Raw genomic sequence first — 114941 nt, forward strand, 5'->3', positions numbered from 1 at the left:
CACCGTCGGCGCCGGCATCGTCGCCTCGATCATCAAGTAAGACTTGATCGAACGAAATTGAGAAGCCCCGCCGGAGCGATCCGGCGGGGCTTTTTTATTGGTGCGATTGAAATCCATGGAAAGCGAGCTTGACATCGGGAATGCTCAGCTTCAATGTAAAGTAAGCTTTACAGGGGGTGCGCTATGAAAAAATACCTGGGTCTGATGTTTGCAGGTCTCGCCGCATACATGCTGACGCTCTTCCTCGCCCAACGGCTTCTGGCCGGCGGTGTTGAGCCGGACTGGTTGCGCATCTCTCTCTCGATCGCGCCCATGCTGCCTGCGGCGGCGATATGCTGGATCGTGTTTCGTTCGATCGCCAGGCTCGATGAAATGCAGCGCAAATTGCAGCTGGAAGCACTGTCGCTCGCATTTGCCGGCACGGCGCTGATCACCTTCGGCTACGGGTTTCTGGAAGGCATTGGCATGCCGCGGCTTTCCATGTTCGTCGTCTGGCCGCTAATGGCGGTTTTGTGGGTGGCCGGTTTGGTGATCGGGCGGATTCGCTATCGATGAACAACCGTATCCAGGAGTTGCGGCGTGCCCGCGGCTGGTCGCAGGCGGATCTGGCCACGCGGCTTGAAGTCTCCCGTCAGACCGTCAACGCGCTTGAGCGCGGACGTTACGATCCGAGCCTGCCGCTCGCCTTCGCGATTGCGCGCCTGTTCGAACGCGCAATCGAGGACATATTCCTGCCGTAGGAATTCCCGGCCTCGGGGAAGCCAGAGCGTTACATCGGCTCCCCGACCTCGACAATGTGTCCGTCCGGATCATAGCAGCGAAACACCTTCTGGCCCCAGGCTTGGGTTTCGATGGGGTGGATTAGTTCCGTCTCTTGAGGCATCCGCGCAAACATCGCCTCAAGGTCGTCGGTTTCGAAATAGAGCACCAGATTGCCGCGACCGTACCGGCTTCGCGCGCCGGTGGGCGCGCCGAACATGGTGGTCTCCAGCGCGGGGCCGTTATGGAGCGCGAGGCCGTTTTCCAGTTGGACGAAATCGCCGTGGTCCTGCGCGATCGTCTGGCCGAGCAGGTCGCAATAAAAGGCGAGCGACCGTTTCATGTCGGAAACGAAGACGAGCGTATTGATGAAGACCGGTTTTGCCATGGCCTCAGCCGCCGCCCACGAGCAGCAGGGCGATCGGCAGCGTTATGATCGAGGCCACCGTCTGCACGGTGACGACGGCGGAATAGAGCCGGGCGTCGCCGCCGAGCTGGCGGGCGAGCACATAGCCGTTCATGGCGGTCGGAACGCTGGCGCCGAGCACCATGACGGTGAGCGTCATGCCGGTGATGCCGAAGGCCGTGGCAAGCGCGTAGGTGACCAGCGGAAACAGGATCAGCTTCAGCGCCGTCGGCAGCAGCACCATCGGCTTAGGCTTCAGCGCGTCGGCAATCACCAGCCCCGCGCCGACCAGAAGCAGGCCCATGCCGAGCGCCGCGCGGGCGAGCAGATCGAGGGCGGCATAGAGCGGGTCATAGATCGGTATGCCCAAGACATTGATGACGATCGAGACAAGTGCTGCGATAATCATCGGGTTGGTGACGACATTGCGCACCATCACCCTGATGTCGGTTTTTTCCTCCGAAAACGAGACCAGCACGAGAACGTTGATGATGTTGAGCGGCACGATCGTCGCCGTCATCATCAACGAGATCACCGCCATGCCCTCAAGACCCGCGAATTTGTCGGCGATCGCGAGCGCCACAAAGGCGTTCCAGCGCGTTGTCGTCTGGAATACCGAGGTGAAGGCCGGGCGGCCGAGGCCGGTGCGCCTCAGGATGGGCCAGAGCGCGATTGAAAGCGCGGTTATCGCGGCAACGGCCAGGAGCGCGACCCAGCCGATCCGGCCGGCTTCAAGCGAGGAGAAATCCGCGCGCGCCAGCGTGGTGACCAGAAGCGCGGGAAACAGCACATAATAGCCGAGCTGGTTGAGGCCGGACCAGAACGCCTCGCTGAACAGCGGAACGCGCTTCAACACCGCCCCGAAGGCGATGACGAGGAAGATCGGCAGGACGCTTTCGAAGATGATGAGCATGCGGATTCCCGGTTATCAATTGTGCCGCGGTTAACTTTGCCGCCGATCACTGCTTGCCAGATGGTTGCGGTTTCTGCCAGAGATAAGCGCGGAAGGGTAAAACAAATGCAGGAAGTCCGCGTGCGGCGTTATCAGGTGGCGATACTGGGCGTGTGTCTCGCATGCCTGCCGGTGGAACTCGCCGTCAGCGGCGCGATCCTGCTGGCGATCGCTTTCGTGGATTACATGTTCGACCCCAACCGCATGATGCGCGGCGATCTGGAGCCGATGCAGGAATAACCCGTCATTGCTGTCGGGCGATGGTCGCCATGCGGTCGAGCGCGCCCTGAAGAATGAACGAGGCGGCCGCCGAATCGATTCGTCCGGCGCGTTTCTGGCGCGAGACATCCATCTCCAGCAGCGCGCGTTCTGCGGCAACCGTCGACAGTCTCTCATCCCAGAAGCAGAACGGCAGAGCGGTCTTTTCTTCCATGCTGCGCACGAAGGCCCGGGTCGCCTGCACGCGCGGCCCGGCGCTGCCATCCATGTTCATCGGCAGGCCGATGACGAAACCGGCGATGCGCTCCTTCTCGGCAAAGGCTAGAAGCGTTTCGGCATCCCGGGTGAACTTGGTCCGCTTCAGCACCGGCCGCGGCGTGGCAAATCGGCGAGAGAGGTCGGAAACGGCAAGGCCGATGGTCTTGGTGCCGAGATCGAGCCCGGCAATGGCTGTGGCGGGACCAAGCGCTGCGGCCAGTTCTTCGATTGTATGGACTGTCATTATTTTCCTGGCGCCTTTTGCCGCGCTGTGATGGAAAATGGCGCGCGATCGCATTAGGTGTTGGAGGAACACTTAACGCCAGCAAGGAGGAAAAGCAAAATGAAGCTTACCTGGCTCGGGCATTCCGCGTTTCGTCTGGAAACCGCGAAGGCAACCATTCTCATCGACCCGTTCCTGACCGGCAACCCGTCGTTCAAGGGGCTCGATCGCGATGCCGCGGTCAAGGGCGTCACCCATATCCTGCTCACCCACGGCCATGGCGACCACCTCGGCGATACCGTTCCGATCGCCAAGGAGACCGGCGCCACCGTGCTCGCCAATGCCGACCTTGCCGCCTGGCTCGGCAAAAAGGGCGTTGAAAAGCTGGAGGCCGGCAATACCGGCGGCACGATCGATTTCGGAAACTTCACCGTCACCTTCACCAATGCCCTGCATTCCTCCGCCTTCATCACCGAGGATGGCGTTTCTCATGCGCTCGGCAATCCGAACGGGCTGATGCTGCATATCGATGACGAACCGACGACCTATCACATGGGCGATACCGACATCTTTGCCGACATGGCGCTGATCAACGAGTTGCACGCCCCGCAGGTGGGTCTGGTGCCGGTCGGCGACCGTTTCACCATGGGCGGCGCGGTGGCGGCGCTTGCCTGCCAGCGCTATTTCAATTTCGAGACGGTGCTGCCGATCCACTACGGCACATTCCCGATCATCGACCAGACGCCGGAGTCCTTCGTGACCGGCATGGCCTCGGGGCCGACGGAAGTGCTGACGCCGAAACCGGGCGAAACGGTCGAACTCTGATCAATTGCCCCGTTGCGAAGGGCGGTCCCGCCCTTTATAGCGTCAGGGACAGATTAGAACCGGAGAGCTTTCATGTCCGTAGACACCGCGACCGTAAAACGTGTTGCCAAGCTGGCCCGCATCGCCGTCGATGACGAAGCGGCCGAGCGCATGACCGGCGAGCTGAATGCGATTCTCGGTTTCGTCGAACAGCTTGGCGAGGTGAATGTCGAGGGCGTCGAGCCGATGACCTCGGTCATGCCGATGGCGATGAAGAAGCGCGAGGACGTCGTCACCGATGGCGACAAGGCCGATGATATCGTCGCCAACGCGCCCGAGACGGAACGCAATTTCTTCCTGGTGCCGAAGGTCGTCGAATAGACCCCACCACCTTCCCCAGCGACCCGCAACAAAGTGACGCATATGACCGAACTGACCAGCCTGACCATCGCCGAGGCCCGCGACAAGCTCAAGGGCAAGGAAATCACCGCGACCGAGCTGACGGCCGCCTATCTGAAGGCGATCGACACGCACAATGCCGCGTTCAACGCCTATGTCGCGGTTACCCACGACAAGGCGACGGCGATGGCCAAGGCCTCCGACCTGAAGCTGTCGCAGGGCACCGCCGGCGCGCTGGAGGGCATTCCGCTCGGCGTCAAGGACCTGTTCGGCACCCGTGACGTGCACACCCAGGCGGCATCCCACATTCTCGACGGGTTCAAGCCGAAATATGAATCGACCGTGACCCAGAACCTCTGGGATGATGGCGCGGTGATGCTCGGCAAGCTCAACATGGACGAGTTCGCCATGGGCTCCTCCAACGAGACCTCCCATTACGGGCCGGTGATCAACCCGTGGAAGGCCAAGGGTTCGAACATGGATTTGGTGCCGGGCGGCTCGTCGGGCGGGTCGGCGGCGGCCGTCGCGGCACATCTGTGCGCAGGCGCGACCGCGACCGATACCGGCGGCTCGATCCGCCAGCCGGCGGCGTTTACCGGCACGGTCGGCATCAAGCCCACCTATGGCCGCTGCTCGCGTTGGGGCGTGGTGGCATTCGCCTCCTCGCTTGATCAGGCCGGCCCGATCGCCCGTGATGTGCGCGACGCGGCGATCCTGCTGAAATCCATGGCGAGCGTCGATGACAAGGACACGACCTCGGTCGATCTGCCCGTGCCGGATTACGAAGCCGCCATCGGCCAGTCGGTCAAGGGCATGAAGATCGGCATTCCGAGGGAATACCGCGTCGACGGCATGCCGGAGGAAATCGAAAAGCTGTGGCAGCAGGGCATCGCCATCCTGAAGGATGCCGGCGCCGAGATCGTCGATATCTCGCTGCCGCACACCAAATACGCGCTGCCGGCCTATTACATCGTCGCGCCCGCCGAGGCCTCCTCCAACCTTGCCCGCTATGACGGCGTCAGATACGGGTTGCGCGTGGACGGCAAGGATATTGCCGACATGTATGAAAAGACGCGCGCCGCAGGTTTCGGCAAGGAAGTGCAGCGCCGCATCATGATCGGCACCTATGTGCTTTCCGCCGGCTATTACGATGCCTATTACCTGAAGGCCCAGAAGGTGCGCACGCTGATCAAGCGCGACTTCGAAAACGTGTTCGCCGAAGGCGTCGACACCATTCTGACGCCGGCCACCCCGTCGGCCGCCTTCGGCATCGCCGATCAGGACATGGCGAATGATCCGGTCAAGATGTATCTGAACGACATCTTCACGGTGACGGTCAACATGGCCGGCCTTCCCGGCATCTCCGTGCCCGCCGGCCTCAACCCCAAGGGCCTCCCCCTCGGCCTCCAGCTCATCGGCAAGCCGTTCGAGGAAGAAACCCTGTTCCGCACCGCCGCCGTGATGGAACAGGCAGCGGGCAGGTTCACGCCGGAGAAATGGTGGTAGTTTTCCGCCGGTTCGCCAAACCCGGCGGCGCGCGCTGCCGGGCTTCGGTTTTCTCACCGATCTGACGTTACCCTCGCCCTGAATCTGGGTCATTCTGCGGCATTCTCAAGACCTCTTTTTCCTGCCGCCTCCGGGTGTCATTTCCGCCATATTCAAAGGGCTCTTGCCGGCCAAAACTGATTTGGAAGGCAAGGTTTGAAAACGTTTTCTCTGGTGATGCTGGCAGGCCTCGTTGCGCTGTCGGCCTGTACGCCCGCGCTCTCGCCGCAGAACGAGACAGCCGCGATCGATCATTTCGTAAGCCCGCTGGAAGGCAAGTCGGAGGCCGACGGGGCTGCCGGCCCCGATGACCGGCTGCGTCTGTCCTATGCCGCGGACAAGCCCGCCCAGACATTGACGGCGGCCTCGAAGGCGCTGGACATGGTGCTGCAACTCGGCAGCAACAAGATCAGCGTCTATCGCTACCGTGACCCGGAAAGCGGGAAGGCCGGCTATTTCGATGGCGACGGCAACAGGCTGGGCCAATATCTGTTGCGCAATCCGGTGCCCGATGGCCGGGCGACATCCGGCTTCGGCCCGCGGCATCATCCGGTGCTCGGCTATTCGCGCATGCATTCGGGCGCGGACTGGGCGGCCCCCGTCGGCACGCCGATCTACGCCGCCGCCGACGGGACGGTGACCTTTGCCGGCTCCCATGGCGGCGACGGCAAGAGGATCGAGATTGATCACGGGCACGGCTACGAGACCAGCTACAGCCACCAGAGCAAGTTCGCCGCGGGCGTGGCGACGGGCAGCCATGTGGAGCAGGGTCAGCTGATCGGCTATGTCGGCAAGACCGGCCTCGTCACCGGCGCGCATCTGCACTACGAAGTCTCGATCAATGGCCGCAAGGTTGACCCGCGAAAGGTACACTTCATCCGCGAAGGCAGGCTTGAGGGTACGGCACTGGCCAAATTCAGGGACTATGTGGACGGGGACGACGACGCCTGACGATTGTTCCGGGCGTCGGCGGGGGGGGGCTGCAAGCATGAGCGACCTGCCTCGGCCTCACTCCGCCGGGCTGGTGATCAGCGCCGAGAGCTTTGCCGAGGCCTCGTTCAGCAGGCCGACATGACCGATCGCCTCTTCCAGCGACAGGCGCTGCAAGGGAGCGTGGAAGGAGAGCGAGGAGACCAAGCGGCCGAAGGCGTCGCGGATCGGCACGGCGACGGCGATCATGCCGTCCATGAACTCCTCGTTGTCGGTGGAATAGCCGTTCTTGCGGATGCGCTGGATTTCGGCCATGACCGCTTCGGGCGTGGTCATGGTGTTGGCGGCGCGCGGGGTCAGTTCGGCCGCGTTCAGATAGCCCTTCAGATGTTTGTCATCGAGCGAACTCAGATAGATCTTGCCGGCGGAGGTGCAGTAGAACGGCACCCGCGAACCCACGGGAAGCTGGATCCTCAGCGGCCATTTGGTCTCCACGCGCTCCAGATAGATCATCGCGTCGCGGTCCGGCAGCGAGATGTTGCAGGTCTCGTTGATCTGTTCGGCCAGCGCCGTGAGGATCGCCTGGCGGGCGGTGCGGATCCTGAGCGACGACATGATCCCCGCCGACATGATCCGAAGCCGGCTTCCGGGCGAATAGCCGCGACCGTCGATCTCGCGCTGGATGAAGCCCTCGGCCTCGAGCGTCGAAAACAGCCGGTGGATGGTCGGCTTCGGCAGGCCCAGCGCCTGGTTGACTTCCGTCGGCGTGACCGGCGCGCCCGCTTCGGCGAGCGCCTCCAGCACCATCAGCAGGCGAAGGTTGGTCGGTATCTGGCCGGTCTGATCATCCACTGGATTGCCACCATTTTTCATTATGAACTGATCGGGGCGGCGGATGCTCCGCCGTCCCGGGGGCTTACCTGTTCGGCAGTAGCATTGTGGAAAGCGAAGGCACAAGGGCCACCAGTATCCACACCGCGACAAGCGCCAGGATATAGGGGTAGATATAGCGCAGTATCCTGAAGTAGCTCACGCCGGTCACGCCCGCGGCAACGTAAAGGTTCAGCCCGTAGGGCGGGGTGATGAAGCCGATCGAGGCGCCGACCAGGAAGATCACCGCAAACTGGATCGGATCGACGCCGATCGAGGCTGCGATCGGCGCGAGGATCGGCGCCATGATGATCGTGGTCGGCAGGCTTTCAAGGACCATCCCGGTGACGAAGACGATCGCCATCGCGGTGAACAGCACCGGATAATACCCGCCCATGGAGCGCACGAAGCCGCCGATCGCGTCTTCCGCGCCCATGACCGACAGGATCTGCTGCATGACGACCGAGATCGCGATCAGCGGGGCCAGAATGCCGGTGATCTGGGCCGAGCGCAGCGTGATCTTCGGAATATCGATCGGGCTGAAGCCGCGCACCACCAGCATTTCGCCATAGCTGCGTTCGCTCGGCGGGCGATCTTCGCTCGGCGAACCCATCATCTTGTGCAGCGGCAGGCTGACGAAGCCGACGACGACGCAGAACGCGACCGTGACGGCGGCGGCCTCCGTCGGCGAGAATTTGCCGGTATAGATGCCCCACAGCACGATGCCGATGGCGAAGAAGCCCAGCCATGAGCCGAGGCCGGTCTTGAAGACCCGGGACGGCTGCAGCCGGATCAGATGGCCCCAGCCATTGATCGTGCAGATGACCCAGCAAAACGCCATCATCGCAAGGCCCATCAATATGCCGGGAATGATGCCGGCGACGAACAGTTCGGAGATCGGCAGGTTCATCAGGAAGCCGTAGACGATGAAGATGATCGACGGCGGAATGATGATGCCGAGCGTGCCGCCGGCCGCGGCCGTCGCCGCGGAGAAGCGCTCGTCATAGCCGCCCTTCTTCATTTCCGGATGTAGCATCGAGCCGATCGTGGCGGTGGTCGCCGAGTTGGAGCCGGAGATCGCCGCAAACAGCCCGCAGGCGCCGATTGCCGCCATGGCGAGCCCGCCGCGCAGCCAGCCAAGGCATGAATAGGCGAAATCCGACATGCGCCGCGCGATGCCCGACTGGTTGATCAGGTCGCCGGTGAGGATGAACAGCGGCATGGCAAGCAGCGCGAAGCCATCGGTGAAGACATCGGAAAGCGCGGAGCCGAGATTGTCGAGCGGCAGGCCGAGCAGCAGGCTCATGCCGATGACCCAGATGCCGATGACCAGCAGCACCGGAACGCCGAGCAGGAAGACGCCGGTTGCGCCGAGCGAGATAAGGGTGATCCAGAGAGAATCAGACATCAAAGGCTCCTCAGTCGCCGAATTGGGTCGTGGCGGAAATCAGCGGCGCGCCGTCCCGGTAGTTCTGGTAGTCGATCGCGAGATTCTCGAAGGCGCGTCCGGCCATCAGCAGGAAGCTGACCGGAACGGAGGTGAGAAGCCACCATTGCAGCACATTGTCGGTGCCGAGCAGGATCTGGAAATTGGCGGCGGAATTGAACACCACCCGCGTCGAGGTGACGATGACCACCCAGGAAAACAACAGCCAGAGCGCGGCGTCCAGCACGAGGCAGGCGAACTGCCCGGCGCGCGGCATCATGGCCCGGAACTCGGCGAAACTCAGATGGTTGCGGAACTTCATGTTATAGGCGCAGCCCGCCCAGGTCATGAACAGGAACAGGAACGGGGGCAGGGTGGTCGACCACGGTTCCTGAACGGAAAACACGAAGCGGCGGAAGACTTCCACCGAGAGAATTGTGGCGATCAGGAGGTAGGACCAGATCATCACCGTCTTTTCGAGATGCCGTTCGAGGAAGGGCAGGCGGGCGTAGATGAACGCCACCAGCAGGCCGCCCACAATCGTCACGACCAGACCGACGAGCCATGCGCCATCGGAACGCATCGCCTCGCTGATCGTCCATGAATCCCAGCTTCCGATCGCCGCAACGATCGACCAGGCGCCGCCAAACAACGAATCCATCGTCATTCTCCTCCCAAAATGCGGGCATGATTACCTACAGCCGGCATTTCTCCTCGAAATGCCGGCCGCAATCTTGTTTCAGCGGGTCAGATCAGCTCTTCCACCAGCGGCGCGGCTCGACGTTTTCCGGCTTCATGTCGGCGGGCACCTGCCGTGCGATGGCGCTGATCTCGGTGTAGGTGTCGATGCCGCCGGCCCAGTTGTTGAGGCGCTCGCGCCACTGTTCCCACGGTTCCGGATTGTATTCCGGCGAGCACATTTCCTCGGCCATCTTGATCTGGTCGTCGGCGAGAAAGGCCGGGCGGACATTGTTGTCGGCGAACACCGTATTGGGAAGCTGCGGATCGGAGAAGCCGACCGTCTTCACGAGTGCGGCCTCGTTCGCGCCCTGGATCACGGCCTGGGTGAAGTAAGAGGATTCCATCACCGCATCCTGAACTTCGGGCTCGAAACTGTCGAACACCTTGGCATTCATCGAGGTATGCTCGGTGCCGCAGAAGAATTTGAGATCCACCGATTGCGAGACCACCGGCGCCATGTTGGCGTAGGCCACCGCAGATGCCCAGGTTTCCGCGCCATCGATCAGGCCCTGCTTCAGCCCGTCCAGCGTTTCCTCCCAGGCGATCGGAACCGGGTTGAGGTTCAGGAGCTGCATGGCGATGCGGCCGAGCTGGGTGCCGGTCACCCGGTTCTTGGTGCCGAACAGTTCCTCGAGCTTTGTGATGGTCGGCTTGTCGGAATATTTCAGCCCGAGCTGGATGCCGCGCAGTTCGCAATGGGTGAACAGGAACTTCAGCCCGTGCCGCTTTTCCAGCGGGTCGCGCAGGATGCGCTGCGATTCGGGGCTGTAGAAGAAATGATACTGCGAGGCGCGGCCCGGGAACATATAGGCGTAATCGAGCACGTTCAGATAAGGCGCGCCGCCGGCCGAATTCTGGGTCGAGGCGGTGTAGATATCGACAATGCCGAGCTGGGTCTTTTCGACGCAGTTGAGCTGGCCGCAGATCTGGTTGTCGCCGATGAACTCGACGCGGACCAGCCCGTTGGTGCGCTCTTCCAGGTCGCGGGCGAATTCCAGGCAGCCGACGCGTTCGATCAGCGTGTTCTGGGCATTAAAGCCGGCCGCGCCGTATTTCAGCGTGTATTTCGGTTCGTTGCCGAAGCGTTTTTCGTATGTGGATTCAACGGCCTTTGCCAGACTCGGTAGTGTGACGACCCCCGCCATCGAGCTTGCCGCCAGCAGCGTCGAGCTCAATCCGAAACGTCCCGATAATTTGAAAAGATCGCGGCGCGATATGTTGCGCAGCTTTTCGTCCAGTCCTGTCATTTTCTTCCCTCCCTGTCGAAAAATGAGACTTGCGGTATCGAAATCAATCATATATCGAATGCCCTTGCAAGATACTTTCGTCGCTTCGGCGGCAAATTCAGGGCTTGAGGGGGGCTCATGGAGCGGCTGGAAGCAGACTATGTGATCGTCGGCGCGGGCTCCGCCGGCTGCGTCATCGCCAACCGGCTGAGCGCCGATCCGAATGTCAGCGTCGTGCTGCTGGAGGCGGGCCCGGCGGATCGCAATCCGTGGATTCACATTCCGGTCGGCTATTTCAAGACGATGCACAATCCGACGGTGGACTGGTGCTACAAGACCGAACCGGACCCCGGCCTCAACGGCCGTTCGCTCGACTGGCCGCGCGGCAAGGTGCTCGGCGGCTCCTCCTCCCTCAACGGGCTGCTTTACGTGCGCGGTCAGTCGAGCGACTACGACCGCTGGGCGCAGATGGGCAATCGCGGCTGGAGCTGGGAGGACGTGCTGCCGCTGTTCAAGCGCTCGGAAAACCAGGAGCGCGGGGCCGACCAATTTCACGGCGCAGAAGGCGAGCTGTCGGTCTCCAACATGCGGCTGCAGCGCCCGATCTGCGATGCCTGGGTGGCGGCCGCCACCGCGGCGGGCTACCCGTTCAATCCGGACTATAACGGCGAGACCCAGGAGGGCGTCGGCTATTTCCAGCTCACCGCCCGCAAGGGCCGGCGCTGCAGCGCCGCCGTCGCCTTCCTCAATCCGGTCAAGAACCGGCCCAACCTGAAGATCGTCACCGGCGCGCTGGTGAAGAAGGTCGAGATCGAGAACGGCCGCGCCACCGGCGTCAGCTATCTGGCGCATGGCAGAAGCGAGGCACTGGTGACCTGCCGGCGTGAGGTGATCCTGTCGTCGGGCACGATCAACTCGCCGCAACTGCTGATGCTGTCGGGTATCGGCGACGGTGCGCAACTGAAGGACAACGGCATCGAGGTCGTCCATCACGCGCCGGATGTCGGGCGCAACCTTCAGGATCATCTTCAGGCCCGTCTGGTGTTCAAGTGCAACGAGCCGACGTTGAACGACGAGGTCCGCTCGCTGTTCAACCAGGCCCGGATCGCGCTGAAATACGCGATGTTCCGCGCCGGGCCGATGGCGATGGCGGCAAGCCTTGCCACCGGCTTCATGCGCACCGGCGACCATGTGGCAACGCCGGATATCCAGTTCCACGTCCAGCCATGGTCGGCCGATAATCCCGGCGAGGGCGTCCATCCGTTTTCCGCCTTCACCATGTCGGTCTGCCAACTCAGGCCCGAAAGCCGGGGCGAGATCGTGCTCAACGGTCCGGATCCGCGCAGCTATCCGAAGATTTTTCCGCATTACCTGTCGACCGAGACCGATCGGCGCACCATTGTCGAGGGCGTGAAGATCGCCCGGAAAATTGCGCGCCATGCGCCGCTCAAGTCCAAGATCGCCGAGGAGTTCAGGCCCACGGCCGATCTTGCCATGGATGATTACGAGGGCACGCTCGACTGGGCGCGCAATTACACCGCCTCGATCTATCACCCGACCGGCACGTGCCGCATGGGCCAGGATGAGCGCGCGGTCGTGGACGAGCGTCTCAGGGTGCGCGGCATTGCCGGCCTTCGCGTCGCCGATTGTTCGATTATGCCGGAGATCGTTTCCGGCAACACCAATGCGCCGGCGATCATGATCGGCGAGAAATGCAGCGATCTCGTGCGCGAGGACAACCGGCAGATCGCCTGACACCGAACACCAAATTTCTAGAGGAGACTACCCATGAAAATGACCACCGAAGAGGCTTTCGTCAAAGTTCTTCAGATGCATGGCATCGAACACGCCTTCGGGATTATCGGCTCGGCCATGATGCCGATTTCAGACCTGTTTCCGCAGGCCGGAATCGAGTTCTGGGACTGTGCCCATGAATGCAATGCCGGGATGATGGCCGATGGCTACAGCCGAGCCACCGGCAAGATGTCGATGGTCGTTGCCCAGAACGGCCCAGGCATCACCTCGCTGGTCACGCCCGTCAAGACCGCTTACTGGAACCATACCCCGCTTCTGGTTGTCACCCCGCAGGCCGCCAACAAGACCATCGGGCAGGGCGGCTTCCAGGAAGTCGAGCAGATGGCGTTGTTCAAGGACATGGTTGCCTATCAGGAAGAAGTGCGCGACGCCTCGCGCATCGCCGAAGTGCTGAACCGCGTGATCCTGAAGGCCAAGCGCGCCTGCGGTCCGGCCCAGATCAACATTCCGCGCGATTTCTGGACCCAGGTCATCGATATCGAACTGCCGGCCATCGTCGAATTCGAACGACCGGCCGGCGGGGAGCAGGCGATTGACCGCGCCGCCAAGCTTCTCAGCGAAGCGAAATTCCCGGTGATCCTCAACGGCGCGGGCGTCGTTCTGGGCGGCGCGATCGAGGCGTCCAGGGCGCTTGCCGAACGGCTGGATGCGCCGGTTTGCGTCGGCTATCAGCACAATGACGCCTTTCCCGGCAACCATCCGCTGTTTGCCGGTCCGCTCGGCTATAACGGTTCGAAGGCGGCGATGGAGCTGATTGCCAAGGCCGATGTCGTGCTGGCGCTCGGCACCCGTCTCAACCCGTTCTCGACGCTGCCGGGCTACGGCATCGACTACTGGCCGAAGGACGCGGCGATCATTCAGGTCGACATCAATCCGGACCGCATCGGCCTCACCAAGCCGGTCACCGTCGGCATTGTCGGCGATTCGCAGAAGGTCGCGACCGGCATTCTCGACCGGCTTGCCGGAAACGCGGGCGATATCGATCGCGACGACCGCAAGGCGCTGATCGCGAAGACCAAATCGGCCTGGGCGCAGGAACTGACCTCGCTTGACCACGAGGAAGACGATGAGGGCACGACGTGGAACGAACGCGCCCGTGATCGGGAACCGGATCGGATGAGCCCGCGCATGGCGTGGCGCGCGATCCAGAAGACGCTGCCGAAGGATGCGATCATCACGTCGGATATCGGCAATAACTGCGCGATCGGCAATGCCTATCCGACCTTCGAGGAGGGCCGCAAATATCTGGCGCCCGGCCTGTTCGGCCCCTGCGGCTACGGCTTCCCGGCGATCGTCGGTGCCAAGATCGGTCAGCCGGATACCCCGGTTGTCGGCTTTGCCGGCGACGGCGCCTTCGGCATTTCCATGAACGAGATGGTGTCGCTGAAGCGCGACAACTGGCCGGCGATCACCATGGTGATTTTCCGCAACTACCAGTGGGGCGCGGAAAAGCGCAACACCACGCTGTGGTTCGACGATAATTTCGTGGGCACCGAACTCTCGCTCGATGTCCGCTATGCCGATATCGCCAAGGCCTGCGGCGTCGAGGGCGTTCAGGTGACCTCGATGGAACAGCTTTCCACGGAGCTCGACAAGGCCGTCGAGCGCCAGATGAAGGAAAGGAAGACGACCTTCATCGAGGTGGTGCTGAACCAGGAACTGGGCGAGCCCTTCCGCCGCGACGCGATGAAGAAGCCGGTCTCGGTCGCCGGCATCAACCGGGCGGACATGCGCAAACAGGCGGTTTGATCCAACAAGAGAGGCAATGGCGGGGGCAAGCCTTCCCGCCATTGCCTATTGAAAATCAGGCGGCGGGCGACCTTGCCAATCGTCGTCGAAACGCTTTTTATGGACCCGTCGTCCCGATCAGCGCAATCAGACCCGCAGGGTGAGAACATGAACCAGCTAGAGAAAATTTTCGCCAACGCAAAGCGCCTGAACAAGATGATCATTCTGCCCGAATCGAATGACCGGCGCGTGCTGGAGGCGGCCTGCAAGGCAGCCGAGATGGGCGTGGCCCGCATCATTCTGGTTGGCGAAAAAAGCGATATCGACAAGCTCTGCGCCGAGATCGGTATAACCTGCCCTGAAGCCATAGAGGTGGTCGCTCCGGAGAGCTCAGACCTCCTGCCCGAACTCTCGAAGCTCTATTTCACGCTGCGCAAGCACAAGGGTGTTACCGAGGAGGATGCCGACAAGGCCGCGCGCAATCCTTATGTTTTCGCGGCCCTGATGGTGAAGGCCGGGCATGCGGACGGCACGGTCTCTGGCGCGGCATGTTCGACCGCCGATGTGGTTCGCACCGCGATCCAGGTGATCGGGGCTGCTCCCGGCACCCGCCTCGTTTCCAGCTTCTTCCTGATGATGCTGGAGGCCGACCACCACGCCAAGAAGGGCGCCTTTCTGTTTTCCGATTGCGGGCTGGTGATCGATCCGGACGCGGCGGAACTCAGCAAGATCGCAATCGCCGCCGCCGGTTCCTATTCCATGCTCACCGGCGACACGCCGCGCGTGGCTATGCTGTCCTTCGCCACCCGCGGCAGCGCCTCCCATCCCATGGTCGACAAGGTTGAACAGGCCGTGAAGCTGGTGCGGCTCAACCGTCCGGATCTCGCGGTCGATGGCGCGCTGCAGTTCGATGCCGCCTTCGTTCCCGAAATCGCCAAATCCAAGGGGGCTGCCGAGCCGCTCGGCGGGGAAGCCAATATCTTCATCTTTCCCGATCTGCAGGCCGGCAATATCGGCTACAAGATTGCCCAGCGCATCGGCGGCGCCTCGGCCATCGGCCCGGTGCTGCAGGGGCTCGACAAGCCGGCCAATGATCTCTCGCGCGGCTGCTCGGCTGAGGACGTGCTGGACATGATCGCGGTGACCGCCTGCCAGGCGGGTGCGCAGCAATGAGACGATCACGAGGGCAAGCTGTCGCCCCTCATCCCGGCATGAGGTGAGGGCGCATGCCCGACCTTGCCATATCCTTTCCGGTTTTCGCCGGCTTTGCCGCTTGTCTGGCGATGGGCGCTTTCCTGCGCGGTCTGGCCGGTTTCGGCATGGCGCTGGTCGCGATGCCGTTTCTGGTGCTGCTGGTGCCGCCGGCCGATGCCGTGCTCGCCGTGCTGGTGGTGCAGATCACGCTGACCCTGATCGACCTGCCGGAATGCATCGGCCATGCCGATCGCCGCGCCGTCGGCCTGCTCACGCTCGCGGCCTTTTTTGGAACGCCGGTGGGGCTGCTGTTCATTTCCATCGTGCCGCTCTGGCTGGCGCAGATCGTGATCGGCACGATCACCGCCGGGGCTGCGGCTGCGCTGTTCTTCAGGTTTTCCCTCGGGCCTCGGCCGGGCGCGGTCTCCACCACGGCGGTCGGGTTTTTCGCCGGCCTGTTCAGCGGTCTTGCCGCGGCGCCCGGTCCGCCGGTCGTGGCCTATTTTCTGGCGCGCGAGGTGCCGGCGCGCACCAAGCGCGCCTCGATGATCATCCTGTTCGCGATCCTTGCCGTGTTCGCTCTGGCGACGGCGGCCTTCAAAGGCGCGCTTCACCTCCACGTCGTCCTGCTCGGGCTCTTTTCCGCGCCGCTATGCGCCGGCGGCTCCGCGCTCGGCGCTTATTTCTTCCGGCGCGGGTCCGAGACCAGCTATCGCAACGTGGCGCTTCTGGCGATGGTATGCTCGGCGCTGTTTGCAATCGTTCTTGGATTGGACGGGATTTTACGCGGATAGGCGATATCTGTCGGTCAGACAGCCATCAGAGGGCTTTTTTCTCGTCGCTAGCAGGCCGTTCAAGCCTGTCATGTTCGAACAGTCCCGGATACGCCACGCCAACTTTCGCCTGGAGGCCGCACCACCAGTGTCGGTTGGCTGGGCAGTTGATCGGATGCTCCAGATCAGGCATGCCATTTACCCGCTTCTTGCCCGGGTTCTGACGCGCGAATGTTATAAGCGGTCCGAGAAAGAAGGAGCGCGTTGTCAGGAATGGGCGGTTGGACCAGCTGACGCAGTCGGAATGCGTGAGGTAAAATTCGTCTTCCAGCTTTTGAATGAAGCGGTTGCCCTTCGCAATTGTGCCGGGCATGGCGAGGGATTCATGGACGCGCAGTCGCGCCGCCTGCGGACGCAGATAAGCGCGGAGCTTCTTCCGCAGCGGCTCCTCGCTTTTCCAATAGCGCAGAAAGCGTTTCGACACTCTGTTGGGGCGGCCGGAAACTTGAAAGACATCCATCTCGTGCTGGTCGAACAGGATGATCGCGCGTCTCAGGAGGGCCGGAGCCTTCTCCTTGTCGACGAAGACATTGTCGCTCTCCACGATCAGGATACGTTCGGTTTCAAGGCTTTCCGCGCAGCGGGCCAGCCCTTCCTGAATGCCGAGATTGCTTTCGGTCGCGACCGGAACGAACCCGAACTTACGGGCGATATCCATTTCCTCCGGACTGCCTTCCTGGCAGATCACCTTGCGCTCTGAAAACAGGTCGCTGACAGGCGCCAGGGAATGCAGGGTTCGTTCCAGCGTTCTCGGAGACTTCCACGTCAGAACGGAAAGCCCGACTTTCGGGAAATCGCTTCTGGATGTGTCCGAATGAGACGACATTGATATAGCTCTCGGTGAGGAGCGTGTGAACCGGGGCGGGGCGACCAACAATCAGGACATTGCACGCAGACGGTCTGCGTACAATGCCTTTCTGCTAATAGCCCAAGGGGCTCACCGCCACAGAACTTCCAGAATCTCGTAGGCGCGGGCTCCGCCCGGCGCGTTCACCTCAATCGAATCGCCGACTTCCTTGCCGATCAGGGCGCGCGAGATCGGAGACGAAATCGAGATACGGCCTTCCTTCACATCGGCTTCGAGATCGCCGACGATCTGGTAAATCTTCTCTTCCTCGGTGTCCTCGTCCACGAGCTTGACCGTCGCGCCGAAACGGACCTTGTCGCCCGACATCTTGGCGGGATCGAAGATCTCCGCGCGGGTGGTTACGTCCTCAAGCTCGCCGATGCGGCCCTCATTGTAGCTCTGGGCTTCCTTGGCGGCGTGGTATTCGGCGTTTTCGGAAAGGTCGCCATGGGCGCGCGCTTCCGCGATTGCCTGGATGATCCGGGGACGTTCCTCCTGCTGGCGCCAGCGCAGCTCCTCGCTGAGCTTGGCAGCCCCGATCTTGGTCATCGGTACTTTTTCGACCATATTACTGTCCTTTGGTCTGTCGTTCGACGCGGCGGAAACGGGCTCCGTCGCGTCCGTGCATGTTCTTCGTTTTCGTGGGGCGAACAGCCGTTCACTTGGGAAGTTCCCGGCCGATTTGCAACACAAAAAGAAACAGGTTCCGAAGCGTGACCCCGGAACCAGTTTCATAGCTAACGGGCCTTATAACAGATGCGGCGGCGCGAATTCCAGACAAATCGTCTCACCCCTCCAGCCACGGCGATCGGGAGCGGCGCGGCCGGGGCTGTGGAAGAGGCGGTTCAGTGTCCTTCCACGGGGCGCGGCGGCTCTTTGCGATAGACCCAGTTTGCGGAAAATGACAGGGCGAGCAGGGCGAACACGGCAACAAGCGCGCAGGCAGCGAAGCTTGCGCAATAGGCGTCGCGCGCAGCAATGAGCCAGGGGGCGTTGCTGATGCCAAGCTCACGGGCGGCATCCACAGCGCCGGCGAGCGTCTGGCCGGTGTCGAAGGCGGCGGATGGCGGCAGGGCGGAAAGATCGACCGGCTGCATGGCGAAGCGGTATATTACGGTCGCGAGGCTTCCCAAGAGACCGACGCCGAGCGCACCGCCGAACTCGGCGCAGGTCTCCGACATCGCCGAGGCGACCCCGCCGCGTTCCGGCGGCGCCGAGCCGATGATCAGCCCGGTCGTTGTCAGGATCGCGGGAATGAAGCCGAGGCCGAGAACGACATTGGCGATCAGCATGCCGGCAAGGCTCTGGTAATAGGCGGCAATACCGATGGCCGCGGCGCCGACCGCGTTGATCACCAGACCTGTGATGACCGTCGGGATCGGGCCGAGGCGGTTGGTTACCCGCCACGCCTGCAGCGACATGACGGTGAAGAACACACCGGGCAGGGCGCTCCACAGCGCTGCCTCCAGCGGGCTCATGCCCAGCACGAGCTGGAAAAACTGGGCCTGCAGCAGGAAGATCGAGAACATGAAGAACACGACCGCCATATTGACCAGCATAGAGACCGTAAAGGCCGGCCGGCGGAACAGTCTGAGGTCGATCAGCGGCTCGGGAATACGGTTCTGCCTGCGGACAAACAGGATGCCGAAGGCAATGCCGGCCGCAACCGGCAGCAGGTCGGTTGCGTGAAAGCCATGGGCGGCGATCTGCTTGAAGCCGTAAATCACCGGCAGCACGGTTGCCAGTGACAGGAAAACGCTTGTCAGATCGAGCCGCGGGCTCTCCCCTGAACGGTATTCCGGCAGCAGAAAGGGACCGCTTGCCAGAAGGGCCAGCATGATCGGTACGTTGACCAGAAAAACCGAGCCCCAGTGAAAGAAATGAAGCAGCACCCCGCCGATCAGCGGCCCGACGAGGCCGCCGAGCGCAAAGGCCGTGCCCCAGACGCCGATCGCGCGGTTGCGTTCGCTCTCGTCGCGAAACATGTTCATGATCAAGGACAGTGTCGAGGGCGCGACCGTGGCGCCGGCAATGCCCAGCAGCGCGCGGGCGAAGATCAGCATGTCCGCCGTCTGGGCCATGGCGGCGAAGATCGAGGTCAGGGCGAAAGCCGCCGCGCCGATCAGGAGCAGCTTGCGCCGGCCGATGCGGTCGCCAAGCGCGCCCATCGTCACCAGGAAGCCCGCGACCATGAAGCCGTAGATATCGTTCATCCACAGAAGCTGCGGCGCGGACGGCTCCAGTTCGCGCACGATCGAGGGGATGGCGAGGAACAGCACCGAAAGGTCCATCGAATAGACCAGACAGGCGACAGAAAGGACCACGAGGCCCACCCATTCGCGGCGGGTCGCCTTGACGGTTTCGGTCATGGGGTATGCTCCGGATTCGGCACAAGTTTGCGAAGTGCTGCACGCGTTACCCCAAAACGCGGACGCATCCCAGCATTTTGCGATTCGCGCACCCAATTAGGAGCCGATTCCACGAGATCGGCTGCAATGAAAAATGCGCCGGTCGTCCGGCGCATTTGAGGTCGGAATGGCGTTGATCCTCAGCGTTTCATGGAGACGAGGCAGAAGAATGCGCCCTGCGGATCCAGAAACTGGGCGACGACCGCGCCGTCCGGAACGTCCATCGGACCGTTGAGCAACTGCCCGCCGCCGGCCTTCACCCGCTCGATCGCGGCATTGAGGCCATCGACCTGGAAATAGTAGCTCCAGGCCGGCGTGGGCATGCCGTCGGGCATCCGCATCATGCCGCCGAGATCGTCGTTATCGCCGGCGAAGAGGTGATATTTGCCCATCGGGCCCATATCGACCTCTTGCGTCGGCTTCCAGCCGAACATCTTGCCGTAGAAGGTGACGGCGGCCTGGGGATCGCTTGTGTAGAGTTCGCTCCACGCCACGGTTCCGGTCGTGCCTTTCGGCGGAAACTCCGGCATGCCGTTTTCAGGTGCGATCGGCGTGAAGACGCTGATTGCCGCGCCCTGCGGATCGCTCACCACCGCAAACCGGCCGACCCCCTGAATGTCGTGCGGCGCCATCAGCACATCGCCGCCCGCTGCCTTGAATTCGGCGGCCTTGGCGTCAACATCCTCGACATGGACATAGCCCATCCAGTGCGGCGGAATGTCCTGCGCGCACATGTCCTCGGTCAGTTCCATCAGACCGCAGACATGGCTCTCATAGCCTTCGATGCCGAGCAGCGTGTAGGCCACATCGGGATGGCCGGCATCCTGAGCCTTCCAGCCGACGACATCCTGATAGAAGGCCTTCGCGGCCTCGGCATCCGTCGTCATCAGATCGTACCAGATAAATTCGCTCGCCATGTGTTTTCTCCCTGTCGCCGGAAACCGGTGCTGTGTGGTCTGTTGTTTAAGTTGATATCAACCTATAATATCCTGGTCAAGCCTATAGTGGCATCCGGATCGTAGCGGCTGATCATGACAAGAGCAGGACTTTAAGCGAACGGCCTCAACCGGCATTGCCAAGTTTCGAGGCCCGCGCTAGATTTTCTTATAGTGGACCTTCGCGCCGATGGCGTCGTGCGCAGGGGAAGGCCGCGATCACCATGATAATGGTCCTGCACGCCCGGACGTTTGAGCGCTTGTAAAGAGGCGCTTCGAACCGGGCAGGGGAGCAATCCGTCCGGTTCAGCGGATGAGGATTGACCCATGAACGAACTGGCCACGCGCCCTGAGAATTTCGTTTGCGAGAATGGCGACAAGGCGCCGCTGCCCTTCAGCCAGGCGGAATATGACCGCCGTCTTGCGCTTCTGCGCGCGACGATGGAGGCACGCGGCATTACCGCCGTGCTGTTCACCTCCATGCACAACATTGCCTATTATTCCGGCTTTCTCTACTGCGCCTTCGGCCGGCCCTTCGGCTGCGTGGTGACCGCTGAGCGCTGCACCACGATCTCCGCCAATATCGATGCCGGCCAGCCCTGGCGGCGCAGCCATGGCGACAACATCATCTATACCGACTGGAAGCGTGACAATTTCTGGCGCACGGCGGCCGGTGCTCTCAAGGGGCATGCCCGGATCGGCATCGAGGGCGACCACATGACCCTCGCCGCCCGCTCCGCGCTTGAAACCGCGATCGGCGCTGCGGAAATCGTCGATATCGCGGCCGATGTCATGGCGCTGCGCATGATCAAGTCCGCCGAGGAGATCGCGTTGATCCGCGAAGGGGCCCGCATCGCCGATATCGGCGGCGCGGCGATCCGGAATGCGATCTGTGAGGGCGCGCGCGAGGTCGATATCGCCATGGCCGGGCGTGATGCGATGGAGCTTGCCATCGCCGAAGCCTTTCCGGATGCGGAATATCGCGACACCTGGGTCTGGTTCCAGTCGGGGCTGAACACCGACGGCGCGCATAATCCGTTGACCGCGCGGCGTCTTCGGCAGGGCGATATCCTCAGCCTCAACGCCTTCCCGATGATCTCCGGTTACTACACCGCGCTGGAACGCACGTTGTTTCTCGGTGCGCCGGATGCAGCGTCGCTGAAGCTATGGGAGACGAACGTCGCCGCCCATGAACTCGGTATGTCGCTCATCCGTCCGGGCATCTCGTGCGCCGCGATCTGCGCCGAGGTCAACCGGTTCTTCGCCGAGGCCGGCGTGCTGCAATACCGCTCCTTCGGCTACGGCCATTCCTTCGGCCTGCTCAGCCATTATTATGGCCGCGAGGCAGGGCTCGAACTGCGCGAGGATATCGAGACCGTGCTTGCGCCCGGCATGGTGATTTCGATGGAGCCGATGCTGTTCGTGCCGGAGGGCACGCCGGGCGCCGGCGGCTACCGCGAGCACGACATTCTGGTCGTGGGCGAGGACGGCGCCGAGAACATCACCGGTTTTCCCTATGGCCCGGCGCACAACATCGTCGGCGCCTGATCAGGCGTTGTTCTGAAGCCGCTGAAGGTAGGCGTCGAACTTTGCAAGCGTCTGCTTTCCGCCATCAACGGCGCCGAAATCTATGGTCGCGTCGCGAGCCTCGACCGTTTCGAAGATCAGGATCAACGAAACGCGGGTTTTTCCGCCTTCGTCCTCGAGCAGGATCAGGCCCCGGAAATGGGCGGGCTCGCCGAGTTCGCCGCCATGGTCGTAGGCAATGCGGGCCGGAGGGGTGATCTCCGTGTAGCGGATCCAGTTGGGCCAGTCCTTGCCGTCGGGACCGTGCATCGTGTAGTGCCACAACCCGCCGACGGAAAAGTCCATGGCGTGGGTCTCGTTGACGAACCCTTCCGGCCCCCACCACTGGTCGAGGTGCTTTTCATCGGAAAGCGCCTTGAACACCAGTTCGCGCGGGGCGTCCATTATGCGCTCCAGACGGATGATTTTTGCGGGATCAAGTTCAGCGGTCATCGTTTTCTCCCTTTAGAAACTGTGCAAGGCGGTCGAGATTCTGGTCGTTGGCGGCCTTGAGGAAGTGGGCCATGGCCTGGTTTTCCTCGGTCGGCTCGAATTCCATTACCCAGACAAGGCGGCTTCCGCCGGCGTGATCCTCGAACCGCATTTCCAGCACGAAATCATGCACCGGCAGATGATGGCGGGCGCGGACCATGCGCCCGTCCTCGATCGCCAGAAAACTCCAGTGGTTGTCGAATTCATCGCCGTTCGAGGCGGTCATGACGATCCGCCAGCGGCCGCCGGGGCGAAAATCGAACGCCGTGATGCGGTTTTCGAACCCGTGCGGCCCCCACCAGCGTGCGAGCTTTGCCGGATCGGCCACCGCGGAAAACAGCGTATCGCGGTCCTGCGGAAAGTGTCTTTCGTTGTGGATTTCGAGGCTTGCGCTGGGCTTTTCCTCGCTCATTGCGTTTCCTCCTTCTGGATTTTCGCGAGATGGGCTTCCAGCCGGTCGAGCCGCTGTTCCCACAGCGCCCGGTAGTCCGAAAGCCAGCCATCGACCGCCTTCAGCGTCTCCGGCTCTATCCGGCAGGGCCGGGTCTGCGCCTCCCGGCCGCGGGAGATCAGCCCGGCGCGCTCCAGCACCTTCAGATGCTTGGAGACCGCCGGCAGCGACATGGCGAACGGTTCAGCCAGTTCATTCACCGTCGCTTCGCCCTTGGACAACCGGGCAAGGATCGCGCGGCGGGTCGGATCGGCGAGGGCGGAGAGCGTCTGGGTCAGCGGATCGGACATCTTTTGTTTATCCCATCGGTTAATTAACCTATTGGATAAATAAAGGAGGCAAATCTCTGCGTCAACCCCAAAGAAAAGGGCAGGCGCTGGGCCTGCCCTTCATAAGGTGTCTCAGTCCGATACGGTTCAGGCGTAGCTCTGCAGCGGCCGCACCTCGAGTTGCCCCTGTTTCAGCGCCTTGATCGCCTGGGCGGCGGCCATGGCGCCGGCCATGGTGGTGTAGTAGGGCACCTTCTGGGTGAGTGCTGCACGGCGGAGCGACTTCGAATCCGAGATCGTCTTGTCGTTGCTTGTGGTGTTGAACACCAGCTGGACCTGACGATTGCGGATCGCGTCCTCGATATGCGGACGCCCCTCGCGCACCTTGTTGATCTTGGTCGCCGAAATGCCGTTTTCTTCAAGGAAATCGCGGGTGCCGCCGGTCGCCATCACGGAAAAGCCCTGTTCCACCAGAAGCCTGACGGCAGGCAGCACGCGCTCCTTGTCTTCCGACTTGACCGAGACGAAGACGCAGCCATCGCGCGGCAGGTCGACGCTGGCACCGAGCTGCGACTTGGCGAAGGCAATCGCGAAATCCTTGTCGAGGCCGATGACCTCGCCGGTCGAGCGCATTTCCGGGCCGAGCAGCGTATCGACGCCGGGGAACTTGGCAAAGGGGAAGACCGCTTCCTTGACCGCGATGTGGTTCAGCTTGCGCGGGTTGGGGCGCTCGCCATAGGACGCGATCACATCGTTCAGCTTCTCGCCGGCCATCACCCGGGCGGCGATCTTGGCGATCGGTGAGCCGATGGTCTTGGCCACGAACGGCACGGTGCGCGAGGCGCGCGGGTTCACTTCGAGGATATAGACCGTGCCGTCCTTGATGGCGAACTGCACGTTCATCAGGCCCTTGACGTTGAGCGCGAGCGCAAGGGCGCGGGACTGTACCTCAAGCTCATCGAGGATTTCGTCCGACAGCGAATGCGGCGGCAGCGAGCAGGCACTGTCGCCCGAATGGATGCCGGCTTCCTCGATATGTTCCATGATGCCGGCGATGAACACGTCTTCGCCATCGCACAGGCAGTCGACATCGACCTCGGTGGCATTCGTCAGGTAGCTGTCGAACAGAAGCGGGTTCTTGCCGAGCATGGTGTTGATCTGCCCGGTCTTGTCGTTCGGGTAGCGCTGCTTGATGTCCTCGGTGACGAGTTCCGGCACCACTTCCAAGAGGTAATGCGAAAGGCCGGCTTCATTGTGGACGATCTCCATGGCGCGGCCGCCGAGAACATAGGACGGGCGGACCACCAGCGGATAGCCGATTTCGGCCGCCACCAGACGGGCCTGTTCGACCGAATAGGCGATGCCGTTGTTCGGCTGATTGAGATCGAGCTTGATCAGCAGTTTCTGGAACCGGTCGCGATCCTCGGCAAGGTCGATCATGTCCGGCGCGGTGCCGAGGATCGGGATGCCGTTCTTTTCGAGTGCCTCCGCCAGCTTCAGCGGCGTCTGGCCGCCGAACTGGACGATGACGCCGACGAGCGTGCCCTTTTCCTGCTCGGCGCGCATGATCTCGATCACGTCTTCCGTCGTCAGCGGCTCGAAATAGAGCCGGTCGGAGGTGTCGTAGTCGGTCGAGACTGTTTCCGGATTGCAGTTGACCATGATCGATTCATAGCCGGCATCCTTCAGCGCGAAGGCGGCATGGCAGCAGCAATAATCGAATTCGATGCCCTGGCCGATCCGGTTCGGACCGCCGCCGAGAATGACGACCTTCTTCGCATCCGAAATGCCGGCCTCGGAGCGCGTGGCGCCGTCGAAGGGCGTTTCATAGGTCGAATACATGTAGGCCGTCGGCGAGGCGAATTCCGCCGCGCAGGTGTCGATGCGCTTGTAGACCGGGCGAACGCCGAGCTTGTTGCGAAGCTGGGCGACTTCCTTCGGCCGGCCGTGGGTGAGGCTTGCCAGCCGCTGGTCGGAAAAGCCCATGGCCTTCAGCATCCGCAGGTTCTCGGCATCTTCCGGAAGGCCGTGCTCGCGCACACGCTCTTCCATGTCGACGATTGCGCGCAACTGATCCAGGAACCACGGGTCGATCTTCGAATGTTCGTGGATCTCGCTCTGGCTGACGCCAAGGCGCATCGCCTGGGCGACCATGCGCAGCCGGTCCGGCGTGCCGGTGCCGATCGCGGCGCGGATGGCGTTGCTCGGCTCGCCGTTCTCGATGCCGGGAATTTCGATCTCGTCGAGACCGGTCAGACCGCGCTCCAGACCGCGCAGCGCCTTTTGCAGCGATTCCGGGAAGGTGCGGCCGATGGCCATCACTTCGCCGACGGATTTCATCGCCGTCGTCAGCGTGTTTTCCGCGCCGGGGAATTTTTCAAAGGCGAAGCGCGGGATCTTGGTAACGACATAGTCGATCGATGGTTCGAACGAGGCCGGCGTCGCGCCGCCGGTGATGTCGTTTTCAAGTTCGTCCAGCGTATAGCCGATGGCGAGCTTGGCGGCGACCTTGGCAATCGGGAAGCCAGTGGCCTTCGAGGCCAGCGCCGAGGAGCGCGAGACGCGCGGGTTCATCTCGATCACGACGAGGCGGCCATCGGCGGGATTGACGGCGAACTGCACGTTCGATCCGCCGGTCTCCACCCCGATCTCGCGCAGCACGGCCAGCGAGGCGTTGCGCATGATCTGGTATTCCTTGTCGGTCAGGGTGAGGGCAGGGGCGACGGTGATCGAATCGCCGGTATGCACGCCCATCGGGTCGACGTTTTCGATCGAGCAGATGATGATGCAATTGTCCGCCTTGTCGCGGACCACTTCCATCTCGTATTCCTTCCAGCCGAGCACGGATTCCTCGATCAGCACTTCGGTGGTCGGCGAGGCATCGAGGCCGCGTTCCACGATCTCGAAGAATTCGGAGCGGTTATAGGCAATGCCGCCGCCGGTGCCGCCAAGCGTGAAGGACGGGCGGATGATCGCCGGCAGGCCGATCGTGTCGAGCGCCTGGGCGGCGATCGCCATGGCGTGCGACATGTAACGCTGCTTGCGGTCGGTATTGCCGAGGTTCCACTGATTTTCGAGCTCGTCGAGCGCGGCATCCAGCGCGTCGCCCGAATGCGTCTTCTTCAGTTCGGCGCGCTTGGCCTCGTGCTCCTGGCGATGCTGATCCTTGATCTCGGTGGCGTTGGCCAGCATCGATTTCGGCGTTTCGAGCCCGATCTTGGCCATTGCCTCGCGAAACAGCGCGCGGTCTTCGGCCTTGTCGATGGCGTCCGGCTTGGCGCCGATCATCTCGACATTGTAGCGCTCCAGCACGCCCATGCGGCGCAGCGACAATGCGGTGTTGAGCGCGGTCTGGCCGCCCATGGTCGGCAGCAGCGCGTCCGGGCGTTCCTTGGCGATGATCTTGGCGACGACTTCCGGGGTGATCGGCTCGACATAGGTGGCGTCGGCAAGCTCCGGGTCGGTCATGATCGTGGCCGGGTTGGAGTTGACCAGAATGACCCGGTACCCTTCCTCCTTCAACGCCTTGCAGGCCTGCGCGCCGGAATAGTCGAACTCGCAGGCCTGGCCGATGACGATCGGCCCCGCGCCGATGATGAGGATGGATTTGAGGTCTTGGCGCTTGGGCATGGGCGGTATCCGTCGTTTCTTTTTATCATCCCTGCATCAAAAACCGGCGCGGTTGACCGGGCCGGGTAAGGGACGTGAAATCATGTAGGCTAGGTGGGCCTTATAGGGAAATTGCCATGGCAACGGAACCCCGAAAATGCACCGCGTGAACCGCAATCAACCAAGTTTTTCGCGCTTCGATGCACTTAAGTGTGAACTTTTCGTTTACATGCTGCGTTATTACTCCAAACCGGAGACAAAACCATGTTTGAATATCTGCCTCTTATCGCATTCCAGATCGTGTTCGCGGCTGCAGGACTTGCTATTCTTTACAGGATCGTCGGCGGCAGGATTTTCGGCGCGGACGACGCCCAGCGCAAAACCAGCCATGGCGAAATCTTTCGCAAGGCCTCCAAGACCTCGCATGCCTGAGCGCGCGCACGTCACCCGGTGACGCCCGCCGGCGTCACCTCCTCGGCGGCGTGGTCAAACTTTCCGCCTCGCTGCCTTCTATCCTTTCGTAATTGAACGTTCCCTCCGTCAGCACTTCTTCCGCCGCCCGTTTCAGGCCGGCAAGCGCCGCTCGGGCAAACGAGCCGCCGACGCTGATGCGCCTAACGCCGACGCGTTCCAGCGCGGTGACGGAATAGTTCTTGCCCTGAAGCCCCATCACCACGTTGACCGGCTTGTCGACGGCCCGGCAGACCGTCGCGATCGCCTCGATATCCGGCAATCCGGGTGCGTAGAGCACATCCGCGCCGGCTTCGGAAAAGGCCTGGAGACGCCGGATCGTGTCGGCGAGATCGGGGCGCCCCCACAGAAAATTTTCCGAGCGCGCGGTGAGAATGAACGGCTTTCCGGCCCGAGCTCCCGCCGCCGCGCGCACGCGCTCGACGGCGGCGTCGAAATCATACATCGGATCGTCGGGTCGTCCCGTCGCGTCCTCGATCGAGCCGCCGACGAGACCCGCCTCGATGGCGAGCCGGATCGTCAGCGCGCAGTCCTCGGGCAAATCCCCGAAGCCGTTTTCAAGGTCGGCGGAAACCGGCAGGTCGGTGGCCTCCACGATGGCCTTGGCGTTGGCAAGAATGTCGTCGCGCGACAGGTCCGCAGCCGAATCGCGGCGGCCGAGCGAAAAGGCAAGCCCCGCGCTGGTGGTCGCTAGCGCCTCGAAGCCGAGATGGGCCAGCAGGCGCGCCGATCCGGCATCCCATGGATTGGGCATGACGAAAGCACGTTTTCGTTCATGCAGCGTCATGAACCGGTGATATTTTTCTTCCTGCGTCGCCATAAGCCGCCCCTCCAGTCGTGCTCGTTGGGAACGTATAGGGAACATTCTCAACTGTAAAGAGATCAGGCCGGGTTTGCGCGCCGCCAACACGGGTTGAACAAAGGGGAGAGTGGCGCGTTAGCTTTTCAAACCGGAGACATTTATGAATTTTGAAAATCTGACTTTGATCTGGCTGATGGTTCTCTTTCTGCTGGCCGGTGTGGTTATTCTCGGTTGCGGCGTCAGGATCACCGACGTGGCCGACAGGATTGCCGACCGCACGGGGCTCGGCGAGGCGCTGATCGGCGGGCTGCTTCTTGGCGCGGCGACCTCGCTGTCAGGCACGGTTGTATCGGTAACTTCGGCGCTCGAGGGGCGCGCGTCGCTCAGCTTCTCCAATGCCGTGGGCGGCATCGCCGCGCAGACGGCGTTTCTGGCGCTTGCCGACATGATATACAGGCGTGTGAACCTCGAGCATGCTGCGGCCGATCTTTCCAACCTGTTTCAGGGCGCGCTGCTGGTTCTGCTGCTCAGCATGCCGCTTCTGGCCTATACCTCGCCGGAAATAACGCTGTTTGCCGTCAGCCCGATGTCGTTCGCCATTTTCGGCGTCTACATCGCGGGCGTGGTCGCTTCCAAAAGGGTGCGCGACGATCCGATGTGGAGGCCTGTGGGCACGCATGAGACGCGCACGGACCAGCCCGAGGAAGAGCAAAGCGATGCCCGCGGCAATGTCAGCATCTTCGCGGTGTTCATCGGATTGATGCTGCTGATGGGCATTGCCGGCTACGTGATCTCCCAGATCGCGGCCGTGATTACCGACCGGTACGGCCTTTCCGCCTCGCTCGTCGGCGCGCTGATGACGGCGGTGGTGACCTCGCTGCCGGAACTGGTGACGACGCTTGCAGCTGTCAGGCGCGGCGCGCTCCAGCTTGCCGTGGGCGGCATTATCGGCGGAAATACCTTCGATACCCTGTTCCTCACGCTCTCCGACCTCGCCTATCGGGACGGTTCGCTGTATCACGCAATCGGCAAGGACGATCTGATCTGGCTTGCGGTCGGCCTGTCAGCAACGGCGATCCTGCTGCTTGGTCTGATCGTGCGCCAGAAGGCGGGACCGGGGCGCATCGGATTCGAAAGCGTGGGCATCCTCGTCCTCTATTTCGGCGCAATCGCGATCACGGCGTTCTGACGAGACTTGTCAACGGCCTGCAGGCAGGTCATATCTATGTCGAACCGTTCGGTTCGATTTAAGTTCACGAAGGTGGTTTCATGCTCGTTCACTATCTGGAAGACTCCCGTGCTCATCGCATCCTCTGGCTTCTCGAGGAACTCGGGGTCGACTATGAAATCAAGCGCTACAAGCGCGGCGAGAATATGAGCGCACCGCGTGAGCTGAAGCAGATCCACCCGCTCGGCAAGTCGCCCATTATAGAAGACGACGGCCGGGTCATCGCCGAAAGCGGCGCGATCGTCGAATATCTGATCGACCGCTACGGCGACGGCAAGGGCCTCAGGCCGGAGCCGGGCACGGATGAGGCGCTGCGCTATCGCTACTGGCTGCATTATTCGGAAGGCTCGGCCATGCCGCTTCTGGTGATGAAACTGGTATTCCAGAAAATCCCGGAGCAGGGGCCGCGCCTGATGAAGCCGCTGATGAACAGGATTTCCAAGGCGGTGACAACGAAGCTCACCGACCCGCAACTGAAGACCCACGGGGCCTTCTGGGACGAGGAGCTGCAGCGCGACGGCTGGTTTGCCGGCGCAAATTTCACTGCCGCCGATATCATGATGAGCTTCCCGGTCGAAGTCGGCATGGACCGGATCCCGTTCGGCGAACGCCCGCAGGCCGTGCTGGACTATCTGGTGAAGATCCACGCCCGCCCGGCCTATCGCCATGCGCTGCAACGCGGCGGCGCCTATCGCTATGGCGGCAATCCGATCTCGTAATCGGTTACGTCCATTCCGGCCTGCCCATAAGGGTGGCAATTGCCGAAAAAAGAAGCTAAGGAATTTGCGCCGCCGCGGCCCCGATATTGCATGGCCCCGGCGTGTCAGCTTCTGGTGAATTTCATGTCTGTCACAATGCCTACTGCGCAAGCAGCCGGCCATTCGTGGTTCTCCCACCTCAAGGAAACCCTTACCCTCGGCATCCCCCTCATCGGCGCGCAACTGGCGCAGCAGGGAATCAATGCCACCGATATCTTCATTCTCGGGCAATTGAGCGCGCTGGATCTGGCGGCCGCGGTCCTTGCCACGCAGTATTATTTCACGATCTTCATCTTCGGCATGGGGCTTGCCATTGCGGTGATGCCCATGGTCGCGCAGGCCTATGGCCGCGGCGACGAGGTTGCCGTGCGCCGATCCATGCGCATGGGCATGTGGGCCTCGATCATCTACGGGGCGCTGGCTCTGCCCTTGTTTTTCTGGTCCGAGCCGATCCTTCTGGCGCTTGGCCAGGAGCCGGATGTCGCGGCCAAGGCGGCGCAGTATCTCCATATTGTCGGCTTCGCGCTGTTCCCGGCGCTCCTATTCCAGGTCCTGCGCTCGCTGGTCAGCGCGACGGGCCACGCGCGGGTGGTTCTTTGGGTTGCGGTGCTGACGCTGGTTGTCAACGCCGTGGTCGCCTACGGACTGGTGCTCGGACGGTTGGGGATGCCGCAAATCGGCATTCGCGGCGCGGCGATCGCCACCTTTGTCGGTCAGGCCTTCGGCTTCCTGTATCTGGTCGCCTATATCGGCCGTGACGCGATGCTGGCGCGCTACGAGCTTTTCGTCCGTTTCTGGAAGCCGGACTGGCAGGCTCTCCGAGAGGTGGTCATGCTCGGCCTGCCGATCGGGATTTCCGTTCTGGCGGAGGTTTCGATGTTCACCGTGTCGTCGGTTTTGATGGGGCAGATCGGGGCAATCCCGCTTGCCGCCCATGGCATCGTGCTTCAACTGGCCTCGATCGCCTTCATGGTCCCGCTCGGCCTGTCCCAGGCGGGGACGGTCCGCGTCGGCATGTTCCACGGCGCCGGAGACAAGGCCAATGTCATCCGGGCATCGGTCACGGTTATGGCAATCGCGATCTGCTTTGCCATCGTCAGTGGCCTGACCTTCGCGCTGGCACCCGTGCCGCTCGTATCGCTGTTCATGGATACCAGCCTGCCGAATGCGCCGGAGGTGCTTGCCTATGCCGTGCCGCTGGTGTTTGTCGCGGCGCTGTTTCAGCTGCTTGATGGCGGGCAGGTGACGATGAATGGCCTGCTGCGCGGCCTCAAGGATACGCGGGTGCCGATGTTTCTGGTGCTGATCGCCTACTGGGTCGTTGGCCTGCCGCTCGCCTGGCTGCTGGCGTTTCCCTTCGGTCTCGAAGGCGTCGGCATCTGGGTCGGCTTCATGCTGGGGCTGGGGGCTGCGGCGGTGATGCTGACGCTGCGTTTTCGCCACCTGTTGCGCGCCGAAGCGGCGTCCACCTAAAGGAAAGCGGCCGAGCCCGGATGGGTCGGCCGCTCCCCAAATCAGAAGAGTATTGCTGTTACTTCGGCGAGATCATCAGTTCGGGGCGGACGATCTCGTCATATTCCTCGCCGGTCACAAGCCCGGTCGCCAGCGCTTCCTCGCGCAGCGTGGTGTTGTTCTTGTGGGCGGTCTTGGCGATCTTGGCGGCGTTGTCGTAGCCGATCTTCGGGGCCAGCGCCGTCACCAGCATCAGCGAGCGCTCGACGCCGGCCTTGATGTTTTCCTCGCGCGCCTGGATGCCGACCACGCAATGATCGGTGAAGGAGCGGGCGGCATCGCCCAGAAGCTGGACCGACTGCAGGAAATTGTAGGCCATCATCGGATTGTAGACGTTGAGCTCGAACTGGCCCTGGCTGCCGGCAAAGCCGATCGCGGCCTGGTTGCCGGCGATATGGGCGCAGACCTGGGTCATCGCCTCGTTCTGCGTCGGGTTGACCTTGCCGGGCATGATCGAGGAGCCGGGCTCGTTTTCCGGCAGCGACAATTCGCCGAGACCCGAACGCGGGCCGGAGGCGAGGTAGCGGATATCATTGGCGATCTTGAAGCAGGCCATGGCGGCCGCATTGATGGCGCCGTGTGAGAACACCATGGCGTCATGGGCGGCGAGCACCTCGAACTTGTTCGGCGCGGTGACGAAGGGCAGGCCAGTGATCCCGGCGACTTCCTCGGCGACCTTCTCGGCGAAGCCGACCGGCGCGTTGAGGCCGGTGCCGACGGCGGTGCCGCCCTGGGCAAGCTGGTAGAGGCCCGGCAGCGTCAGTTCGATACGCTCGATGGCGGAGGCGATCTGCGCGGTGTAGCCGGAGAACTCCTGACCAAGCGTCAGCGGCGTCGCATCCTGGGTATGGGTGCGGCCGATCTTGATGATGTCGGCGAATTCCTTTTCCTTGGCGGCCAGCGCATCGTGGAGATGCTTCAGGTTCGGCAGCAGGTGATGAACGATCTGCTCTGCGCAGGCAATGTGCATCGCCGTCGGATAGGTGTCGTTCGACGACTGGCTCATATTGCAATGGTCATTGGGGTGGACCGGCTTCTTGGAGCCCATCTCGCCGCCGAGGAGCTCGATCGCGCGGTTCGAGATCACCTCATTGGCATTCATGTTCGACTGCGTGCCGGAACCCGTCTGCCAGACCACCAGCGGGAAGTGATCGTCCAGCTTGCCGTCGATGACTTCCTGGGCGGCCTCGACGATGGCGTTGCCGATTTCGGCGGGCAGCCGGTCGAGCGCCATATTGGCCCTGGCGGCCGCCTGCTTGACGATGCCGAGCGCGCGGACCACCGAAAGCGGCTGCTTTTCCCAGCCGATCTTGAAATTGCCGAGCGAACGCTGGGCCTGCGCGCCCCAGTAGCGGTCGGCGGCGACTTCGATCGGGCCGAATGTGTCGGTTTCTGTACGGGTTGCGGTCATGGTGTTTCTACTCCTGCCATTGCCCCGGTGGGCGATCGTCCTTGCGAAAATCGGGATATGCAATCGCGCGCGCCGAGCAGTTCTGTCAATAATCGGCGAAAACTTATTCGATTAGTATCGCCGATTGCCAACCGAAACTGAACAAAATGCAGGGTTGGAGCCGCGAACCCGGCCTTGCGGGCGGACCAATGACGACGCCATGCTCTCCGTCACGGAACCGGGGCGATATCTCTGCGTTGGAGTCTGTGAATTTATGGCTGGCGCGCATGCTGCGACGCACACAGAAATCGCTCGCGTTTAAGCCCCTGTTAACAGGCGCTTGATAGGCTGATCCGGAACGGCAATCGATCGGCAAGCGGGCAAAAGTGTTGTTTTTTCATGACACAACCAGAAGGTTTGCGCGCAGATAGCGCAAATGTTATTGGCTCGCTAAAGCGCTTGCGGATAGAATGTCAATGAAATCGTTGACTTGCAAAACGGGGTAGAACATTGCGCAACAAACTCTCAGTTCGCGTTTCATCTGTGGCTCTGGCCGTGGCGGTTTCTGCCGCCTTCGTGCCGAGTGCGGCCAACGCCCTGACGCTGATGGACATCCTGCGCGGCCGCCAGAAGGAATCGCAGCGCGCGCCTGTCGTCGAGCAGCAGCCCCAGGTGCAGCAGAAAAAGCAGGTTCAGCGCACCTATTCCGCCCCCAAGGTTGCCCCGCCGAAATATTACGCCTATCGCGCCGATCCCGTGCGCATGATCGATATCGGCGAAATTCGCGATCCGGTTGTCACCGGCTCGATCACCCCCGATGATGCCGATATGGAAGAGACGACGACGGAAGTCGCAGCGCTCGATCAGGGCTCGATGACCGACGCCGTCGAAACGGAGACCACGGTCGCCATCGCTGAAGATGACCCGCGTCAGTATCTCGCCGATGCCAAGGTAAAGGCCATTGATGATGTCGCCGCGGCGATCGAGGACTATTATTCCAATGGCGGCGAACTGATCTGGGTGCAGGACGGCAAGGTTTCGCAGAAGGCCCGCGCCGCCATGAGGACGCTCGGCAATGCCGACGTCTTCGGCCTGGAGCCTGACAATTACCGGGTCCAACTGCCGGATCTGCTCGCGGCCGATAACGAGGATGAGGAAAAGGCTGCCCTGATGCAGTTCGAACTCGCCCTTTCCGCCAAGGTGCTTGCCTACATGCAGGACGCCAAGCGCGGCCGCGTCGATCCGAACCGGATTTCCGAGTTCCACGACCTGAAGCGCACCCCGGTCGATCTCGGCGAAGCGATCGACAGCCTCCCCGGAACGGTTGATGTCGCCGAATTCATCGAAAGCTACAATCCGCAGAACCAGTTTTTCCAGGACCTGAAGGCGGAGCTCGCCGAACTGCGCAACACCGAAAACGTGGTCGAGCCGATCGTTTTCACCGGCAGCGTGTTCATCCGTCCGGGTCAGACCAACCAGAATGTCCCGAGCGTGGTCAAGGCGATCGAACGCAAGGCTTCGCCCGAATTCAAGGTGGACCATGCGGAAATCTTCGCTGCCTATGACGGCGTCAGCGAGGAATACACGCCCGAGCTGGTGACCCTGGTGAAGGACTTCCAGAAATCGGCGGGCCTCTATGTCGACGGCGTTGTCGGCCCCAACACCGTGAAGGCCTTCGACGTCGAAACCAATGACGATCGCACCCAGAAGGTGCTCGATGCCATGGAGCGTCTGCGCTGGCTGCCAGATGATTTCGGTCCGCGCTATGTCTTCATCAATCAGCCGGCCTTCCGCGTCTATTATCATGATGATAACGGCGAAAGCTTCGACATGGGCGTCGTGGTGGGCAACACCACCAACCAGACCTATTTCTTCAAGGACGAGATCGAAACCGTCGAGTTCAATCCCTATTGGGGCCTTCCGCGCTCGATCGTCGTCAACGAGTATCTGCCCAAGCTGCGCGCCAATCCGAGCTATTTCGACCAGATCGGTTACGAGGTCAGCTATAACGGCCGCAGGGTCTCGTCGTCCTCCGTCAACTGGGCTGCCGCGCCGATGGTCGATGTGCGTCAGCCGCCGGGCGAGCGCAATGCGCTTGGCCAGCTCAAGATCCTGTTCCCGAACGATCATGCGATCTACATGCATGATACGCCGCAGAAGAGCTATTTCGAGCGCGACATGCGGGCGTTGAGCCATGGCTGCGTGCGTCTTTCCGACCCCAACAAGATGGCCGCCGCCGTTCTCGGCGTGCCGGAGTCGGATATCGACGACTATATCGCGACCGGCAAGAACACCCCGGTCGACGTTCCGGAGAAATTCCCGGTCTATGTCGCCTATTTCACCGCATGGCCGGATGATACCGGCAAGGTCCAGTATTATGACGATGTCTATGACCGCGACATGTATCTGAAGCGGGCCATGGAAGCCGAAAGCAAGGCCCGCCTCGGTAGCTGACCGCTGCATAATTCCTCAAACAACAAAGGCGCGTCCGCTCTGCGGGCGCGCCTTCAGTTTGCTGACAAAGCCCGCCTCACGCTCCTTCGTCACCCTCGGGCTTGTCCCGAGGGTCTAAGCACGTATCAATGCGACAAGCGTCTCGGACCAAAAAACTATTTAAATACAATCCTCTCAGAGACGCCAACTCCGCTCGCGTGGAGCGGTGATTAGATCCTCGGCACAAGGCCGAGGATGACGTCCGTAAAAAGGACAGGTTTGTCAGCAGCCTGAAGGCGCGTCCGCGCTGCGGGCGCACCTTTTGCGTTTTTACGGGTTATTGCCGCCGTTGTTGCCGCGCAATCACCGCGAGCGCCAGTTCCGACGTCAGCGCCGCATAGTCGCTTATCATCCGGTCGGCCGCCATGTCGGCGACCGGGCGGTCGGCATAGCCGAAGGTGACGGCGATGGTTGCGACGCCGGCGCCCTTCGCCGAATCGATATCATTGGAACTGTCGCCGACCATGACCGCGTTGGCGACGTCGCCCCCGGCGCGCGCGATGGTCTCCGTGATGTGGCGGGGGTCGGGCTTGCGGAAGGCGAAGGTGTCGCCGCCGGTGATCGCGGTGAAATAGCCGGTGAGACCGAGTGCTTCGAGCAGCGGCATGGTGAACGATTCGCGCTTGTTGGTGCACACCGCGAGATCGAAGCCCGCGGATTTCAGCCGGTCGAGCGCCGCGACGATGCCGGGGTAGGGGCGGCTTTCGCCCGGGATGCCGGCGCGATAGTGTTTGCTGAAGCGTTCGAAGCAGGCATCGAACGTATCTTCGTCGAGCGATCGGTCGCGATGTTCGAAGGCCCTTTCGATCATCACCCTTACGCCGCGGCCGACCAGTATCTTCGTGTCCTCGATGCCGTAGGGGGCAAGCCCCGCAGGCGCGATGGCGTGGTTCAGGCTTGCGATCAGATCGGGCGCGGTATCGATCAGCGTGCCGTCGAGGTCGAATATGGCGAGCGGTGCGGGCATTGGGGGCGATCCTTCATTTTCCGGCAGACGACGCTCGCCGTCCGCTTCCCGGCCCGGTTCATAACCGCCAGCCGCGGGCATGCCAAGCATTTGGCGCGGCCTCGGCGCAAAAGGTCTTTTGTTTGACGCGCGTGGCGTGTAAACACCTTACCGTTAGCCAAAAGGAGCATGTGACGCATGGATGCGCGTCAATTGAAGATAAAGGCTGCGGAAACCGCGCTTGAATATGTCGAAGACGGAATGCGGCTCGGCATCGGAACCGGCAGCACGGCGCGGGAATTCATCGCGCTCCTCGGCGAAAAGGTTGCCAATGGGTTTAACGTCATCGGGGTTCCGACCTCCGAGGCGACGGCGCGGCAGTGCCTGGAACTGGGCATCACGCTGAATTCGCTCGACGAAACGCCAGAGCTCGATCTCACGATCGACGGCGCCGACGAGATCGATCCGGCGCTCAATCTCATCAAGGGCGGCGGCGGTGCGCTGCTGCGCGAAAAGATCGTGGCCTCGTCCTCGAAAGCGATGATCGTGATCGCCGACGAGACCAAGGTCGTGGATTGCCTCGGCGCCTTTCCGCTGCCAATCGAGGTCATGCCGTTCGGGCTCGGCGCCACCCGGCTTGCCATCGAACGCACTGCGTCACGGCTCAATCTTTCGGGGTCGCTCGACCTTCGCCAATCGGGCGACGGGCCCTATATGACCGATGGCGGACACTATATTATCGATGCATCATTTGGCCGCATTCACGATGCACAGGCATTGTCAGACGCGCTCAACGCTATTGCCGGCGTTGTGGAGCACGGGCTGTTCATTGACATCGCGACACTCGCCATCGTTGCATCCGACGGCGGTGTACGTACACTCAAAGCAACTGAGTAGACAGGAGTCCTTTATGAAAATGAAATCCAGGTTCGGCCTTTCCGTGGCCATCGCCGCGACGATTATGGGACTTGGCGCCTTTTCGGTTGCTTCTGCGCAGGATATTTCGCCTGAGCATGAGGCCGCCGCCAAAGCCGCGCTCCAGGCGCTGGGGATCAACAACCAGTTCGACGAAATCCTGCCGAATCAGGCGGATCTCGTTCAGTCGCAGTTGACGCAGGTCTATCCGAACTACCATACGGTGATCGACGAGGTCGTCACCGATACGGCGATCGCGCTGGCGCCGCGCCGCGCCGATCTCGAGAAGGAAGGCGCGCAGATCTACGCCAACATCTTCACTGCGGAAGAACTGAACCAGCTTGCCGAGTTCTATAGCTCCGATGTCGGCAAGAAGTTCATCCAGTATGGCCCGATCGCCGCGCGCGAGCTCGGCCAGGCCGGCGATATCTGGGCCCGCGGTATTGCCCGCGACCTCTCCCAGCAGGCCCAGGCAGAGCTGAACCGGCGCATCGAAGCCGATGGCGGCACGCCCGTCGAGGCGACCGAGATCCCGGCAGTGCCCGCGCAGTAAAAGCGCCATTCGCCCGTTGCATAACAGCCCGCCGACCCCGGCGGGCTTTATTTTTGGCGGAAAGTCGCCATATTCAGCCAAAATCGATTGTCCTCGAATACCCCCACCGCAAGGAGCCCTCCCATGACGCGCTATGACTTCGACCTGTTTGTGATCGGCGGCGGTTCCGGCGGTGTGCGCGCCGCCCGCCTTGCAGCCGCGATGGGCAAGAGGGTGGCGATTGCCGAGGAGTACCGGTTCGGCGGCACCTGCGTCATTCGCGGCTGCGTGCCCAAAAAGCTGTTCGTTTACGCCTCTCAATTTCCCGAACATTTCGAGGACGCGGCCGGCTATGGCTGGACCGTCGGCGAGACCAGCTTCTCGTGGCCGGCGCTGATTGCCGCCAAGGACCGGGAAATCGACCGTCTGGAGGGGCTCTACCGCAAGGGCCTGGAAACCAATGGCGCCGAAATTCTCGAGACCCGGGCGGAGATTGCCGGCGATCATCGCATCCGGCTCTTGTCATCCGGCCAGGAGGTGACGGCGGAAAAGATCCTGGTCGCGGTCGGCGGTCATCCCAACCCGCACCCGGAAATGCCGGGCTCCGAGCTTTGCATCTCCTCCAATGAGGCCTTTCATCTGGAGGAACTGCCGAAGTCGATCGCGATCACCGGCGGCGGCTACATCGCCGTTGAATTCGCCAATATCTTCGCCGGCCTCGGCGTCGAGACCACGCTGATTTATCGCGGCCCGGAAATCCTGCGCGGCTTCGATATGGACATGCGCGTCAATCTGCGCGAGGCGATGGAGAAGAAGGGCATCCAGGTCATTTGCCGCGACACGATTGTCGAGGTCGCACAGGCGGCCGATGGCAGGCTCAAGGCCCAGACCCATAACGGCCATGTGTTCAACGTCGACAAGGTGATGATGGCGCTTGGCCGGCAGCCGAACACCAATGGCCTCGGCCTCGAATCCGTGGGCGTCGAACTGGATGCCAAGGGCGCGATCATGGTCGATGATTATTCGCGCACCAATGTCGACTATATCTGGGCACTGGGCGATGTCACCGATCGCGTCCAGCTCACGCCGGTCGCGATCCACGAGGCAATGTGCTTCATCGAGACGGAATACAAGGACAACCCGACCAAGCCGGACCACGACCTGATCGCGACGGCGGTGTTCTCGCAGCCCGAAATCGGCACGGTCGGTCTTCCGGAACATGTCGCGGCCGAACGCTACGAGGAACTCGAGGTCTATCTCGCCAAGTTCCGCCCGATGAAGGCGACGCTGTCGGGCCGCGACGAGCGCACCGTAATGAAGCTGATCGTCAATGCCGCCGACCGCAAGGTGGTCGGCGCCCATATTCTCGGCCATGAGGCCGGCGAGATGGCGCAACTGATCGGCATTGCGCTGAAGGGCGGCTGCACCAAGGCCGATTTCGACCGCACCATGGCCGTTCACCCCACGGCATCGGAGGAACTGGTGACGATGTACCAGCCGAGCTACCGCGTGAAGAATGGCGAGCGGGTCTAGACCCGCTCTCTGAGAAGACGGCTGATCAGATGAGCCACCCATTGGTGCCCTCGCCACTCATCGTCCTCCAGCGGGTCGGCGAGCGGGTGGCGGGGCTTCTTTCTGCGGTGTCTGACGACGGCGAACCAGTCGAGCATGGCTTTCTCCATTTCTGCTTGACCGGAAGCTAGAGACGGCGGGACTGTGGCTGTAGAGCTGCGGATGAAAGGCTCGTTTCATCCGTGAACGGTTCGCGCTTGCGGGGCGGGACGGTATAAGATGGCCGTTTGACAACGGAGACAGCCGATGGCCGAGGCGAGCTGGGACGATCTGCAGCTTTTCCATGTGGTGGCGGAGGCCGGCGGGCTGAGCGGCGCTGCCGCGCGCACCGGCATTTCCGCGCCCACGATCGGCCGGCGCATGCTGGCGCTGGAACGCACGCTCGGTCGCTCGCTGTTCCTGCGCTCGCATCGTGGGTATGAGCTTGCCCATGATGGCCGGGAACTGCTGAAGCAGGTGCAGAGGATGCGCGAGGTCGCGAGCGATATTGCCGACTGGCATGCAGAGGCTTTTGCCCTGCCTTTCGTCACCATCGCGACCGATTGCTGGCTCTCCCCGCTTATCGCCGACAAACTTGGCGAGGTGCGTCAAAAGGGCGATCGTTTCCGCATCTGTTGCAGTTCGGAAGGCGCCTCCGCCGACCTCACATTCCGGGCGGCCGATGTCGTCGTTCTGGCGAAGCGGCCGGAAAGCGGCAATATTGCGGTTCTGCCTTCGGTGGCAATGGCCTACGCGGTCTATCGGCCAAAGGCTGCGGGATCGGAAGACCTTCCATGGATTTCGTTGGGAACAGCAGCGGCAAGCGAACCGCGCGACCGCTATGTGTTCGAGAATTTCGAAGGCGCGATCATGACCTGGACCGAGGACCGCCACCTGTTGCCGCGTCTCGTAATCTCGGGGGCCGGCAAGGCGGTGCTGCCGGTCTGGGTCGGTGATGGCCTTTCAGAGCTGGAGAGGGAAGGGGAGGTGATCGAGGCGTTGACGCACCCGCTCTTCATCGTCGCCCATGACGATGACCGGCATCGCCGCGAGGTGCGTCTGGTCATAGAACGGCTGGCCGCCCTTCTGAAAAACAACGCTGCCCGGTTAGCGGGCAGGAGCGGCGATGATCGCGCGGGTATACAATAGAGCCGGAAGCGGCTATAAGCGCGCCAAAAATCGGGAGAGAGCATGTCCGGCGAGAGGCCGGACGGGCAAGGACAGGTGATTGAAATGAGCAGCGCGAAGAACTGGACCCCCGGAAGTTGGCGTCACAAGCCGATCCTTCAGGTGCCGGAATATCCGGACGAGGCAAAACTGGCCGAGGCCGAGGCCGCGCTTGCGACCTATCCGCCGCTGGTCTTCGCCGGCGAGGCGCGCCGTCTGAAGAAGGCGCTGGGCGAGGTGGCCGAGGGCCGCGGTTTCCTGCTCCAGGGTGGCGATTGTGCCGAAAGCTTCGCCGAACACGGCGCCGACACGATCCGTGACTTCTTCCGCGCCTTCCTGCAGATGGCCGTGGTGCTGACCTTCGGCGCGCAGCAGCCAGTGGTCAAGGTCGGCCGCATTGCCGGCCAGTTCGCCAAGCCGCGCTCCAGCCCGAACGAGACGATCAACGGGGTGACGCTGCCGAGCTATCGCGGCGACATCATCAACGGCATCGATTTCACCGAGGAAGCCCGCATTCCCGACCCGCAGCGCCAGCTGATGGCCTACCGCCAGTCGGCCGCGACGCTGAACCTGCTGCGCGCCTTTTCGATGGGCGGCTATGCCAATCTGGAAAATGTCCACCAGTGGATGCTGGGCTTCGTGAAGGATTCGCCGCAGGGCGAACGCTATCAGAAGCTCGCCGACCGGCTGTCGGAGACGATGTCGTTCATGCGCGCGATCGGCATCCGCGCGGAAAACAACCACGCGCTGTCGGAGACCGATTTCTTCACCAGCCACGAGGCGCTGCTGCTCGGCTATGAAGAGGCGCTGACCCGCGTCGATTCGACCTCGGGCGACTGGTACGCGACCTCGGGTCACATGATCTGGATCGGCGACCGCACCCGCCAGGCCGACCACGCCCATATCGAATACGCCCGCGGCATCAAGAACCCGCTCGGCCTCAAATGCGGCCCCTCGCTCGCCGAGGACGACCTCTTGCGCCTGATCGATACGGTGAACCCTGAAAACGAGGCCGGCCGGCTGACGCTGATCTGCCGCTTCGGTCACGACAAGGTCGCCGATCATCTGCCGCGCCTGATCCGCGCGGTCGAGCGCGAGGGCCGGAAGGTGGTCTGGTCCTGCGACCCGATGCACGGCAACACGATCACGCTCAATTCCTACAAGACCCGGCCGTTCGAGCGGATTCTCTCGGAGGTCGAGAGCTTCTTCCAGATCCACCGCGCCGAGGGCAGCTATCCGGGCGGCATCCATATCGAGATGACCGGCAAGGACGTGACCGAGTGCACCGGCGGCGCCTGGGCGCTGACCGGCGATGACCTGCACGACCGCTACCACACCCATTGCGACCCGCGCCTCAACGCCGACCAGGCGCTGGAACTCGCCTTCCTGCTCGCCGAGCGGATGAAAACGGCGTATGAGGAAAAGAAGCTCGCGATCAACGAGTGAGGGCTACCAGCTCTTAGGACGCCTCGCCGCATAGCCCCCAATCGATCTCCCCCCTTGAGGGGGAGATGTCGCGAAAGCGACAGAGAGGGGTAAAGGGCGCAAGCCCTAAAAGCCGCAAACACTGTGCTCTCGGAGAGGTTTCACCCCTCTCTGCCCCTGTCGGGGCATCTCCCCCTCAAGGGGGAGATTGGTGGTGCGCGACGTGGTTTTGTGCTTTCCGCCCTTTTCCGGTTTGATTTTTCCCTGAAAACATGGTGTCCATCCCTCGTCGGACCTGAAAGGTGGATTTGCCATGGACAGCATCACAATCGCACTCGCCCAGCTCAACCCGACGGTCGGCGATATCGCCGGCAATCTGGAGAAGTTGAGGGCGGCGCGGCGGACGGCGGCCGACACGGGCGCGGACCTCATCATGTCGACCGAGCTGTTCATCTCCGGCTATCAGCCCGAAGACCTCGTGATGAAGCCGGCCTTCCTCGCCGCCTGTGAGAAGGCGGTGGAGGCGCTTGCGAAGGACACCGCCGATGGCGGTCCCGGTGTGATTGTCGGCTTTCCGCGCCAGGGCGAGGCCGGGCGGCATAATTCGGTCGCGGTGCTCGACGCTGGCGAGATCATCGCGATCCGCGACAAGGTCGACCTGCCGAATTACGGCGAATTCGACGAGAAGCGCGTGTTCGTGCCGGGCGAAATGCCCGGGCCGGTGAACTTTCGCGGCGTCCGCATCGGCATTCCGATCTGCGAGGATATCTGGGGCGAACTCGGCGTCTGCGAGACGCTCGCCGAATCGGGGGCGGAGCTGCTGCTGTCGCCGAACGGCTCGCCCTACTATCGCGGCAAGGTCGATGTCCGCCATCAGGTGGCGCTGCGCCAGGTGATCGAGACCGGCCTGCCGCTGGTCTATCTCAACACGCTCGGCGGTCAGGATGAGCTGGTCTATGACGGCGGCAGTTTCGGCTTCAACGCCGACCGCTCGCTCGCATTCCAGATGCCGCAATTTGCCGAAGAGATCGCGTTCTCCAAGTGGCGACGCGACGCGGATGGCTGGGTCATCGAAACCGGCGAGATGGCGGCATTGCCCGTCGGCGAGGCATCGGATTATCACGCCTGCGTGCTGGGCTTTGCCGATTATGTCAACAAGAACGGCTTCAAGAGCGTGGTGCTCGGCCTTTCCGGCGGCATCGATTCGGCGTTGTGCGCGGCGATCGCCGTCGATGCGCTGGGCGCGGAGCGGGTGCATTGCGTGATGCTGCCCTATCGCTACACCTCTGACGAGTCGCTCAAGGACGCCGCCGATTGCGCCAAGGCGCTCGGCTGCCGCTACGACATCGTCCCGATCGAGGAGCCCGTCACCGGCTTCATGTCCGCGCTTGCCGATATGTTCGAGGGTACGGAAGAAGGGATCACCGAGGAGAACCTGCAAAGCCGCACCCGCGGCACGATCCTGATGGCGATCTCCAACAAGTTCGGCGCGATGGTGGTGACCACCGGCAACAAGTCGGAAATGTCGGTGGGCTACGCGACGCTTTACGGCGACATGAATGGCGGCTTCAACCCGATCAAGGATCTCTACAAGATGCAGGTCTATGGCGTCTCTGCCTGGCGCAACGGTGCGCGGCCGGACGGCATGCTGGGGCCGGAGCGCGATGTGATCCCGCAGAACATCATCGACAAGAAGCCGTCCGCAGAGCTGCGTCCCAACCAGACCGACCAGGATTCGCTGCCGCCCTATCCGGCGCTGGACGATATTCTGGAATGCCTGGTGGAGAAGGAAATGTCGGTCGAGGCGATTGTCGCGCGCGGGCATGATGTTGAAACCGTACACCGCATCGAGCACCTGCTCTATATCGCGGAATACAAGCGTCGCCAGTCCGCGCCGGGCGTGAAGATCACCAAGAAGAATTTCGGCCGCGACCGCCGCTACCCGATCACCAATCGCTTCCGTGACAGGTAAGGCGTGCCATGCGCAGTTCGGTTGAAATCTATGATATCGCAAGCGGGCAGGCGCGCGTCGTGTTCCAGTCCGACGCACTGATCGAGGCGCCGAACTGGTCGCCGGATGGTGGCCATCTGATGGTCAACAGCGATGGCATCATGTATCGGCTGCCGCTTGTCGAGGCGCCGGCGCTGGAGCGCGTCGACACCGGTTTTGCCGTCCAGTGCAACAATGATCACGGAATCTCGCCCGACGGCGCGACCATTGCGATCTCCGACAAATGCGAATTCGGCAAATCGGCGATCTATACCGTTTCGGCCGCCGGCGGCGCGCCGAAACTGGTGACCCAAAACCTGCCCTCCTACTGGCATGGCTGGTCGCCGGATGGCGCGCGCTTTGCCTATTGCGGCATCCGCGACGATGTCTTCGATATCTACACGATCGCTGCTGAAGGCGGCGATGAGCTTCGGCTGACCCATGGTGAGGGCCGCAATGACGGGCCGGACTATTCCTTCGATGGCGAATGGATCTATTTCAATTCCTCGCGCACCGGGCTGATGCAGATCTGGCGCATTCATCCGGACGGCACGGGCCTCGCGCAGATCACGGGCGACGACTACGGAAACTGGTTCCCCCATCCATGCCCGACCAATGACCGCGTCATCCTGATCTCCTACGATCCGGACGTCTTCGATCACCCGCGCGACTGCCAGGTGCGGGTGCGGATGATGGACATGGATGGCGGCAATCTGGAAACCCTGTTCGAGCTTTTCGGCGGGCAAGGCACGATGAATTCGCCGAACTGGTCGCCAAAGGGCGATGCCTTCGCCTTCGTGCGCTATCAGCCTGTCTGAAGTCCTCTCAACCCCCGCCCAAAAACCGCATGTCATCAAGTTGAAATACGACTCTGCTTTTAACTCCTGTGACGGAAACACACGCAGGGCGGGTCGAAGGCATGGAACCCAGGCAATTCAGAACACTGTTCATTTCTGATGTTCATCTCGGCTCCAAGGCCGCGAAGGCGGATTTCCTGCTTGATTTCATGCGTCATCACGAAGCCGACACCATCGTGCTCGTCGGCGATATCATCGATGGCTGGCGGCTGAAGCGGAACTGGTACTGGCCGCAGGTTTTCAACGATGTCGTCCAGAAAATGCTGCGCAAGGCCCGAAAGGGCACGCGCATCATCTATATTCCCGGCAATCACGACGAGTTTCTGCGCAACTTCCCCGGCACTCATTTCGGCGGTGTGGAGGTGGCGGAGCGGATGATCTTCGAGGCCGGAGACGGCAAGAAGTATCTCGTCATCCACGGCGATGAATTCGATGTCGTCGTGCGTCACGCCCGCGTCGTCGCCTATCTCGGCGACTGGGCCTATGATGCCGCAATCGCCATCAACCAGGTTCTCGCCTTCTTCCGCCGCAAGCTGGGGTTGCCCTACTGGTCGTTTTCCGCCTGGGCCAAGCTGCAGGTCAAGCATGCAGTGAACTTCATCGGCGAGTTCCAGCGCGTGGTCGTTGAGGAGGCCCGTCGCAACGAGGTCGATGGCGTCATCTGCGGCCATATCCATCATGCCGTGATCGAGGATATGGACGGGCTGCGCTACATCAATACCGGCGACTGGGTGGAAAGCTGCACGGCCGTGGCCGAGCATTTCGACGGCACATTCGAACTGATTTCCTGGCAGAAAATCGAAACGGTCGGTGAACCTGTCCCGGCTGAACCGGTCGAGGCCGATCTCTCGCCCTTGCTTCTGGCCGCCCGTGACGGGAATCGTGCCGCGTAAGCTTCGTCGAACGCTGCTCCTCACCATTGAAAAGACTTGCAATCTCCGACAGGCCGTGAAAAGCCTAGCAAATGTTATTTGCAGGGTTGCGCCATGGCCCGCGCGCCGGCTTCGAAGGCCGCGTGGCGCGCTGTCCGGTTGGCCGGATCGTGGCGTCCACCCGTTCCAAGAGCGCACGAAACTGGATAATGGCTTTTGCAGAAAGCGGATAATTCCACAGCCTCTCTCACCTTCAAGTCCGGCGAACAGCCGGCGACGCTGTCATTTGAAGGCGACTGGACCGTTCACAACGCCGCAGCGCTCTACGGCGAACTCGACGGCCTTGGCGGCAAGCTGAAAGGCGCCGGCGGCGGCTCCGTGACATTCGATCTCTCCGGCGTCGGTGTTATCGACACGGCGGGCGCCTGGCTGATTCGCGAGGCCGAGGCCAAATGCGGCGATGCCGGTCTTAAAGTCGAAATGCACGGCATGACGGATCGTCTCGGCGAACTGCTCGAGGCTATTCCCGAGGAACTGCCGGAGCCGGAAAAAGCGCCGGCCAGACAGCGGTCGATCGTCCAGCATGTGCTGGAGCCGGTCGGCATTTCCGCGGTGGCAGCCGGACGCGATATCTATACCGGCGTCGGTTTCTTCGGCGCGCTTTTCGTCGGGCTCGGCGAACTGTTTTCGAAACGCGGCGGCGTCAACATGGCCGCGATCACGGCCCAGATCGACAATATGGGCGTGCGCGCCGTGCCGATCATCGCGCTGATGTCGTTCCTGGTCGGCGCGATTATCGCCCAGCAGGGCGCGTTCCAGCTCAGCTATTTCGGCGCCGAGCTGTTCGTGGTCGATCTGGTCGGGATCCTGCAGCTGCGCGAGATCGGCGTGCTGTTGACCGCCATCATGATCGCCGGCCGCTCGGGCAGCGCGATCACCGCCGAAATCGGCGCCATGCGCATGCGCGAGGAAATCGATGCGCTGCGGGTCATGGGGTTCGATCCGATCGCGGTGCTTGTTTTTCCGCGCATGCTGGCGTTGCTCATTGCCTTGCCGCTGCTGACGATCCTGGCCAATTTTGCAGCACTCCTGGGCGCTGCGGTCGTGGTCGATCTCTATGCCGGCATCACCTATGAGACCTTCTTGCAGCGGCTGCAGGAGGCGATCGACCTGCCCGACCTGATTTCCGGTCTTGCCAAGGCCCCGGTGATGGCCGTGATCATTTCGATCGTTGCCGCGCTGGAAGGCATGAAGGTCGGCGGAAGTGCGGAATCGCTCGGTCAGAAGGTCACGGCCTCGGTGGTGAAGTCGATCTTCGTCGTCATTCTCGCCGACGGCATCTTCGCGATCTTCTACGCCGCGATCGATTACTGAGGAGCCGAGGTGGATATCGAACAGCAACCGCAAGACGACGGGGACAAGGTGCTCAGTGTGCGCGACCTCACTGTTGGGTTCGGCGGGCCGACGGTTCTCGAAAACCTCGACCTCGACGTTTATCGCGGTGAAATCCTCGGTTTCGTCGGCGGATCGGGCACCGGCAAATCCGTGCTGATGCGCACCGTCTTGCGGCTGAACCAGCGGCAGGCGGGAACGATCAATATTTTCGGCAAGGATTTCGACCATCTGAGCTACGAGGAGCGGCTGGCGATCGACATGCGTATCGGCGTGCTGTTCCAGCATGGCGCGCTGTTTTCGGGCCTGACCGTGCTTGAGAATGTGCAGGTGCCGATGCGCGAATATCTCGACCTGCCGAAAAAGCTGATGGACGACCTGGCACGGCTGAAGATCGAGATGGTCGGCCTGCGGCCTGAGGCGGCAGACCGCTTCCCGTCGGAACTGTCGGGCGGGATGATCAAGCGTGCCGCCCTTGCCCGCGCGCTGGCGCTCGACCCGGATCTCGTCTTTCTGGACGAGCCAACATCGGGCCTCGACCCGATCGGCGCGGCGGAGTTCGACGAGCTGATCGCCCGGTTGCGTGACACTTTGGGCCTGACGGTCTATATGGTGACCCACGACCTCGACAGCCTGCACGCCGTTTGCGACAGGATCGCGGTGCTGGGCAAGAAGAGAGTTCTTGTCGAGGGAACGCTGGACAAGCTCCTCGCCTTTGACGACCCCTGGGTTCAGAGTTATTTCAGGGGCAAACGATCCCGCGCCATTTTCGGCGCCGGCCAGAATAGCCAATAGCGCGGACGGGCAGTTATGGAAACCAAAGCAAATTATACCGTTGTCGGCTTCTTCGTCCTGCTGGTGCTGGCCGCCGGGGCCGGGTTCATTTTCTGGATGCAGGAATATGGCCGCCAGGGCCCGGTCGCCGAGCTTATCGTGCGCATTCCCGGCTCCGCAAACGGCCTCAGCGTCGGTTCCGCGGTGCGTTTCAACGGCATCCAGGTGGGCTCGATCAAGTCTCTGGAGATCGATCCCGCCGACTCTCGCTATACCATGGCGCGCACCCAGGTGAAGGCGACCACGCCGGTCTACAAGAGCACCAATGCGAAACTGGAGCTCCAGGGCCTGACCGGCACCGGCTATATCGAACTCTCGGCCAATGGCGAGCAGGGCGACAATATTCTGCAGGAATCGCTGCGCACGGACGAGCCGGCGGAGCTGACGGCGGACAAATCGGGCCTCTCCAACCTGCTGACCACCGCCGACCGGATCATGAAGCGTCTCGATGACACCGTCGGCCAGGTGCAGACACTGGTCGATGATGTCAGCACGCCGCTGACCCAGACGGTCAAGAACGTCGACACCTTTACCGGCGCGCTGGCCGACAATTCCGACCAGATCGGGGAGTTCCTCGAATCCATCGGCAGGATGTCCGATACCGTCGACGGGCTCGCCGGACGCCTCGACAAGACGGTGGCCTCGCTTGACGTGCTGATCAAGGCGGTCAATCCGGAGGAAGTGGGCAAAATCGTCAACAATGCTGAGACGATCACGTCCAACGTCGCCGTCGCCTCGAAGAATTTGGATGAGGTCATTACGCAGTTCGGCGATGCAATCGAAAGCTACGCTACGTTCGGAAAAACGGCGCAGGATGTGTTCAAGCAGGTCGATGCGATCGTCACAACGATAGATCCTGAAAAGGTCGGCAGCTCGATCGATGATTTCTCGGTTGTCATGGCGGATGCAAAGTCCGCCGTGGCGTCCGTCAAGGATGTCGCCGATTCGATCAATGCCAAGACCCAGAGCATCGACACCGCGATCGAGAACGTCTCCAACATGTCGGTCAAACTCAACCAGGCCTCGACGCGGGTGAACGAAATCCTGGTGAAGGTCGACGACCTGCTCGGCTCGGACAATGTCGAGTCGTTGTCCGATCAGGCGCGCGATACGCTTGTCGCGGTGAAGCAGGCGGCCGAGACGCTGAATGCCCGGATCGGGCCGATCGCTGCGAATATCGAAAGCTTCTCGGGATCCGGCCTCAGGGATGTGCGCGGTCTCGTCAGCGATACCCGCCGCACGGTGGAAAGTCTCAATCGCACCATCGAATCGATCAGCAATGATCCGCAGCAATTCATATTCGGGTCCGACAGCATGAAGACCTATGACGGACGCAAGCGTTACTGAGCCGCCGGCGAGCAGCGCGGGCGGATGCGGGCTATGGTTGCAATGCGGCAAGCCACTGAAAAAACAAACATGTCAGGTCTTTGCAATCGCCGGCGTATGCCTTAATTCTGACAGATACCAATTCGGCGAGCCCGGGGAAGTTTGGATAAATGCTTTTTGCCGCGATCGATAAAACCGGAGTGAGGCCGCTTCTCGCGCTCGGTCTGCTGGCGGCAGGGCTGAGTGGCTGCGCGTTGCGCCCGGCGCCCGACACCTTCGATCTGTCCGCACAGCCGGTTGTGACCTTCGATAGCCAGAAGGCGCTGCGCTCCCAGCTTCTGGTGCCGACGCCGTCGGCGATCCAGGTGCTCAACAATCGCGGCATCGTCGTGCGTCTCGGCGGCGCGGAACTGCGTTATCTTGCCGGGGCCCAGTGGAGCGACCAGCTTCCCGTTGTGATCCAGGCGCAGCTTGTGGCGGGCCTTGAGAACACCGGCCTGTTTTCCGGCGTCGGCATGCCGGGGCAGGGGCTTGCGATCGACTATCAGGTCGTGGTCGAGGTGCGCGAATTCGCGATCAACGCCGCGGGACCGGGCTCCGCCAATGTCGAGCTCTCGGTCAAGCTGCTGGATGACAGGACCGGCGTGGTGCGGGCGCAGAAGCTGTTTACGGCAAGCGTCCCCGTCAGCGCCGCCGCCTCCAGCAACGTCCTCGTCGCCGCCCTCGACGACGCCTTCTCCAAGGTGCAATCCGAAATCGTAAGCTGGATTGCCGCCACGCTTTAGGCTGGCAATAAGCCGATCTTGGCAGAATGCACTTTCGCGTTTTTTTTGCGAGAGTTCGGCAGCCATCAATCTCTCCCCTTGAGGGAGAGATGCCCCGACAGGGGCAGAGAGGGGTGAACCCTCTCGATAGGTTCGGAGCCTGCGGTTTTTAGGGCTTGCGCCCTTTACCCCTCTCTGTCGCTTTCGCGACATCTCCCCCTCAAGGGGGGAGATTGTGGCTGAGAGATATGGCGGATTGCCGACAGACTGGGGGCGGCTGAACTTCTTCAAAAATGCACTGCGCGTTCGCCCAGAGCGCTTTCAGATCGCGTCGGTCCATTCCAGCAGCGCGGTGGCGACGGCGGGGAGGTCTTCCATGCGGTGGATCACCGTTTCGGCGCCGGCTTCCGTCAGCTTGTCGGCGTGGGTCGGCGTGGTATGCGAGGCGCCGGTGAAGCCGACGACGCGCATGCCGGCGGCCTTGGCGGCGGTGACGCCGTGCACCGAATCCTCGATCACCAGCGTGTTGCGCGGGTTCGCGCCCATTGTCTCCGCGCCATGGAGGTAGATGTCCGGCTTCGGCTTGACCCGGTCGGGGCCGAGGGTTTCGGCGGAAAAGATATTGGGCTCGAAAATATCGAGCTGTCCGGTCTTCTTCAGCATCATGCGGACGCGTTCCGGCGTCGAGTTGGAGCAGATGCAGCGCGGCTCGGAAAGCTGGGCGACGGCCTCGCGCACGCCGGGGATTGGCTGCAGCTCCCGCTTGATCCGCTCATCGAGCTTGACGATTGCAAGGTCGAGAAGGGCGGCGGACAGCGGAATATTGGCTTCGCTTTCGACCGCCAGCAGAATGTTGCGCCAGGTCATGCCGGAAAAGCGTTCGCCGATCTCACCGGCGGTGATCGGATAACCGGCATCGCTCAGAAGCCGCGCTTCGACTTCGGCGGCAAGAATTTCGGAATCGACCAGAACGCCGTCGCAGTCGAAGATGATGAGGTCGTAACGGGCCATTTCGTAGTCCTTAAAAAGAGCGGGCGCGGTGGACATAAACCTGTTCGCGCGCGAGATCAAATCACCGTTCCGTCGCGCGTGTCGATAAAACGCTCCACAAGTGTCTGAAGCGTGGCGGAGAAGAGCGGCATGCCGCCGCTGCGCCAGCCGAGTGCGTTGAGCCGCGTCGTGGTCATGGCGCTGACCGCGCTCTGGTCGGCGTGCGGCGGAAGAGGGCGAGGGGATTGCAGCGCCGCTTTCAGCGGCGCGAGGATGGTGTGGGTGTCGGTGACGATGTCGGAAACATGAAACGCCTTGCCGGAAATTTTCGGGATCGGCGCGTCGAGCAGCGTCAGGATCGCGCCGGCGAGATCGCGACCATGGACCTCGCTGCCAGCCCGGGCGGCGATTTCTTCTCCGGCGGTATAGCGCTCAAACAGATCTTCCCATTTGTTGGGCACAAGGTCGCCGTAAACGCCGGTCGCGCGCAGGTTCACCGGGATGAAGCCGGGGCGGGCGAGGGCGGAAAGCGCCTGCTCGACCTCCCATTTTGCCTTGCCGTAAAGGCTCTGCGGTTGGGGCGGGGTGGTTTCCGGCAGCGGCATGCCGGCCGGATAGCCGTCAAAGACCGCGCGGCTCGACAGGAAGAAGGCATGCTTGACGCCGGCGCGGCATGCTGCCTTGAAAAGCGCGATGCTACCGTCGACATTGGTTCTGAGGAACCCTGCGGGATCGTCGCCTTCGCCGCCGCGATAGCGCCCGGGCGCGTGGGAGAAGGCGGCGTGGATGAAGACGTCGATGCCTTTGAAAAGGTTCTCAGAGGCCGCTCCGCCGAGTTCCAGCGGCGTGAACTTGACCGGCGCGGCGAACAGGCTCGGCGCCGGCGCGGTTCTGCCGGCCACGGTTACATCATGACCGGCCGCAAAGCATTCCTCGACGATGTAGCGCCCGACCAGCCCCGTCCCGCCGCTGACGAGAATGCGTTTCATTTGGGCTTCGTCGGATTTTTGAGCGTGGCGATATCGGGGATGCCGTCGCCGTCGAAATAAGCCCACCAGAGGTCGATCAGCGGCTTCAACTCACCGGCGCGCGGATGGTCATCTTCCCACGGCTTCTCATACTGGTAGTGCAGCACGCCGATATCCGACCAGTTCCACAATTCCGGCATGTTGAACCAGACATATTGCAGCATGTTCATGAACACCGGCAGGCCGTGCCAGTCCGGGAAGAATGCCTGCAGGAAGGTCTGGTCGGTGCGCTTCCAGAAGGCGTCCGGCTGGTCCAGCGCGGTCAGTATGGCGGCAAAGGTCTCGACATCCGGCCGCGCCACGAACACGCCGGAATTCATCCGGTGAAAATCGGCGAGACTTTCATAGACATTGGGGGCCGCGGAAAATTCCGGATAGAAGAACAGCTTGTCTATGTTCTTCAGCACCAGAGCATCGGCATCGATGAACACGGCTGCGTGATATTCGACCAGTTGCCACAGGCGAAGCTTGCAGAAATTGTCGAGCGGGGTGTGGAAGCCGGGCTTGCGTCCCTTGGTGAAGGGCGCCTCGCCATGGATGTTCTTGCGCGCATGGCGCTCGTTGAACGCATCCGACAGCGGCAGGTGATCGACGCCGACCAGCCGGCAGCCGAGATCGGCGAGATGCTTCAATCCTTCCTCGGGCGCGCCGCCGGTATGCAGCACCACGACATCGGCCGGGGTTCCGGTCAAAAAGATCGACCGCGCCAGCGCCAGCGCGCCCATTGCGTAGTCGTTGTTGGTGACCAGCGTGACGAAGGCGAACGGATATTTGGCGTCCACGCTGCGGTGGACGCCTTCATTTGCGGGATCGCTCATGGCCTTACGAGACCGACTTCAGCGACTTGCCTTCCGGATCGCGGTTGATCTTGGTCGCGATATCCTTGGTCCAGGCGGAAACGGCCGGAACGCGTTTGCGATCAACGCGGTAGGCGTATTTCTTCGCAATGTCGACGATCTCGCCGAGCAGGCCTTCCTTGAGCGTGGTCGGGTTGAGGCCGAGCGCCAGGAACTTGTCGTTCTTCACGATCAGGTCGTTTTCCGGCGCTTCCTTGCGCGGGTTCGGCAGCCAGGCGATCTCGACGCCGGACATGTCGGAGATCATCTTCGCCAGATCGCGCACCCGGTGGGTCTCGGTCATCTGGTTGAAGATCTCGACGCGGGCATTCTTCTCCGGCGGATTGTTAAGCGCCAGTTCGATGCAACGCACCGAATCCTGGATGTGGATGAAGGCGCGGGTCTGGCCGCCGACGCCGTGGACGGTCAGTGGATAGCCGATAGCCGCCTGGATCAGGAAGCGGTTCAACACCGTGCCGTAGTCGCCGTCATAGTCGAAGCGGTTGATCAACTGTGTGTGGCGTTTGGTCTGCTCGGTGTGCGTGCCCCAGACGATGCCTTGGTGCAGGTCGGTGATCCTGAGGCCGTCATTCTTGGCGTAGAAGGCGAACAGAAGCTGATCCAGGCACTTGGTCATGTGGTAGATCGAGCCGGGATTCGACGGATACAGGATTTCCTGGGAAACCTTGTCGCCGGAATTGGTGGTGATATCGACCGGCAGATAGCCTTCCGGGATCGCAGCACCCACCGTCGAATAGCCGTAGACGCCCATCGTGCCGAGATGGACGACATGGGCGTCGAGATCGATTTCGACCAGCGCGTTCAGGAGGTTGTGGGTGGCGTTGACGTTGTTGTCGACCGTGTAGTTCTTGTGGCGGTCGGTCTTCATCGAATAGGGCGCGGCGCGCTGCTCGGCGAAATGAATAATCGCGTCCGGGCGCTCCTCGGCGAGCCACTGCTTCAGGATTTCATAATCCTTGGCGAGGTCGATGAGATGGAAATGGATGCGGCGGCCGGTCTCGGCATGCCAGATGCGGGTGCGTTCCTGGATCGAGTCCATCGGCGTCAGCGACTGGACGCCAAGTTCGGTGTCGATCCAGCGGCGCGACAGGTTGTCAACGATGTGAACTTCGTGTCCGGCATCCGACAAATGCAGCGACGTCGGCCAGCCGACAAACCCGTCTCCGCCCATAACTGCGATCTTCATTGAGCCTCTCCGATCCATTTAAGCGATTCATCTCGTGCGTTAAACGCAATCAATATGACATAAATGCAATGGTTTTTTTACGCAATCTGCCGCGAGAAGTGAAACAATCCGCCTCCGCCCCGTGTTGCGACGCGCTATGTTTAAGCCTAGTTATGGCCAAAAATTGATGGATGAGGCGGACATGACCGAAACCGAGAAGCACGGTCTCAGTGGCTGGATGGAAGGCGGGACGCATCACCTGCGCCAGCGGGTCTATTACGAGGACACGGATTTTTCCGGCGTCGTCTATCACGCGCGCTACCTGCATTTCCTCGAACGCGGGCGCACCGATCTGCTGCGCTGCCTTGGCGTGGAGCAGCGGGCGCTGCACACGATCGACGAGGAAGGCCTGGCCTTCGCGGTGCATCACATGGACCTGAAATTCGTGCGTCCGGCGCGGATGGATGATATCCTCGACATCACGACGAAAACCGTGAAGGCGACGGGCGCGCGCATGGTGCTGGAACAGGCGATCCACGCCAATGGGCAGTTGCTGACAACGGCGACGGTGACGGTGGTGGTTATCAACAGGGCCGGGCGCGCGCGCCGCATGCCCGATGATCTGGCCGCCACGCTGCTTGAAGGTCAGTCGAAGTAAACGGGCGCAATAAGCCAAAAGCCCTTGGAATCCGGGCTTGCTAAAACATGAGTATTATGTGAAGGAATTCGCGCCGCCGCGGGAGACGTCTGGTGCGGTCAAAGCCTTGCCTTCAGGGGCTGGCGATAAAATCGTAACCGGACGTTAACCATGTTCGGGTATTCTGCGAAAAGCGGAGTTTTAGGCCGGTTTGCCTAGCTTTCACCATGATTTTCAAGGACAGGAAGCAAAGATGCGAATCCACTTAAATTCCGAGTTGAACACACCAGCGTCTCGCAGGCGGCTCTAACCATATCGCCCGGCTTGCCGGGCCAATCTATTCAGGGACTTCGTCATATGGAACAGCTTGGGTTGGAAGCTACGCACGCCGATGTCGGCCTTCTGGCGCTCTTCTGGCAGGCGGGATTCGTCGTCAAGATCGTGATGCTGGGGCTGATCGCCGCGTCGGTCTGGACCTGGGCGATCGTGATCGAGAAGATCATCGCCTACAACAAGGAACGCCGCGCCTATAATCAGTTCGAGGATGCGTTCTGGTCGGGCACCTCGCTCGAAAAACTCTACAGCAACCTCTCGGACCGCAAGACCAGCGGCATGGCCGCCGTGTTCGTCTCGGCCATGCGCGAGTGGAAAAAATCCTTCGAGCGCGGCGCGCGGGCGCCGATGGGCTTGCAGATGCGCGTCGAAAAGGCGATGGATGTCGCCATCCAGCGCGAATCCGAAAAGCTCGAGGCCCGTCTCGGCTTTCTGGCAAGCGTCGGTTCCGCGGCGCCGTTCATCGGTCTGTTCGGCACGGTCGTCGGCATCATGACCTCGTTCCAGGCGATCGCCGGATCGAAATCGACCAATCTCGCCGTGGTTGCCCCCGGCATTGCCGAGGCGCTGCTTGCAACGGCCATCGGCCTTGTCGCGGCCATTCCCGCCGTTGTTGCCTACAACAAGTTCTCCGCCGATTCCGGCAAGCTTGAGGGCCGCATGGAGGGCTTTGCCGACGAGTTCTCATCCATCCTGTCGCGTCAGATCGACGAAAAGCTGCAGTCGCGTCCGGCTGCCGAATAGCGAGGGGAGAACCAACCAATGGCAATGTCCATGGGAACAGGCGGCAAGACCGGCGGCCGAGGCCGCAGGCGCGCAAGACGCGCCCCCGTCAGCGAAATCAACGTCACGCCTCTGGTCGACGTCATGCTGGTGCTGTTGATCATCTTCATGGTCGCAGCTCCGATGATGACGGTCGGCGTGCCGATCGACCTGCCGGAAACCCAGGCCCAGGCGATGAATTCGGATACCCAGCCGATCACCATCTCGGTCAATCCGGAAGGGCAGATTTTCCTGCAGGAAACCGAGATACCGATCGACGAGGTCGTGCCCAAGCTCGAGGCGATCGCCACCACCGGCTACAATGAGCGCATCTATGTGCGTGGCGACGCCAATGCCGATTACGGCACGGTGATGAAGGTGATGGCCCGCATTTCGGCCGCCGGCTTCAAGAATATCGGTCTCGTCACGCTGCAGGAACAGGATAGCTGATCTTAGCCCATGAAGCGCAGCCTTGCCATTTCATTCCTGTTGCACTGTCTGGTCCTCGGCTGGGCAGTGTTTGTGCTTGGCGCGCCTTCATCGCTTGAAGTGGCCGATGTCGAAGCGCTGCCGGTGACGCTTATACCGGTGGAAGACATTACCCAGGTGCAGCAGGGCGACGAGACGGCGGAGCTTGCCGATATCGCAGCCCCCGTGCCGACCCGGCGGCCGCAGGAGGTCGCCGAGGCGCAGAATGTCGGCGACAACGATGTCGACCTCGAAACCGACACCAACGCGACGCCGGACGATATCGCGCAGGAACAGGCAGCCCTGCCGACGCCTGCCGCCGAGCCGACGCCGGAACCCGCGCCGGTGGAAGAGCCCGCTTCCGAGCCGCCGCCCACGCCGCAACCGGCCGAACGGCCCGAACCCACGCCGGAGCCCGCTCCTGCGCCGGAACCTACCCCCGAGCCTGAGCCCGCGCCGGCCCCGGAGCCGACGCCAGCGCCGGAACCCGCGCCAGCCCCCGAGCCGACGCCTGAGCCGGAGGCAAGCCAGCCGGCTGCGGAGACGCCGCCGGAACCGGAACTGGCCTTCCCCGAGCAGGCGCCGCTTCCCACCCGGCGTCCGCCGGAGCCGGTGTTGCGCGAGACCCGCACCGCCGAGGCGCCGCGGACCGACAGCCAGACGACGGCGTCGACCACGGCCGAGGAAGACGATTTCGACGTGGACCAGATCGCAGCGCTTCTGAACCGCACCGAGGCCACCGGCGGCGGTGCGCAGCGTTCCGAAGCGCCGGCCGCGGCGGGCGCGACCCGCACAACCGGGGGCTCCACGCTCAGCCAGAGCGAGCTTGATGCGCTGCGCGGGCAGATCCAGCGCAACTGGTCCATCCTCGCGGGCCTTGACGGCGCGGACGATGTGCGCATACGCATCCAGATGAAACTCGATCCCTCCGGCGCGATCGTGGGCGCGCCCGAGGTGACTGCCACCGGTGGCAGCGAGAGCGCGCGGCGAATTCTCGCCGGCGGCGCGCGGCGCGCGGTGCTGAAGGCCTCGCCCTTCAGCGGGTTGCCGCGGGAAAAATATGACGCCTGGAGCGAGGTCATCGTGAACTTCGACCCGAGCCAGATGCTTTAACTCTTCATTCGGTGCCGCCTGAGGGCGATCCCCGGCGAACCGGAGCAATCAACGCTGAAAGGCCAGTCCTGTCATGCTTAAAAATTGTCTCGTCTTCCTTTCCGTCGCGTGGGCCGGCATCGCCGTGCTGTTCGTGACGCCCGCCAACGCGCTGGTGGAAATCGATATCTCCAGCGGCAACGTCCAGCCGCTGCCGATCGCGATCACCAATTTCATGTCGGACGATGGTCTCGGCGCGGACATTTCCGGCGTCATCGCCGCCGATCTGAAGCGCTCGGGCCTGTTCAAGCCGGTCGACAGCTCCGCCTTCATCGAGCAGATCAGCAATCCCGACCAGACGCCGCGTTTCGAGGACTGGCAGGTCATCAACGCCGAGGCGCTGGTGGTCGGCCGCGTCACCCGCGAGCCCGATGGCAGGCTTCGCTCCGAATTCCGGCTGTGGGATACCTATGCCGGCCAGCAGATCATCGGCCAGCAGTTCTTCACCCAGCCCGACAATTGGCGGCGCGTCGCCCATATCATCGCCGATTCGATCTATCAGGCGCTGACCGGCGAGCAGGGCTATTTCGATAGCCGCATCGTGTTCGTTTCCGAAAGCGGGCCGAAGACCGACCGCAAGCGTCGCCTCGCGATCATGGATCAGGACGGCTTCAACGTGCGCATGCTCACGGACGGGCAGTACATGGTTCTCACCCCCCGGTTCTCGCCGAACCGGCAGGAGGTCACCTACATGTCCTACGAGAACGACCAGCCGCGCGTCTATCTGCTCCAGCTTGAGACCGGACAGCGCGAGGTCGTCGGCAACTTCCCGGGCATGACCTTCGCGCCGCGGTTCTCTCCGGATGGCCAGCGCATCATCATGAGCCTGCAGCAGGATGGCAACGCCAACATTTACACAATGGACCTGCGCACCCGCTCGACCACGCGGCTGACGAATACCGGCGCCATCGACACCTCACCATCCTATTCGCCCGACGGTAACCGGATCGTGTTTGAAAGCGACCGCGGCGGGCGTCAGCAGCTCTATGTGATGAATGCCGACGGCTCCAACCAGCAGCGGATTTCCTTCGGCGACGGCAGCTATTCGACGCCCGTCTGGTCGCCGCGCGGCGATCTGATCGCGTTTACCAAACAGTCCGGCGGCAAGTTCTCGATCGGGGTGATGAAGCCCGACGGCAGCGGCGAGCGCATTCTGACCACCGGTTTCCACAATGAAGGGCCGACATGGTCGCCGAACGGAAGGGTGCTGATGTTCTTCCGCCAGAATGCCGGCGAGGGCGGTCCACACCTTTATTCGATCGACCTGACGGGTTACAATGAACAGCGCATCCAGACGCCGGATTTCGCATCCGACCCGGCATGGTCGCCGCTGCTGGAGTAGAGCGCAAGGGACAGAATTCGTCCGCGCCGCGATGCGGGCTTGCCTTTAACGTTTCCTTAGCCATTTCCGTTGAGGGGACGTTAACAGTGATTTGCTAGCACTTTGCGGCAAGGTCGGCGGTCTGCGTACCGTCCATAGAGTTGAGTTGTATTTCCGCGTTATCGACCGGGCATCCGGTCCATGTTTTGAACGCTTCTTAAGGAGAGCGGTAATGAGCCGAGCCACGTTTGGGGTTGAAGGCAATGCGAACAAATTCAGGGTGAAGCCCGCAATGGTCGCGCTTTGCGCGGTGCTTGCGCTGGCCGGCTGCGCCAAGGACAACAAGAACAACCTGCCGGGCAGCGGCATGGCGGGCGGCGCCGGCGCATCCTCGGGCATCGCTTCCCCGGGCAGCGTCCAGGACTTCGATCTGAATGTCGGCGACACGGTCTATTTCGAAACCGATTCGGCATCGATCACGCCGATCGCCGCCCAGACGCTCGACAAGCAGGCCCAGTGGCTGCAGCGTTACCAGAACTACGCGATCCGCATCGAAGGCCATGCCGACGAGCGCGGCACCCGCGAATACAACCTCGCGCTCGGCGCCCGCCGCGCCACGGCCACCAAGAACTACCTGGTGTCGCGCGGCATCCCGGCCAATCGCCTGTCGACGATCTCCTACGGCAAGGAACGTCCGGTCGCCGTCTGCGACAACATTTCCTGCTGGTCGCAGAACCGCCGCACCGTCACCGTGCTGACGGGCGCTGGCAGCTGATCGGTCCGAAAGCAGACTTGAAAAACCGGCCTCGCGCCGGTTTTTTTATGTCCGCCGTGCAACAATTCGCGTTTTGATCTAAATATGGCCAGAAACACAGTGTGCGAAGGTTCGAGGCAAAAGGTTTGGGACATGCGATGATGAAAAAAGCGATGATTTGTCTTCTGGCCGGTTCGGCGATGCTGGGAGGAAGCGCCAATGCGGCGGTCTTTCCCGCATTCGGCAAGGCGGCCGGACAGAACACGCAGGTGGTTCAGGTCCAGGCTATGGATCCGTCCCTCAGGATTCAGCAGCTTGAGGAGCAGGTGCGCAACCTGACGGGCCAGGTCGAGGATCTCGGCTTCCAGATGCTGCAGATGGAAGAGAAGATCCGCAAGATGCAGGAGGACATGGAGTTCCGCCTGCAGGATCTTGAAAGCGGCATGGCGACGCCGCCCTCCAACGGTGCTGGCAATGCCGCCAGCGCCGACAGTGATGCGACGGCCACGATGGATGCGCCGCCGCCGAACCCGGAACCCTCGGCGACCGCCGATGTGCCGGCCGATCTGCCCGAGGCGGCCGAAGGCGGAGGGTCCGATGCCGATTTCTACAAGCTCGCCTATGATCTCATTCTCTCCGGCGATTACCAGCAGGCCGAAGAGGCTTTCGGCGAGTTCGTGCTGAGCTATCCCGACAGCCCGCTCATTCCCGATGCCAGCTTCTGGCTCGGGGAATCGATGCTGGCGCAGCAGAAATACAATGAAGCTGCCAAGACATTCCTGAATGCCTACAAGGCCTATGGCGATTCCGCCAAGGCGCCGGAAATGCTGCTGAAACTCGGCCAGTCGCTTGCCGGAATGGACAACAAGGACGCCGCCTGCGCCACCTTTGCCGAAGTGCCGACGCGTTACCCGAACGCCGCCCAGGCCGTGCTGACCAAGGCCCAGGCCGAGATCAGGGCCAATGGATGCTGACCGCGGTGTCAGCCGGATCACAGACATTTTCTGAAGCGGAAACCGCCCTCGATGCCGCCCACAGCTTTGTAAGTCGTCTCAAGCCGGGCTGTCATGTTCTGGTCGCGGTGTCCGGCGGCAGCGATTCGCTCGGGCTGCTGGCGGCACTTTGCGAAGCCGCGGACGAATTTTCCCGCCGCGATATCCGCATTTCCGCTGCGACGGTCGACCACGGCCTGCGTGCGCAATCCGCCGATGAAGCGGCATCGGTCGCGCGCTTCTGCGCCATCCGCGCGATTGGACACGAAACGCTTCCCTGGCGCGGCGAAAAGCCGGCGACGGGGCTTTTGGCCGCCGCCCGCGACGCCCGCTATCGTCTGCTGGCAGACCATGCCGCTCGGATCGGCGCGGATGTGATCGCCGTGGCCCACACGCTTGATGACCAGGCCGAGACGCTGGAGATGCGCAAGGCCCGCAACCCCGACCCGCCGGTTTCCGGCATGGCGGCGGAAACGCTTCTGATGGGGCGCGCCTGGGTGGTGCGGCCATTTCTATCTGTTTCTCGCCAGTCGATCCGCGACCTGCTGGTCACGCGCGAAATTGCCTGGATCGACGATCCCTCCAATGACAACGCCCGCTTTGAACGCGTTCGGGTGCGGCAATCCCTGGAAGGCGCGATCGCGGCGCCGGGCGCCGAGGCCACTATGGCCGGGCATATGCGCGCCCGCCTTTCAGAAGCCGCCGCTGGGCTTTTCGATGCCTCCGTGCGCATTCATGGCGCGGCCGTGGCCGAAATCGATCTAGAAGCGATTGCGGCCAATTCGGATGCGGCGCGCTATCTGCTGAAGACGTTGACGGCGATCATCGGCGGCGAGACCCACGGTCCCGGAAAAGCGGCGCTTGCCGATATTCTGGCGATGGCCGAAGCGCCGCATGGCGCGCGCATGACGGCCGGGCGCTGCCTGTTCGAGCGCAACCGGACGCGGCTGTTCATGCTGCGCGAACGGCGCGGCCTTGAGCGCATCGAGGTTCTACCGTGGACGACGCGCATTTGGGATGGCCGGTGGCGGATCGACAACCGCACCGACGCAATGGTCGAGATCCGCCCCGCCAGCCTGGACGGCGAACCTGTCGAAGCCTTCGCCGCGCTTCCGCCCCGCCTGTCGAAGCTGGCGCATTCGACCATGCCGTCCGCAGGGCAGGGCGCATTGCCGCAAGGGGTCGCAGTGAGCCGCATCCTGTCGCCCCACCGGTGCTATCTGCCCGGTTTCGATCTGGCGCTGGCCAACCGGATGGCGGAAGCTTTCGGGGTTTCGCCTTTCCCCGCGCCGGGCTATTTCGTCGCGGAAGATTAAACTTGGGATGCGCTTGTCTTGGCAAGACATGGCGTCGACCCTATGTTAGGCGTAACTCAGCGGCACCAATGTGCCGATCATATGATTTCGGGGATTTTGATGAACCCAAACTTACGCAATATTGCGCTGTGGGCCATAATCGCGTTGCTGCTGGTCGCGCTTTTCAGCATGTTCCAGTCAACGCCGTCGCATAACGGCGCGACGCAGGTGGCTTATTCGCAGTTCGTCAGCGATGTCGATTCCGGCAAGGTCAAGGATGTGACCATTACCGGCAACACCATCACCGGCACTTATTCCGGCGGCGGCGGCAAGACATTCCACACCTATGCCCCGGTTATCGACGATTCCCTGCTCACCAAGCTGGAAAACGCCAATGTGAATGTGGATGCCAAGCCGGTGAATGACGGCTCCGGCGGTATCCTGAGCTATGTCGGCACGCTTCTGCCGATGCTCCTGATCCTCGGCGTCTGGCTGTTCTTCATGCGCCAGATGCAGGGCGGCTCGCGCGGTGCGATGGGCTTCGGCAAGTCCAAGGCCAAGCTTCTGACCGAGGCCAATGGCCGCGTCACCTTTGACGATGTCGCCGGCGTGGACGAAGCCAAGCAGGACCTTGAGGAAATCGTCGAATTCCTGCGCGATCCGCAGAAGTTCCAGCGCCTCGGCGGCCGCATTCCGCGCGGCGTGCTGCTGGTCGGCCCGCCCGGTACCGGTAAGACGCTGCTGGCCCGCTCGGTCGCGGGCGAGGCCAATGTGCCGTTCTTCACCATCTCCGGCTCGGACTTCGTTGAAATGTTCGTCGGCGTTGGCGCATCGCGTGTGCGCGATATGTTCGAGCAGGCCAAGAAGAACGCGCCCTGCATCATCTTCATCGACGAAATCGATGCGGTCGGCCGTCATCGCGGCGCCGGTCTCGGCGGCGGCAATGACGAGCGTGAGCAGACGCTGAACCAGCTTCTGGTCGAGATGGACGGCTTCGAGGCCAATGAGGGCGTGATCCTGATTGCCGCTACCAACCGCCCCGACGTTCTGGACCCCGCGCTTCTGCGTCCCGGCCGTTTCGACCGTCAGGTCGTGGTGCCGAACCCGGATATCGTCGGCCGCGAACGCATCCTGAAGGTACACGCCCGCAATACGCCGCTTGCCCCGAATGTCGACCTCAAGGTCGTTGCCCGCGGCACGCCCGGCTTTTCGGGCGCCGATTTGATGAACCTCGTCAACGAGGCCGCGCTGATGGCCGCAAGGCGCAACAAGCGCCTGGTTACCATGGCGGAATTCGAGGATGCCAAGGACAAGATCATGATGGGCGCCGAGCGGCGTTCCACCGCGATGACCGAGGCGGAAAAGAAGCTGACGGCCTATCACGAGGCGGGACATGCGATGGTGGCGCTCAAGGTGCCGGTGGCCGATCCCGTCCATAAGGCGACGATCATTCCGCGTGGCCGCGCGCTTGGCATGGTGATGCAGTTGCCCGAGGGCGACCGCTATTCGATGAGCTACAAGTGGATGATCTCGCGCCTCGCCATCATGATGGGCGGACGCGTTGCCGAGGAAATCACCTTCGGCAAGGAGAACATCACCTCTGGCGCCTCCTCCGATATCGAGCAGGCCACCAAGCTTGCCCGGGCGATGGTGACGCAGTGGGGCTTCTCCGATGAACTTGGCCATGTCTCCTATGGCGAGAACCAGCAGGAGGTCTTCCTCGGCCATTCGGTTTCGCAGAGCAAGAACGTTTCTGAGTCGACCGCCCAGAAGATCGACAGCGAAGTCCGCCGCCTGATCGACGAGGCTTATGCCGAGGCGACCCGGATACTGACCGAGAACCGCGAAGGCTTCGTGCAGCTCGCCGAGGGTCTGCTCGAATACGAGACGCTGTCCGGCGACGAGATCAAGGCGATCCTGAAGGGCGAGAAGCCCGCCCGCGATCTCGGCGACGATACCCCGCCCTCGCGCGGTTCGGCGGTTCCCTCCATGGGGCCGAAGAAGGACGCGCCCGCGCCGGCAGACGGCAAGGGCGACGGGTTCGAACCGCAGACCAATTGACCATTCAACCGCCGGCCCCAAAGCCGGCGGTTTTTTGTTGGCGTCTGGAGTTGCGTCCCGGAGGGCGTTTGTGGGCTACTGGTCAATCGCGCCACGGTAACGCCATGTTAGCGGTGTTGACGTTATTTTACGTGCCCTGAGGGCGATAATCTGCGAAGACACTCTCGTTTGTATTTTAGCTTTGGAGCGACGCGACGCGCGCGGCGCTGAAGAGGATTGCCATGACACGTAAATATTTCGGTACCGACGGTATTCGCGGTCAGTCCAATGTTTTTCCTATGACGCCGGATCTGGCGATGCGCGTGGGCATCGCTGTCGGCACGATCTTCCGGCGCGGCGATCACACCCACCGCGTGGTGATCGGCAAGGATACCCGGCTTTCCGGCTACATGCTGGAGAATGCGCTGGTGGCGGGCTTCACCGCGGCCGGCCTCGATGTCTATCTGCTCGGCCCGATCCCGACGCCCGCCGTCGCTATGCTGACGCGCTCGCTGCGCGCCGATGTCGGCGTGATGATCTCGGCGTCGCACAACCCCTTTGCCGATAACGGCATCAAGCTGTTCGGACCCGACGGCTACAAGATGTCCGACGAGATCGAGGCGCGGATCGAAGCGCTGATTGACCGCGACAACTTCCATGCCCAGCTTGCCCGCTCGCACGAGATCGGCCGCGCAAGCCGCGTTGACGGCGACATCTATCGCTATATCGAGTTCGTCAAGCGCACCCTGCCGCGCGATGTCACGCTGCATGGCCTCAGGGTCGTGGTCGATTGCGCCAATGGCGCGGCCTACAAGGCAGCCCCGACGGCGCTCTGGGAACTCGGCGCCGATGTGGTCGAGATCGGCACGGAGCCGGACGGCCTCAACATCAACAAGGAATGCGGCTCGACCTATCCCAAGACACTGCAGGAAAAGGTGCATGAGGTGCGCGCCGATATCGGAATCGCGCTCGACGGCGATGCCGACCGCGTCATCATCGTCGACGAGCAGGGCAGCATCATCGATGGTGATCAGGTGATGGCGGTGATCGCCGGCAATCTGGTTGAGGACAAGGAATTGAAGGGCGGCGGCGTTGTCGCCACCGTCATGTCCAATCTCGGCCTCGAGCGCCACCTGAACGGCATGAATCTGGATCTGGTGCGCACCAAGGTCGGCGATCGCTACGTCGTCGAGCATATGCGCAAGAACGGCTACAATGTCGGCGGCGAGCAGTCCGGCCATATCGTGCTGTCCGATTTCGGCACCACCGGCGACGGGCTGGTGGCGGCGCTGCAGGTGCTGGCCGCCGTCAAGCGCGCGGGCAAGCCGGTCAGCGAGGTCTGCCGCAAATTCGATCCCGTGCCGCAGCTTCTGCGCAATGTCCGCATCACCGCCGGCGCGGCGCCGCTGGAAGACGGCAATGTCAAGAAGGCGATCGCCGATGCCGAGGCCGAACTGAAAGGCCGCGGCCGCCTGGTAATCCGCCCCTCGGGCACCGAGCCGCTGATTCGCGTCATGGCCGAGGGCGACGATCCGGCACAGGTCGAAAGCGTCGTCTCGGGCCTGATCGACGTGATTGCGAGCGTGCGCACGGCTGCGTGATTTCGTCACACTACATCGCCGCCCATAATCTCTCCCCTTGAGGGAGAGATGCCCCGACAGGGGCAGAGAGGGGTGAACCCTCTCAACGGGTCCGGAGCTTGCGGTTTATGCCCTATACCCCTCTCTGTCGCTTTCGCGACATCTCCCCCTCAAGGGGGGAGATTGATGGCTGAGATATCGTGAGCGCCACCGCGGTATTCGGTCGTCTGGCAGTCGGCAAAATACCACGCGCGGCTGATTTTGCCCTTTTAAGCCGTCACAATTATTTCGCTTGCCAAGACCCCAAAGCTTCCATATATCCGACGGCGGGACACCTCTCCCCAACGAGAGGCCACTATCTGAAAGGGTAGACTATGACTGATATGACCAAGCCGGACGTGCGTCCGGCCAATCCCCGCTTTTCTTCTGGCCCCTGTGCGAAGCGTCCCGGTTGGACGCCCGAAGCGCTCAACGATGCGCCACTTGGCCGTTCCCATCGTGCGAAAATCGGCAAGGCGAAGCTCAAGGAAGCGATCGACCTTACCCGCGAAATCCTCGGCGTTCCCGGCGATTACCGCATCGGCATCGTGCCGGCGTCGGATACCGGCGCGGTCGAGATGGCCCTGTGGTCGCTGCTCGGCGAACGCGGCGTGGACATGCTTGCCTGGGAATCGTTCGGTTCGGGCTGGGTGACCGATGTCATCAAGCAGCTCAAGCTCAAGGACGCGCGCAAGATCGAAGCGCCCTATGGCCAGCTCCCCGACCTTTCCACTGTCAATTTCGACAATGACGTGGTCTTCACCTGGAACGGCACCACCTCGGGCGTTCGCGTTCCCAATGCCGATTTCATTCCCTTCGACCGCAAGGGGCTGACGATCTGCGACGCGACGTCCGCCGTGTTCGCGCAGGCTCTCGATTTCAACAAGCTCGATGTCGTCACCTTCTCCTGGCAGAAGGTGCTGGGCGGCGAGGGCGGCCATGGTATCCTGATCCTCTCGCCGCGCGCTGTCGAGCGGCTGGAGAACTACACCCCGGAATGGCCGCTGCCGAAGATCTTCCGCATGACCAAGGGCGGCAAGCTGATCGAGGGCATCTTCGTCGGCGAAACCATCAACACCCCCTCCATGCTCTGCGTCGAAGACTATCTCGATGCGCTGAAATGGGCGAAACAGGTCGGTGGCCTTGAAGGTCTGATGGCCCGCGCTGACGCCAACGCCAAGGTGATCTTCGATTTCGTCGAGAACAACGACTGGATCGAAAACTTGGCGGAAGCGCCGGAAACGCGCTCCAACACCTCCGTCTGCCTCAAGATCGTCGATCCGGCCGTTCTGGCGCTTGACGATGCCGGACAGGCCGCCTTTGCCAAGGCGATCGTGTCCGCGCTCGACAAGGAAGATGTCGCCTACGACATCGGCGCCTATCGCGATGCGCCGTCCGGCCTTCGCATCTGGGCTGGCTCCACGGTGGAAACCGCCGATATGGAAGCGCTGATGGGCTGGCTCGATTGGGCCTTCCGGGCTGAAAAGGCCAAGCTTTCCGACAAGGCGGCCTGAGGCCTGCTGCACTGATGGCTTGCGCCGGCTGGCGCGAGCCCCTTTCCCGGTGAAAATTCTCTTTGAAGGAGGCCATCATGGCACCTCGCGTACTCGTATCCGACGCGCTGTCGGAAGCTGCCGTCCAGATATTCAAGGATCGCGGCATCGATGTCGATTTCCAGCCGAAGCTCGGCAAGGACAAGGAAAAGCTGCTCGAAGTCATCGGCCAGTATGACGGCCTGGCGATCCGCTCGGCCACCAAGGCGACCGAGAAGCTGATCGAGGCGGCGACCAATCTCAAGGTCATCGGCCGCGCCGGCATCGGCGTCGACAATGTCGACATCCCGGCCGCATCGCGCCGCGGCATCATCGTCATGAACACGCCGTTCGGCAACTCGATCACCACGGCCGAACATGCGATCTCGCTGATGCTGGCCGTTGCCCGCCAGATCCCCGCCGCCGACGCCTCGACCCAGGCCGGCAAGTGGGAGAAGTCGAAATTCATGGGCGTTGAGATCACCGGCAAGACGCTCGGCGTCATCGGCGCCGGCAATATCGGCTCGATCGTCTGCAACCGCGCGCTCGGCCTGAAGATGAACGTCATCGCCTTCGACCCCTTCCTGTCGCAGGACAAGGCCGAGAAGATGGGCGTCACCAAGGTCGAACTCGACGAGCTTCTGGCCAAGGCCGACTTCATCACGCTCCACGTTCCGATGACCGACAAGACCCGCGGCATCCTGAATGCCGAGGCGCTGGCCAAGACCAAGAAGGGCGTGCGCATCATCAACTGCGCCCGTGGCGGCCTTGTGGACGAGGCGGCGCTCGCCGAAGCCATCAAATCCGGCCATGTCGCCGGCGCCGGCTTCGACGTATTCGAAACCGAGCCCGCCACCGAGAGCCCGCTTTTCGGCCTCGAAAACGTGGTTTGCACACCGCATCTCGGCGCTTCGACCACGGAAGCGCAGGAAAACGTGGCGCTTCAGGTTGCCGACCAGATGTCGGATTACCTGCTGAAGGGCGCTGTTTCCAACGCGATCAACATGCCCTCGATCTCTGCCGATGAGGCCCCGCGCCTGAAGCCGGTGATCAAGCTGGCGGAAGTGCTCGGCGGTTTTGCCGGCCAGGTGACCGAAAACCCGATCAAGCAGGTCGAGGTGCTCTATGACGGCATCTTCGCCGACATGAACACCACGGCGCTGACCAGCGCGATGCTCGCCGGCCTGCTGCGCCCGGTCGTGGCCGACGTCAACATGGTGTCGGCGCCGATCATGGTGAAGGACAAGGGCATCATCCTGCAGGAAGCAAAGCGTGATAAATCAGGCGTTTACGATGGTTATATCAAGCTGACGATCACCACCGAGAAGCAGACCCGCTCGGTCGCCGGCACGGTGTTTTCCGATGGCAAGCCGCGCTTCATCCAGATCAAGGGCATTAACATGGATGCCGATGTCGGTCGCCACATGATCTACATCGCCAACACAGACGTGCCCGGCATGATCGGCTTCATGGGCTCCACGCTCGGCGATGCCGGCGTCAACATCGCCAACTTCCAGCTCGGCCGCGACAACCAGGGCGGCGATGCGATCGCGCTGCTCTACGTTGACGAGGAGCCGAAGCAGGAGGTTCTCGACAAGCTGCTCGCCCATCCGGCGATCAAGCAGGCGAAGCCGCTGGAATTCGCGGTCGAATAAAGGCAGTTTCTGAAAATATCGGCCCGGCTTCCTTTTGGGAGCCGGGCTTTTTTTGTGTCGAAAGTGCTCTACATTGACGAAGATGTATCCGCGAACACGTCAATTGAAGAGAGTATGAATGCCTGAAACATGTATCGGCTGCCGCGATGGCGAGGCCCTGGCATTTGATTTCTCCATGGCATTTCAGCCGATCATCGATCTCCGCGACGGCTCGATTTTTGCCTATGAGGCGCTGGTGCGCGGCACTGCCGGCGAGGGGGCTGCCTCCGTCTTGAGCAAGGTGACGCAGGACAACCTCTATGCGTTCGACCAGCGCTGCCGCGTCAAGGCGATCGAGCTTGCCGGCGGGCTCGGACTTGTGGAGACAGGGGCGCGGCTCTCGATCAACTTCATGCCGCGCGCGATCTATGAGCCGCGGGCCTGCATCCGGCTGACCCTGTCCGCCAGCCGTCGCTGCGGCGTGCCCGCCGAGCGGCTGATTTTCGAGTTTACCGAAGGCGAGCAAATCGATGCCGATCGGTTCAATGCGATCCTCACGGTCTATGAGGAGCTCGGTTTTGGCACCGCGATCGATGATTTCGGCGCCGGCCATTCCGGACTGTCGCTCCTGGCCGACGTCACGCCGTCGATCCTCAAGCTGGATATGGCGCTGGTGCGCGGCATCGACAGTAGCCGCTCGCGCCAGAGGATTGTTCGTCACATGCTGGCCCTGGCCGGCGAGATGTCGGTCGAGGTGATCTGCGAGGGGGTTGAGACCGCGGCGGAACTGGATACCCTTGCGGGTCTCGGGGCCGGACTGGTGCAGGGCTATCATCTCTGCCGGCCGCTGTTCGAACGGCTCGCGACGCCGGAGGAAATAAACGGGCGCGGCTGAACCGCGCCTCTACATGACAAGGAGAGGATCATGCAGACATCCGCGCTGAACGCGCTCGATCGGGCGTTGGAGCAGCTTTCGGCTGCCGGCTTCACGATGGGCCCGGCATGGGAGGAGACCCATGAACTTTGCCAGGGGCATGAGGGTGAAAGCCTGTTTGATGCCGCTCACGCGCTCTGCCACCGGATCGAAGGCGATGACGGCAATGCCGGCTATTGGTACCGGCGCGCCGGAAGGCCGGTTTCGACGGGAAGTCTTGCGGAGGAATGCGCGGCGCTGCGGGCGGAGATTGCCGGGGCCTGATCACGGCGCCCACCCGAGTCATTCCAGGATGAAGAAAGGGCCGTGCCTTCTTAAAAGGCGCGGCCCTTTCTAGTCGCACTCAATTATTTGCAAGTTCGACCGCCGGCGGGCTCCACGCGCCGCTCAAAACGGCGAGCTCCGGCCAGTAGAGGCGCATGGTCAGGCTGAAGTGGCCGCTCTCGGGCGCCGGCAGCCAGTTGGCTTCCTTGTCCTTGCCGGGCGATTTGCGCTGGATGTAGATATCGACCGAGCCGTCGGGGTTTTTCTTCAGCGGATCGTTGCTGCCGAGCGTGTAGCGGTCGATCGGGTTCTTGGCGAAGAACTGATCCTGATTGTAGAGCGTGACCGACCAGAAGGCGCGCGCCGGCGGAGTCTCGCCCTTGTCGAAATGCAGGACGTAGTTGTTGGAACTGTCGAACGGATTGCCATCGGCGTCCACGAAGGCGCTGGGGTAGACCGCATCGACCGGCTTGTTGGCGCCAAGCCCGCCAAAGGCGACGCCTGCGCGATGCATGTAGTCTGAGCCGTAGCTGCCGATCCCGGTCAGATTGATCCGCCAGCCGTTGACGAGTTCGCCGGACTTCACCCAGGTGTTCTTGATGAAGGGCAGAACCTTCGCGGGCGCCTCTGCGATGGCGTCCTGCACGGCCTGCGGCTGTTTCGACGGATCGTAGCTTTCGCCGGGCACCAGTCCGATCTGGCGCATCAGGTCGACGGCGGAATCGTCGTTGGCGTGGGGCGGGTTTTTCTTCATCAGTTCGGCGAAGCGCTGAAAGAAGGCCGCGCCGTCGAGTTTTTCGATCTGGGTGACCGGCGAGGTCATGTCCTGCGCGGCGTTGACCGTGCCTTTTGGCGCAACATAGTCGGTGCCCCAGGCGCTGAGCGGCACGGCCTTCAGGCCTTTCTGGAAGGCATGGACGGCATCATAATCGTCCTTGCCCCTGGTTTCGATGCGTCCGAGCATCCAGCCATTGGCCGTGGGGCTCTGATAGGCCCTTACACCGTCCGGCAGTTTACCCTGCCAGCCGGGACCGACGATCGCGAAAGCATAGGCGTCATCGCCGGTGGTCCGGCTTCCGGGTGAGGCATAGACCTCGGTCCACTCATCCATCATCTGGAAGAGGTAGTACCGCCCCTTCGACGGCGGAACCGAAACGATCAGCGGCTCCTTCGAAACATCATAGGTGAGCGAGGAATAGAGCGTGTTGGCATTGGGCCGGACGACGGTATCGAAGGAGGCATCGGGAAAGGCCGTCAGATTGGCGAACTGGTTGATCGGCGCGCTGACGCCCCCCGGCTCGGCGACATTGGTGGAGATCGCCGTGCTGACATCCATCAGCACCATTGGATAGGCCATGACATAGATCGAATAGACGATGGCCTTGGCCTGTTCCTCGGTCAGCGGGCTTTTGGCCTCGACCTGGGTCTGGGCAAACAGCGGAGCGTTGACCACCGGCGAGAATGTCACCGCGAGACTGAGCGCGGCAATGGCAACTGGTTTTAGCTTCATCGGGTATCTCCTCTAGGTTGTGATACCCGAGTTAGCGGCAAAGTTGAAGAAATTTTGTGACGTGTAATAGTTTCGGGACCGCGGCAGGTTGACGCAGACCGCGTACGGTCTGTCGCAGGAGGCGCGGCGGTATCGAATCGCCGCGCCCCTTATTCACCGGTTGTCCGGCTGGCTGCGCACCAGTTCCAGTCCCCTTGCGGTGATCTGGTAGGGGCGGCCGCCGCGCGAGCGGATCGCTCTCTTGGCCTTCAGCTTGCGGAACAAGGTCAGATCGAGACCCGGATAGCGCCAGCCTTCGCGGGTGTAGCAGTCGATCCGCTCGATCTTGCGTTTTTCGGTTCTGATGAGTTCGATCCTGCCGCCCTGGGCGAGCAGGTGTAGAATGCGCTGTTCATCGCGCGAGATGTCCATGGTCGTCAATTCCGGATGGGCGTCCTGAAGACGCGTGAAAACGTTTCCCGCAAGCCATTGCCATGCGGGGCTCTTCGTTTTCGGCCGCTGCGCGCATCATGCCCCAAGGGGCAGAGCGGGCAGGGCCCTTACCGGGATTCCTGACGGTTAGACATAAACACTCCGTGTTGACCGACACGAGATAATCTCACTGCGGCTGAAGGTCAAGGTTTTGAAGGGCTGCGGCCCACCCAATCGCTTGCGTCTTGCCCCACTTTGCTCTACCTCACCAACGATATCCCGTGAATGAACGATGAGCTGACCATGACCATTGTCGATACCCGCACGCCCGATCCCAAACGCCTGATTCCCGGCGCCACCGGCGATTGGGAAGTCATCATCGGTCTTGAGGTGCATGCGCAGGTCACCAGCAATGCGAAGCTGTTCTCCGGCTCGTCCACCACTTTCGGCAAGGCGCCCAACGCCAACGTCTCGCTGGTGGATGCGGCCATGCCCGGCATGCTGCCCGTCATCAACGAGGAATGCGTGAAACAGGCCGTGCGCACCGGTCTCGGCCTGAAGGCCAAGATCAACAAGCGTTCGATCTTCGACCGCAAGAACTATTTCTACCCCGACCTACCGCAGGGCTACCAGATTTCCCAGTACAAGGACCCGATCGTCGGAGAGGGCACGATCACGATTTCGCTCGGGCCCGACAAACAGGGTAATTTCGAGGATATCGAGATCGGCATCGAGCGGCTGCATCTGGAGCAGGACGCCGGCAAGCTGATGCATGACCAGCACCCCTCATTCTCCTTCGTCGACCTGAACCGTTCGGGCGTGGCGCTGATGGAGATCGTCTCCAAGCCGGACCTGCGCTCGGCCGACGAGGCCAAGGCCTATGTCACCAAGCTGCGCACCATCGTGCGTTATCTCGGCACCTGCGACGGCAATATGGACGAAGGGTCGCTGCGCGCCGATGTGAATGTCTCCGTGCGCAAGCCGGGCGGTGAATTTGGCACGCGCTGCGAGATCAAGAACGTCAACTCGATCCGCTTCGTCGGGATGGCGATCGAAAGCGAGGCCCGCCGCCAGATCGATATTCTGGAAGACGGCGGCGCGATCGACCAGGAGACCCGCCTGTTCGATCCGGTCAAGGGCGAGACCCGGTCTATGCGCTCCAAGGAAGACGCGCATGACTACCGCTATTTCCCCGACCCGGACCTGCTGCCGCTCGAATTCGACGATGCCTTCATCGCGGAACTGGCGAAGGATCTGCCGGAACTTCCCGATGACAAGAAGGCCCGTTTCGTCGAGAAGCTCGGCCTGTCGGTCTATGACGCCTCGGTGCTGGTTTCCGACAAGGCGGTGTCCGATTATTACGAGAAGCTGGCCGAAGGGCGCGACGCCAAGGCTGCGGCGAACTGGGTGATCAATGATCTGCTCGGCGCGCTCAACAAGGCGAGCAAGGGCATTGACGAGACACCGGTCTCGCCGGAACAGCTCGGCGCCATTCTCGACCTGTTGAAGGAAGGCGTGATTTCCGGCAAGATCGCCAAGGACCTGTTCGAGATCGTCTGGAACGAGGGCGGCGACCCGAAAAAGATCGTCGAAGAGCGCGGCATGAAGCAGGTGACCGATACCGGCGCGATCGAAAAGATCGTTGACGAGATCATCGCCGCCAATCCGGAACAGGCCGCAAAGGTCAAGGACAAGCCCTCGCTTGCCGGCTGGTTCGTCGGCCAGGTGATGAAGGCTTCTCAGGGCAAGGCCAATCCGCAGGCGGTGCAGGCGCTGGTCAAGGAAAAGCTGGGCGTCACGGAGTAAGCCTATGTTCTTTGTCCGCACGGCAATGGAGGCGGATATCCCGGCGGTGTGCAGCCTGCTGGCCGAGACCTGGCATGTGACCTATGACGAGATTCTCGGGCCGGAAAAGGTCGAGACGATCGTCAATAGCTGGTTGTCTCCCGAGGCGATGCTGCGTCGGCTGCGCCGGCCCCATGGCGAGTTCCTGGTGGCCGACAGCGGCACGATGATTGGCGGCATGGCCTTTGCGGCACCCGACAAGGATAACGCCGAGACCGTCAATCTCAGCCAGCTTTACGTGCTTCCAGGCTTTCAGCGCCAGGGTATCGGCGAACAGCTTTTTGCCGAGATCGAAACCTGCTTTCCGAATGCGAAGCGGCTCGCACTGGAGGTCGTTCCGCAGAACGCTCCGGCGATCCGCTTCTATGAGGCGCATGGCATGCGCGAGGTCGGACGCCACAATGAATGCGGCGCGCCCAATTCCGGCATCCCGGCCATCCGCATGGAAAAGGACCTTGCCAATGTCTGAACGGGCGGCTGATCTGGAAAATCTCGTCATCCGCGAGGCGCGGCTTGACGATTTGCCGGTGCTGATCTCGATCTTCGCCGCCGACACGCTCGGCGGGCATGGCGACACCACCTCTGACGAGGCCTATGATGATTACCGGGATGCCTTCGAGGCGATCAAGGCATCGGCGAGCAACACGCTTTATGTGGCCGAGCTTGACGACATGATCGTCGGCACGTTCCAGACCACCTATATCCGCACGCTGACGGGCAGGGGCGGCGCGTCGCTGACGATCGAGGCGGTGCAGACGCATCCCGACTGGCGCGGGCGCGGCATCGGGAGCAAGATGATCGAAGCCGCGATCGATGAGGCGAAGATCGAGGGCTGTCGGCTGGTGCAGCTGATGTCCAACGCGGCGCGGGAAGACGCCCACCGCTTCTATGAGCGGCTCGGCTTCCGCCAGTCGCATCATGGTTTCAAAATGAAACTTCACGGCGCATGAGACGTCTCGTCGCTCTGGACAAGAGCGGCATGACGCGCCATACACGGGTTATATGCAAAAGGCCGCACGGCCGGACGAAGGAAAGAAAATGGCTGGCTTTCTGACCAAGATGTTCACCTGGTGGAACGGATCGACCATTGGCACGGATGTGTTTACGCGCCGCTTCGGCAAGAAGGTCGGCGAGGACGAGCTCGGCAACATCTATTATGAAGGCGGCATGTCCACCTATGGCCTGAAGCGCCGCTGGGTGATCTACAAGGGCTATGCCGACGCCTCCGCCATTCCCCCCGGCTGGCACGGCTGGATGCACCACCGCATCGACACGCCGCCGACCGAGCAGGGCTACAAGCCGCGCGAATGGGAAAAGCCGCATAACCCCAACCAGACCGGCACGGCCTACGCCTATCGCCCCAAGGGCTCGCTCGCCGTTCAGGGCGAGCGCAACCGCGTCACCGGCGACTACGACGCCTGGACGCCGGGCGACTGACTGTGTTTCTGCCGCATTTGGACGGTAACGAATCGTTCGCCGGCGTGAGAATGAGACAAGCGCGCTATTCGCCGCGTCAAACTGCTGACAAGCCTGTCCTTTTTACGGACGTCATCCTCGGCCTTGTGCCGAGGATCTAACCACCGCTCCACACGAGCGGAGTTGGCGTTGTGAAGGGATTGTACTTGGATAGTTTGTTTGGTCCGAGACGCTTGTCGTTTTGATACGTGCTTAGACCCTCGGGACAAGCCCGAGGGTGACGAAAGAGACTGGGCGGGCTTTGTCAGCAACCGCGCGGCAGTCGCCCCGTTTCCAGTTTAGAGGGATGAATGATGCGTCAATCGGGTTTCGGAAAAGTGGCCGCGACATTCGGCCTCGTCGCGGCGACGCTCGTAGCGGCGACGCCAGCACTTGCCGCCCGTGTTGAAAACCCGGTCGCCGTGTTCGGCGGCATCGACAAGATTACCGGCCGTACCTACACCTTCGACGCCTATGTCGGCGAGACCGTGCAGTTCGGTCGCCTCCAGGTTACCCCGCGCGTCTGCTATTCGCGCGATGACACCGAGGAGCAGCGTATCGACGCCTTCGTGCAGGTCGACAAGGTGTCGCTGCAGAACGATGTCAGCCGCATCTTCTCGGGCTGGATGTTCGCCGATTCGCCGGCGCTCAACGCCGTGGAAGACCCGATCTACGACGTCTGGCTGACGGATTGCGTGGCGAGCGCGGACGTGCCTGCGCCCTAATGACGCCTCACGGAAACGGCTGATCCGGCCACACCAGCGCGGCGTTCAGAAGCGTCATATACCGATCCTTTGAGATATCGATCGCGCCCATCGTCTTCAGATGATCGGTGGTGAATTGTGTGTCGAGAAGCTGGAACCGGTTGGCCCTCAACCGCTCCACCAGATGCACCAGGCAGATCTTCGAGGCATTCGGCCGGCGGGAAAACATGCTCTCGCCGAAAAAGGCGGCCCTCAGCGATACGCCGTACAGCCCGCCGACAAGCGCGCCATCCTCATAGGCCTCCACAGAATGGGCGTGGCCCATGCGGTGTAGCGCGTTGTAGAGCGAGCGGATTTCGGCGTTGATCCAGGTTTGCGGACGATCCGGCGCGGGCATGGCGCAGGCGGCCATCACGCCGTCGAAATCGTGGTTGAAGCGGATTTCGTAAGGGGACCTGCGCAATTGCTTGCGCAGGCTGTGGGAGATATGCAGGCCGTCCAGCGGGATAATCCCGCGGACTTCCGGCTCGACCCAGAACAGCTCGGTATCCTCGGCCGATTCGGACATGGGGAAGAGGCCGATGCTGTAAGCATTCAAAAGCAGTTCCGGGGTTATGCCGCTGCCTTTTGCGCTGCCTCTTTCCATGAGCTACTTCGGTTTGTTTTCCAGATAGTGTTCCAGCCAGTGGATATCATAATCGCCGTTGGCGATATCCTGGTTTGCGATCAGATCCTGAAAAAGCGGCAGGGTCGTGTCGATGCCGTCGACGACGAATTCGTCGAGCGCCCGCTTCAGCCGCATCATGCATTCCACGCGGGTGCGGCCGTGAACGATCAGCTTGCCGATCAGGCTGTCGTAATAGGGCGGGATCTTGTAGCCCTGATAGACGCCCGAATCGATGCGCACGCCAAGCCCGCCGGGGGCGTGGAAATGTGTGATCGTGCCCGGCGAGGGCCGGAAGGTCGCGGCATTTTCCGCATTGATGCGGCATTCGATCGCGTGGCCGGAGAAGGTGATGTCCTTCTGGCTGACCGAAAGCCCGGCGCCTGCGGCAACTCGAATTTGCTCATGCACAAGGTCGATGCCCGTGATCGCCTCGGTGATCGGGTGCTCCACCTGCAGGCGGGTGTTCATCTCGATGAAGTAGAACTCGCCGTTTTCATAGAGGAATTCGATCGTGCCGGCACCGCGATATTTCATCTTGCGCATGGCGTCGGCGCAGATCTCGCCGATCTTCATGCGCTGCTCGACGTTGAGCGCCGGCGAATTCGCCTCTTCCCAGACCTTCTGGTGGCGGCGCTGCAGCGAGCAGTCGCGTTCGCCGAGATGGACGGCATCGCCCTCGCCATCGCCGAACACCTGCACTTCGATATGGCGCGGCTTGTCGAGGTATTTTTCCATGTAGACGGAATCATTGCCGAAAGCGGCGCCTGCTTCCCCGCGCGCGGTGCGGTAGGCCTCGATCAGGTCGTCCTTGGAGCGCGCGAGCTTCATGCCGCGCCCGCCGCCGCCGGCCGTCGCCTTGATCAGCACCGGATAGCCGATCTCTTCCGCCGTACGGAAGGCGTCGTCATCGGTATCGACCGAGCCGGCGGAGCCGGGAACCACCGGAATGCCGAGATCTTCCGCAGTGGTCTTCGCGGTGATCTTGTCGCCCATCATGCGGATATGTTCGCTAGTGGGGCCGATGAAGGTGATGCCGTGGGCCTCTAGAATCTCGGCGAACTTGGCGTTCTCGGAGAGGAAGCCATAGCCCGGATGCACGGCGTCCGCGCCGGTGATCTCGCAGGCGGCGACGATCTGGTGAATGTTGAGATAGCTCTCGCGCGAGGAGGGCGGGCCGATGCACACGCTCTCGTCGGCAAGGCGCACATGCATGGCGTCGGCGTCGGCCGTGGAGTGCACGGCGACGGTCGCGATGCCGAGCTCCTTGCAGGCGCGCAGGACGCGAAGCGCGATTTCGCCTCGGTTGGCGATCAGGATCTTGGAAAACATGAGCTCTGCCACCCGTTATTCGATGACGACGAGCGCTTCGTCGAACTCGACCGGCTGGGCGTCATCGACGAGGATCTGCACGATCTTGCCGCTCTTGGGCGCGGGGATCTGGTTCATCGTCTTCATGGCTTCGATAATCAGCAGGGTCTGGCCTTCCTTGACGTTGGCGCCGACTTCGATGAAGGGGCGGGCGCCGGGCGCGGGCGCGAGATAGACCGTGCCGACCATGGGCGCCTTGACGGCGTCGTCATGCTTCGGCGCGGCGACAGCGGCGGCCGGCTCTGCGGCAGCGGAAGGCACGGGCGCAGCCGGAGCGGCGGACGGGGCAGGGGCGTAGTGCATCATCTGCTGCGGAGCCGCCATGACTTCGCGCGCGACGCGGATGCGCATGCCCTCCTGCTCGACCTCGATTTCCGTCAGTTCGGTATCGTTGAGGATGACCGCCAGTTCACGCACGAGCTTCGCGTCAACAGCCTTCTTCTGTTCTGCCATGGGATGTTTTCCTTTGTTCTTGTTATTCCGCGAGGGTTTTGAGAGCGCGTATCGCCAGAAGGTAGCTATCTTGTCCGAAGCCACAGATAACCCCCTTCACCGCAGGCGATATCATGCTCTTGTGGCGAAACGCCTCGCGGGCATGAATGTTGGAGATATGGAGCTCCACGACCGGCACGGCAATGGCGCGGATCGCGTCGTGAAGCGCAATGGATGTATGCCCGTAGGCACCGGGATTGATGGCGACGCCGGCCGCCTTCTCATTGGCCTCGTGAAGCCAGTCGACAAGCACGCCCTCATGATTGGACTGCCGGAAGTCTATCGAAAAACCGAGTTCTTCGCTGAGTTTGCGGCATTCCGTCTCAATTGCGGCGAGCGACATATCGCCGTAAATGCCGGGCTCGCGCTGGCCCAGCAGATTGAGATTTGGTCCATTGAGGACGAAGATCGCGCGTGTCATGCATCAATTCCGGTTTCGCCTTCTCCTATAGACGTTCAAGCCTTACAGGAAAAGCCCCAAGACACACCGTTGCCGGGATGTGGTTAAGCTTGTTCAGCCAAAAATAGTCAAGAACACACGCCCTTGCCGCAGTCGCGGATATTGTCGATGGTTTGCTGAAGGCGGTCCGCGCCGACCGCGCCCGGCAGCATCACATCGCCGACAATATAGGAGGGGGTGCCGGAGACGCCGAGCGCGCCGGCGAGGCCGAAATGCTCCTGAAGAGCCTCTTCCGCCGGGTGTTCCTGCATGGCCTGGTCGATCGCCTGATCGTCGACGCCGAGGGAGGCCGCCACGGCGCGGGCGGTCGCCTCGGTCGCGCGCGAGCCGGAGCCCATCAGCGCGCGGTGGAATTCCTCGTACTTTTCAGGCGCGGCCTTGAAGAAAGCGTAGGAGATGCGTTGCGTGGCTTCGGATTCCGGGCCAAGCACGGGAATTTCCTTGAGCACGAAGCGGACATCGTCATTGGTGGCGATGATCGCGTCCATGTCGTCAAGCGCGCGGCGGCAATAGCCGCAATTATAGTCGAAGAACTCGACGACGGTGATCTCGCCGTCCGGATTGCCCATCACGCTGTCATAGGCCGGCAGATAGAGCTTGTCCTGGTTCTGGGCGATCACCTGTGAGGCCTGGGCCTGCTGCTCATCCGCCTGCTTGCGCTGAAGCGCCACCTGCACGTCCAGCAGCACTTCCGGGTTGCTCATGAGATAATCATGAACCCGCTCGCCGAAATCTGCCTGTGCCGGCGCGGCCGCCGCTGTTTGCGTGTTCTGCGGGGCGAAATGGTAGATCGCTGCCGTCGTGGCCGCCGCCGATGCGATCGCCGTCGCAAAAATAGCGGTCACCGCCAGTGTCAGTCCCTTTGAAGACATGTTCTCCCCTTTAGGCATCATCGTCTCGCCCGGCTGGGCCGACATGCGAAACAGTCCTTGGTTGTGCGCGGCCCCGCGCTTTCAGGCCCGGCACGCTGATAAAAACCAATTGTGCGCAAATGGCGGCGTTGTCCATAGCGACGGGATCAATTCTGCCGCCCATCCGATCAAAATCCCGTTTTTTTGCGCTGCGGCATTGCGGGGGCGGGGTTATTGGTTCATCCCGGAACCGGATCATCTGAAAGAGGAAACTGCATGCCGTCGAAGCGCAGCGACATCGATTCATTCCTGGCCATGGACGTTCTGGCAGAGGCGAACCGGCTGAAAAAGGCTGGCCGGCCGGTGATTTCCATGGCTGTCGGCCAGCCCTCGCATCCGGCCCCTGACGCCGCACTCGCGGCCGCCCGCGCGGCGCTTGAACACGGACGTCTCGGTTACACCGACGCCTTCGGCCGCGAAAGCCTGCGCATGGCGATCGCCGAGGATTACCGCGCGCGCATGGGCATCGCCATCGATCCGGCCCGCATAGCCGTCACAACGGGGTCATCGGCCGGCTTCAACCTCGCATTCCTGGCGCTGTTCGATGCGGGCGACGCGGTTGCGATCGCAAGGCCGGGTTACCCCGCCTATCGCAACATCCTGAAGGCGCTCGACCTCAAGGTGGTCGAGGTGGATGCCAATGCCGAGCATGACTTCACGCTGACGCCCGAGGCGCTGGAGGCGGCGGAGAAGGCCCACGGCGTTACGCTTGCCGGCGTGCTGCTCGCAAGCCCGGCAAACCCGACCGGCACGGTCACCGGTCGCGCCGCGCTGAAGCGGCTTGCCGACTGGTGCCATGATCGTGGCACCGCCTTCATCTCCGACGAGATCTACCACGGCCTGGTGTTTTCGGGCGAGGAGGCAAGCGCGCTTTCATTCACCGACGAGGCGGTGGTGATCAATTCCTTCTCGAAATATTACTGCATGACCGGGTGGCGGATCGGCTGGATGGTGCTGCCGGAAAAACTGGTGCGGGTGTTCGAGCAATTGACGCAGAACATCTATATCTGCGCGCCCGACCTTTCCCAGATTGCCGCGGAGGCGGCTCTTTCTGAACGAAAGCAGCTCGACGGCTATTGCGAGATTTACCGCAACAACCGCAATTTCCTGACCAGCGCGCTGCCGGCGATCGGCCTTCCGGTCGCCTCGCCGATGGATGGGGCGTTCTACGCCTATGTCGATGTCTCGCGCTACACCAATGACAGCCTCGCCTTCGCCCGGCAGATCCTGCACGAGGCCAATGTCGCGGTCACGCCCGGCGTCGATTTCGATCCGGAAAACGGCGGGCGCTTTCTGCGGCTGTCCTACGCGGGCACCGAGGCCGAGATCGCCGAGGCCGTGGAGCGGATCGGTAACTGGCTGCCGGCGAGATAGTCGCAACGTCATGCCGCGTTCGTCCTGCGAACATGGCAATTGGCACGCGGAGGCGGACTTGCTCCCAATACTCTCTCCCGCTGGCGGGAGAGATGCCCCGAAAGGGGCAGTGAGGGTGGATCAGCGTTTCAAATCGTGAGGGCGTTCGCGGTGATAGGCTCCCCCCTCACTGTCGCTTTCGCGACATCTCTCCCCGCCGGGGCGAGAAGATTGGGTGGCTGTGCGGAAAGACCCTGGGTTAAAAGTCCAAAACAAAAAGCCGCCGTTTTCGCAAACGGCGGCCTTCTTTCATTCAAATCAACCGGCTCAGAAGAAGCCGCGGCGGTTCCACCAGCCGCGTTTCGGCTTGGCTTCCTCGTCGTCGTTTTCGGCCTTCGAGCCGCCGGAGGTGACCACGGGCGAGGAGTGGGTCACGTTGGAGGCGCGGTTGGCGCGCTTGGGAGCGTCCTCCGCAGCCACGTCTTCCGCGATCGGTGCAGCAGCCGTCTCGTCATCGAGATCCGCGACGGCTTCGACGGTCGCATCTTCTTCGACCTCGGTTTCTCCGGCCGGCTCGGAAGGAGATTGCTCGACGGCTTCCTTGGCCGTTTCCGCATCTGCCTGTTCAGCCGGCGCTTCGCTCTCGGCGCGCTTGGGCTTGCGGCGGCGGCGCGGCTTGCGGCCTTCGATCTCGGCCATGGCCTCGTCCTCGGTGACCTCGGACGGCTGATCGGATGTGGTCTGCTCCGCCTCGGCCGCTGCGGCCGGTGCATCGCTGACCGTATCGGAGGCTACCGTTTCGGCAGCGACCTCTTCAGTCGGCTGGTGATTGCCCGCATCATCCGCTTGGTCATTGTCAGACTGGCCGTCAGCCGATTTGTCCGCCGCATCGGCGTTGTTGTCCTCGGCTGTCTGCTGCCCATTTTCGTCGCTGCGGTTGCGGCGTCCGCCGCGCTTGCCGCGACGGCGCTTGCGGCGCGGCTTGTCGGAGCCCTGGTCGCCGTCGTCCCCGGCCGATGACTGATTGTCATCGCCATTCGCCTCAGCGGTCTGTTCGTTGTCGCCCTCATCGTTCTGCTGGCCGTTGCGGCCACGGCGGCGGCGACGCTTGCGGCGCGAGCGGCCATTGTCCTCGTCGGCGCTTGCCTCGGGCTTGCCAGCCTCGGGCTTGTCGTCATCTTCCGTTTCGTCGATCTCCTCGACGATGTCGTCTTCCGGCTCATCAGGGAAATCGAGCAGCGTCTCGATCTTGACCGGGCTTTCCACGGGCTCGCCGCGATCGATCTCGAAATGGCTTGTCGTCAGCGTCGCATCGGCCTTGATGATGATCTCAACACCGAAACGGGCCTCGTAATCCACGATCGTGTTGCGCTTCTGGTTAAGCAGATAGAGCGCGTTCTCGGGCGTGGTCCGCACGGTGATGTTGTGCGTGGTGTTCTTCAGCAGATATTCCTCGACGCCGCGCAGCACGTGAAGTCCGACGGAAGACTGCGAAAGCACGTGGCCGGTGCCGCCGCAATGGCTGCACACCTGGGTCGTGGATTCCAGCACCGATGCGCGGATGCGCTGGCGCGACATTTCCAGAAGGCCGAAATGCGAGATGCGTCCGACCTGGATGCGGGCGCGGTCGTGTTTCAGGCAATCCTTCAGCTTCTTCTCGACGGCGCGGTTGTTGCGCTTTTCTTCCATGTCGATGAAGTCGATGACCACGAGACCGGCAAGGTCGCGCAGGCGAAGCTGGCGCGCCACTTCCTCCGCGGCCTCGAGGTTGGTCTGAAGCGCGGTGTCCTCGATCGAGTGCTCGCGGGTGGAGCGGCCCGAGTTGACGTCGACGGCGACCAGCGCCTCGGTCTGGTTGATGATCAGGTAGCCGCCGGATTTCAGCGTCACCTGCGGCTGCAGCATCCGGTCGAGCTGGGCTTCGATGCCGGAGCGCGAATAGATCGGGTGCACGTCGCGATAGCGCTGCACCACCTTGGCGTGGCTCGGCATCAGCATCTTCATGAAGTCTTTCGCTTCACGATAGCCGTTTTCGCCGGACACGATGATCTCGCTGATGTCCTTGTTGTAAAGGTCGCGGATCGAGCGCTTGATCAGGCTGCCTTCTTCATAGACGAGGCAGGGGGCCGTCGATGTCAGCGTCTTGGTGCGCACATTTTCCCAAAGTCGCATCAGATATTCGAAGTCGCGCTTGACCTCGGCCTTGGTGCGGTTGGCGCCGGCGGTGCGCAGGATCACGCCCATGCCCTGCGGCACTTCGAGATCCTTGGCGACGTCCTTCAGGCGCTTGCGGTCGGCCGGATTGGTGATCTTGCGGGAAATGCCGCCGCCGCGGGCGGTGTTCGGCATCAGCACCGAATAACGGCCGGCGAGCGAGAGATAGGTGGTCAGCGCCGCGCCCTTGTTGCCGCGTTCTTCCTTGGCAACCTGCACCAGCAGGATCTGGCGGCGCTTGATCACTTCCTGGATGCGGTACTGCTTGCGCGCCTTGCGGTGGTTGTATTCCGGCACTTCCTCCATGGCGTCCTCGGCGCCGACGGATTCGACGCTGTCGTCGTCATCGTCCACGTCTTCGGAAACCGTGTCGGCATCGACCTCAGCCGCCATATGCGTCGGGCCCTTGCCATCCTTGGAAGAGCCGTCATTGGAGGAACCGTCTTCAGAGGCGGCGCCTTCATTGGCGGCATCCGCGGGCTTTTCGGCCTCGTCGCTGGCCTTGGCATCCTTCTTGGCGGCGGGCTTGCGGCGACGGCGCGGCTTCGGCTTCTTGGCGGCCTCGTCGTCGGTCTCGGCGGTTGCCGCATCGGCGTCCGCCGTCTTGGCGTCGGCTTCCGCCGCATCGGCCTTTTCAGCGGTGTCGCTGTCGGCGGGCGCTTCGGCCTTGGGTTCAGCGCTTTCGTCCGGTTTGGCGTCCTGCGGCTTGGCTTCTTCGGCCTTTGCGTCCTCTGACTTTGCGTCCTGGGCCTTGGCCTCGTCAGTCTTGGCCTTGGAGGTTTTGGCGCGGCCACGGCGGGTGCGCGGCTTCGGCTTGGTTTCGTCCTCGGCTGCGGCCTTTTCGGAGGCTTCCGACGGCTGCGACAGCGCGCTGTCGGTATCGTCGTCGTCATCGCTGTCGGAGACTTCCCTCAGCAGCGCTTCACGATCGGCGAGCGGGATCTGGTAGTAGTCGGGGTGAATTTCTGAGAAGGCGAGGAAGCCATGGCGGTTTCCGCCATAATCGACAAAGGCGGCCTGGAGAGAGGGCTCCACCCGCGTGACCTTCGCAAGGTAAATATTGCCGCGCAGCTGTTTCTTGTGCTGCGATTCGAAATCGAACTCCTCTATACGATTTCCGCGAACGACAACGACGCGTGTCTCTTCTTCGTGAGACGCGTCGATAAGCATTTTATCTGCCATTTAAGATGAGCTCCTCGGCGCGCATGGCTGGCGGCTTCGGAACGGGTCGATGCCCTTGTCCGGAAATGGTCGCCAGCGGAAACGCCGGATGAAATAATGTCCGACCGTCGCAACGAAACGCGGGCGGCTGCTTCTCGAATCAGTCCGGCGCCCTCGAAGGGGGCGCGGGCCGATGGAAGAATTTGACGCTTCGTTCTCATATATAGCCAGTCGAAACAAACATTGCCTAACCCCGAATTCGGGGCGATGAAATCGCTTCCGGGAAAGCCCTGGAAGCATTGACCCTTAAGCCGCAACGCTTTTGTGAGTAGCGTATGCCGGCCAGGAAATACTGTCCGTTGAGTGGAACGACGGCGGACGCTCAATCGCTTCATGTGGCGCCAATCGTGGAAAGACCGGCTGCCCTTGCGCGCAATTGTCCCGTCATAAATGTCCACCTGAGCCACATTAGTATGTATTCGTTGATGCAATAGCAAGAAAAATCCAATCCACGGTAATATTTGAGAAATTGCCGAATCTGCTTTATTACGACGCAAGGTTGTGGCGAAGGTCGATATGTTTCGCGAAGCGTCACGTTTTTGCCATGCGTCTGGCCTTAAACGGGAGACCTTGAAAGGCGAAAGCGGGTTCGCACGGAAAGTCCGGTGAGAGGTGGCATGAGGGGAAGGCAGCAAAGCCTTGTTTTTGCACGATTGACGATGCTGGTCCTTCGACCTTTGTTTGTCGTTCTCGCCTTGGCGTGCGCGCTCTCGCCGTCCGTTTCGGCGCGTGCTTCCGACGAGGATGCGGCCGCGCCGATGATCGCCTACAACGCCCTGCTTGTCGGCGATGATGCGCGGGCGCGGCTGGTGGTGGATTTCGACCGCAAGCCCGAATTCAGCTACCACTATCTCAAGGACCCGGCGCGCGTGGTGATCACGCTGCCCGCCACGGCTTTCGGCTTTTCCGATGACGCGGTTGAGGCGCGCGGGCTCATCAGCGACATCCGCTACGGCGTCACCGGGCCCGGTCAATCGCGCATCGTGCTTTCGGCGCGCGAGCCGATCCAGATGACGCTCGCGGAGGTGCGCGAGGAAGGCGACGCCGGCTTCCGTCTGGTGATCGACCTCGCGATCGCTGACGAAGCGGTGTTCGAAAAGCTTCTCGCCGGCCGGCGGGAAACGCCTGCCGCGGCCTTTGCCCGGCAGGATGTTGCCGCGCCGGAGGAGGACGACAGTTTCGTGGTCGCCATCGACGCCGGCCATGGCGGCATAGACACCGGGGCGATCGGCGAGGATACTCGCACGCTGGAAAAGGACATCACCCTCGATTTCGCCCGCGCCTTCGCCCGCAAGCTGCAGGCGGTGCCCGGCTATGATTCCTATCTCACGCGCGACGACGACATCTATCTGTCGCTCACCAGGCGCGTCGAACTGGCCCGCCAGCATGGCGCGGACCTGTTCATCTCGCTGCATGCCGATTCGCTCAATCAGCCGGATATTTCGGGCGCGACCGTCTATACCCTGTCCGATCGGGCCTCCGACCGTCTGGCGGCGGCGCTTGCCAAGCGCGAAAACCTTTCCAACGAGATCATGGGGATCGAGGCCTCGGTCGAGCCGGAGGAGGTGACCGACATCCTTCTGGACCTGACGCGGCGCGAGACCCAGAGCTTTTCGATTTCGCTCGCGGACCAGGTCGTCGCCTCGTTCGAGGGGCAGATCAGCCTGATCAACAACCCGCACCGCTATGCGGGCTTCATGGTCTTGAGAGCGCCGGATATTCCATCGATCCTGCTCGAGATCGGATTCCTGTCCAACCCCGAGGATGAGAAGCGCATGCTCGACCCGGTCTGGCGCGACAAGCTCGTCGGCAGGCTGGTCGATGCGGTGACGCGCTATCGCAGCCCGATGGTATCGGCCATGCCCTAAACTTCGAGCGATAATGAAAGGTTTATCAAAGCTGTCGTCGCAAAAAGCGCACATTCATTGTAAAAAGGATAGCCGGGTATTTTAATTCGGGCCTGCGGGCGATATCTGCGATAAATCGACGGCGGCGAAGGCAGGGCGATGCGGGAAAGCATCGGCACAGCCTGCCGGAAATCCGGGGCGCGGCGAAGGCCGCGACGCCGGCGGCGCGTTCAGGACAAGGTATGAAAAACACGTGACTGTGATCAAGTTCATCGGATATCTCTTCGGCATCGCATGCGCGCTTTTCCTGGTCGTTGCGGTTGGCATCGGGATCTATCTCGGCAATGTGGCGAAGGACCTTCCGGACTATGAGGTGCTTGCGCAGTACACCCCGCCGGTGACGACCCGCGTCTATGCCGGCAATGGCGAACTGATGGCCGAATACGCCCATGAGCGGCGCCTGTTCCTGCCGATCGACGCCATTCCGATGCGGGTGCGCGGCGCTTTCCTGTCGGCGGAAGACAAGAATTTCTACACCCATCCCGGCATCGATGTCGTCGGCCTGGCCCGCGCGGTGTTCACCAACGTTAAGAATATGGGCACCGGTCGTCGCCCCGTTGGCGCCTCGACGATTACCCAGCAGGTCGCCAAGAACTTCCTTTTGACCTCGGATCAGACCTATGAGCGCAAGGTCAAGGAAGCGATCCTGTCCTTCCGCATCGAACAGGCCTATTCCAAGGACACGATCCTGGAGCTCTACCTCAACGAGGTCTATTTCGGCCGCAACGCCTTCGGCATTGCCGATGCCGCGCTGACCTATTTCGACAAGCCGGTCTCGGACCTGACGATTGCCGAAAGCGCCTATCTCGCCGCTGTACTGAAGGGGCCGGCCAATTACGATCCCTATCGCCATCCCGATGCCGCGATCGAGCGCCGCAACTGGGTGATCAGCCGGATGGAGGAAAACGGCTACATCACCGCGGCCGAGGCGGACCTCGCCCGCGCCGAGCCGCTCGGCGCGGTTTCCGGCTACCAGAACCAGCCCGTTGTCGGCGATGAGTATTTCGCCGAGGCCGTGCGCCGCGAACTGAAGGACGAATATGGCGAGGAAATGCTTTACGAGGGCGGCCTTTCGGTGCGCACCTCGCTCGATCCGCAGATGCAGCTTTATGCGCAGCAGGCGCTGCGTGACGGGCTGATCAAGTACGACGAGGCCGCCGGCTATCGCGGCCCGATCGACCAGATCTCGACGGCAGAGGACTGGGGCCCGGCGCTGGCGAAGATGACGCCGCTTTGGGACGTGCGGGACTGGCAGATCGCGGTCGTGCTTAACGTCAGCGCGGACGGGGCCGAGATCGGCCTGCGCCCGCCGCTCGATGCCGCCGGCCGGGTGGCCGAGGCGCGTGATACCGGCTTCATCCCCGCCGCCGATATGAAATGGGCCTATCGCTTCCTGGAAAAGGGCAAGAAGAACGCCACCAGCCCGGAAGGCGTGCTTTCGCCCGGCGACGTCGTCTACGTCCAGCCGACGGGCGAGGGCAATAATTACCGCCTTCGCCAGGTGCCGAAGGTGCAGGGCGGCCTCGTGGCCATGGACCCGGAAACGGGCCGCGTGCTTGCCATGGTCGGCGGCTTCTCCTTCTCCAAGAGCCAGTTCAACCGCGCCACCCAGGCGATGCGCCAGCCGGGTTCCTCGTTCAAGCCGTTCGTCTATGCCGCCGCGCTCGACAATGGCTATACGCCGGCATCCGTGGTCATGGATGCGCCGGTCGAGTTCGAATCGGGCGGAGAACTGTGGAAGCCGCAGAACTATTCCGGCGACTTCTCCGGCCCGCAGACGCTGCGCACCGGCATCGAGAAATCGAAGAACCTGATGACGGTGCGCCTTGCCAACGACCTCGGCATGGAAACGGTCGCCGATTATGCCGAACGGTTCGGCATCTATGACCATATGGATCCGGTGCTGGCCATGTCGCTTGGCTCCGGCGAGACCACGGTGATGCGGCTGGTTTCGGCCTATGCGGTGATCGCCAATGGCGGCAAGCAGGTCAACCCGACGCTGATCGACCGTATCCAGGACCGCTACGGCAAGACCATCTTCAAGCATGAGGAGCGCGAGTGCGAAAACTGCAACGCGCCGGTCTGGAGCGGCCAGGGCGAGCCGATCCTGATCGACGCCCGCCAGCAGGTGCTGGACCCGATGACCTCCTACCAGATCACCTCGATGATGGAAGGCGTGGTCCAGCGCGGAACGGCGGCAAGTGCCGTCAAGCTCGACCGCCCAGTCGCCGGCAAGACCGGCACCACCAATGACGAGAAGGATGCCTGGTTCGTCGGCTTCACGCCCAATCTCGTGGCCGGCCTCTATATCGGTTTCGACCAGCCGGCCACGCTTGGCCGTCATGGCACCGGCGGCGGGCTTGCAGCCCCGATCTTCAACGAGTTCATGACCAATGCGCTGAAGACGCTGCCGAAGGAAAACTTCATCGAGCCGGAAGGCATGACCAATATCGCGGTCAACCGCTCCACCGGCATGCGCGCCTCCGGCTCCGGCCCCAATGTCATCATGGAGGCGTTCAAGCCCGGCTCCGGCCCGGCGGAAGCCTTCGACGTGATCGACATGAGCAGCTACAAGTCGCCCGAGCAGATCCTGCGTGAATCTCCGCAGGCCCAGAAGGCGATCTCCACCGGTTCCAGCGGCCTCTATTGAGGCGGCGGCGGGGTTTACATCCGCCCGCCGCCCGCTTATTCACCGGCCAAACGGATTTTCAGGAACGACAGAGAGTATCATGCGCGCGGAAATCGAAGGCATTGTCGACGATATCAAGCAGGGTGTTGGCCTGCTGAGGAGGCATCTTTGACTGGGATCAGGCAATCAAACGGCTGGACTGGCTGAACAACAAGGCTGAAGACCCGAATATCTGGAATGACGCCGCCGAGGCCCAGAAGCTGATGCGCGAGCGCCAGCTTCTGGAAGATGGCATTTCCGCCGTCCGCCGGGTCGAGGACGAGCTTTCCGACAATATTGAACTGATCGAGCTTGGCGAGGAAGAGGGCGACGAAGACGTCGTGCGCGACGCCGAGGAAGGCCTGCGCAAAATGCTCGCCGATGTCGAGCGCCGCCAGGTGGAGGCCATGCTCTCCGGCGAGGCCGACGGCAATGACACCTATCTCGAAGTCCATTCGGGCGCGGGCGGCACGGAAAGCCAGGACTGGGCCAACATGCTTCTGCGCATGTACACCCGCTGGGCCGAACGGCAGGGCTACAAGGTCGAGGTGCTGGAAGTCCATGACGGGGAAGAGGCCGGCATCAAGTCCGCGACCATCCACGTCAAGGGCCACAATGCCTATGGCTGGCTAAAGACCGAATCCGGCGTGCACCGTCTGGTACGGATTTCGCCCTATGACAGCAATGCGCGCCGCCACACCTCTTTCTCTTCCGTCTGGGTCTATCCCGTGGTCGATGATTCGATCGAGATCGACATCAACGAAAGCGATTGCCGGATCGATACCTACCGTTCGTCCGGCGCCGGCGGTCAGCACGTCAACACCACGGACTCAGCCGTGCGCATCACCCATATTCCGACCGGGATTGTGGTGCAGTGCCAGCAGGAACGCTCCCAGCACAAGAACCGCGCCAAGGCGTGGGACATGCTGCGCGCGCGCCTTTACGAGGCCGAATTGCAGAAGCGCGAGGACGCGGCCAATCAGGAAGCGGCTTCCAAGACCGATATCGGCTGGGGCCACCAGATCCGCTCCTACGTGCTGCAGCCCTATCAGCTCGTCAAGGACCTGCGCACCGGCGTGGAAAGCACATCGCCATCGGACGTTCTCGACGGCGCGCTGACGCCGTTTATGGAGGCAGCGCTCGCCAATCGCATCGAAGGCAACAGCGAGGGCGTCGAGGATATCGACTGACGTTTTCGTCGCGACGCCTGAGATTGATCGTTGCCAGAAGGCGTCGCAGCTAAAACTCTCAACGATGCTCGGCAACGAGGCCGCCTTTCACGGCGGCCTCGATCACCGTTTCGGCGGGCACGTTAATCCAGGTCGCCGCGTCGATCTCGCCCGCATTTTCCTGCCAGCATGCCGCGATCTCATAGCCGAGCGTATAGCCGTGCCAGCGCGGGTGCGTGTCCCCTCCGAAGAACCATGCTTCATGATCATATTCGGAAGACTTGAGGACGTTCAGTTCGACAGGGGCGTGCAACAGCCTTTCCCGTGACATCGCGCGTTCCCATGGCTCGGGAGGGGTATCGAGCAGCTTGTGGACGAACCGTCCCGCCAGCCCTTCGCTGACGAGGGCTTCGCCCAGCGTCCAGCCATATCCCGGCCCCGCCATGCGCATGCAATGGTGGACCTCATGCACGATCTGCCGGTGCAGGGCGCCCTCGACGAGGCTGTTGGAGAAATTGGGGTTATCAGGGTCCACAGTCATTGCGAACAGCGTGCTGCTGTAGGCGCGCCCGACAATGCCCATTTCGGGAATCGTCGCTCCGACAAGTCTTTGAATGAGAACGTCGAGGCGTGGGGCAGGCAATAGGCCGGAAATCGATCGGTAGGCGGCCTCGAAATTCTTCACAATCTCCGCGCGGTGCGAGCCGAGATCGCCCGATGCTTCGAGCCAGTGCAGGGACCAGTTGTTCATGAAAATTCTCCCGCCTTGCCTCTCCTGCGGCCGTCATTGGACGACTGTCATGTATCAGCGCAGACCTTGTCAATGGCCGGTCCGTCTCGGTTGAGACCACGAAACAGCTACTCAACGGTGGCGCGGCAGGAGATGGTCGGGATCCGCGCTCTCATTGCACCAAAGCAAACGCCGCGCCGGAGATATTCGGCGCGGCGTTTACGTATCTGTACAGCAGATAGAATTCTACATCAGCTGCTGCATGAACTGGACGGTCGGCCAGCCGTCGGCGGGCATGCCGAGGCGGAGCTGTTCGGAGCGCACGGCGTTGCGGGTGCCGGCGCCGAGAATGCCGTCGATATCGCCGACATCGTAACCCTTCTGTGCCAGTACGCGCTGGAGACGCTTCATCTGGCTGTCGCTCAGGCCGCGTTCGGGATTGCCGGCATTATAGGCGGGCGCGCCCTCGAACCGGGTCGCGAAGAAGGCGACCGAGGTAGTGTAGATGAAGGACTGGTTCCATTCCAGATAGACGTTGAAGTTGGGATAGGCGAGGAACGCCGGTCCGAATCGGCCCTGCGGCATCAGCAAAGCGGCCGGCAGGTTCCCAAAGCGGGTATTGCCGTCGCGCGGCTGAACGCCGAGCTTGAACCACTGGCCGGCGGTCAGCCCGCCGCCGAAACCGGTCTTGTCCCAGGGCAGGTTCTGCGGCAGCACCACTTCCTGAATCCAGGGTTCGCCCGGACGCCAGCCGAGGCTGCGGATATAGTTGGCGGCGGTCAGAAGCGCGTCGGGCGAGCTCTTCTTGACGCGCACATGGCCATCGCCGTCGCCATCAACGCCGAAGCGGATGATATCTTCCGGCAGCATCTGAACCTGGCCGAGCTCGCCGGCCCAGGCGCCGGTTTCGGTCGCCGGATCGAAATCGCCGTGCTGGGTCATCTCGATCAGCGCGATCAGCTGCGGGCGGAAGATTTCCGGGCGGCGGCAGTCATAGGACAGCGTCACCAGCGCGTCGCGGGTGTTGAAATCGCCCTGGACGGCGCCGAAATCGGTCTCCATCGCCCAGAAGGCGGTAAGAACGCCGGCCGGCACGCCGAATTCGCGGCGGGCGCGATCGAAGGTGCTGGCATATTGCTGCATCTTCTTCTTGCCGGTCTGCAGGCGCGAATTGCTGGCGGTGCGCTGCGAAAATTCGAGGAAGGTCTGTTTGAACACGCCTTGCGCGCGGTCGCGGTTCAACACGCTTTGGCTGACCGATGCGCCCGAAAGCACGGCGTCGGCTGCCTGCGGCGAAAGCCCGCTCTGAACGGCCTCGGCCTTGACCCCGCTCAAGAAGCTGCCGAAATCGCCACCGCATTGCTGGGCGGCAACCGGGCCGGCGAAAAGTGATGTCAGTCCGGCGGCAACGACAACCGCCCGGATCGATTTTGAAAGCATGGACGTCTCCTCAGAAACTTTCGGCCCGCACGGGACCCGTCAAATCGGTTCGCACGCTAACCTAGACCACCTAAGCTTTCATTAAAAACTGAATTTGTTGCTTATGCGCGAAGGATGGCGTGCCAGGCGTAGCCGCGCCCGATGGTTTCGAACCGAAGTTCGGCGTCGATCGCCTCGGCCTCAAGCACGGCCACCATATCGGCGCGCGGCGTCACGTGAAATTTTGCGAGCCAGGCCCGGAGGCCCGCGCGAAACCAGGTGGGTAGCCGCTCCTGCTGGCCGAAATCGACGATGTGGAGAGAGCCGCCCGGATTGAGGGCGTTGATCGAAACCCTCAACGCCTGCTGCCAGTCGGGGATCATCGACAGTGCATAGGAGATGACGATGCGGTCAAAGCCGGTCTCGCCAAAGGTGGCCGGCGCGAAGTCGCAGGCATCGGCGGCGACGAAGGCTGGCGGGTTTTCGGATTTCGAGAATTTGGCGCGGGCGGAAACCAGCATCTGCTCCGATATATCGAGGCCATAAAGCTGCGCGCCGGGGTAGCGCCTGTCAATCCTGACGAGATTGCGGCCGGTGCCGCAGGCGATTTCCAGCACCTTGTCGTCCGGCGCGCAATCCAGCCCGGCGATCAGCCGATCGCGGCCGAACAGATAGTATTTCCGGGTGAGGTCGTAGACATGTCGCTGATAGCGATACATCGCATCCATGGTTGCGGCATGGTCGCGCGCCGGGATGTCAGCCATTCCGCGTCTTCTCGTAGATATGGAAACCGCCATAGATCGCCGAACGGTCGAGCATGCCGAGTTCGTGCGAGCTCTGCTCGAGATAGCTCCATTGCCCGGCGGTTTCCGCGCCAAGCCGGCCTTCGATGATGCTTTTCTCGCCGGCGGTGCGGAAGATCACCCGCGCGCCGGGCCGCGCGGTCCGGGTGATTTCGCTCCACAACGCGTTGATCTGCGCATCGTTCATCCAGTCCTGCGCGTCGAGCAGGACATAGCGATCCACGCTTTCGGCGGACTTTCCGGCAAGCAGTTCGGTGAAGTTCGCATGATGGACCGTTGCGCGCTCGGCATTGGCGCGGATGGCCGGGAACGCCGCGGCCTGCAGATAGGTCGGCATCGGGCCATCGTCCGGATAACGCCGGGCAAAGGCCTGCCAGGCGAAGTAGTTCTCGTGGAGCGGAAACTGGCAGGCGAGCTTTTCCAGCCTTTGCCGCAGCACGGGGGCGAGCGTGCCGGTCTCGCTCGATTTCGCCAGCTCCTCATATTGCCGCGGCGGAATGCCGAGGCCGAAAAGCGATGATTTCCGCGCCGTCGTCCAGCGGATCAGCGGCTTGTCGAACAGCGGCGCGATCCGCTCGTCGAAGAACCGGCGCTGTTCGCGCATGGAGCGCGCCTGCGTCAGTTCGGTGATATCGACGCCGTGAAGGCGGGCGACCAGATGACCGGCGCCGATGAACTGGCCGAGCAGGCCGGTGCGGTAGATGTTGCGCTCGAACACCGAGATGCGCTTGCGGCCGAGGCCGTCGCGGCCTTCCCAGTAGCGCCGGGTTTCGGCATCGAGGTGCGGCGCGATGTGGGTCTCGTAGTCGCGCGCGCTGCCCTTCTCGCCATTGCCGAACAGGCGAAGCACGCCGGCATGGTCGGGCAGGTGCCGAAAGGCGGCGAGCTTCAGCCGGTTGAGCGCGATGTGGTGGGTATTGAGATCGACCACGTCGATATGCTCGGGGCCCCGGCTGAGATAGGCGAGCACATTGCAGCCGCCCGAGCCGATCGTGACGACGCGATGACCGGGACCGAGATCCATCGCTGCGATGTCGACGTCCGGGTCTTCCCAGATCTGCGGGTAGACGAGGCCGGAAAACAGCAGGCCGAAGAGCCGCTCCGAAAGACCTTCCCGGCTGAACGTCTTGTGTTGCAGCAGCGCCGATTTGAGTCGCCCGGTTTTGCCCCTGCCGTATTCGACTGCACTCATCGCTTTCGCCCTCTGTCGCGCGCGGGCTTCACGCGCCGCGTCTTCGAGCAGGGCTAGCGCCGTTGTGCTACGCTTTGATGACGATGAGGGGCTGATCCACAACCAGGCGCTTCAGGCGGCGTCCTTGTTGCGGAAGCGGGCGGAGACCCGCGGCAGGCCGGACCGCAGCAGCCGGGCGACGCGCTCGCGCCGGGCGGCATACTGGCGCTGGTTGAGCCGGGCAAGGACCGGTCGCGCGAAGGCGGCGTAGAGCAAAAGAGCCGAGACGCTTGCCGCCAGATGGGCGATCGCGAGTATCTTCGCCGTTTCGAGCGTGGCGGTCGACGCGCCGATAAAGAGCACCAACACAGCGGCGGCAAGCGCCGTTTCGCGGACGGCGCCGTCGCGACAGCGCATGCCCTGCCAGATGCTCCGCAAAGGCTGCGGCTTAGCGATGTTGTCATTGTCGGCGCCGGGGAAGGGACGTTTGAGGCCGGAAAAGCCTTTCAGCACCGCGATCACGATCACCACGCAGGCGACGATCCGCGCAAGCGCCATGCCGCTCGGCATCACGCTGACAAACGCCATGGTCGCCGCAAGGCCGATGCCAAAAAACACGGCGCGGGCGAGCAGGATGCCGAGGCCGACCGCCGGCAGGGCCTTCAGCCCGCGCTGATAGCGCCTGTCGGCGAAATCCAGCATTCGACCCGAAGGCAGAGAGAAGAGCAGGAAAACGAGCGCGGCGTACGCCGCCGCGATACCGATACTCAAGGGCATTCCTCCATCCGCAATGATTATAAAAACCCTCGCGGCGGAAAAGGTCAATCGGCGGGAGCGATTTCCTGACCGATTTCCTCCATTGCGGAGATGAACCACGGCGTTTCGATATCGAAGCTGCCGCCGCCCTTGATCCGGTCGAATTCGATCGTGCGCAACTGTCCGCTGCGTTCGACATCATGGCCGGTCACGCCCGACACGCCGTCCAGCGCGCTTTCCACGGCGAGATCGACCATCGAGTGGATCAGCCGCAGATCGTCATTGTTGGCCGGGGCGGAGCGGGCGTAATAGCCGGATTTCTGCACCATGGCGCGCTCGGCGCCGAGCAGCGCGGCGAACTGCTTGGCGAACCAGTCGCCGACATTGATGGTGTCGAGCTTGACATGGCCGAAGGCGTCGCGGGTGACCTCGGCGCCGGACGCCTCACGCTCGGCGACGATCGCGTCGAGGCAGGCCCCTTCGGAAACGAACAGTGAAACCGTGCCGTTTGCATCCATCACCTGCTTTAGGCGCGCGGCTTCCTGTTCCAGGTCGAAGGCGGTTTCCGGCAGATAGACGCCGTCGATCATCTTCATCGCCCGGTTCATCAGCATGCCGTCAACGAATTCGACCGACTTGATCCGGTCGAGATAGGCGCGCGCGGTCGCCGCCGTCAGCCAGCCGCAGCTCCGGCCCATCACCTCGTGGATGATCAGGGTGCGGGGCGCGGCACTCTGCTCGTTGGAGATATTGTCGAAAAAGGCCGCGCCATATTCGGCCGCGGTCCAGGCGCCGAGCGTCTGGCGGATCGGCTTGACGTCGTTGTCGACGGTCTTCGGCAGGCCGACCACGGTGAGATCGTAACCGTTGGTCTTGAGATAGGCGGCGAGATCGGCCGCGGTGGTGTTGGTGTCGTCGCCGCCGATCGTGTGGAGAATGGTGATGCCGTCCTTCGTCAACTGCTCGGCGGCGACCTGCAGCGGATCGGCGCCGGCGGGCACAAGGCCGCGCTTTTCGCAATCCTTGCGGTTAGTCAGCTTCACCCGGCTGTTGCCGATCGGCGAGCCGCCGAACTTGTGCAGAAGATGGGCCTGCTGGCGGATATTCGGCGTGATCGCCATGCTGTCGCCGGTCAGGAGCCCGGCATAGCCGGAGCGATAGGCGATGATCTGGGTATCGGGCGCAATGTCCGAATAGCGCTCGATCAGCCCGCCAACGGCGGAGGAAAGGCAGGGGGCAAGCCCCCCGGCGGTGAGCATGGCGACTTTGTGCTGGGACATCGGACCTCTTTCCTGACTTCGGCTTTGCGCCATGGATGCGTCAGCCGCGCCGGGGTGTAAAGACCGTTCAGCAATAAAATCGGTTTGACGGACCGGCGTTCAACCGGAAACGAAGGACGGACGCGAGCGGAGATCGTTCGCGTCCGTGTGACCGGAACGGGCATGTGCTACGCGGCGAGCGTCACCACCTGACCTTCAGCCCGACATTGCCGCCATAGCCATATGAGCCGGTGTTGAACCCGGTGGAGGCGGTGAGTTCGGCGAAGGCTGAGTATTGCAGCTTGCCCGCCTGCCAGTCGATCGAGCCGCCGAAGCCGATTTCGCCGGTGAAATCGTTGGGTTCCGAGGAGAAGTCGAGCACATCGGTGACCGTTGCCGTGGTCTCGCCGAGGAACTCGTAATAGAGGTTGGCGAGGCCGTAGACATTGGCCGCGCGCGCCTGGCCGTTGATATCGGTCCAGGCGCTTTCCTTCTCGATTGAGAGGCCGACGCGCCCGAGCAGGCTCTGGCCGTTGTCGAAGTCGACATCGTCGGAATAGGCGCCGGTGAAGCTGTCGACGGAAACCGAGGCGAAGGAAAGCTGGGCCTGCGGGGTCAGCGACAGGCCGTCGCCGATGCCGAAAGCCTGCCCGGCCTCCAGCGACAGCGCGTAGCCGAAGGCGTCGCTGTCGTCGGGGGAAAGCGGCAGGTCATCGGCCTTCAACTCGCTCGAATACCAGGTGAGGGCGGCCTGGGCGTCGGTATAAAAACCGTTTGCGCCGAACCATGTCAGCGTGCCGCCGAAACCGTAGCCATCGGGATGGATCTTGCTGTCGCCATAGCGCGAATGCACCTTGGCCTCGCCGGTCTGGTAATGGGCGGTGATGCCGCCGATGAGCGCGCCGGCTTCACTGTCGAGGAACAGGCCATCGAGCCCGGTCTGCATCTCGAAGCTCGACATGTCGTAGTCATAGCCGGTGGTGGAGGATTGCGGATTGAAATGATCGAACCCGCCGCCGACGCGCCCCCAGACGGCATCGAGCGCCGGCCCCGCGGTAATCGCCTCGCCACCCTCATAGCGCCCGCCGGAACGCGTCTTGAGCGAGGGCAGGCGGGTCATCTCCAGAAGCGCGGATTGGTATGCCTCGTAGAGGGGAACGTAGGGTTGAAGCACAACGCCTGCATCTATCAGTTCGCGCAGAGATGCGTGCCGCACGAAATCACGGTTCAGACGCGCTGCCGCTTCATCGGTAGTGGCTGGCACGAGGAAGAAACCCAGGTCTCCGCCATAGGATCCATAGCGGAGCTGATATGAGAATGCGCCTGCTGCCACGTCGGTCAGCAGTTCAAATGAGGAAGGCGATACACTTTGCGACGTGACGATGAGCTGCACCGGGAACGGCCATGTGGGCGCCTCGCCGACCTGGTGAACGAAGACGGAAGTCGCTCCGGAGACATCGAAGCCTCCGATCCAGAACTGGTCGCTGACTCCTGCTTTCAAATCAGCATCCAGAGCCAGAAGCCCATTGTGGCCGGCATAATCTGTCGTATGCACGGCTCCGTAGCTTATTCCATCCACCAGGGTGATTGTTCCGCCGTCACTTTCAATCTTGCCCAGGACAAAAAGCTCGATTCCGCCCAACTGGCTCAGGGTCGCTCCCTCTTCCATCAGCGTGACATTGGAAACCAGGGTCACCGCGCTGCTGCCCGTCAAGGGGGCGGCTGAAAGCGAACTAGCCGCCCCGACGTAGATATCACCATATTTGGCGTTTCCGGTTTTATCCATGGTGAGGACAACGGGGCCTTCGCCGGTGAAGGTGACCTTTGCGCCGCCGGAAATGTGCATCGATTCCCAGTTTCGGATGTTCGATCCGTCGATCAGATATTCCGAGTTCCCCGAGATGTTAAACGTATCGGAACCGGGGCCTCCGTCAAAAATGTTGCTATCGATAACCAATTTCTGGTCCAGGAGGGCAATGGTGGCCGAATCCAGTCCGTCCTGGCCATAGAAATTACCGTTGAAGACGCCGCCACTCCAGATGAAACTGTCATTGCCCGGATTGGTGACGTCATATGGGGTGCCGCGAAGACTGTCATAATCGCCGTAAACATTGCCGGTCAAAGTTCCGCCGGAAAGTGTGAAGGAGGACGGTCCCCCGCCAAGCATGACGTCACCGGTTACCGTGCCGGCGGTGCTGACCAGCATCTGATTGTCCGGAGCATCATTGAGGTTGATGATGGAATAATACGCGTTGGATGCATCCAGGGTCATTTGTGAGCCGATGGTGATTGAGGTCGTTACACCCGACGCCGAAGACTTATCCGGCATAGTGGGCCCGCTGATCGCAACGCCGTAGCCCTCGTGCACGCCTTTGTAATCGACGGTGAGATTTCCGCTTGTCAGATCAATCGTCGTGGTTGTGTCATCGTTCACGTAAGCCAGGATTCCATTTGCATTAGTAGCGGTTATCGTGCCTCCGCTTACCGATATCTTATTGTTCAACCCGGGAGTATTTTTGCTTGGTATGTAGATAGCCGACGAATCGACGATTAGCTCGCCGGTCACATCCGGGCCAGCCGCAGTCACGTGGAGCGTGCCGCCTGTCATGGAAATCGTCGAATCGCCGAAAGCATTAAAGGTTTCGAAATCCTGAGTCATCAGGCCGTATGCTTCAGCGCCTGTGACAATAACCTCGCCTCCGCTCATGGAAACCGTTGCCATGCTGCCGCCAAAGCTGACCGCCTGTGCGCCAATCATCAATGGTCTTTGTGAAGGGATGCCTACGGCAGAGATGGTGCCGCCTTTGATGGTAACGGAAGAGTCTTCCTCTTTAGCGAAGGCCGATAATGCCGCGTTTATTTGGCTGTCGGTCACAGTATAGTACAAAGTCCCCCCATTGAATTCGATAGTGGCGGTACCTGCACGATCCACATCCAAGAGAAGGGCAGTTTCCAGATAAGTCTCTCCCGATGTATTGTCGATGACGATCTTGTTGGTGCTGCCGGCTAGGTAAGTGGAATCTGAGAAGATACCGATAAAGACGTTAGGAGATGACCTTATAGTCGCGCCGTCGATGTGAATTGACGAGTGGGTAGCGGCCCCGTTCCCACCAACGTCCAAAGCGATGACTTCGTCAAAACCGTCATCCTCGAAAACATCGTATAGATAAGTCAACGTTCCTCCAGTGAGTGATATTGAAAAATCTCCGCCGTCGGACACGGCGATGATGCCTCCGGTAATCTCTCCCCCCGAGATATCGATGGAGCCATCGATGCCGCGTGCCTCGACAATTCCGGCGACGTTCCCCGCGGTCATGGATAGGTTGGCTGCTCCCGAGCCGGTATTATTGGCCAGAATGGCTGTTTTGCTGTTCTCCGCCTCAATCGAGGCGTTTCCTGTAATATTGACAAACGCATCCCCGCTCCCTTGAGCCAGAGCTGTTACGGCGTTGTTGATGCCAGTTACGGAAATGGTCCCGCCCTGGATGTTGGCGACGGCATTGCCGCGGCCGGTCGTTGTGGCGGTCAGGGGACCTGTGATCATGCTGGATGTGTTGCTCGTTCCTGGATTGATATCCAAGGTTGCGTCGGTGTTCACCGAGATCGCGTTGATCTGGCCTTCAAGGCTTTTGTACGACGTGGCGGTGATCGTCGCTGGCGCCGTTCCCAAAACGATCGCGCCGACATTGATGTCGCCGTGCACGACCAGAGCTGAATCATCAAGGACGAGCTCAAGTCCTTCCTGATAGGTGATGGCGTTGAACTCGGAACCAGTCGAGCCGTCACAATAGACGGTTCTGCTCGGCGGGCCGCACTCATCGATGGCCCATGCGTCTCTCGCGCTGAGCGAAGTTGATACTGCCGCAATAGCAAGCGCTGATGTCGCTGCGATCAGAACCTGCCGGCCGTGGCGTTCGACCTTGTTGTGTCCGTTGTAACCCGTGGGTGGCTCACGCATTGTTCTTTCCCTCCGTTGTTCTGTCTTGGAGAGAGAGTGCGAGAACTGGGAAAGGTTACAATCTAACAGGTAGTAAAAATATGAAATGCAACCCTGTTATAGCGTGCGTCCTGATGTATTTTGGCAACAATTTTAGGTTGTGTCGGCAATGCGTCGATCCGCTCACTGAACCGCCGGTCTTTGACGAGGACGTGTGGGCTGTTCCGAAAACAGCGATGATGACTAGGAAAGCACACGCGCCTGCGCCAGCGGCTGCTGCACCAGCGGCGGGAAATCGGCCGGGGTGATGGTTTCCTTGTCCAGCAGCATGCGGGCGCCGTCGTCGAGGTCCTTGCGGCGCTGGTTCAGGACTTCCTTGGCGCGGTCATAGGCCTCGTCGATCAGCTTGCGGATGGCGAGGTCGATCTCGCGGGCAGTGACGTCGGAATAGTCCTTGGCGCCGCCCATGCCGGGGGCCTCGGGCATATATTGCGCGCGCTTCTGTTCCAGCGCCGCCTGGCCGATATCCGGGTCCATGCCGAAGCTCATCACATATTGCCGGGCGATGTCGGTGACGCGGGCGAGGTCGTCGGAGGCGCCGGTGGAGATTTCGCCGTAGACGATGTCTTCCGCGGCGCGCCCGGCGAGCAGCACCACCATGCGGTCGCGCAATTCGCCTGCGGTGATCAGGAACCGGTCCTCGGTCGGGCGCTGCATGGTGTAGCCGAGCGCGCCGATCGAGCGCGGGATGATCGAGATCTTGTGCACCGGATCGGTCTTGGGGAGCGCGGCGGCGGCCAGGGCATGGCCCATTTCGTGGAAGGCGACGCGTTCGCGTTCGTCCGGGTTCAGCAGGCGGCCGCGCCGTTCGGAGCCGGCCACCGTGCGTTCCACCGCCTGGGTGAAATCCTCCATCGTCACCTTCTCGCCGCCGCGCCGTGTGGCGAAGATCGCGGCCTCGTTGACGAGATTGGCGAGATCGGCGCCGGAAAAGCCCGGCGTCAGCGCCGCGACCTGGCCGGCGTCGACATCCTCGGCAAGCCGGATCTTCTTCATGTGGACGGCGAGGATTGCCTCGCGTCCTCCCCGGTCGGGCCGGTCCATGACGACCTGACGGTCGAAGCGGCCCGCGCGCGTCAGCGCCGGGTCTAGCACTTCCGGCCGGTTTGTGGCGGCCAGAATGACGATGCCGGCAGCGGGATCGAAACCGTCGAGCTCGACCAGAAGCTGGTTCAGCGTCTGCTCCTTCTCGTCATTGCCGCCCATGCCGAAGGAATTGCGGGCGCGGCCCAGCGCATCCAGCTCGTCGATGAAGATGATGCAGGGCGCCATCTCGCGGGCCTGCTTGAACAGATCGCGCACGCGCGCGGCACCCACGCCGACGAACATTTCGACGAATTCCGAGCCCGAGATCGAGAAGAAGGTGACGCCGGCCTCGCCCGCGACCGCCTTGGCGATTAGCGTCTTGCCGGTGCCGGGCGGGCCGACCAGAAGCAGGCCCTTGGGAATATGCGCGCCGAGCCTGCCGTATTTTTCGCGTTCTGTGAGGAAGGAGACGACCTCCTTGAGTTCCACCTTGGCCTCGTCGGCGCCGGCGACGTCGTCAAAGGTCACGCCGGTGTCGCGCTCGACATAGATCTTGGCCTTGGACTTGCCGATATTCATCATGCCGCCAAGGCCCATGCCCTGCTTTTCGGCGAACTTGCGGAAGAACCATGCCCAGATCGCGAAGAAGATCACGATCGGTAGCACCCAGGAGAGGATCTGTGTCAGAAGCGAATGATCGGGAACGCCGGTGACATCCACCTTGTACTTGTCGAAATCGACCGCCAGTTCCTGCGGCACGCGGTAGGTGACGAAATATTCCTTGCCGTCCACCGCCGTCTTGAACTTGCCCTCGATCGTGTTTTCGGCGATCGCGACCGACTGGACCTCGCCCTTTTCGATATAATTGATCATCTCGGAATAGCTGATCCGCGCGACGTCGCGCGACGTAAACCAGAGCTGAAACCCGATCACGATCAGGAAGGCCACCAGAAAATAGCCAAGGTTGAATGTATTCTTGCGTTCCATGGCGCGAAGTCTCCCGGTCAAGCGTCCCTGCCAATGTCTATAGCCACCCGCTTGCCGGGCAGGCAATCGGAAAAGGCGGGCGCGGTGCGGGAGCGCGTGCGGGATGGGGCGAAAATGTCGCAGCGCGATCACGGAAAATTTCTGATTGAACCGGTCGGTTCGACTTGCATGCGCCGCCGTTTTTGTCCAATCTGGCGATTCTTGAGAAGGCGGGTCGCACCGCCGGGAGCCTGTTGAATGTCATTCTGGGAAAAACTGGTCCGTTTCGTCAGCCAGTCCACCGGCAACGTCCTTTCGGGCGTGGTCGAGGCCGTGCGCACGCTGTTCGAGGGCGACCCCGAAACCCGCCGCCAGGTGGCGTTTTCCGTGTCGCTGATCGCGCTTTCGGCGAAGATGGCGAAGGCCGACGGATTCGTGACCATGGAAGAGGTTGCCGCCTTCCACGAGATTTTCGAAATCCCGGAGGAAGAGCGCGTCAACGTCGCCCGGCTCTATAATCTCGCCCGGCAGGATATCGCCGGTTATGACGCCTATGCGCGCAAGCTGAAAGGACTCTGCTCGGATGGCGAGGAAGGCTGCCCGCTGCTGGAAGAGGTGATTGACGGCCTGTTCCACATCGCCAAGGCCGACGGCAATATCCACGACAAGGAGCTGGATTTCCTGGCCCATGTCGCCGAAATCTTCGGCATCAGCGAGGCCCGATTCCAGACCATCTGCGCGCGCCACATGGATTTGGGCGAGCGCGACCCTTACGGCGTGCTCGGCGTCTCCCGCAATGATGACTTCAAGACCATCCGCAGCCGCTATCGCGCGCTGGTGGCCGAAAACCATCCCGACCGGCTGATCGCGCGCGGCGTTCCGAAGGAATTCCACGCCGCCGCCAATGATCGCATGGCCCGCATCAATGCGGCCTATGAGGCGATCGAGCGCGAATTGAAGGCGGCGTGATATGAGCGCCGCGCCTATCCGCCTGCTGCTGGCCGCGGCCTTGATCCCAGCCGCGCCGGCCTTTGCCGCCGATGACGGCCTTGCGACCGCGAAGGCCATGGTCACCGCCGCCCATCCCGGCCAGTGCGAGAGCGATCTTGCCGAACGCTTCGACGGGCTCGAGGATCAGACGTTCGACGTGTCCTGGCCGGAGACCCGCTACGACGGGACGGTGGAGGATGTGAAGGGGCGGCTTTACCAGATCACCTGCGGGCTCGGCGCCTACAACGTGGCTGTCGCCTATGTCTTTGCCCGCGAGGACGGCTTTCCCGAAGAGGGCGAGATCGTATCCTTCGCGACCCCCGCCTTCTCCCTCGATTACGAGCCCGGCGACGACACCTATACCAAGCTTGTCCGTGATCCGGCGGTGACCGGGTTTACCGCCGGCACGATCCTGGTCAATCCGGAATTCGATGCCGAAACCAACACGATTTCCACCTTCGAGAAATGGCGCGGGCTGGGGGATGCCTATTCCACCGGACGCTGGACGCTGGAGAAGGGCAGCTTCGTGCTGAAGCACTATCTCATTGATCCGATCTACGAGGCCAATCTCGAAGACCCGCCCGAAGCGCTGAGCGACACCCAATATACGCTCTATGACGCCGCGCCCTGACCCGGCTTCGTTATCTTTCCCTTGCATTGACGGCCCGGCTCGGTGAAGCTTCGGCAAATTTCCAGAGAGCGGGTCATGACACGACATTTCAGGACAATCATCATTGGTCGCGGTCTGATGGGCGCTGCCGCCGCGCGCCATTTGGCGGGCATGGAAGACGGCGTCGCCGTCATCGGGCCGGATGAGCCGTTTGACAAGGCCGCTCATACCGGCGTTTTCGCCAGCCATTATGATGAGGGCCGCATTACCCGCACCATCGACCGAAATCCCGTCTGGGCGCGGCTCGCCAATCGTTCGATTGCGCGCTACCGCGACATCGAGCGCGACAGCGGCATCGACTTCTTCGGCGAGGTCGGCGCGCTGATCGTCGGGCCGGGACGCTCGCGCGGGCGCTATGTCGAAACCATCATGGATGCCGCCGGGCAATGCGGGGCGTCCGCCGAGATCGTCGAGGCGGCGGGGCTTCAGGAGCAGTTCCCCTACTTCGCCTTCGCGCCCAAAACGGAGGGCGTTTTCGAACCGCACCGGGCGGGCTATATCTCGCCGCGCCGGCTCGTGGCCGCCCAGTCCCTTCTTGCCGGAAAGGCCGGGGCGGAGGTGATCGCCGCGACCGTGACCGAGGTGAACGATGGCGGCGCGCGGGTCAGCGTCACCACCGATGCCGGCGAGACGCTGACGGCCGACAAGGTGCTGGTGGCCGCGGGCGGTTTCACCATCAACGAGAAGCTGCTGCCGGCGAAGATCGATCTCACCGTCTTTGCCCGCACCATCGCCTATTTCGAGGTCGATGAGGAGGAGGCGCGGTCGCTTTCGGCCATGCCCAGCCTGATCTACAAGGCGGAATTCGACGAGGACGGCATCTATCTGCTGCCGCCGATCCGCTATCCCGATGGCCGCTGGTATATCAAGATCGGCGGCGATCCCGATGATGTGCCGCTTTCAAGCGAGGCGGATATCCGTGACTGGTTCCGCTCGACGGGCCATAACGCCACGCGCGAGCATCTGACCCGGATCATTTGCGAGCTGATGCCGAAGCTGAAGGTGCTGCAATCGGAAACCGGCACTTGCGTGACGAGCTATTCGCCCTCGGGCTATCCTATGATCGGCTTCTCGCCATCGCCCCGGATCGCGGTGCTGACCGCCGGCTGCGGGGCGGCGGCCAAGAGCTCCGACGAGATCGGCCGGCTGGGCGCGGTGCTGATGGCGCAAGGTTCGCTTGCGGGCGAGGGCTACCCGGTCGATTTCGCGCCGTCGTTCTCATAATCCCTTCCTTTCCGTCACAAAACGCACTAGAGAGGCCCGACCAGTTGGCCGGGCGGCCGCGCTTTGCCAATGCCGAAAGGCGGCAGGGTGAGGAAAGTCCGGGCTCCACGGAAACACGGTGCCGGAGAAAGTCCGGCGGGGGCGACCCCAGAGACAGTGCCACAGAAAGCAAACCGCCCCGCCTTTTGGCAGGGTAAGGGTGAAAGGGTGGGGCAAGAGCCCACCGCGCCGGCGGCAACGCATGGCGGCACGGTAAACCTCACCGGGAGCAAAACCGAATAGGGATGACGCGGCGCTTGACGCCAGCCTGTTTCCAGGCCGGTCATCCGGGTGGGTTGCGAGAGGCAGCGCGCAAGTGCTGTCCCAGATGAATGGCCGCCACGTTTTGCGGGCAACCGCAAAGCCATACAGAACCCGGCTTACAGGCCAACTGGTTATTTCCTTTTTTCATTCAAAAACGGGCGTTTGGGCGCGCCGTTTCGTACGCCGCGACGAAAGCTTTCGTTAAGGGCCGGCTGATAGAATCAGCCTTTCCGGAAGCGCTGTCGACACGGTTAATAACGGCTTATCCCATTGACGCCCAAATCTGCCCATGTTATCCCATTAAGCATAAATTCGCCGTCCGGTGCAGATGCGGCTTCCGGGCAGCGCGATGACTTTAAGTGTTTGTATTTCATGCTGAGTTCGCCCGTCGGGCGGTTTGGTTTTCCAGGGTATTCCTTTGGGTTGGCGGTCTGCGAAGGACTGCTTGAGACGTCGGTAGTAGCGCGTAATGAACCGGTTTCTGTCCAACGCGACCAAGAAGGTCGACGCCAAGGGAAGGGTGTCGGTGCCTGCGGTGTTCCGCACGGTGCTAGCGGAGCGGAATATCACGGAGCTTTACTGCTTCCAGGATTTCGTCTTCCCGGCAATCAGCATCGGCGGTCCCGATCTGCTCGACCGTTTCGAGCGGCAGATCGATCAGGAGGACCCGTTTTCGGCGGAAGCAAACAGCATGTCGCTGCTGATCCATGGCGGCGGCGTGTTCGCGAAACTCGATGCCGAGGGGCGGTTGATGGTCACGGACTTCATCCGCGATTTCACCGGCATCGATACGGAGGTCACTTTTGTGGGGCGGGCGGATCACTTCCAGCTTTGGGAGCCGCAGGCATTTCAGGAAGCGCAGGCGCAAGCGCGCAAGGCCCGTCTCGGCGGGCGGGCGGGCGCCTGATGAAACGGGGAAACGGAATGGCGGGGAATCCTGGCACAATCGATGCCGATGGCGGACCGGTTCGTCACATTCCGGTTATGCTTGCCGAGGTGCTGGCTCAATTGAAGCCGGCGCCCGGCAAGATCATTCTCGACGGCACGTTCGGCGCGGGCGGCTACTCCAGCGCGCTGCTGGAGGAGGGCGCCGAGGTCATCGGCCTTGACCGCGATCCGAACGCGATTGCCGCGGCCGACGATCTGCTCGCGCGCTATCCGCGCCTGTCTCTGCATCATGCCCGTTTCTCCACGCTCGATCGCTATGCCCCGGAAGCCGGCCTTGACGGCGTGGTTCTCGATATCGGCGTTTCCTCCATGCAGATCGACGAGGCCGAGCGTGGCTTCTCCTTCCAGAAAAACGGCCCGCTCGACATGCGCATGTCGGGCGAGGGCGTTTCCGCCGCCGATGTCGTCAATCGGGCGAAGGTCGGCGACCTGACACGGATTTTCGGCATTCTCGGCGAGGAAAAGAACGCCGGCCGTATCGCCCGCGCGATCGAGAAGAAACGCGCCGAAGAGCCTTTTGCGACCACGCGCGACCTTGCCGGCCTGATCGAGATCGTGACGCCACGCCGCGCCAAGGACAAGATTCATCCCGCGACCCGCGTATTCCAGGCGCTGCGCGTCTACGTGAATGACGAGCTCGGCGAACTCGCCGGCGCGCTGCTGGCGGCCGAACGGGCCTTGAAGCCCGGCGGCGTGCTGGCGGTGGTTACCTTCCATTCGCTTGAGGATCGGATCGTCAAGCAGTTCATTTCGGCGCGCCTCGGCAAGGCCGGCGGCTCGCGCCATCTGCCGGAGGTCGCGCCCGCGCCCGCGCTGTTCGATCAGCCGGGCAAGGCCATGATTGCGGCGAGCGAGGCCGAGGCCGAGGAGAACCCGCGGGCGCGCTCGGCCAAGCTCCGCGCTGCGATCCGCACCGGGGCGCCTGCGCCTGAAACCGGGCTCGATGCGTTCGGCCTTCCGTCTCTTGCCGATATTTCCCGCCTTGGAGGCGCCTGATGCTTCGTCCGCTCGATCTCATCCTCATTCTGGTCATGGTCGCGACCGCGACGGTCACCTACACGATCAAATACAGCGTCGAGGCGACCTATGACGAGGTCCGCGCGCTCGATGACCAGATCGCGCTGGAGCAGAACAATATCGATCTTCTGAAGGCCGACGAGGCGCTGTTGACCCAGCCCGCCCGCATGGCGCGGCTTGCCGAGTTCTTCGCCGCCGAGCTCGACCTGCACCCGGCCGAACCGGAGCAGATCGCAACGCTCGACCAGCTTCCCCCCATCAAAGCCGAGCCCGTCGAAGAGGACCTGCCGCCGCTGATGGCTGGCGACGCCCCCGACGGCACGGATATCGTCATAACCGGATCGGTGACACCATGATCAAGCTCCCCGGCATCCTCAAACTGAAGCCCAAGCTGAAGCCCAAGACGCGTCGTGCTGCGAAGGCCACGGAAGATGCAGCGCGGCCCGACGTGTTCCAGGGCACGGCCAAGAAACGGGTCAATCTTGCGCGCAGCCGCGTCGGCTTTGTCACCTTCGCCTTTGTCGCCGTCTATGCCGTGATCGGCGGGCGGCTGGTGCACTATTCGCTGGCCAAGGATGATGGCGCGGTTGCCCGCGCGGCGATGCCGCTGACGCTGGCGCGACGCCCGGATATCGTCGACCGCAACGGCGCGGTGCTTGCGACCGATGTCCGGATGATGTCGCTTTACGCCGACCCCTCGATGATCACCAGCGCTGACGACGTTCTCGACGCGCTGCTGCCGATCTTTCCCGATCTCGATGCCAAGCGCGCCTACCGGCTGTTGAACTCCAAGGGCGAATTCGTGTGGCTGAAGCGCCAGATCACGCCCAAGCAGCAGAGCCAGGTTCTGGCCGCCGGCGTGCCCGGCGTCGGCTTCCGTCCGGAAGTGCATCGCTTCTATCCCGGCGGCCCGCAGGCGGCACACGTCCTCGGCCTCGTCGATATCGACAATCGCGGCCTCTCCGGCATCGAGCGCTACATGGACAGGACCGACGGGATTTCCGGTCTGATGGGCCTCGGCCTGTCCGGCGCGATGGACCTGAAGCCGTTCGAAACCTCGATCGACCTGCGCGTCCAGAGCATCCTGCGCGATGTTCTGGTGGAGGGCGTCAACAAGTTCCACGCCATCGGCGCGACCGGAACGGTTCTCGACGTCAACACCGGCGAGATCATTGCGCTTGCATCGGTGCCCGATTTCGATCCGAACAACCCGCCGCCGGCGACCGATCCGCGCATGCTGAACGACGCGATCACCGGCGTTTACGAAATGGGCTCGACCTTCAAGGCCTTCACGCTGGCGATGGGGCTGGAATCCGGCAAGTTCAACATGAACAGCCTCGTGGATGCGAAAACGCCGCTGATCTTCGGTCGTTCGCGCATCCGCGACGACCATGCTCAGAACCGGATTCTCACCTATCCCGAGGTCTTTACCTATTCCTCCAATATCGCCGCGTCGCGCATCGCCGCCGCCGTCGGTCCGGATTACCAGCGCACCTTCCTGGAAAATCTCGGCCTGCTCGACAAGATGGACACCGAGATCGGCGGCGCGGGAACGCCCCAGCGGCCGCAGAAATGGGGCGGTGTCTTCTCCGCGACCGTGTCCTTCGGCCAGGGCGTGACCACGACTTCGCTGCAGACGGCAGCCGCAGCGGCGGCGCTTGTCAATGGCGGCAAGCTTCTGACGCCGACCTTCCTGCCGCGCAGCCAAGAGGAGGCCGACCGGATCGCCAAGCACGTGGTTTCCAAGGAAACCAGCGACAAGATGCGTTATCTGCTCAGGCTGAACGGCACGGACGGCTCGGGGCGGAACGGCCAGGTGCCGGGCTATCGCGTTGGCGGCAAGACCGGCACGTCGGAGAAGATTATCGATGGGAAATATTCGAAAGATCGCAATTTCAACGCTTTTCTTGCCGCATTTCCCATGGACAACCCGCAATATGTCGTCCTGGTGACGATTGACGACGCCAAGAAGGTCGAGGGGGTCCCCGGTCGTACGGCCGCCTGGAACGCCGGGCCGATGAATGGCGAGATCATTCGCCGGACGGCGCCCATCCTCGGCGTTGATCCCGATTTCGGCGCGGAAGGGGCAGCCCTCCTCGCTTCCTACTGATGCCATGCCATCCGGCCCGCCGGGTGCAGAACAGAGACTGACACGATGAAACTGAGCGCTCTCGCCGGAACGGCCTTTCCCGAACTGAATGCGGCGCTTGCCGGCAGCGCCGGCGCGCTCGACATAACCTCCCTGACCGCCGACAGCCGCAAGGCCGGGCCCGGCGCGCTGTTCGTAGCGATCGCCGGCAGCAAGGCGGATGGCGCGGCTTTCATCGATGATGCCGCCCAGCGCGGCGCGGTCGCCGCCATCAGCGCTTCCCCGCACGAGGGTTCGCGCATCCCGGTGCTGACCGTCGACAACCCGCGGGCCTTTCTCGCGATCGCCGCCGCCCGGTTCTACGACGCGCAGCCGGAAACCATGGTGGCCGTGACCGGCACGGCGGGCAAGACCTCCGTCGCCTCCTTCACCCGTCAAATCTGGGCGCAAGCCGGCCTTGCCGCCGCGATGATCGGCACCACCGGCGTCACGGCGCCCGGCCGCACCGAATATGGTTCGCTGACCACGCCCGATCCGGTGGCGCTGCATGCGCTGCTTGCCGAGCTTGCCCGCGATGGCGTTACCCATGGCGCGATGGAAGCCTCCAGCCACGGGCTCGACCAATACCGGCTCGACGGCGTTCGGCTTTCGGCCGGGGCGTTCACCAATCTCGGCCGCGACCACATGGATTATCATCCGACCGTGGAGCATTATTTCGCGGCCAAGATGCAGCTTTTCGAGCGGGTTCTGCCGACCGGTTCGCCGGCCATTATCAACGCCGATGACGAATGGTCGGATCGTGCGATCGCGGCGGCGGAAGGCGCAGGCCAGCGCGTCTTCACCGTCGGCCGCAAGGGTGAATTTCTGGCGCTGAAGCGCGTCGAACAGAAGCGCGACAGCCAGTTTGCCGAAATCCTGCATGACGGCACGATTTACGAAGTGCGGTTGCCGCTGGCGGGCGAGTTCCAGATTTCGAACGCGCTGGTCGCCGCCGGTCTTGCGATTGCGACCGGCGTTGATGCCCGGACCGCGCTTCTGGCGCTGGAAAAGGTGGAGGGTGCTGCCGGGCGGCTTCAGCTTGCCGGCAAGGCCGAAAACGGCGCGCTTGCCTATATCGATTACGCCCACAAACCCGATGCATTGGAAAAGGTGCTCACCGCCGTGCGGCCGTTCACGACGGGTCGGGTCATCGTGGTGTTCGGCTGCGGCGGCGATCGAGACACGGGCAAGCGCCCGATCATGGGCGAGATCGCCACCCGGCTCGCCGATATCGTGATCGTCACCGACGACAATCCGCGCTCCGAGGTTCCCGCCGAAATCCGCTCGGAAATCCTGGCGGCCGCTCCGGCTGCGAAAGAGATCGGCGATCGGGCCCAGGCGATCGCCCACGCCGTCGGCCTTTTGCAGACGGGCGATACATTGATTGTAGCCGGCAAGGGGCATGAGGAAGGACAGACGGCGGGCGGCATGACCCGACCCTTCTCCGACCTTGCCGAAGTCAAGAAGGCATTGGAGGGCCGCGCATTGTGAGTTTGCTTTGGACATCAGCCGAAATGGTCGAGGCCATGGACGGGCGTCCCGTGGGCGAACTGCCGGAAGGCGTTACGGGCATTTCCATCGACAGCCGCACGATCTCCCACGGAGAGGCATTTTTCGCCATCGTCGGCGACCGTGTGGATGGCCACAAATTCGCGGGCCTTGCCGCCAAGAATGGCGCGACGCTCCTGGTTGTGGCCGAGGCCAAGCTGCCGGCGCTCGGCCGGCTGACCTGCGGGATGATCGTGGTCGATGATGTGCTGGAGGCCATGGGCCGTCTGGCGATGGCGGCGCGGGCGCGCACGGACGCCCGCATCATCGCCGTCACCGGCTCCGTCGGCAAGACCAGCACCAAGGAAATGATCGCCGCCGGGCTGAAGGCCTCCGGCAAGGTTCATTCGGCCGTCGCCTCGTTCAACAACCATTGGGGCGTGCCGCTGACGCTTGCCCGCATGCCGGCCGATACCGAGTTCGGCGTGTTCGAGATCGGCATGAACCATTCCGGCGAAATTCGTCCGCTGACGAAAATGGTGCGCCCGCATGTGGCCGTGATCACCACGATCGCGCCGGTCCATATCGGCAATTTCTCCGGCATCGAGGGGATTGTCGCCGCCAAGGCCGAGATTTTCGAAGGGCTTGAAGCCGACGGCGCGGCGATCCTCAACCGCGATATCGATGCCTTCGACAAGCTGGCGCGGATCGCCCGGCGCCATGGCGCGCGCATCGTCTCCTTCGGCGAACACGCCAAGGCCGATTACCGCCTGCTGGAATACCGCACCGTCAGCGACAAGCGCACCGAGCGCGGCCATGTGCTCGCAGCCCTTGGCACTGAGGAACCGACCGCCTTCAATCTCGGCCTGCCGGGCCAGCATATGGCGGAAAACGCGCTTGCCGCCCTTGCCGCGATTGCCGAGGCCGGCGGAGATGTGCATGCCGCGCTCGGCGCGTTCGAGACCGTCGAGCAGATGAAGGGCAGGGGGCGGCGTCAGCGCCTGAAGGCGTCCGATGGCGTCTTCACGCTGATCGATGAAAGCTATAACGCCAACCCGGCCTCGATGCGGGCCGCGCTCGAGCTTCTGGGCTCCGGCAACGAGCCCGGACGGCGGATCGCGGTTCTCGGCGACATGCTGGAACTCGGCGATTACGCCCGCGAGGCGCATGAGGCGCTCGCCGGTCCGCTGGTCGCCGCCGGTGTCACCCATGTCTGGCTAGCGGGTGATGAAATGCAGGCGCTGCGTGAAGCCTTGCCGGAAAGCATTGTTGTGGAATATCGCGACAACGCCACCGAATTGGCTGAATTCGCCGTTGGCGCTGTCGCGGCCGGAGACACGATAATGCTAAAGTCGTCAAACGGAATGGGATTCGGCGTCATCGTTCAGAAACTGACCGAGACCTATCCGGCGGAAGGGTAAACCGGGCGTAAACAATTTCGTGGCATACCGGTGTTCAACATGCTGCGAACAACAATAAATGACTGCGCCCGCCGTGGCCCGAAAGGGAATGATGGCGCGCGCTCTGCCTTCTCTGGAAAGGGGCGTTCATGCTGATTTGGCTCGTGGAGTTGTCGGACAGGTTCCAGTTTTTCAATCTGTTCCGCTACATCACATTCCGCTCCGGCGCCGCCGTATTCACTTCGGCACTGATCGTCTTCCTGTTTGGACCGCGAATCATCGCCGCGCTGAGATTGCGCCAGGGCAAGGGCCAGCCGATCCGCGCCGACGGGCCGCAGACCCATTTCAAGAAGGCCGGCACGCCGACCATGGGCGGGCTGATGATATTGGCCGGCATCATCGGCTCCGCGCTGTTGTGGGCCGATCTTTCCAACGCCTATGTCGTGGCGACGCTGCTGGTGACCCTCGGCTTCGGCGCGATCGGCTTTTATGACGACTATCTCAAGGTCACCAAACAGTCCGACAAGGGGTTTTCCGGCCGCCGCCGGCTGTTCTTCGAGTTCGTCATTGCCGGCGTCGCGGTCGCCTTCATGATGTATGCCGCCAATCTCGCCAGCATTGACGGCGCGACGCTCGGCTCGGCGCTGACCTTTCCCTTCTTCAAGGACTTCGTGATCGACCTCGGCTGGTTCTTCATTCCGTTCGGCGCCTTCGTGATCGTCGCTGCCGGCAACTCCGTCAACCTGACGGACGGGCTCGATGGCCTCGCCACGGTTCCGGTGATGATCGCGGCCGGCTCCTTCGCGCTGATCGCCTATGTCGTCGGCAACTCCGTGTTCGCGTCCTATCTGCAGATCAACTACGTGCCGGGCACCGGCGAACTGGTCGTGCTGCTCTCCGCCGTCATCGGCGCATGCATGGGCTTTTTGTGGTTCAACGCGCCGCCCGCCGCCATTTTCATGGGCGACACCGGCTCGCTGGCGCTGGGCGGGTTGATCGGCTCGGTCGCGGTTGCCACCAAGCACGAGATCGTCATGGCGATCATCTGCGGCCTGTTCGTGCTGGAGGCGCTCTCCGTGATCATTCAGGTTGCCGTCTTCCGGCGCACCAAGCGGCGCGTCTTCCTGATGGCGCCAATCCATCACCATTTCGAAAAGCTCGGCTGGACCGAAAGCCAGGTGGTGATCCGCTTCTGGATCATCTCCTTCGGCCTCGCGCTGATCGGCCTTTCAACGCTCAAGCTCAGGTAGGTCGATGATCGCGGTCTCGCAGTTTTCCGGCAAGAAGGTCGCGCTGTTCGGGCTTGGCGGTTCGGGCATGGCGACCGCGCTGGCGCTGATCGCCGGCGGGGCGCAGGTAACGGCCTTTGACGACAATGCCGAGAGCTGCCGCATTGCCGCGGAAAAAGGCATTCCGATCGCCGATCTGAGGCATATGGACTGGAGCGGATTTGCCGCGCTCGTACTTGCCCCGGGCGTGCCGCTGACGCATCCGAAACCGCATTGGGTGGTGGAGCTGGCAAGGACTGCTGACACCGAGATCATTGGCGATGTCGAGCTTCTGGCGCGCGAACGCCGCGCAACCTGCCCCGAGGCAAAGCTGATCGCGATCACCGGCACCAATGGCAAATCGACCACCACGGCGCTGATCGGCCATATCCTGAAGGCGGCGGGTCGCGATGTCGAGGTCGGCGGCAATATCGGCCGCGCCGTCCTCGATCTCGCGCCGCTCGCGCCAGGCCGCATCTATGTCGTCGAGTGCTCGTCCTACCAGATCGACCTTGCGCCGACGCTGGATGCCGATGTCGGTCTGCTCCTGAACCTCACGCCGGACCATCTCGATCGCCATGGCGACATGACCCGCTATGCCGCGATCAAGGAACGGCTGGTGGCCGGCGCGAAGCTTGCCGTGGTGGGCGCGGACGATGACTATTGCAAGGCGATTGCCGACCGGCTTGAGAAGGCCGGACACGATGTCGTTTCGATTTCCAGCGATCGCGCCCATATCACCCGGGGTCTCGCCTTCGATGGCGGGGCGATTGTTTCGGTGGAAGACGGCGCGGTCATCGCCGATCTTTCCGTTCATCCGGTATTGCGGGGCGCCCATAACGGCCAGAACACTGCTGCCGCGATCGCGGCCTGCCGCGCGGTTGGTCTGACCGACGACGAAATCCGCGATGGTCTTTCCACCTTTCCGGGCCTTGCCCACCGCATGCAGCCCGTGGCGCGATTGGGTTCTGTGATTTTCGTCAACGATTCCAAGGCCACCAATGCCGAGGCCTCGGCCCCGGCGCTGAAGACCTTCAGCGATATCCACTGGATCGCGGGCGGACGCCCCAAGGAAGGCGGCATTGCGTCGCTCGCGCCCTTTTTCCCGAAGATCGC

102 protein-coding genes and 1 other RNA gene (1 of these 103 running past the window's edge) are annotated in these 114941 nt (G+C 62.3%); 64 read left to right on the top strand and 39 right to left on the bottom strand.

Annotated elements, in window-relative coordinates; all coding sequences use genetic code 11:
• Positions 1 to 183 precede the first annotated feature (183 nt).
• Both K7H91_RS13725 and K7H91_RS13730 read left to right on the top strand, forming a co-directional pair.
• Positions 184 to 555 (top strand): hypothetical protein, encoded by a 372-nt coding sequence (locus tag K7H91_RS13725; RefSeq protein WP_230720837.1) that lies wholly within the window; start codon positions 184 to 186, stop codon positions 553 to 555.
• The gene (locus K7H91_RS13730; protein WP_230720838.1) at positions 552 to 740 is read left to right on the top strand and encodes a helix-turn-helix transcriptional regulator; all 189 of its coding nucleotides are present in this window, start codon (positions 552 to 554) and stop codon (positions 738 to 740) included. The genes K7H91_RS13725 and K7H91_RS13730 overlap by 4 nt, the downstream gene beginning before the upstream one ends.
• Before the next feature lie 29 nt (positions 741 to 769).
• Here the strand turns inward: K7H91_RS13730 and K7H91_RS13735 are convergent, their stop codons facing one another.
• On the bottom strand, positions 770 to 1147 hold the full coding sequence (locus K7H91_RS13735; RefSeq protein WP_230720839.1) for a VOC family protein: 378 nt from the start codon (positions 1145 to 1147) through the stop codon (positions 770 to 772).
• A gap of 4 nt (positions 1148 to 1151) precedes the next feature.
• On the bottom strand, positions 1152 to 2078 hold the full coding sequence (locus tag K7H91_RS13740; protein WP_230720840.1) for an AEC family transporter: 927 nt from the start codon (positions 2076 to 2078) through the stop codon (positions 1152 to 1154).
• Between the two features lie 105 nt (positions 2079 to 2183).
• Here K7H91_RS13740 and K7H91_RS13745 point away from each other — a divergent pair, with 105 nt between their 5' ends.
• Positions 2184 to 2357, top strand: a complete 174-nt coding sequence (locus K7H91_RS13745; protein ID WP_230720841.1) for a hypothetical protein — start codon at positions 2184 to 2186, stop codon at positions 2355 to 2357.
• Between the two features lie 4 nt (positions 2358 to 2361).
• Here K7H91_RS13745 and ruvX read toward each other — a convergent pair whose 3' ends face one another.
• Positions 2362 to 2838, bottom strand: a complete 477-nt coding sequence (gene ruvX, locus K7H91_RS13750; RefSeq protein ID WP_230720842.1) for a Holliday junction resolvase RuvX — start codon at positions 2836 to 2838, stop codon at positions 2362 to 2364.
• 99 nt (positions 2839 to 2937) lie between these two features.
• On the opposite strand from ruvX, the gene K7H91_RS13755 reads away from it, so the two are divergent.
• The 4 genes from K7H91_RS13755 (at position 2938) to K7H91_RS13770 (ending at position 6516) form a co-directional block, all read left to right on the top strand.
• Positions 2938 to 3642 carry a metal-dependent hydrolase gene (locus K7H91_RS13755; protein WP_230720843.1) on the top strand — a complete coding sequence of 235 codons (705 nt, stop codon included), beginning with the start codon at positions 2938 to 2940 and terminating at the stop codon, positions 3640 to 3642.
• 72 nt (positions 3643 to 3714) lie between these two features.
• The gene (gatC, locus tag K7H91_RS13760; protein ID WP_230720844.1) at positions 3715 to 4002 is read left to right on the top strand and encodes an Asp-tRNA(Asn)/Glu-tRNA(Gln) amidotransferase subunit GatC; all 288 of its coding nucleotides are present in this window, start codon (positions 3715 to 3717) and stop codon (positions 4000 to 4002) included.
• A gap of 42 nt (positions 4003 to 4044) precedes the next feature.
• Positions 4045 to 5526, top strand: a complete 1482-nt coding sequence (gatA, locus tag K7H91_RS13765) for an Asp-tRNA(Asn)/Glu-tRNA(Gln) amidotransferase subunit GatA (protein ID WP_230720845.1) — start codon at positions 4045 to 4047, stop codon at positions 5524 to 5526.
• A gap of 195 nt (positions 5527 to 5721) precedes the next feature.
• Positions 5722 to 6516 carry a M23 family metallopeptidase gene (locus tag K7H91_RS13770; RefSeq protein WP_230720846.1) on the top strand — a complete coding sequence of 265 codons (795 nt, stop codon included), beginning with the start codon at positions 5722 to 5724 and terminating at the stop codon, positions 6514 to 6516.
• 57 nt (positions 6517 to 6573) lie between these two features.
• Here the strand turns inward: K7H91_RS13770 and K7H91_RS13775 are convergent, their stop codons facing one another.
• The 4 genes from K7H91_RS13775 to K7H91_RS13790 all read right to left on the bottom strand — a co-directional run bounded on the left by K7H91_RS13775 (position 6574) and on the right by K7H91_RS13790 (position 10779).
• The gene (locus K7H91_RS13775) at positions 6574 to 7347 is read right to left on the bottom strand and encodes an IclR family transcriptional regulator (RefSeq protein WP_230720847.1); all 774 of its coding nucleotides are present in this window, start codon (positions 7345 to 7347) and stop codon (positions 6574 to 6576) included.
• A 64-nt stretch (positions 7348 to 7411) separates the two neighbouring features.
• The gene (locus tag K7H91_RS13780) at positions 7412 to 8773 is read right to left on the bottom strand and encodes a TRAP transporter large permease (RefSeq protein WP_230720848.1); all 1362 of its coding nucleotides are present in this window, start codon (positions 8771 to 8773) and stop codon (positions 7412 to 7414) included.
• Between the two features lie 10 nt (positions 8774 to 8783).
• Positions 8784 to 9452: a TRAP transporter small permease gene (locus K7H91_RS13785; RefSeq protein ID WP_230720849.1), complete on the bottom strand. Its 669-nt coding sequence runs from the start codon at positions 9450 to 9452 to the stop codon at positions 8784 to 8786.
• A 91-nt stretch (positions 9453 to 9543) separates the two neighbouring features.
• Positions 9544 to 10779: a TRAP transporter substrate-binding protein gene (locus tag K7H91_RS13790; protein ID WP_230720850.1), complete on the bottom strand. Its 1236-nt coding sequence runs from the start codon at positions 10777 to 10779 to the stop codon at positions 9544 to 9546.
• Positions 10780 to 10896: 117 nt separating this feature from the next.
• Between K7H91_RS13790 and K7H91_RS13795 the strand changes: the two genes are divergently transcribed.
• The 4 genes from K7H91_RS13795 to K7H91_RS13810 all read left to right on the top strand — a co-directional run bounded on the left by K7H91_RS13795 (position 10897) and on the right by K7H91_RS13810 (position 16289).
• On the top strand, positions 10897 to 12513 hold the full coding sequence (locus tag K7H91_RS13795; RefSeq protein WP_230720851.1) for a GMC family oxidoreductase: 1617 nt from the start codon (positions 10897 to 10899) through the stop codon (positions 12511 to 12513).
• Positions 12514 to 12546: 33 nt separating this feature from the next.
• Complete coding sequence (gene xsc, locus K7H91_RS13800) at positions 12547 to 14322, top strand: sulfoacetaldehyde acetyltransferase (RefSeq protein ID WP_230720852.1); 1776 nt, start codon at positions 12547 to 12549, stop codon at positions 14320 to 14322.
• A 147-nt stretch (positions 14323 to 14469) separates the two neighbouring features.
• Positions 14470 to 15474, top strand: a complete 1005-nt coding sequence (gene pta / locus K7H91_RS13805; protein WP_230720853.1) for a phosphate acetyltransferase — start codon at positions 14470 to 14472, stop codon at positions 15472 to 15474.
• A gap of 53 nt (positions 15475 to 15527) precedes the next feature.
• Positions 15528 to 16289, top strand: coding sequence for a sulfite exporter TauE/SafE family protein (locus tag K7H91_RS13810; RefSeq protein ID WP_230720854.1), 762 nt, complete (start codon positions 15528 to 15530; stop codon positions 16287 to 16289).
• A gap of 25 nt (positions 16290 to 16314) precedes the next feature.
• On the opposite strand, the gene K7H91_RS13815 is transcribed toward K7H91_RS13810, so the two are convergent.
• The 4 genes from K7H91_RS13815 to K7H91_RS13830 all read right to left on the bottom strand — a co-directional run bounded on the left by K7H91_RS13815 (position 16315) and on the right by K7H91_RS13830 (position 20500).
• On the bottom strand, positions 16315 to 17154 hold the full coding sequence (locus K7H91_RS13815) for a hypothetical protein (protein WP_230720855.1): 840 nt from the start codon (positions 17152 to 17154) through the stop codon (positions 16315 to 16317).
• 111 nt (positions 17155 to 17265) lie between these two features.
• Positions 17266 to 17742: a transcription elongation factor GreA gene (greA, locus tag K7H91_RS13820; RefSeq protein ID WP_230720856.1), complete on the bottom strand. Its 477-nt coding sequence runs from the start codon at positions 17740 to 17742 to the stop codon at positions 17266 to 17268.
• 278 nt (positions 17743 to 18020) lie between these two features.
• The gene (locus tag K7H91_RS13825; RefSeq protein WP_230720857.1) at positions 18021 to 19544 is read right to left on the bottom strand and encodes an MFS transporter; all 1524 of its coding nucleotides are present in this window, start codon (positions 19542 to 19544) and stop codon (positions 18021 to 18023) included.
• Positions 19545 to 19723: 179 nt separating this feature from the next.
• Positions 19724 to 20500 carry a VOC family protein gene (locus K7H91_RS13830; RefSeq protein ID WP_230720858.1) on the bottom strand — a complete coding sequence of 259 codons (777 nt, stop codon included), beginning with the start codon at positions 20498 to 20500 and terminating at the stop codon, positions 19724 to 19726.
• A 345-nt stretch (positions 20501 to 20845) separates the two neighbouring features.
• Between K7H91_RS13830 and K7H91_RS13835 the strand changes: the two genes are divergently transcribed.
• Positions 20846 to 22066, top strand: a complete 1221-nt coding sequence (locus tag K7H91_RS13835) for an aminopeptidase P family protein (RefSeq protein ID WP_230720859.1) — start codon at positions 20846 to 20848, stop codon at positions 22064 to 22066.
• On the opposite strand, the gene K7H91_RS13840 is transcribed toward K7H91_RS13835, so the two are convergent.
• The 4 genes from K7H91_RS13840 to carB form a co-directional block, all read right to left on the bottom strand.
• Positions 22067 to 22537 (bottom strand): SRPBCC family protein, encoded by a 471-nt coding sequence (locus K7H91_RS13840; RefSeq protein WP_230720860.1) that lies wholly within the window; start codon positions 22535 to 22537, stop codon positions 22067 to 22069.
• On the bottom strand, positions 22527 to 22988 hold the full coding sequence (locus tag K7H91_RS13845; protein ID WP_230720861.1) for an SRPBCC domain-containing protein: 462 nt from the start codon (positions 22986 to 22988) through the stop codon (positions 22527 to 22529). The genes K7H91_RS13840 and K7H91_RS13845 overlap by 11 nt, the downstream gene beginning before the upstream one ends.
• Positions 22985 to 23317, bottom strand: coding sequence for an ArsR/SmtB family transcription factor (locus tag K7H91_RS13850; protein WP_230720862.1), 333 nt, complete (start codon positions 23315 to 23317; stop codon positions 22985 to 22987). The genes K7H91_RS13845 and K7H91_RS13850 overlap by 4 nt, the downstream gene beginning before the upstream one ends.
• A gap of 126 nt (positions 23318 to 23443) precedes the next feature.
• Positions 23444 to 26926 carry a carbamoyl-phosphate synthase large subunit gene (gene carB / locus K7H91_RS13855; RefSeq protein WP_230720863.1) on the bottom strand — a complete coding sequence of 1161 codons (3483 nt, stop codon included), beginning with the start codon at positions 26924 to 26926 and terminating at the stop codon, positions 23444 to 23446.
• A gap of 243 nt (positions 26927 to 27169) precedes the next feature.
• Between carB and K7H91_RS13860 the strand changes: the two genes are divergently transcribed.
• The gene (locus K7H91_RS13860) at positions 27170 to 27337 is read left to right on the top strand and encodes a hypothetical protein (protein ID WP_230720864.1); all 168 of its coding nucleotides are present in this window, start codon (positions 27170 to 27172) and stop codon (positions 27335 to 27337) included.
• 34 nt (positions 27338 to 27371) lie between these two features.
• Here K7H91_RS13860 and K7H91_RS13865 read toward each other — a convergent pair whose 3' ends face one another.
• Positions 27372 to 28196: an isocitrate lyase/PEP mutase family protein gene (locus K7H91_RS13865; protein ID WP_230720865.1), complete on the bottom strand. Its 825-nt coding sequence runs from the start codon at positions 28194 to 28196 to the stop codon at positions 27372 to 27374.
• 142 nt (positions 28197 to 28338) lie between these two features.
• Here K7H91_RS13865 and K7H91_RS13870 point away from each other — a divergent pair, with 142 nt between their 5' ends.
• From K7H91_RS13870 to K7H91_RS13880, 3 genes are all read left to right on the top strand, one after another.
• Positions 28339 to 29367: a sodium:calcium antiporter gene (locus tag K7H91_RS13870; RefSeq protein ID WP_230720866.1), complete on the top strand. Its 1029-nt coding sequence runs from the start codon at positions 28339 to 28341 to the stop codon at positions 29365 to 29367.
• Positions 29368 to 29447: 80 nt separating this feature from the next.
• Positions 29448 to 30125 carry a glutathione S-transferase gene (locus tag K7H91_RS13875; protein ID WP_230720867.1) on the top strand — a complete coding sequence of 226 codons (678 nt, stop codon included), beginning with the start codon at positions 29448 to 29450 and terminating at the stop codon, positions 30123 to 30125.
• Between the two features lie 123 nt (positions 30126 to 30248).
• Complete coding sequence (locus K7H91_RS13880; RefSeq protein ID WP_230720868.1) at positions 30249 to 31637, top strand: MATE family efflux transporter; 1389 nt, start codon at positions 30249 to 30251, stop codon at positions 31635 to 31637.
• 58 nt (positions 31638 to 31695) lie between these two features.
• Here the strand turns inward: K7H91_RS13880 and fumC are convergent, their stop codons facing one another.
• Entirely contained in the window at positions 31696 to 33087 is a 1392-nt protein-coding gene (gene fumC / locus K7H91_RS13885) for a class II fumarate hydratase (RefSeq protein WP_230720869.1), read from the bottom strand.
• 534 nt (positions 33088 to 33621) lie between these two features.
• On the opposite strand from fumC, the gene K7H91_RS13890 reads away from it, so the two are divergent.
• On the top strand, positions 33622 to 35520 hold the full coding sequence (locus K7H91_RS13890; RefSeq protein ID WP_230720870.1) for a L,D-transpeptidase family protein: 1899 nt from the start codon (positions 33622 to 33624) through the stop codon (positions 35518 to 35520).
• Positions 35521 to 35836: 316 nt separating this feature from the next.
• On the opposite strand, the gene gph is transcribed toward K7H91_RS13890, so the two are convergent.
• The gene (gene gph / locus K7H91_RS13895) at positions 35837 to 36526 is read right to left on the bottom strand and encodes a phosphoglycolate phosphatase (RefSeq protein ID WP_230720871.1); all 690 of its coding nucleotides are present in this window, start codon (positions 36524 to 36526) and stop codon (positions 35837 to 35839) included.
• Positions 36527 to 36703: 177 nt separating this feature from the next.
• Here gph and rpiA point away from each other — a divergent pair, with 177 nt between their 5' ends.
• From rpiA to gor, 3 genes are all read left to right on the top strand, one after another.
• Positions 36704 to 37402, top strand: coding sequence for a ribose-5-phosphate isomerase RpiA (rpiA, locus tag K7H91_RS13900; protein ID WP_230720872.1), 699 nt, complete (start codon positions 36704 to 36706; stop codon positions 37400 to 37402).
• 13 nt (positions 37403 to 37415) lie between these two features.
• Entirely contained in the window at positions 37416 to 37973 is a 558-nt protein-coding gene (locus tag K7H91_RS13905) for a DUF2059 domain-containing protein (RefSeq protein ID WP_230720873.1), read from the top strand.
• A 123-nt stretch (positions 37974 to 38096) separates the two neighbouring features.
• A complete protein-coding gene (gene gor / locus K7H91_RS13910) occupies positions 38097 to 39485 on the top strand; it encodes a glutathione-disulfide reductase (RefSeq protein WP_230720874.1) in 1389 nt (462 codons plus the stop codon).
• Here the strand turns inward: gor and K7H91_RS13915 are convergent.
• On the bottom strand, positions 39482 to 39622 hold the full coding sequence (locus K7H91_RS13915) for a hypothetical protein (RefSeq protein ID WP_230720875.1): 141 nt from the start codon (positions 39620 to 39622) through the stop codon (positions 39482 to 39484). The two genes, gor and K7H91_RS13915, sit on opposite strands and share 4 nt — an antisense overlap.
• A gap of 148 nt (positions 39623 to 39770) precedes the next feature.
• On the opposite strand from K7H91_RS13915, the gene K7H91_RS13920 reads away from it, so the two are divergent.
• From K7H91_RS13920 to K7H91_RS13960, 9 genes are all read left to right on the top strand, one after another.
• Entirely contained in the window at positions 39771 to 40652 is an 882-nt protein-coding gene (locus K7H91_RS13920; RefSeq protein ID WP_230720876.1) for a LysR family transcriptional regulator, read from the top strand.
• Between the two features lie 84 nt (positions 40653 to 40736).
• Positions 40737 to 42116 (top strand): class II 3-deoxy-7-phosphoheptulonate synthase, encoded by a 1380-nt coding sequence (locus K7H91_RS13925; RefSeq protein WP_230720877.1) that lies wholly within the window; start codon positions 40737 to 40739, stop codon positions 42114 to 42116.
• Positions 42117 to 42408: 292 nt separating this feature from the next.
• Positions 42409 to 44067, top strand: a complete 1659-nt coding sequence (locus K7H91_RS13930; protein WP_230720878.1) for an NAD+ synthase — start codon at positions 42409 to 42411, stop codon at positions 44065 to 44067.
• A gap of 8 nt (positions 44068 to 44075) precedes the next feature.
• The gene (locus tag K7H91_RS13935) at positions 44076 to 44903 is read left to right on the top strand and encodes a TolB family protein (RefSeq protein ID WP_230720879.1); all 828 of its coding nucleotides are present in this window, start codon (positions 44076 to 44078) and stop codon (positions 44901 to 44903) included.
• A gap of 101 nt (positions 44904 to 45004) precedes the next feature.
• Entirely contained in the window at positions 45005 to 45835 is an 831-nt protein-coding gene (locus K7H91_RS13940) for a UDP-2,3-diacylglucosamine diphosphatase (RefSeq protein ID WP_230720880.1), read from the top strand.
• Positions 45836 to 46030: 195 nt separating this feature from the next.
• Positions 46031 to 47188: an ABC transporter permease gene (locus K7H91_RS13945; RefSeq protein ID WP_230720881.1), complete on the top strand. Its 1158-nt coding sequence runs from the start codon at positions 46031 to 46033 to the stop codon at positions 47186 to 47188.
• A gap of 9 nt (positions 47189 to 47197) precedes the next feature.
• On the top strand, positions 47198 to 48001 hold the full coding sequence (locus tag K7H91_RS13950) for an ABC transporter ATP-binding protein (protein WP_230720882.1): 804 nt from the start codon (positions 47198 to 47200) through the stop codon (positions 47999 to 48001).
• Positions 48002 to 48016: 15 nt separating this feature from the next.
• Positions 48017 to 49387, top strand: a complete 1371-nt coding sequence (locus K7H91_RS13955) for an MlaD family protein (protein WP_230720883.1) — start codon at positions 48017 to 48019, stop codon at positions 49385 to 49387.
• Positions 49388 to 49566: 179 nt separating this feature from the next.
• A complete protein-coding gene (locus tag K7H91_RS13960; RefSeq protein ID WP_230720884.1) occupies positions 49567 to 50151 on the top strand; it encodes an ABC-type transport auxiliary lipoprotein family protein in 585 nt (194 codons plus the stop codon).
• A 300-nt stretch (positions 50152 to 50451) separates the two neighbouring features.
• On the opposite strand, the gene K7H91_RS13965 is transcribed toward K7H91_RS13960, so the two are convergent.
• From K7H91_RS13965 to K7H91_RS13980, 4 genes are read right to left on the bottom strand one after another with little or no spacing between them, the layout of a single operon-like run.
• Positions 50452 to 51141 (bottom strand): HAD family hydrolase, encoded by a 690-nt coding sequence (locus K7H91_RS13965; protein WP_230720885.1) that lies wholly within the window; start codon positions 51139 to 51141, stop codon positions 50452 to 50454.
• 56 nt (positions 51142 to 51197) lie between these two features.
• Complete coding sequence (locus K7H91_RS13970; protein ID WP_230720886.1) at positions 51198 to 52109, bottom strand: NAD-dependent epimerase/dehydratase family protein; 912 nt, start codon at positions 52107 to 52109, stop codon at positions 51198 to 51200.
• Positions 52106 to 52966 carry a glycosyltransferase gene (locus tag K7H91_RS13975; RefSeq protein ID WP_230720887.1) on the bottom strand — a complete coding sequence of 287 codons (861 nt, stop codon included), beginning with the start codon at positions 52964 to 52966 and terminating at the stop codon, positions 52106 to 52108. The genes K7H91_RS13970 and K7H91_RS13975 overlap by 4 nt, the downstream gene beginning before the upstream one ends.
• A 4-nt stretch (positions 52967 to 52970) precedes the next feature.
• Positions 52971 to 54191 carry an NAD-dependent epimerase/dehydratase family protein gene (locus K7H91_RS13980; protein ID WP_026173273.1) on the bottom strand — a complete coding sequence of 407 codons (1221 nt, stop codon included), beginning with the start codon at positions 54189 to 54191 and terminating at the stop codon, positions 52971 to 52973.
• A gap of 181 nt (positions 54192 to 54372) precedes the next feature.
• Between K7H91_RS13980 and ybgC the strand changes: the two genes are divergently transcribed.
• From ybgC to K7H91_RS14050, 14 genes are all read left to right on the top strand, one after another.
• Positions 54373 to 54828, top strand: a complete 456-nt coding sequence (gene ybgC / locus K7H91_RS13985) for a tol-pal system-associated acyl-CoA thioesterase (RefSeq protein ID WP_230720888.1) — start codon at positions 54373 to 54375, stop codon at positions 54826 to 54828.
• 336 nt (positions 54829 to 55164) lie between these two features.
• On the top strand, positions 55165 to 55884 hold the full coding sequence (gene tolQ, locus K7H91_RS13990) for a protein TolQ (RefSeq protein ID WP_230720889.1): 720 nt from the start codon (positions 55165 to 55167) through the stop codon (positions 55882 to 55884).
• Positions 55885 to 55902: 18 nt separating this feature from the next.
• A complete protein-coding gene (tolR, locus tag K7H91_RS13995) occupies positions 55903 to 56352 on the top strand; it encodes a protein TolR (protein ID WP_230720890.1) in 450 nt (149 codons plus the stop codon).
• Positions 56353 to 56361: 9 nt separating this feature from the next.
• A complete protein-coding gene (locus K7H91_RS14000) occupies positions 56362 to 57483 on the top strand; it encodes a hypothetical protein (protein ID WP_230720891.1) in 1122 nt (373 codons plus the stop codon).
• Positions 57484 to 57556: 73 nt separating this feature from the next.
• Entirely contained in the window at positions 57557 to 58864 is a 1308-nt protein-coding gene (tolB, locus tag K7H91_RS14005; RefSeq protein WP_018063652.1) for a Tol-Pal system beta propeller repeat protein TolB, read from the top strand.
• 211 nt (positions 58865 to 59075) lie between these two features.
• Positions 59076 to 59618 carry a peptidoglycan-associated lipoprotein Pal gene (gene pal / locus K7H91_RS14010; protein ID WP_230720892.1) on the top strand — a complete coding sequence of 181 codons (543 nt, stop codon included), beginning with the start codon at positions 59076 to 59078 and terminating at the stop codon, positions 59616 to 59618.
• 140 nt (positions 59619 to 59758) lie between these two features.
• Positions 59759 to 60571: a tol-pal system protein YbgF gene (gene ybgF, locus K7H91_RS14015; RefSeq protein WP_230720893.1), complete on the top strand. Its 813-nt coding sequence runs from the start codon at positions 59759 to 59761 to the stop codon at positions 60569 to 60571.
• Between the two features lie 5 nt (positions 60572 to 60576).
• Complete coding sequence (tilS, locus tag K7H91_RS14020; RefSeq protein WP_230720894.1) at positions 60577 to 61905, top strand: tRNA lysidine(34) synthetase TilS; 1329 nt, start codon at positions 60577 to 60579, stop codon at positions 61903 to 61905.
• A gap of 99 nt (positions 61906 to 62004) precedes the next feature.
• Positions 62005 to 63945 carry an ATP-dependent zinc metalloprotease FtsH gene (gene ftsH / locus K7H91_RS14025; RefSeq protein WP_230720895.1) on the top strand — a complete coding sequence of 647 codons (1941 nt, stop codon included), beginning with the start codon at positions 62005 to 62007 and terminating at the stop codon, positions 63943 to 63945.
• 221 nt (positions 63946 to 64166) lie between these two features.
• Positions 64167 to 65525, top strand: a complete 1359-nt coding sequence (gene glmM, locus K7H91_RS14030; protein ID WP_230720896.1) for a phosphoglucosamine mutase — start codon at positions 64167 to 64169, stop codon at positions 65523 to 65525.
• A gap of 353 nt (positions 65526 to 65878) precedes the next feature.
• Positions 65879 to 67057: a phosphoserine transaminase gene (locus tag K7H91_RS14035; RefSeq protein ID WP_230720897.1), complete on the top strand. Its 1179-nt coding sequence runs from the start codon at positions 65879 to 65881 to the stop codon at positions 67055 to 67057.
• 77 nt (positions 67058 to 67134) lie between these two features.
• Positions 67135 to 68730 (top strand): phosphoglycerate dehydrogenase, encoded by a 1596-nt coding sequence (gene serA / locus K7H91_RS14040; RefSeq protein WP_230720898.1) that lies wholly within the window; start codon positions 67135 to 67137, stop codon positions 68728 to 68730.
• Positions 68731 to 68848: 118 nt separating this feature from the next.
• Complete coding sequence (locus K7H91_RS14045; RefSeq protein ID WP_230720899.1) at positions 68849 to 69604, top strand: EAL domain-containing protein; 756 nt, start codon at positions 68849 to 68851, stop codon at positions 69602 to 69604.
• A gap of 30 nt (positions 69605 to 69634) precedes the next feature.
• Positions 69635 to 69907 carry a hypothetical protein gene (locus tag K7H91_RS14050; RefSeq protein ID WP_230720900.1) on the top strand — a complete coding sequence of 91 codons (273 nt, stop codon included), beginning with the start codon at positions 69635 to 69637 and terminating at the stop codon, positions 69905 to 69907.
• A 79-nt stretch (positions 69908 to 69986) separates the two neighbouring features.
• Here K7H91_RS14050 and K7H91_RS14055 read toward each other — a convergent pair whose 3' ends face one another.
• A complete protein-coding gene (locus K7H91_RS14055; protein WP_230720901.1) occupies positions 69987 to 71417 on the bottom strand; it encodes a DUF1254 domain-containing protein in 1431 nt (476 codons plus the stop codon).
• A 153-nt stretch (positions 71418 to 71570) separates the two neighbouring features.
• Positions 71571 to 71828 carry a YjhX family toxin gene (locus K7H91_RS14060; RefSeq protein WP_026173266.1) on the bottom strand — a complete coding sequence of 86 codons (258 nt, stop codon included), beginning with the start codon at positions 71826 to 71828 and terminating at the stop codon, positions 71571 to 71573.
• 303 nt (positions 71829 to 72131) lie between these two features.
• Here K7H91_RS14060 and gatB point away from each other — a divergent pair, with 303 nt between their 5' ends.
• The 5 genes from gatB to K7H91_RS14085 all read left to right on the top strand — a co-directional run bounded on the left by gatB (position 72132) and on the right by K7H91_RS14085 (position 75853).
• Positions 72132 to 73634: an Asp-tRNA(Asn)/Glu-tRNA(Gln) amidotransferase subunit GatB gene (gene gatB, locus K7H91_RS14065; RefSeq protein ID WP_230720933.1), complete on the top strand. Its 1503-nt coding sequence runs from the start codon at positions 72132 to 72134 to the stop codon at positions 73632 to 73634.
• A gap of 4 nt (positions 73635 to 73638) precedes the next feature.
• The gene (locus tag K7H91_RS14070) at positions 73639 to 74142 is read left to right on the top strand and encodes a GNAT family N-acetyltransferase (protein ID WP_230720902.1); all 504 of its coding nucleotides are present in this window, start codon (positions 73639 to 73641) and stop codon (positions 74140 to 74142) included.
• Entirely contained in the window at positions 74135 to 74623 is a 489-nt protein-coding gene (locus tag K7H91_RS14075) for a GNAT family N-acetyltransferase (RefSeq protein WP_230720903.1), read from the top strand. Before K7H91_RS14070 ends, K7H91_RS14075 begins: the two co-directional genes overlap by 8 nt.
• 88 nt (positions 74624 to 74711) lie before the next feature.
• Complete coding sequence (locus K7H91_RS14080) at positions 74712 to 75110, top strand: NADH:ubiquinone oxidoreductase subunit NDUFA12 (protein ID WP_230720904.1); 399 nt, start codon at positions 74712 to 74714, stop codon at positions 75108 to 75110.
• A gap of 332 nt (positions 75111 to 75442) precedes the next feature.
• Positions 75443 to 75853 carry a DUF2155 domain-containing protein gene (locus K7H91_RS14085; protein ID WP_230720934.1) on the top strand — a complete coding sequence of 137 codons (411 nt, stop codon included), beginning with the start codon at positions 75443 to 75445 and terminating at the stop codon, positions 75851 to 75853.
• A 7-nt stretch (positions 75854 to 75860) separates the two neighbouring features.
• On the opposite strand, the gene aat is transcribed toward K7H91_RS14085, so the two are convergent.
• From aat to K7H91_RS14110, 5 genes are all read right to left on the bottom strand, one after another.
• Positions 75861 to 76478, bottom strand: coding sequence for a leucyl/phenylalanyl-tRNA--protein transferase (gene aat, locus K7H91_RS14090; RefSeq protein WP_230720905.1), 618 nt, complete (start codon positions 76476 to 76478; stop codon positions 75861 to 75863).
• 3 nt (positions 76479 to 76481) lie between these two features.
• Complete coding sequence (gene accC / locus K7H91_RS14095; protein ID WP_230720906.1) at positions 76482 to 77828, bottom strand: acetyl-CoA carboxylase biotin carboxylase subunit; 1347 nt, start codon at positions 77826 to 77828, stop codon at positions 76482 to 76484.
• Positions 77829 to 77843: 15 nt separating this feature from the next.
• The gene (accB, locus tag K7H91_RS14100; protein WP_230720907.1) at positions 77844 to 78320 is read right to left on the bottom strand and encodes an acetyl-CoA carboxylase biotin carboxyl carrier protein; all 477 of its coding nucleotides are present in this window, start codon (positions 78318 to 78320) and stop codon (positions 77844 to 77846) included.
• Between the two features lie 22 nt (positions 78321 to 78342).
• Complete coding sequence (aroQ, locus tag K7H91_RS14105) at positions 78343 to 78780, bottom strand: type II 3-dehydroquinate dehydratase (RefSeq protein ID WP_230720908.1); 438 nt, start codon at positions 78778 to 78780, stop codon at positions 78343 to 78345.
• 107 nt (positions 78781 to 78887) lie between these two features.
• Positions 78888 to 79691, bottom strand: a complete 804-nt coding sequence (locus K7H91_RS14110; protein WP_230720909.1) for a DsbA family protein — start codon at positions 79689 to 79691, stop codon at positions 78888 to 78890.
• Between the two features lie 255 nt (positions 79692 to 79946).
• Between K7H91_RS14110 and K7H91_RS14115 the strand changes: the two genes are divergently transcribed.
• Positions 79947 to 81104: a pyridoxal phosphate-dependent aminotransferase gene (locus tag K7H91_RS14115; protein ID WP_230720910.1), complete on the top strand. Its 1158-nt coding sequence runs from the start codon at positions 79947 to 79949 to the stop codon at positions 81102 to 81104.
• Positions 81105 to 81410: 306 nt separating this feature from the next.
• Here K7H91_RS14115 and K7H91_RS14120 read toward each other — a convergent pair whose 3' ends face one another.
• Positions 81411 to 84479, bottom strand: a complete 3069-nt coding sequence (locus tag K7H91_RS14120) for a ribonuclease E/G (protein ID WP_230720911.1) — start codon at positions 84477 to 84479, stop codon at positions 81411 to 81413.
• 797 nt (positions 84480 to 85276) lie between these two features.
• Between K7H91_RS14120 and K7H91_RS14125 the strand changes: the two genes are divergently transcribed.
• The 3 genes from K7H91_RS14125 (at position 85277) to prfB (ending at position 90283) form a co-directional block, all read left to right on the top strand.
• Entirely contained in the window at positions 85277 to 86386 is a 1110-nt protein-coding gene (locus K7H91_RS14125) for an N-acetylmuramoyl-L-alanine amidase (RefSeq protein WP_230720912.1), read from the top strand.
• A gap of 238 nt (positions 86387 to 86624) precedes the next feature.
• Positions 86625 to 89075: a penicillin-binding protein 1A gene (locus K7H91_RS14130; RefSeq protein WP_230720935.1), complete on the top strand. Its 2451-nt coding sequence runs from the start codon at positions 86625 to 86627 to the stop codon at positions 89073 to 89075.
• A 79-nt stretch (positions 89076 to 89154) separates the two neighbouring features.
• Positions 89155 to 90283, top strand: a protein-coding gene (prfB, locus tag K7H91_RS14135) for a peptide chain release factor 2 (RefSeq protein ID WP_230720913.1) whose coding sequence is annotated in 2 segments (ribosomal slippage) — positions 89155 to 89223 and positions 89225 to 90283 — 1128 coding nt in all. Because the reading frame shifts where the segments join, the coding sequence is not laid out codon by codon here.
• A 58-nt stretch (positions 90284 to 90341) separates the two neighbouring features.
• Here prfB and K7H91_RS14140 read toward each other — a convergent pair.
• The 8 genes from K7H91_RS14140 to ftsH (K7H91_RS14175) form a co-directional block, all read right to left on the bottom strand.
• On the bottom strand, positions 90342 to 91013 hold the full coding sequence (locus tag K7H91_RS14140; protein ID WP_230720914.1) for a DUF2268 domain-containing putative Zn-dependent protease: 672 nt from the start codon (positions 91011 to 91013) through the stop codon (positions 90342 to 90344).
• A 225-nt stretch (positions 91014 to 91238) separates the two neighbouring features.
• Positions 91239 to 92432, bottom strand: a complete 1194-nt coding sequence (locus tag K7H91_RS14145) for a lytic murein transglycosylase (protein ID WP_230720915.1) — start codon at positions 92430 to 92432, stop codon at positions 91239 to 91241.
• 101 nt (positions 92433 to 92533) lie between these two features.
• On the bottom strand, positions 92534 to 93175 hold the full coding sequence (locus K7H91_RS14150; RefSeq protein WP_230720916.1) for a class I SAM-dependent methyltransferase: 642 nt from the start codon (positions 93173 to 93175) through the stop codon (positions 92534 to 92536).
• Positions 93168 to 94406, bottom strand: coding sequence for a DUF3419 family protein (locus K7H91_RS14155; RefSeq protein WP_230720917.1), 1239 nt, complete (start codon positions 94404 to 94406; stop codon positions 93168 to 93170). Before K7H91_RS14155 ends, K7H91_RS14150 begins: the two co-directional genes overlap by 8 nt.
• Before the next feature lie 111 nt (positions 94407 to 94517).
• A complete protein-coding gene (locus tag K7H91_RS14160; RefSeq protein ID WP_230720918.1) occupies positions 94518 to 95156 on the bottom strand; it encodes a hypothetical protein in 639 nt (212 codons plus the stop codon).
• Between the two features lie 50 nt (positions 95157 to 95206).
• Positions 95207 to 96421 carry a pyrophosphate--fructose-6-phosphate 1-phosphotransferase gene (locus K7H91_RS14165; RefSeq protein ID WP_230720919.1) on the bottom strand — a complete coding sequence of 405 codons (1215 nt, stop codon included), beginning with the start codon at positions 96419 to 96421 and terminating at the stop codon, positions 95207 to 95209.
• A gap of 181 nt (positions 96422 to 96602) precedes the next feature.
• Entirely contained in the window at positions 96603 to 100358 is a 3756-nt protein-coding gene (locus tag K7H91_RS14170) for an autotransporter outer membrane beta-barrel domain-containing protein (protein ID WP_230720920.1), read from the bottom strand.
• Between the two features lie 222 nt (positions 100359 to 100580).
• Positions 100581 to 102410 carry an ATP-dependent zinc metalloprotease FtsH gene (ftsH, locus tag K7H91_RS14175; RefSeq protein WP_230720921.1) on the bottom strand — a complete coding sequence of 610 codons (1830 nt, stop codon included), beginning with the start codon at positions 102408 to 102410 and terminating at the stop codon, positions 100581 to 100583.
• A 237-nt stretch (positions 102411 to 102647) separates the two neighbouring features.
• On the opposite strand from ftsH (K7H91_RS14175), the gene K7H91_RS14180 reads away from it, so the two are divergent.
• The 12 genes from K7H91_RS14180 to murD all read left to right on the top strand — a co-directional run.
• Complete coding sequence (locus K7H91_RS14180; RefSeq protein ID WP_230720922.1) at positions 102648 to 103358, top strand: J domain-containing protein; 711 nt, start codon at positions 102648 to 102650, stop codon at positions 103356 to 103358.
• A gap of 1 nt (position 103359) precedes the next feature.
• Positions 103360 to 104010, top strand: a complete 651-nt coding sequence (locus K7H91_RS14185; RefSeq protein ID WP_230720923.1) for a DUF1176 domain-containing protein — start codon at positions 103360 to 103362, stop codon at positions 104008 to 104010.
• 75 nt (positions 104011 to 104085) lie between these two features.
• Entirely contained in the window at positions 104086 to 105273 is a 1188-nt protein-coding gene (locus tag K7H91_RS14190) for an NAD(P)/FAD-dependent oxidoreductase (RefSeq protein ID WP_230720924.1), read from the top strand.
• Positions 105274 to 105313: 40 nt separating this feature from the next.
• Positions 105314 to 105711, top strand: an RNA gene (gene rnpB, locus K7H91_RS14195) — RNase P RNA component class A.
• Between the two features lie 334 nt (positions 105712 to 106045).
• Entirely contained in the window at positions 106046 to 106483 is a 438-nt protein-coding gene (gene mraZ / locus K7H91_RS14200) for a division/cell wall cluster transcriptional repressor MraZ (RefSeq protein WP_018063609.1), read from the top strand.
• Between the two features lie 17 nt (positions 106484 to 106500).
• Entirely contained in the window at positions 106501 to 107520 is a 1020-nt protein-coding gene (gene rsmH / locus K7H91_RS14205; protein ID WP_230720925.1) for a 16S rRNA (cytosine(1402)-N(4))-methyltransferase RsmH, read from the top strand.
• The gene (gene ftsL, locus K7H91_RS14210) at positions 107520 to 107897 is read left to right on the top strand and encodes a cell division protein FtsL (RefSeq protein ID WP_018063607.1); all 378 of its coding nucleotides are present in this window, start codon (positions 107520 to 107522) and stop codon (positions 107895 to 107897) included. The genes rsmH and ftsL overlap by 1 nt, the downstream gene beginning before the upstream one ends.
• Positions 107894 to 109651, top strand: a complete 1758-nt coding sequence (locus K7H91_RS14215; protein ID WP_230720926.1) for a peptidoglycan D,D-transpeptidase FtsI family protein — start codon at positions 107894 to 107896, stop codon at positions 109649 to 109651. The genes ftsL and K7H91_RS14215 overlap by 4 nt, the downstream gene beginning before the upstream one ends.
• A 45-nt stretch (positions 109652 to 109696) precedes the next feature.
• The gene (locus tag K7H91_RS14220) at positions 109697 to 111160 is read left to right on the top strand and encodes a UDP-N-acetylmuramoyl-L-alanyl-D-glutamate--2,6-diaminopimelate ligase (protein WP_230720927.1); all 1464 of its coding nucleotides are present in this window, start codon (positions 109697 to 109699) and stop codon (positions 111158 to 111160) included.
• Positions 111157 to 112578 carry a UDP-N-acetylmuramoylalanyl-D-glutamyl-2,6-diaminopimelate--D-alanyl-D-alanine ligase gene (locus K7H91_RS14225; RefSeq protein ID WP_230720928.1) on the top strand — a complete coding sequence of 474 codons (1422 nt, stop codon included), beginning with the start codon at positions 111157 to 111159 and terminating at the stop codon, positions 112576 to 112578. The genes K7H91_RS14220 and K7H91_RS14225 overlap by 4 nt, the downstream gene beginning before the upstream one ends.
• A gap of 128 nt (positions 112579 to 112706) precedes the next feature.
• Positions 112707 to 113807 carry a phospho-N-acetylmuramoyl-pentapeptide-transferase gene (gene mraY / locus K7H91_RS14230; RefSeq protein WP_230720929.1) on the top strand — a complete coding sequence of 367 codons (1101 nt, stop codon included), beginning with the start codon at positions 112707 to 112709 and terminating at the stop codon, positions 113805 to 113807.
• 4 nt (positions 113808 to 113811) lie between these two features.
• Positions 113812 to 114941 carry the 5' portion of a UDP-N-acetylmuramoyl-L-alanine--D-glutamate ligase gene (gene murD, locus K7H91_RS14235; RefSeq protein ID WP_230720930.1) on the top strand. Its footprint extends 277 nt past the window's final position, so the window shows 1130 of its 1407 coding nt (coding positions 1-1130); it begins with the start codon at positions 113812 to 113814; the stop codon falls past the right edge of the window.

Source organism: Martelella mediterranea (assembly GCF_021021415.1).
Taxonomy (GTDB): Bacteria; Pseudomonadota; Alphaproteobacteria; order Rhizobiales; family Rhizobiaceae; genus Martelella; species Martelella mediterranea_C.

Excerpts from the sequence above, each read along its gene's own strand:
- K7H91_RS13725 (WP_230720837.1), top strand. The coding sequence starts at position 184 with ATGAAAAAATACCTGGGTCTGATGTTTGCAGGTCTCGCCGCATACATG.
- K7H91_RS13730 (WP_230720838.1), top strand. The coding sequence starts at position 552 with ATGAACAACCGTATCCAGGAGTTGCGGCGTGCCCGCGGCTGGTCGCAG.
- K7H91_RS13735 (WP_230720839.1), bottom strand. The coding sequence starts at position 1,147 with ATGGCAAAACCGGTCTTCATCAATACGCTCGTCTTCGTTTCCGACATG.
- K7H91_RS13740 (WP_230720840.1), bottom strand. The coding sequence starts at position 2,078 with ATGCTCATCATCTTCGAAAGCGTCCTGCCGATCTTCCTCGTCATCGCC.
- K7H91_RS13745 (WP_230720841.1), top strand. The coding sequence starts at position 2,184 with ATGCAGGAAGTCCGCGTGCGGCGTTATCAGGTGGCGATACTGGGCGTG.
- ruvX (WP_230720842.1), bottom strand. The coding sequence starts at position 2,838 with ATGACAGTCCATACAATCGAAGAACTGGCCGCAGCGCTTGGTCCCGCC.
- K7H91_RS13755 (WP_230720843.1), top strand. The coding sequence starts at position 2,938 with ATGAAGCTTACCTGGCTCGGGCATTCCGCGTTTCGTCTGGAAACCGCG.
- gatC (WP_230720844.1), top strand. The coding sequence starts at position 3,715 with ATGTCCGTAGACACCGCGACCGTAAAACGTGTTGCCAAGCTGGCCCGC.
- gatA (WP_230720845.1), top strand. The coding sequence starts at position 4,045 with ATGACCGAACTGACCAGCCTGACCATCGCCGAGGCCCGCGACAAGCTC.
- K7H91_RS13780 (WP_230720848.1), bottom strand. The coding sequence starts at position 8,773 with ATGTCTGATTCTCTCTGGATCACCCTTATCTCGCTCGGCGCAACCGGC.
- K7H91_RS13785 (WP_230720849.1), bottom strand. The coding sequence starts at position 9,452 with ATGGATTCGTTGTTTGGCGGCGCCTGGTCGATCGTTGCGGCGATCGGA.
- K7H91_RS13790 (WP_230720850.1), bottom strand. The coding sequence starts at position 10,779 with ATGACAGGACTGGACGAAAAGCTGCGCAACATATCGCGCCGCGATCTT.
- K7H91_RS13795 (WP_230720851.1), top strand. The coding sequence starts at position 10,897 with ATGGAGCGGCTGGAAGCAGACTATGTGATCGTCGGCGCGGGCTCCGCC.
- xsc (WP_230720852.1), top strand. The coding sequence starts at position 12,547 with ATGAAAATGACCACCGAAGAGGCTTTCGTCAAAGTTCTTCAGATGCAT.
- pta (WP_230720853.1), top strand. The coding sequence starts at position 14,470 with ATGAACCAGCTAGAGAAAATTTTCGCCAACGCAAAGCGCCTGAACAAG.
- K7H91_RS13810 (WP_230720854.1), top strand. The coding sequence starts at position 15,528 with ATGCCCGACCTTGCCATATCCTTTCCGGTTTTCGCCGGCTTTGCCGCT.
- K7H91_RS13815 (WP_230720855.1), bottom strand. The coding sequence starts at position 17,154 with ATGTCGTCTCATTCGGACACATCCAGAAGCGATTTCCCGAAAGTCGGG.
- greA (WP_230720856.1), bottom strand. The coding sequence starts at position 17,742 with ATGGTCGAAAAAGTACCGATGACCAAGATCGGGGCTGCCAAGCTCAGC.
- K7H91_RS13825 (WP_230720857.1), bottom strand. The coding sequence starts at position 19,544 with ATGACCGAAACCGTCAAGGCGACCCGCCGCGAATGGGTGGGCCTCGTG.
- K7H91_RS13830 (WP_230720858.1), bottom strand. The coding sequence starts at position 20,500 with ATGGCGAGCGAATTTATCTGGTACGATCTGATGACGACGGATGCCGAG.
- K7H91_RS13835 (WP_230720859.1), top strand. The coding sequence starts at position 20,846 with ATGAACGAACTGGCCACGCGCCCTGAGAATTTCGTTTGCGAGAATGGC.
- K7H91_RS13840 (WP_230720860.1), bottom strand. The coding sequence starts at position 22,537 with ATGACCGCTGAACTTGATCCCGCAAAAATCATCCGTCTGGAGCGCATA.
- K7H91_RS13845 (WP_230720861.1), bottom strand. The coding sequence starts at position 22,988 with ATGAGCGAGGAAAAGCCCAGCGCAAGCCTCGAAATCCACAACGAAAGA.
- K7H91_RS13850 (WP_230720862.1), bottom strand. The coding sequence starts at position 23,317 with ATGTCCGATCCGCTGACCCAGACGCTCTCCGCCCTCGCCGATCCGACC.
- carB (WP_230720863.1), bottom strand. The coding sequence starts at position 26,926 with ATGCCCAAGCGCCAAGACCTCAAATCCATCCTCATCATCGGCGCGGGG.
- K7H91_RS13860 (WP_230720864.1), top strand. The coding sequence starts at position 27,170 with ATGTTTGAATATCTGCCTCTTATCGCATTCCAGATCGTGTTCGCGGCT.
- K7H91_RS13865 (WP_230720865.1), bottom strand. The coding sequence starts at position 28,196 with ATGGCGACGCAGGAAGAAAAATATCACCGGTTCATGACGCTGCATGAA.
- K7H91_RS13870 (WP_230720866.1), top strand. The coding sequence starts at position 28,339 with ATGAATTTTGAAAATCTGACTTTGATCTGGCTGATGGTTCTCTTTCTG.
- K7H91_RS13875 (WP_230720867.1), top strand. The coding sequence starts at position 29,448 with ATGCTCGTTCACTATCTGGAAGACTCCCGTGCTCATCGCATCCTCTGG.
- K7H91_RS13880 (WP_230720868.1), top strand. The coding sequence starts at position 30,249 with ATGTCTGTCACAATGCCTACTGCGCAAGCAGCCGGCCATTCGTGGTTC.
- fumC (WP_230720869.1), bottom strand. The coding sequence starts at position 33,087 with ATGACCGCAACCCGTACAGAAACCGACACATTCGGCCCGATCGAAGTC.
- gph (WP_230720871.1), bottom strand. The coding sequence starts at position 36,526 with ATGCCCGCACCGCTCGCCATATTCGACCTCGACGGCACGCTGATCGAT.
- rpiA (WP_230720872.1), top strand. The coding sequence starts at position 36,704 with ATGGATGCGCGTCAATTGAAGATAAAGGCTGCGGAAACCGCGCTTGAA.
- K7H91_RS13905 (WP_230720873.1), top strand. The coding sequence starts at position 37,416 with ATGAAAATGAAATCCAGGTTCGGCCTTTCCGTGGCCATCGCCGCGACG.
- gor (WP_230720874.1), top strand. The coding sequence starts at position 38,097 with ATGACGCGCTATGACTTCGACCTGTTTGTGATCGGCGGCGGTTCCGGC.
- K7H91_RS13915 (WP_230720875.1), bottom strand. The coding sequence starts at position 39,622 with ATGCTCGACTGGTTCGCCGTCGTCAGACACCGCAGAAAGAAGCCCCGC.
- K7H91_RS13920 (WP_230720876.1), top strand. The coding sequence starts at position 39,771 with ATGGCCGAGGCGAGCTGGGACGATCTGCAGCTTTTCCATGTGGTGGCG.
- K7H91_RS13925 (WP_230720877.1), top strand. The coding sequence starts at position 40,737 with ATGAGCAGCGCGAAGAACTGGACCCCCGGAAGTTGGCGTCACAAGCCG.
- K7H91_RS13930 (WP_230720878.1), top strand. The coding sequence starts at position 42,409 with ATGGACAGCATCACAATCGCACTCGCCCAGCTCAACCCGACGGTCGGC.
- K7H91_RS13935 (WP_230720879.1), top strand. The coding sequence starts at position 44,076 with ATGCGCAGTTCGGTTGAAATCTATGATATCGCAAGCGGGCAGGCGCGC.
- K7H91_RS13940 (WP_230720880.1), top strand. The coding sequence starts at position 45,005 with ATGGAACCCAGGCAATTCAGAACACTGTTCATTTCTGATGTTCATCTC.
- K7H91_RS13955 (WP_230720883.1), top strand. The coding sequence starts at position 48,017 with ATGGAAACCAAAGCAAATTATACCGTTGTCGGCTTCTTCGTCCTGCTG.
- K7H91_RS13965 (WP_230720885.1), bottom strand. The coding sequence starts at position 51,141 with ATGGCCCGTTACGACCTCATCATCTTCGACTGCGACGGCGTTCTGGTC.
- K7H91_RS13970 (WP_230720886.1), bottom strand. The coding sequence starts at position 52,109 with ATGAAACGCATTCTCGTCAGCGGCGGGACGGGGCTGGTCGGGCGCTAC.
- K7H91_RS13975 (WP_230720887.1), bottom strand. The coding sequence starts at position 52,966 with ATGAGCGATCCCGCAAATGAAGGCGTCCACCGCAGCGTGGACGCCAAA.
- K7H91_RS13980 (WP_026173273.1), bottom strand. The coding sequence starts at position 54,191 with ATGAAGATCGCAGTTATGGGCGGAGACGGGTTTGTCGGCTGGCCGACG.
- ybgC (WP_230720888.1), top strand. The coding sequence starts at position 54,373 with ATGACCGAAACCGAGAAGCACGGTCTCAGTGGCTGGATGGAAGGCGGG.
- tolQ (WP_230720889.1), top strand. The coding sequence starts at position 55,165 with ATGGAACAGCTTGGGTTGGAAGCTACGCACGCCGATGTCGGCCTTCTG.
- tolR (WP_230720890.1), top strand. The coding sequence starts at position 55,903 with ATGGCAATGTCCATGGGAACAGGCGGCAAGACCGGCGGCCGAGGCCGC.
- K7H91_RS14000 (WP_230720891.1), top strand. The coding sequence starts at position 56,362 with ATGAAGCGCAGCCTTGCCATTTCATTCCTGTTGCACTGTCTGGTCCTC.
- tolB (WP_018063652.1), top strand. The coding sequence starts at position 57,557 with ATGCTTAAAAATTGTCTCGTCTTCCTTTCCGTCGCGTGGGCCGGCATC.
- pal (WP_230720892.1), top strand. The coding sequence starts at position 59,076 with ATGAGCCGAGCCACGTTTGGGGTTGAAGGCAATGCGAACAAATTCAGG.
- ybgF (WP_230720893.1), top strand. The coding sequence starts at position 59,759 with ATGAAAAAAGCGATGATTTGTCTTCTGGCCGGTTCGGCGATGCTGGGA.
- ftsH (WP_230720895.1), top strand. The coding sequence starts at position 62,005 with ATGAACCCAAACTTACGCAATATTGCGCTGTGGGCCATAATCGCGTTG.
- glmM (WP_230720896.1), top strand. The coding sequence starts at position 64,167 with ATGACACGTAAATATTTCGGTACCGACGGTATTCGCGGTCAGTCCAAT.
- K7H91_RS14035 (WP_230720897.1), top strand. The coding sequence starts at position 65,879 with ATGACTGATATGACCAAGCCGGACGTGCGTCCGGCCAATCCCCGCTTT.
- serA (WP_230720898.1), top strand. The coding sequence starts at position 67,135 with ATGGCACCTCGCGTACTCGTATCCGACGCGCTGTCGGAAGCTGCCGTC.
- K7H91_RS14045 (WP_230720899.1), top strand. The coding sequence starts at position 68,849 with ATGCCTGAAACATGTATCGGCTGCCGCGATGGCGAGGCCCTGGCATTT.
- K7H91_RS14050 (WP_230720900.1), top strand. The coding sequence starts at position 69,635 with ATGCAGACATCCGCGCTGAACGCGCTCGATCGGGCGTTGGAGCAGCTT.
- K7H91_RS14055 (WP_230720901.1), bottom strand. The coding sequence starts at position 71,417 with ATGAAGCTAAAACCAGTTGCCATTGCCGCGCTCAGTCTCGCGGTGACA.
- K7H91_RS14060 (WP_026173266.1), bottom strand. The coding sequence starts at position 71,828 with ATGGACATCTCGCGCGATGAACAGCGCATTCTACACCTGCTCGCCCAG.
- gatB (WP_230720933.1), top strand. The coding sequence starts at position 72,132 with ATGACCATTGTCGATACCCGCACGCCCGATCCCAAACGCCTGATTCCC.
- K7H91_RS14070 (WP_230720902.1), top strand. The coding sequence starts at position 73,639 with ATGTTCTTTGTCCGCACGGCAATGGAGGCGGATATCCCGGCGGTGTGC.
- K7H91_RS14075 (WP_230720903.1), top strand. The coding sequence starts at position 74,135 with ATGTCTGAACGGGCGGCTGATCTGGAAAATCTCGTCATCCGCGAGGCG.
- K7H91_RS14080 (WP_230720904.1), top strand. The coding sequence starts at position 74,712 with ATGGCTGGCTTTCTGACCAAGATGTTCACCTGGTGGAACGGATCGACC.
- K7H91_RS14085 (WP_230720934.1), top strand. The coding sequence starts at position 75,443 with ATGCGTCAATCGGGTTTCGGAAAAGTGGCCGCGACATTCGGCCTCGTC.
- aat (WP_230720905.1), bottom strand. The coding sequence starts at position 76,478 with ATGGAAAGAGGCAGCGCAAAAGGCAGCGGCATAACCCCGGAACTGCTT.
- accC (WP_230720906.1), bottom strand. The coding sequence starts at position 77,828 with ATGTTTTCCAAGATCCTGATCGCCAACCGAGGCGAAATCGCGCTTCGC.
- accB (WP_230720907.1), bottom strand. The coding sequence starts at position 78,320 with ATGGCAGAACAGAAGAAGGCTGTTGACGCGAAGCTCGTGCGTGAACTG.
- aroQ (WP_230720908.1), bottom strand. The coding sequence starts at position 78,780 with ATGACACGCGCGATCTTCGTCCTCAATGGACCAAATCTCAATCTGCTG.
- K7H91_RS14110 (WP_230720909.1), bottom strand. The coding sequence starts at position 79,691 with ATGTCTTCAAAGGGACTGACACTGGCGGTGACCGCTATTTTTGCGACG.
- K7H91_RS14115 (WP_230720910.1), top strand. The coding sequence starts at position 79,947 with ATGCCGTCGAAGCGCAGCGACATCGATTCATTCCTGGCCATGGACGTT.
- K7H91_RS14120 (WP_230720911.1), bottom strand. The coding sequence starts at position 84,479 with ATGGCAGATAAAATGCTTATCGACGCGTCTCACGAAGAAGAGACACGC.
- K7H91_RS14125 (WP_230720912.1), top strand. The coding sequence starts at position 85,277 with ATGATCGCCTACAACGCCCTGCTTGTCGGCGATGATGCGCGGGCGCGG.
- K7H91_RS14140 (WP_230720914.1), bottom strand. The coding sequence starts at position 91,013 with ATGAACAACTGGTCCCTGCACTGGCTCGAAGCATCGGGCGATCTCGGC.
- K7H91_RS14145 (WP_230720915.1), bottom strand. The coding sequence starts at position 92,432 with ATGCTTTCAAAATCGATCCGGGCGGTTGTCGTTGCCGCCGGACTGACA.
- K7H91_RS14150 (WP_230720916.1), bottom strand. The coding sequence starts at position 93,175 with ATGGCTGACATCCCGGCGCGCGACCATGCCGCAACCATGGATGCGATG.
- K7H91_RS14155 (WP_230720917.1), bottom strand. The coding sequence starts at position 94,406 with ATGAGTGCAGTCGAATACGGCAGGGGCAAAACCGGGCGACTCAAATCG.
- K7H91_RS14165 (WP_230720919.1), bottom strand. The coding sequence starts at position 96,421 with ATGTCCCAGCACAAAGTCGCCATGCTCACCGCCGGGGGGCTTGCCCCC.
- K7H91_RS14170 (WP_230720920.1), bottom strand. The coding sequence starts at position 100,358 with ATGCGTGAGCCACCCACGGGTTACAACGGACACAACAAGGTCGAACGC.
- ftsH (WP_230720921.1), bottom strand. The coding sequence starts at position 102,410 with ATGGAACGCAAGAATACATTCAACCTTGGCTATTTTCTGGTGGCCTTC.
- K7H91_RS14180 (WP_230720922.1), top strand. The coding sequence starts at position 102,648 with ATGTCATTCTGGGAAAAACTGGTCCGTTTCGTCAGCCAGTCCACCGGC.
- K7H91_RS14185 (WP_230720923.1), top strand. The coding sequence starts at position 103,360 with ATGAGCGCCGCGCCTATCCGCCTGCTGCTGGCCGCGGCCTTGATCCCA.
- K7H91_RS14190 (WP_230720924.1), top strand. The coding sequence starts at position 104,086 with ATGACACGACATTTCAGGACAATCATCATTGGTCGCGGTCTGATGGGC.
- mraZ (WP_018063609.1), top strand. The coding sequence starts at position 106,046 with ATGAACCGGTTTCTGTCCAACGCGACCAAGAAGGTCGACGCCAAGGGA.
- rsmH (WP_230720925.1), top strand. The coding sequence starts at position 106,501 with ATGGCGGGGAATCCTGGCACAATCGATGCCGATGGCGGACCGGTTCGT.
- ftsL (WP_018063607.1), top strand. The coding sequence starts at position 107,520 with ATGCTTCGTCCGCTCGATCTCATCCTCATTCTGGTCATGGTCGCGACC.
- K7H91_RS14215 (WP_230720926.1), top strand. The coding sequence starts at position 107,894 with ATGATCAAGCTCCCCGGCATCCTCAAACTGAAGCCCAAGCTGAAGCCC.
- K7H91_RS14220 (WP_230720927.1), top strand. The coding sequence starts at position 109,697 with ATGAAACTGAGCGCTCTCGCCGGAACGGCCTTTCCCGAACTGAATGCG.
- mraY (WP_230720929.1), top strand. The coding sequence starts at position 112,707 with ATGCTGATTTGGCTCGTGGAGTTGTCGGACAGGTTCCAGTTTTTCAAT.